This window comes from Roseovarius sp. SCSIO 43702, assembly GCF_019599045.1.
Classification (GTDB): domain Bacteria; phylum Pseudomonadota; class Alphaproteobacteria; order Rhodobacterales; family Rhodobacteraceae; genus Roseovarius.
Map to the genome: position 1 here is coordinate 2,314,584 of NZ_CP080623.1, position 109,915 is coordinate 2,424,498.

A 109,915-nucleotide genomic window follows, 5' to 3' on the forward strand; every position below is an offset into this window, starting at 1 on the left:
GGGGTTCAGGCGGCGGTTCTTCTTTTCCAGCCCGGCGACGATGCGCTCCACCGCTTGCGTGAAATCCTGCATCTCGACGCTGTCCGCGCCCCGCCGCGTCGCCATCAGCGCCGCCTCGTTGACGAGGTTTGCCAGATCGGCTCCCGAGAACCCGGTGGTCAGCGCGGCGATCTGGTCGGGCTCGACACTATCGGCCACCTTGATCTTCTTCATGTGGACCTTGAGGATCTGGACCCGCCCGGCGCGGTCCGGCCGGTCGACCAGCACCTGCCTATCGAAGCGACCCGCCCGCAAGAGCGCCGGATCGAGGATCTCGGGCCGGTTGGTGGCCGCCAGCAGCACCACGCCCTCGGTCGGGTCAAAGCCGTCCAGTTCGGTCAGGAGCTGGTTCAGCGTCTGCTCGCGCTCGTCATGCCCGCCCGGATGCTGGCCCGCGCTGCGCGACCGGCCCAAGGCATCGAGCTCGTCCACGAAGATGATCGCCGGGGCCGCCTTGCGGGCCTGCTCGAAGAGGTCGCGCACCCGCGCGGCGCCGACGCCCACGAACATTTCCACGAATTCCGAGCCGGAGATGGAATAGAAGGGCACCCCCGCCTCCCCTGCCACGGCGCGCGCCAGCAGCGTCTTGCCGGTGCCCGGCGGACCGACCAGCAGCACGCCTTTCGGCATCCGCGCGCCAAGCCCGCCATACCCCTCAGGGTCCTTCAGGAACTCCACGATCTCCTCGAGTTCCTGCTTGGCCTCGTCCACCCCGGCCACGTCCTCGAAGCTCACCCTGGTGTCGCTCTCCACGTAGATCTTCGCCTTGCTCTTGCCGATCGACATGAAGCCGCCCATGCCCTGTTTCTCGGCAAACTTGCGGATGAAGAAGATCCAGATTCCCACGAAGACGAGCGCCGGCAGCACCCAGGACAGAAGCGTCGTAAGCCAGGTATTCTCGACCGCGCCGGTATAGGTGATGTCGGCCGCCTCCAGCCGTTCGATCATGTCGGCGGGCACGGTCGTGGTCACGAAGCCGGTCTTGCCATCCTGCGGTTCCGCGAAGGTGCCGTTGATCCGGTCGCTGCCGATCACCACCTCCTCGATCACGCCCTCGTCCAGATATGTCTCGAACTGGCTGTAGGGAATCGCCGCGATGGTCTGGGTCTGAACCCATGCATCGCGCAGCAGGACCACGCCCAGGATCGCGAGCAGGATATACCAGAAATTTATCTGAGTTTTCTTGTCCATAACGCCCACGCCGCGCCTCACGATACCCTTGCATATTATCGCTCACCGACCTCTTGACAAGATCGTGAGGTCTTCCCACCTCAGTATTGCGGGATGCCGCTTCAGGGTCCCGGAGATGGTGGCAAGAACCGTGGGCGTGCAGATGCAGCGTTTCGGTCCCGTCATCGACCGCAAGGTGCCGATGCTGGCCTTGCGCCTCGAAACACGTGGTCGCCGCGCGTCTTCGTGACGGATCGCCAACGATCCCCTCCCTCAGCGTCAGTCCCGCACCCGTCCGCGCCGTTGCGCGGGCACTCACATGCTGACCAACGAGAGGAGGAAGATGATGCTCAACTACGGACTTTCCGGACAACACTGGGATCCCTTTGCCGAGCTACGGCAACTCCAGTCCCAGATGAACCGCCTTTTCGAAGGCGGTGAGCGCAGGCAGCGTCAGAACGACGGCTCCTGGCCACCGGTCAACCTCTGGATGGGCGACGACAGCGTGGTCGTCACCGCCGAGATGCCGGGCCTCGCGAAGGACGATATCGACCTGACCGTGCGCGAAAACACCCTGATCATCGCTGGCAAACGCAGCGCCGCGACCGAGGACGAGGATGCCGCGTGGCATCGTCGTGAACGTCCTTGGGGCGAATTCTCGCGCTCCGTGCGCCTGCCGCTGCGCGTCGATCCCGACAAGGTCGAGGCGCGCGTGAAGAACGGCGTGCTCGAAGTCGAGATGGGCCGCCCCGACGCGGAACGGCCGCGCAAGATCAAGGTCAAGGCAAGCTGACAGCATGCCGAGAAAGGAGGAAAGACAATGGCAAACGAAGTGAAGAAAACCAGCGGCGACGTCGCCCGCACCGATGACCGGCAGAACGATCAGACCGGCCCGACCTTCCGTCCGGCCACCGACATCTTCGAGAAGGATGACGTGGTGACGCTTGCTATCGACATGCCGGGCGTCGATCCGGGCAGCGTCGATGTTTCGGTCGAGAACCGCTCGCTGACCGTGCGCGGCACGATCGACGCGCCCGCACCCGAAGGATATCGGCGCATCTATGCCGAATACGGTCCCGGTACGTTCGAGCGGGCGTTCAGCCTGCCCGACACCATCGACGCGGATGGCATCGAGGCCAATCACAAGAACGGCGTGCTGACGCTGACCCTCAAGAAAAGCGAAGCCGCCAAACCCAAGCAGATCAAGGTCAAGGCCGCGTGACGCGGCCCCGACCGACCACAGCAAAGGAGGAAAAGAGCAATGGCATTCAGTGATCTCATCCCCTGGGGCCGGGACCGGAACCAGGTCTCCGACCGGCGCCGTGACGACGACAACCCGATGGTCTCGCTTCAACGCGACCTCAACCGCGTGTTCGAGGATTTCTGGGGCCGCTTCGACAGCCCCTTCGGCAGCATGAGCACCGGCCCGCGCACCGACATCTCGGAGACCGACGATGCGATGCAGGTCGCGGTCGATCTGCCCGGCCTCGACGAGAAGGACATCGAAGTCAACGTCACCGACGACATGCTGACCATCCGCGGCGAGCGCGAGGAGAAATCCGACAAGGACGGCTTCACGTCGCAATCGCGGCGCAGCTTCCACCGGATGATCCCGGTGCCGCCCGGCGTCGATGCGGACAAGGCCGAGGCCGAGTTCAAGCGCGGCGTGCTGACCGTGACGCTGCCCAAGACAGAAGAGGCCAAGGCCCGCGTCAAGCGCATCGACGTGAAATCCGGCTGACCCTGGTGCGGGCGTCTCCCGGCCCGCATCCTTTCCCACGGCGGGGAACCAAACCCGCCATTCATTTGTCAATTCCCCGAAAGCCCGACATCGCGTCAAGGAGGACCCAAATCATGGCAAACGGTATCTGTGACATCTGCAAGCGCCGCCCGGCGACCTTCCGGGCGCAGGTCTCGGTCAATGGAGAGCGCCAGGTCATGGAGCTTTGCGACGAGGACTACCGCAAGCTGGCGCGTCAGCAGCGGCGGGCAAGCTCCCCGCTGGAATCGCTTTTCGGCGGCGGGTCGCTCTTTGACGAGTTCTTCGGCGACAGCCCCCTTGGTGGCATGGGCCGCCGCCCGGGCGGCGACGCGGGCGAGACCACCCGCATTCCCGTCACCAGCGGTAGCCGCCGCGGGCGTGGCGGCACCAGCATCGCCGACCGCCTAAGCGAACAGGGCAACAAGCTCCTGCAGGAGGCCGCGCAGAAGGCGGGCGAGTTGGGCCGCGCCGAGGTGGATACCGAACATCTGCTGTTCGCGCTTTGTCACAGCGACGTGGTCAAGACGCTGCTGGAGCAGGTCAAGATCGACGTGGACGACCTGCGCCGCCAGATCGACAAAGAAGCACCGCGCGGCGAGGCGTCGGGCGAGGGCGAGATCGGTGTCAGCCCGCGTCTGAAGGACGCGCTCAACCGCGCCTTCGTCGCCTCGAACGAGCTGGGTCATTCCTACGTGGGCCCCGAACACCTGCTGATCGGCCTCGCCGAGGAAGGTGAGGGCCTGGCCGCCGACATCCTGCGCAAGCTGGGCTTGACGCCGCAAGCGCTGCGCCAGCAGGTGACCCGCGTCGTCGGCCACGGCGCCGAGGAAGGCCGCGTGGAAAGCCCTTCGAACACGCCGGATCTCGACGAATTCTCGCGCGATCTGACCAAGCTCGCACGCGACGGCAAGCTCGATCCGGTGATCGGCCGGGCGCGCGAGATCGAGACCACGATCGAGGTGCTGGCCCGGCGCAAGAAGAACAACCCGGTGCTGATCGGCGAGCCGGGCGTCGGCAAGACCGCGATCATCGAGGGGCTGGCGCAGCGCATCGTCGCGGGCGAGGTGCCGGAAGCCTTGCGCGACAAGCGGCTGGTGGAGCTGAACATCAACTCCATGGTCGCCGGCTCCAAGTATCGCGGCGAGTTCGAGGAGCGCATCCAGAAGGTGTTGAAGGAGATCGAGGCCAACAAGGACGACCTCGTTCTCTTCATCGACGAGTTGCACACCATCATGGGCGCGGGCCAGGGCGGCGGCGAAGGCGGGCTCGATGTGGCCAACACCTTCAAGCCGGCTCTGGCGCGGGGCGAGCTGAACCTGATCGGCGCGACCACGCTCAACGAATACCAGAAGCATATCGAGAAGGATGCCGCTCTCGAACGGCGGTTCCAGCCGGTCTATGTCGAGGAACCGAGCGTGGCGCAGACTATCATGATCCTGCGCGGCCTGCGCGACACGCTCGAATCGCACCACAAGGTCACGATCACCGACGAGGCCATCGTGGCCGCGGCGGAACTCAGCGACCGCTACGTCACGGGCCGCTTCATGCCTGACAAGGCCATCGACCTGATCGATCAGGCCGCCGCGCGGGTCAAGATTTCCGCCACCGCGCGGCCCGTCGACGTGCAGGAACTGGAAGCCGAGGTGAAGCAGATCCAGCGCGAGCAGGATTACGCCGCCGCGCGCAAGCAATTCGATCGCGCCGGCGAGTTGAAGCAGGAGCTCGAGGAGAAGCAGGGCCAGCTCGACGCGCTGCTCGAGACCTGGAAGCGCGACCGTGCCTCGGCCAGCGCCGAGGTCCGCACCGATCACATCGCGCAGATTGTCTCGAAGCTGACCGGCATCCCCGTGACCGATCTGACCACCGAGGAACGCGAGAAGCTGCTCAAGCTCGAGGACGAGCTGCACGAGCGCGTCATCGGCCAGGACGAGGCGATCAACTCGGTGGCCGACGCGGTGCGGCTGGCCCGCGCGGGCCTGCGCGAAGGCTCTGCCCCCACGGCGACCTTCCTGTTCCTCGGCCCCACCGGGGTCGGCAAGACGGAACTGGCCAAGGCGCTGGCTGAAACCGTGTATGGCGACGAGGACGCGATGATCCGCATCGACATGTCGGAATACGGCGAACGCCACGCCGTCGCGCGGCTGGTGGGCGCGCCGCCGGGCTATGTCGGCTATGACGAGGGCGGGCAACTGACCGAACGGGTGCGGCGCCGACCCTATTCGGTGGTGCTGCTGGACGAGATCGAGAAGGCGCATGCGGATGTCTACAACATCCTCTTGCAGGTCTTCGACGATGGCCGCCTGACCGACGGCAAGGGGCGCGTGGTGGATTTCACCAACACGATCATCATCGCCACCTCGAACCTCGGGTCGGACATCATCCAGCGCAACCTCAAGAAGCGCGGGACCAAGGAGTTCGACGAGGCCAAGCAGCGCGGTGAACTGATGGAGGTGTTGCGCGGTCATTTCCGGCCCGAGTTCATCAACCGGATCGACGAGATCATCGTGTTCCATTCGCTCAACCGCTCGGAAATCCGGCGGATCGTGGGCCTGCAACTGGACCGTGTGGCGCGCACCGCGCTGACGCAGGGCGTGGAACTGGAGTTCGAAGACTCCGTCACCGATCATTTCGCCGCCGTGGGCTTCCAGCCCGAATACGGCGCTCGCGAATTGCGGCGCCTGATCCGGTCGGAACTGGAAACCGAGCTGGCCCGCGCCATGCTGGGCGGTTCGGTCGAGGATGGCGACCGCGTGCGCGTCGCTTGGTCGGCGGACGATCAGAAGATCACCTTCGAGAAGCTCGAGACGGAAGCTCCGACAGAGGCCGACGATACATCCCAAGAGCCGAAGCGCGACGAGGACGAGAGCGGCGCGGACGAGGCCGGATCGGATGCGCCGGACGACGCCGAGGCGAAAGATGAGGAAGAGTGAGAGAGGAACGGAAAATGACCGATGTTACGAACAAGGTGGCGGGCTTCTGCTCGCTCAGCAAGAACTGGTGGGCCTTCGTCCTCAGGGGCATTCTGGCCCTCATCATCGCCGGACTGGCCTGGTTCCTGCCGGCCGAATCCGTGCTTGCCCTGACGCTCGTCTTCGGCGCCTTCGCCTTTGCCGATGGCGTGTTCGGGCTGATCGCGGCGGTGCGGCAGATGCGCGAGGGCGAACGCTGGGGCTGGCTATCGGTCAGCGGCGTGCTGGGCATCCTGACCGGCATCGTGGTGCTGGTCATGCCGTTCCTCGCGAGCTTCGTGCTCGCGGTGTTCCTGTGGGCCAGCATCGCCTTCTGGTCGATCTTCTCCGGCGCCCTCGAGATCGCCACCGCGATCCGGCTCCGCAAGGAGATCGACGACGAGGTCTGGCTCGGGCTTGGCGGCCTGTTGTCCGTCGTGCTGGGTGCGCTGGTCCTGTGGTTCCTCTTCACCAGCCCGGCCACCGGCCTGCTTGCCCTTGGCTGGCTCCTGGCCCTCTACGCCGCGATTTTCGGCGTGACGATGATCCTTCTCGGGCTGAAACTCCGGCGCGCGAACGGTGACGAACCGGACGCCGGGCAGCCCGAGGCAAGCTGACGAAAGGAGGTTTCGATGTTCGACAGACGTGGACATAACCGGCCCCCGTTCCGGCCCAGAATTCCGGGCACCGATCTGCGCGCGGCTGACGTGCCGGTCGCGATCATCTACCGGCCCGCGCGCGATCCGATGCAATCGGGGCCGCGCCCCCGCCACTGGATACTGGAGTTCGAGCCAGCCGCGCCCGCGTCGGTGGAGCCTCTCATGGGTTGGACAGCGACGCGTGACCCCTACCGACCGATCCGCCTCAGCTTTCCCGATTGTCAAAGCGCAATCGACTATGCCGAGCGGAACGATTGGGACTACATCGTCCGCGACCGCACGGAGACCGCGACGCGCAGGCGGCCTGAACCGATCTTCGCGCGCGATATTCGCCTCGAGAATGCTCCCGTCCCCGCCCCCGCGGCGCGGAAGGACGACACCATCCCGGACGAGGTCGACCCCGTGATCCTCGCATCGCTCGAGTCGTTCCCCGCCTCGGATCCGCCGGCATGGATCGGCGCGACACTGGGCGGTCGCGATACTCCCCCCGCGGGGGAATAAGCGTTCCGGCGGCGGCGCGAAGGCTCAGCGGGTGGTGGCGCTGCCGCGCTGCGCCATCGACATGACAACCAGCGCCGCCCCGTTGGCGATCAGTTCGATCCCCAGCACCCGCCCCAGGTTGGCCGCGAGGAAGGCCGGGATGCCCGTGAAGACCACGGCGCCCAGAAGCAGCGAGACCACTCCGGCCCCGATGACGACCGGAAACAGCGGATCGTGGCGCAGCGGCCTCGCGAACCAGAGCTTTGCCGCCCCCGAGAACAACAGCAGGAGCCCCAGCAGATTGCGCAGCAACGATCCTTCCGCAAAGGATCCGAAAAGCAGCAGCAGCCCCATGACGAGCGCAGCCGCCGCCCCGAGGCCGGTGCCGATCCTGACCTTGACCCCGGTCGACTGCCACGCGGAATAGCCCTGCAACAGCCCGACGATCAGAAGCGCCCAGCCGGCAAGGGTCGTGGCGGCGATCGAGGCCGAGAGCGGGTTGAGCACCGCCAGGATGCCAGCGATCACTGACAGCACGCCGACCAGCATCCGTGTCATCGAATTCTTCATCATGGGATCTCCGCTTCGGTGATTGTTTCCGACCCGGCCAAGGATCGCGCGATGGATGCAAGGCTGTCCAAGCCAAACCGGACCGTCAGCAGCGGTCCAAACGATCATCCTGCCAAGCTCGCATGAAATCAACCCTGAGAGGTTCATCGCCTGAAGCCGTGGCGCACACTTGTCGGACAGATCGCTCAGCCGAAAACCTTCAGGCGGGGCGAAACGGCCTTTTCGAACACGTCCGCGATCATGTGCTCCGTTCCCTTGACCGGCCCCAGGATGCGGAACTGGTGCTGCCGGTAAAGCCCCCTGTAGGCCGCGCGTGCCAGCCGCCCGTTGATCATCAGGTCATCACTGAACCCCGTCTTGAACTTCGCCACGCTCCCCCCTTCGGCCAAAGACAAAACCGTGCCCCTGTTGCGATACTCGAACGGCTCCGGCGCCGCACCGCCCAGCCAGGCCGGGATCGTGCGCGACAGGTGGGCAGCCTGTTCGCTCGCGGCCTGCGCAGTCGGCGGTGCGGGGCTCTCCTCGATCACCGCGCAATCGCCCAGGGCGAACACCGCCTCGGACGCCTTGCTCTGAAGGCTCCGACGGACGAGCCATTGCCGTTTGTCATTCGTGGGCAGCGCCCCGATCCGGCTCGCGATCTCCGGTCCCACCGTGCCGGTGGTCCACACCGTGAGGTCCGAGGCGTGCGTCGCGCCGTCCTCGGTCTCTACCGCTCCGGGCGTCACCCGGCTCACCTGCGCGGCCGTCACGATCCGCACCCCCTGCCCTTCCAGCCGCTGACGGATGTTCGCGCGCACGTCATCGGCCATTCCCGGCATGATACCGTCCATCGCCTCGAGCATGGTCACGCGCACTTCGGGCAGATCCCGGCGCGGCGCGACGGTGTTGCATTGATGCCCCTCGACCAGGTGCGAGGCAAGCTCCACCCCCGTCGCTCCCGACCCGGCGATCACCACGTCGAAAGCCGCACTATCACCACGCGCCACGCGCGCCAGCAGCCCGCGCGAAAGCGTCTTGAAAATCCGCCCCGCATCGACAAGATCATCGAGCCGGAACGCGTGCTCGGCCACGCCCTCGACCCCGAGATCGGGCGTCACGCCACCCACTGCCAGCACGAGCGCCTGGAACCCGATCGATTCCGCCGGCGCGATCTCGTGGCCATCCTCGTCGCAGACGGGCGCGAGGCGGACCATCCGGGCGTCGGGCAGCACGTCGAGGAGCTCACCCTGGCGGAAGGCGAACCCCCATTGTTCGGCGAGCGTGGCGTAGGAAATCTCGTCGACCTGGCCCGGTCCGTGTCCCGCGGCCACCTCGTGCAGACGCGGCTTCCAGACATGGCAGGCGTGACGATCCACCAGCAGGACGTCCCGCCCCTGCCCCCGCGCCAATGCCGTGGCAAGCTCGAGCCCCCCGGCGCCGCCCCCGACAATCACGATCGAATGGGTTCTCAGACGCGCCGCGCTCATGTCTCACGGCCTCGGAACGTGACTGGGCGGGATGGGTCGGTCATGGGCGGCTCCTGTGGGACGTGACACTCACATCGCCAACGGAAACACCGCGCCAATCGTTCCGGGCACGCAAAAAGGAGCGCGGCCCGCGAAGGCCCGCGCCCCGATTCACCCGGCAGATGTGCGACCTAGGTGAACCACCACCGCTCGATGCAGCGCTCACCGTCCATGTCCCAGTTCGACGCGAAGCTTTCGGGCAGACCCACCCGGTCGCGCGTCCCGAAGACATAGGAGGCAAACATCGGCGCGATGAGACCGCCATCGTCGCTCAGGATCTCCTGCATCTCGTAATACATTTCACGCCGCTTCTCGGTGTCGAGCTCGGCCCGCGCCTTGACGAGCAATTCGTCGAACCGTTCGTTCGACCACCGGGTCCCGTTCCACGGAACACCGCTCTTGTAGGCGGTGGCGAACATCAGGTCCTCGACCGGCCGCCCGCTCCAGTAGACGGCGACGAATGGCTTCACGTTCCATGTATCGGTCCAGTAGCCATCGTTGGGCACCCTGACGGGCAGGATGTTGAGGCCGGTGCCCTTCGCGGAGTTCTGGTAGAGCGTGGCGGCATCCACCGCCCCGGCGAACGCCGCGTCCGAGGCGAGAAGCTCGATGTCCACGCTGTCATAACCGGCTTTCTTCAGATGATGCCGCGCCTTGTCGGGATCGTATTCGCGCTGCGGCATCTCCTTGTTGAAGAACCGCTGACCCTGCCCGATCGGGTGGTCATTGCCCACGACGCCGTAGCCGAAGAGGATCTTGTCCACGAGTTCCTGCCGGTTGATCGCGTATTTCAGCGCAAGCCGCAGGTCGCGATCCGTGAAGGGATCCTTCGTGACCATCATCTCGAACGTGTAATGCTGCGTGCCCGGCACCGAGTGGACATTGACGCCCTGCGCCTGCCTGATCCGCTCCACGGTCTTGAGGTCGAGCCTGTCGATGGCATCGAAATCGCCCGTCTGAAGCCCCGTCGTGCGCGCGTTGGTGTCGGTGACCGAAAGAAGCTCGGCCGAGTCGAAGAAGGCGCGATTCCCGAGATCCCAGTGGTTCTCGTTGCGCGACAGGTCGGCGCGCACGCCTGGTTCGAAATTGTCGAGCTTGTAGGCCCCGGCCCCGATCCCGGTGGTCCAGTCCACCGCGCCATCCTCGGACATGCCGATGGGAATGTGATAGTCGCTGAGCGTGAAGGGGAAATCAGCGTTCCCGCTTTCAAGCTCGAAGACCACCCGGCGGTCGCCATCGGCGCGGATGTCGGTGAGCGCGGCCAGCAGCGGCTTCGCCGCCGAGGTTGAATCCTCACCCCGGTGATGGTTGATCGAGGCAATCACGTCCTCGGGCAACACGTCCTTGCCATTGTGAAAGGTCGCACCCTCCCGCAGATCGAAAACCCACGTCGCGCCGTCGTCCGAGGCTTCCCAGCCTTCGGCGAGCCCCGGCTCGAGGCTCCCGTCGCGGCCCACCTCGGTCATGTAGCCGTGGAAGGTCTGCAGAAGGTTCACCATGTAGCCGTTCTCGGCGGTGCCGGGGTTCATCGTGTCGGTCGTCTGACCGTGCCCCTTGCCCAGGCGAAACGTGCCGCCGCGCTTGGGTGCGGCCGCATGGGCGCGGTCCGCGATGCCCGTCGCGGTCGCCGCCGCCATGCCCGTCGCCAAGAGCGACCGCATGAAGCTCCGACGGCTCATCCCGCCCGCCATGAAGCGCGCGCGCAGCTCGTTGATCTTCTCATCTTTCATGTTCGTTCTCCCTGTTTCTTCTTGGTTGTCGTCCGTCGGGGTCCTACCCCGCGTCACGGCGCAGCGATTGCGCCATGCAGTGAATGCCGCCGCCCATCATCGTGAACATGTCCATCTCGGGGTCGTAGACCCTGAACCCGTTGGTCCGAAGCTTCGCGATCAGGTCCGTGCTCGCCGCCGGAGCCAGCACCCGGTCATTGCCGAGCGACATCACGTTGCAGCCAAGCGCCATCGTGTCGCGGAATCCCACGGGGATGATCTCGACCCCCTTGGAGCGCAGCCAGTCCGTCACATGATCAGGCGTCGTCTCAAGGCAGACTGCAGCACATTTCGGTGCGATCATGCAGACCATCAGGTCGATATGGACGTAGTAGGGATCGATGTAGGCGTAATGCACCTCCCACCCCTCGCGCTCGACCCAGGCGCCGATCTGGCGGGCCGAGACTTCCTCGCAGCGCAGGCCGGTATAGCCGATCAGCACCGCGCCCGGCTCGATGATGTGGAAATCTCCACCTTCGAAATTCCCGGCGCTCACCATGTCGTAGACCGGGATGCCAGCGCCGAGATAGAAGCGGAGCGCCGCCGAATACTCGCCGCGCCGCCGTGGGTTCGCCATCTGCGTGATGACCGCGCCCCAGGGCGTCATGAAGCTCGAGTCGCGCGCATAGACGCCGTAGCGCAGATGCTCGTCCGCCGGCAGCGTATGGATCCGAACGCCCGCCTCCTCGTAGGCGTCGCACATCTCGCGATACTGCCGGACGGCGGCCTGGTGATCCCACGCGCGCCCCGTCTGCGCCGTTTCGCGATAGATTGAGCTGAAGGCCACGTTGTCCATGTGTCCGAAGGTCTCCACCGGGCCCAGAAGCACATCGCGAAGAAGACCGTATTCGCTGTCGATGCCCCAGTCGGCCAGCGGCGCGGTGCCACCTTCCTCCTTGCGGGCGCGGAGCGGCGTATCTGCGGAAATGGTCTTGTCCTTCGGCATGGCGGCGATCCCTCTGATCGGTTGGCAGGTGTCGCTCGATCGTATCAGCAAGGAAATCTTGTTCATAACGAGTAATTCTGTTGTGATTGGCGAGTTCACTTCATGAAGGACGCAGGATGATGAAGATCGGCGACACCTGGGTTTCGCTCAACGCTCTTCAGTCGTTCGAGGCGGCAGCCCGGCACCAGCACATGGCCCGCGCCGCTGAAGAGCTGGGTGTCACGCAAAGCGCGGTCAGCCATCAGGTCCGCGCGCTCGAGACGGCGCTTGCCCTCCCTCTTTTCGACAGGCGGGGGCGCCGGATCATCCTCAATCCCTCGGGCGAGCGCCTGCTGCGCGCCATCCAGTCGGGGTTCGACGAAATCGCCACCACGGCGCTTTCGCTCACCGCAGATGCATTCTCGGGCACGCTGTCGATCGCGGTGCCGGTCTCGCTTACCGTGGAATGGCTCGGGCCCAAGCTGGCCGAGTTTCTCAAGCGTTTTCCCAACCTGTCGCTTCGGTGCAGCTATACCGAACGGACGATGACGGTCCTGCCATCCGAGATCGACCTCGCCATCGTGTTCGCCGCCCACAGCTTTCCGGGGCACCGTGTCACACCCTTCATCCGCACCGAGATATTCCCCGTCTGCGCGCCCGACCTGGCGCGCGATGCGCTGCCGCTCGATCCCGCGATTCTTCGGCGGGCGACGATCATACACGAGGACGACGGCGCGCTCTGGTCGCGCTGGTTCGCAAGCCGTGGTCTCGAACAGGTCCGGCCCGCCCGTGACATCCATGCAGGGTCGTATCATGACGCCGTGGCCCTGGCGCGCGAGGGCGTGGGTTTCGCCCTGTCGGACTGGTTCCTGGGCGGGCGCGCGCTCGGCTCCGGCGGTCTGGTTCAGGCCTTCGGGCCGGACGTGATGGATTACCACGGATATTACATCATCACCCGTGGCGCCCAGGAACCCGACAGCGCGGCGAGCGCGCTTGCAGCCTGGCTCACGCGGGCCGCGGCGCAGGAAACGCTCGCGACAAAAGGCTAGGGCGTCCGGTTCGGTTCAACCGCGCTGGAACGCGATGGGCAGGTTGAAGGAGTAGCTCGGTTGCGTCAGGCCGTTCGGCGCAGCCGGATAGCGGGTGCGGCGCACCGCGTCGACGGCCGCCCGGTCGAGCGCCGCATCGCCCGACGACTGCGTGACGCTGACCCCCAGAAGCCGGCCTTGGCGCGACACGGTGATGCGCAGTTTCGTGGTGCCCGAGGCGGCCGCGCCGCGCGGATAGCGCTTGCGCCGTTCCACCCCGTGACGGATCGCCCCGCCCCACTGCGCCATCAGCGTCTGGCGTTGCGATTGCGACAGGACCGGCGCCGAGGCGGTCTGTGCCGTCCCGCTGCCCGCCCCGTTGTTGCGCCCCGAGGAGGTCTGCGCATTGGTGGCCGTCCGCGCGCGCGTAACGGTGCTTTCATCGTTGCGATCGGGCTTGGCCCTGCCGGGCCCCGACTCCGGTGCCGCGACGCGCCTTTCGGGCCGGGCCTCGGGGCGCAGCGAGGTCAGCGGCGCATGCGAGAGCGGCCGCGCGATGCTTTCGGTGTCCGTCATCGGCGCATCATCGGCTTCAGCCGGTGCATCGGTCAGCGCGGGCGCGGCGGGACGCGTGGGCGACTTCTCCGGCGCCGGGTGCGACGGGATGCTGACCTCCAGATCATCGGCTTGCGGCATCGCGGGCGGCTCGACCATCGCGACCGTGGCGGCCACGTCCGGCGGCGCGCTCCACCTCTCGACCAGCGCGCCCACCTGCCCCGTCGCGGCGGCAAGTGTCACGGCCGCTTCGCCCGCGTCGCCCGCGGGTGGCGTGCCCGCCCCGGCACCGGCGTGCCACGCCCAGGCCCCGAGATGCGCGGCCACGGCGAGGCCTCCGAATGTCATGATCTCCGCGGCACGCATCACTCGGCCCTCGTCACAAGGTGCAGATCGTCGTAGCCGAGCGCCCCGAGCCGTGCAAGCACACGCGCGAGCGTGGCGGCTGGCAGCCCGCCATCGACCGCGAGCGTGAGCCCGCCCTCGCCGGCCCCCGGACCGCCCAGCGTATCCCACACCGCCTCGTCCCGCGCCTGCGCGAGCGCCAGTTGCCCGTCCCGCGCGATGTAGAGAACCCGCTCGCCCTCCGCGGCGCCGTCGGAACTGGCCTCGGGTGGCGTCACGTCGAAGGGTGGCGGCGCGGCGATCTGCGCGCTCATCAGGAAGAAGATCAGCAGCAGGAAGACAACGTTGATCATCGGGAGCGCCGGTTCCGACGCCTTCCTGGCCCTGGGAAGCGAGAAATCCATATCTTCTACTCCGCCAGCACGAGATTGACGAAACCCGCCGCCGCGAGCCTTTCGATGACCCGCGTCAGACGCTGCACATCGGCCCCGTCCTCGGGGCGCAGGACGATGATGTCCTCGGGCGTCTCGGTAAGATCGACGATCGCCGCGACGAGCTTTGCCTCTGCCTGCTCCACGCCGTTGAGACGCAGCCCGTCCGGCAAGACGGTCACGAGCCGAGGCGGCCCCGCGTAATCACCCGCTCCACCGCCCCCGGCCAGCGGCAACGCCATGTCACGCCCGAACTGGGCGGCCAGCATGAAGAAGACAAGCAGCAGGAACACCACGTCGATAAGCGGTGTGAGACCGGGACGCCGGCGCGGGCGGTATGCGGCGAAGATGAACATCAGGCCGTGTCACCCGGCTCCGCGAGATCGGGGGCGGTGAAGATGCGGGTGGCCGCGTCCTCCATGTCGGCCTGCGCACGATCGATCACGCTTTCGAACCAGCTCAGCGCGATGGAGGCGGGGATCGCCACGGCCATCCCCGCCGCCGTGGTCAGCAGCGCCTCCCAGATGCCGCCGGCCAGGATCGCGGGATCCGCGCGGTTGCCGCTTTCCTGCAAGGCCTGGAAGGCATCGATCATTCCCAGAACGGTGCCGAGAAGCCCAACCAGCGGCGCAATCGTCGCGATCAGTTCGAGCGCCCGCAGGCCGCTGCGCGCCTCGCCCAGGATCGCCTTCGCCTCGCGCGTTGTCTCCTCCCGCGCGGCCGGTTCCGGCAGGCGTCCGCTCCTCCGGTTCCGCATCGCCGCACCGGCCAGACGCGCCCGGAGGCCGCGCCGGCCCTCGAGCGTCGCCACGGCCTCGTCCCGGCGCCCGGCCTGCCAGAGATCGACAGCCCGCGCCGTCGCCTGCCCGGCCCAGGCCCCGCTCCGCAAGAGGCGCCAGGTCTTCCACAGGATGAGCGCGAGCGTCACCACCGAAAGCACCGCGATCAGCCAGAGCGCCGGGCCACCCCGTTGCAGGAATTCCAGAAGTCCCGTCATGTCCATCGCGATCCGCTCCCCGTCTGCTTCCCCGCGGCCTCGCCGACCCGAGGCACCGGGCGCATCCTCGCCATCCAGTCGCGCGCACCGCCCAGCACGGCCTCGTGGACCGCGCGGCCCACCGCTTCCCCGATCTCGGTATGGAGCCCGGCATAGGCCAACTCGCCCTCGGGTGCCGCGACGGCCACGCAATCGGTGCCGGTCCCGGTCGCCCGGCCCGCCGCCAGCGGCAGATCGGCCTCCATCACGGCGGCGGTCCGTGCTTCGACCGCGATGCTCATCGCTTCGAGACGCGCCGCGTCGGTGAGCCCCTGATCGAGGCGCAGCGCCACGTTGATCGTTCCCCAGTCGGTGCCGGTCCGGTCTTCCCGGCATCCGACCCGCTCGGCGTTCGACAGGCCCACCGTCGCCACCACGTCGGCGCGGGCCGCGCCGACCGTGGCGCTGGCCGTTCGGTAGCGGCGGACGTCGCGCGACGTGAGAAACGCCACCGCATCGGTGGCCGCCCGCGCCTCGAGCTCGGACGCGAACCAGCGCGTCACGTCGAGATCGAGCGGCAGGTCGGCATTGCGCACCTCGCGCCACAGGATCCGCCGCGCCTGCACCGCGCCGGGTCGGTTGATGGCCCAGCTCAGCACGCGCATCTCCTGCCCGAGATCGAATTCCAGCCACGGCCGGTCAAGCGTGACGCCCTTCATCGGATGACCTCCAGCGGTTGATAGACAGGCCCGGATTCGGTGCGCTCATACCACGCGGTGATCCCGAACACCTGCGCAAGGCGTTCCGGCGTCATGACTTCGCCCGGTGGCCCGTCTGACACCAGCGCCCCGTCGTTGAGCAGGAGAAGCCGCGTGCAGTGGCGCACCGCCAGCCCCAGGTCATGCAGCGACACGAGCGTCGAGCGGCCCCGCGCCGCAAGCTCGGCGAAGATCTCCATGGTCGCGATCTGATGCGCGGGATCAAGCCCCGCGATGGGTTCATCCGCCATCAGGAGCGGCGTGTCCTGCGCAAGCGCACGCGCGATCAGGACCCGTGCCTGCTCGCCCCCCGAAAGCTCGGTGGCGGGCCGGTCGCGCAGATCGTTCAGTTCCATCCGTGCCATCGCGTCATTCACCGCCGCGCGGTCGGCATCGCGCGGTCTCTGTCCCGACGGAAGATGCGGCAGGCGGCCCAGCGTGACCACCGTCTCGACCGTCACGGGCCAGGCGATCTCGCGCGCCTGCGGCATCCAGGCCACCGCGCGGGCGCGGGCGCGCGCATTCAGAACGGCGAGCGAGCTTTGCCCCTCATGACCCAGAAGCCCGAGCGCCGCGCGCATCAAGGTGGTCTTGCCCGCGCCGTTCGGCCCCACAAGGCCCACCAGTTCGCCCTCGCCGACGCGGAAACTCACGTCGCGCAACACGGCGCGTCCGCCGCGCGTCAGGCCAAGCCGCTCGAGGGTCAGAAGGCTCATATCCGCGCCCTCCGCGTCTTCACGACGAGATGAAGGAAAAGCGGCGCACCTATGATCGCGGTCAACACCCCGAGCTTCAGGTCGCGATCGGGCAGGACCACCCTGACCGCGATATCCGCCGCAAGCAGCATCGCCGCACCGCCCAGCGCCGAGGCCCACAGAAGCCGCGAGGGCCGTGCCCCGACGAGCGGCCGAAGCATGTGCGGCACCACCAGCCCCACGAAGCCGATCGCCCCCGCGACCGCGGTGCCCGCGCCCACCACGCAGGCCGTCCCGGCAATCAGCATGAGCCGCATCCGGCCCAGACGCACGCCCATGGCCTCCGCCGCGTCCTCACCCAGCGTGAGCGCGTCGAGGCCGCGCCCCAACCCCGCCAGGAGCGCGAAACCGATCGCCATGAAGGGCAGCACGATCCAGACATGCGTCATCGAACGATCGGCCAGCGACCCCATCATCCAGAAGACGATCTCGCTTGCCGCGAAGGGATTGGGCGAAAGGTTGAGCACAAGCGACGTGAGGGCGCCTGCAAGCGCTGAAATGGCGATCCCCGCCAATATGAGGGTCAGTGACGTGCCGCGCGGACCCGCCAGCGCGAGAATGAGCAGCACCCCCGCCAACGCCCCCGTCAGCGCGGCCAGCGGCAGGCCGAATGTCAAGCTCGCCGCCAGGCCCGTCTGCAACGCCAGGACCGCGCCGAAAGCCGCCGATCCCGAGATGCCGATAAGTCCCGGTTCGGCAAGGGGATTGCGCAGGTAGCCCTGCATCGCCGCGCCCGCCATGCCAAGGCTCGCCCCGATCAGGACCGCCAGGATCGCGCGCGGCAGGCGGATCTCCCGCATGATGAGCGGCAGCGGCCCGTCGCCCTGGCCCAGAAGCGCGCGCAGCCCCGCCACGGCATCCGCGCCCGCGGGGCCGATCAGCAGCGAGCCACCGAAAAGGACGGCCACCAGCGCCACGAGAGCGACCGACACCCGGCTCATTCCCGCTCTCCCGTCTCGCGCAGCAGCGCGCGCCGGACCTCGGCGAGTTCCTCGATCGCGCGCAGCACGAATGGCGTTCCGCACACCCAGTCGCCATCGGTCATGGCCGCCGCCCCGGTATCCTCGCGCATCCGCTGCACTACCGGGTGATTGAGGATGTCCTCGGACCGCGAGGCGCCGGGATACTTCCGCGAGGTGATGACGATATCGGGCTGCAGCGTCGCCAGCACCTCGAGCGGCATCCGCGCGCCCGAGGCATAGCCCGCCCGCACGGCCGCATTCTCGAACCCCGCGGCCTCGAGAACGTCCCCGGCCAGCGTCTGCCCTCCCAGCGTGTAGCCGTTGGCGTAGTAGAGCACGGCCTCGGGCCTCGGTCCCTCGGTCGCGCGCAGGAGAGCGAGCCGCGCCTCGAAATCGGCGATCAGCGTTTCCGCCGCGTCCTCGCGCCCCAGTGCCGCGCCCATCTGCCGGATGCGTTCCGGCACCTCGTCGAGGGCCTGCGCGGTCTTGAATATCTCGACCCTGACGCCGAGGCGGCGCAGCATGTCGACCGTGGCGGCATTCGTATATTGCCCCGCCAGCACGAGATCGGGCCGCATGAGATAGATTTCCTCGGCCAGCCCGTGATTGACGCGGTAGGCCCGCGCCTCCTCGACCATGGGCGAGACGAGCGGGTCATGCGCGATATCCGACACCGACAGAAGCTGTCCCTCGCCCGCCAGCATCATCGCAAGCTGATCGGTGCAGAGGTTCATCGACACGACACGCTCCGGCGGCGCATCGGATTGCGCCGCCTGCGCCGCGCCGATCGCGAGGATCAGCGCGGCGACCTGGGTTATGATGTCAGAAGGACGCACGCAGCCCCACGAAGGCGGTGCGGCCGGGTTGATTGAACCCACCCGCCGTCTCGTAATCCTCGTTAAAGAGGTTCTCGACGCGCAAATAGGCCTGGGCGCGGTCCGTGACCTCGTATGTCATGCCCACGCCCACCAGCGTGTAGTCGCCAACCTTGTGGCCCGCCGGTGCAAAGGGCGACGGCTCCACGTCCGCGACCCGGCGGAGGTCGATTTCGGCGCTGAACCGCGTGGTGAAATCGTTCCGCAGCCCGAGGACCAGATCGTGCTTGGGCGTCCGCGTCAGGCGCGCGCCGTTCGTTTCGGCATCGGTATAGGTGTAGTTGCCGTAGACCGTCGCGGTGTCCGTCAGCCCGTATTCCCCGGCCAGTTCAATCCCCTTGGCCGTCGTGGTGCCGGGGATCTGGTTGTAGCAGCCCGGAAACGGGTTGCCGCACGCGGTCGAGGCGCCGTCGAAATCTATCAGGTCGTCGATCTCGGTATAGAACAGCGTCGCTTCCACGAACCCCAGGTCGCCGAAGGTCTTTTCGACGCCCAGTTCGAAGCTGCGGCTTTCCTCCGGGCGCAGCGTGGCCACGCCGTATTGCCCGAAGCGCTCGTAGAGCGAGGGAGCGCGATAGCCGGTGCCGATGAGCGCGCGAATCGCGAGGTCATCGGCCGGGCGCCAGATCGCCGCGATACGGCCCGTCGTCTTGCCGCCGAAGGACGAATTGTCGTCGTGACGCAGCGCCGCCGAGATGTCGAAATCCGGCGTCACCTGGTGCAGAAGCTCGACATTGACGGCGGTGTTGTCCTCCGATCCCCGCGCCGCGGGGCTGGCGAAGGGCGACGTTCCGGGGGCCGTGGCATAGCTCTCCTCGGTGTATTCCACGCCACCGTTCAGCGTGGTCCGCGCCCCGAGCTCCGCGCTCAGGAGATACGCCAGCGTCTTGCGCTCGCCGTCAAAGGCAATGGTGAACGGGCTTTGCGGATCGTCCCGGTCGATCTCGTAATGCGCGTAGCTGAGCGTGTGGGTCACCGGTCCCGTTTCGAACTCCGCGAAGACGCGCGCTCCGATCTCCTCGCTCGAGATCAGGCCGGCGCTGTCGGTGCGCGACAGGTCGTATTCGGTATCGCCGTTGCGATAGAAGGCCGTCGCGCCCAGCTTGAGACTGTCCGAAACCGCGTAATCACCGTAAAGCACGACCATGTCCTGATCGAACCCGTCCTTCTCGGTGTCGCTCGACCGGTTGGAAATCCCGTCGGATTCGGTATGCGCATAGGTGAAGGCCAGTTGCCCGCGTTCGGTCTTGTGGCCAAGGTTGAGCGCGCCCTGGTAGGTTTCGTTGCTGCCCGCCTCGGTCAGGACCTCGCCCGAGAAGCCCAGTTTCTCGGGGCGATAGCTCGTCACGTCGATGAGCCCCGCGATGGCTTCCGAGCCGTAGAGCGCCGATTGCGACCCCTTCAGCACCTCGATCCGGTCCACGCTGAGGGGCGTGAGGCCGCCGAAGTTGAACTGGTTCTGCGTGCCCGAGGGGTCTGCCACGTCGATCCCGTTGTAACGCACGCTGACATAGCGCGCCGGAAGCCCGCGCACCTGCACCGTCGAAAGCGCGCCGAGCCCACCGTTCGACGTGGCGCTCACCCCCGGCAGCCGCGTGAGCCGCTGGATGACCGTGGTGTCGCGGCGGCTCAGGTTCTCGTCCTCGATCACCTCGACCGAGGCGCCGCTGCGCCCGGCCTCCACCGGGGTCAGGCTTCCCGACACGATGATCGTGTCGAGATCGAAAGCCTCCTGCGCCGTTGCCGCCTGAACGAGGGTGAGTGCCGATGTGCCCATGAGGGCCGCGATGGTGAAACGCGTCATGTCCCGTCTTCCTTTCCCGCCGCCGTTCTTCGGGCGACCGAGCCGTGTGAATGTCTGCGGAAAGGATGAATGGCCCCCGCAGACGGTGCGAATGCCACCACTACGGAAAGGTCCGTTGCCCATGACGCGCCCCGCGCCCGGACAGGGTGATCACCTCGGCAGGTCTCCTGACTTGCGGGTCGACGCTTGGCCGGGTCTTCCCACCGCGCCCTATCGCGCGGCAGTGACATGGTCCGGCTTCGCTCACCGCCTACAGTTGCGGGGGCAGTCGCGGAATTGGCCACCGGATCGGCGCCGCACCGCGTTCCCTATTACCCGGACATATGCGCCCGGACCGAAGCACCCCGGCTTTAGCGCGAGTCGGATCGCGTGGGAAGGGGGAAAGTCGATGGGTTGCGCGGCGATCTCGGAAAGATGCCGCGCAACACCGGGCGGATCAGCCCAGAACGGCCTCGACCGCGCGCACCGTTGCGGCGACCACGCGGTCCGCCTCGTCCTTCGTCAGGCAGAAGGGCGGCGCGAAGCCCAGGATGTCCCCCTGTGGCATGGCCCGCGCGATCACCTGGTCCTGCTCGAGCAGCTTCGCGGCGATCTGCGGCCCGATCTTCTGCGCGGGATCGAAGAACACGCGGTCGCCCTTGTCCTTCACGAACTCGACGGCGGCCAGCATCCCCTCCCCGCGAACGTCTCCCACATGGGCATGATCGCCAAGCGCGCGCTGCATCTCGGTGTTGAGATAGGTGCCCACCTCGCCCGCGTTCGCGACGAGATTCAATTCGTCGATGAGCCTGAGGTTCGCCACGCCCGCCGCCGCCCCGATGGGATGCGCCGAATAGGTCCAGCCGTGGCCGATGGGCCCGTTATCGTCCGTGCCCTGTTCCAGCACCTTCCAGACCTTGTCGCCCACGATCGACCCCGAAAGCGGCGCATAGGCCGAGGTGAGACCCTTGGCGATGGTGATGATGTCGGGCGCGATGCCGTAGTGATCCGACCCCATCATCGTGCCCAGTCGTCCGAAACCGGTGACGACCTCGTCGACGATGAGCAGGATATCGTGTTTCTTGAGGACCGACTGGATCGCGGCCCAGTAACCCTCGGGCGGCGGCACGATACCCCCGGTGCCCAGCACCGGCTCGCCGATGAAGGCGCCGATGGTGTCGGCACCTTCGCGCTCGATCAGCGCCTCGAGTTCGTTCACGCAATGCGCCACGAACTCCTCCTCGGTCTGGTCGAGATCGTCACGGCGGAAGTAATAGGGCGCCTCGGTGTGGATCACCTGTTCGACCGGCAGGTCGAATTTCTTGTGGAAAAGCTCCAGTCCCGTCAGCGACCCGGTCACGAGTCCCGATCCGTGATAGCCGCGCCAGCGCGAGATGATCTTCTTCTTCTCCGGCCGGCCGAGGATGTTGTTGTAATACCAGACCAGCTTGACATTCGTCTCGTTCGCGTCCGAGCCGCCAAGGCCGAAATAGACCTTCGACATGCCCTTGGGCGCGCGGTCGAGGATCATTTTCGCAAGCGTGATCGACGCCTCCGTGCCATGTCCCACATAGGAGTGGTAATAGGCCAGCTCGCGCGCCTGCGCCGCGATGGCATCGGCGATCTCCTCGCGGCCATAGCCCACGTTGACGCAATAGAGACCGGCAAAGGCGTCAAGGAATTTCGTGCCGTCGCGATCCTCGATATGCGACCCGCTCGCGGTGCGGATCACCCTCGCGGGGCTTTCGCCACGGGCGTGCTGGGCCAGGTGTGTCGAGGGGTGAAAGAACGCCTCGCGGTCCCATTGTTCCAGTTGATCGTTCCTGAGCATGCCACGTCCCTCCCTGTGACCGAGAATACCGCGTCAGCCGTAGCGGATTGCACGCGCCCCTTCCACCCCCCTTGCGGCCTCTCGCGCGGTGTTGCCAACCGCGCGCGGCGCTTCTAGCGTGCGCCGAACCACCCACCTTGCGAGGCCCCCATGAACGCCGAGACCCCTCCCCGATCCATCTGGCTGCCGGACTGGTCGGGCGCGCCCTACTGGCACGAGGACGCGCCACCCGAAGAGGCGACGACCGCCTCGCCTCCCGCATCCGTCGACGTGCTCATCGTCGGGTCGGGCTATACCGGGCTCAACGCCGCGATCGAAACGGCGGGCGGCGGGCGCGACACGCTGGTGCTCGACAAGGACGCGCCGGGGTTCGGATGCAGCACCCGCAACGGCGGCCAGATCGGTCACAGCATCAAGCCCGATCTCGAGACGCTCACCCGCCGCCACGGCGCCGCCCGCGCCGACGCGATCATGGGCGAAAGCCGCACCGCGCTCGACTGGATCGAGGAGCGGATCGACACGCTCGGCATCGATTGCGACTTCAGCCGCGTTGGCCGATTCCACGCCGCCCACTCCGCCGACAGCTACGAGGCTCTCGCTCGCGGCGCCGAACGCCTCACCAAGGCCCGCGGTGCCGAGGTCGAAGTCGTCCCGCGCGCCGAGCAGCGCCGCGAACTGGGCACCGACGCCTATCACGGCGGCGTGGTCTATCCGCGCGACGCGGGCCTCCACCCCGCGAAATACCATCTCGGCCTTCTTGCCGCCGCGCGCGCCGCAGGCGCCCGGGTGATCGGCCATTGCGCCGTCACGGGCCTTGAACGCACCGAAGGCGGCTACTCGGTCGCCACCGAACAAGGCACCGTCACGGCACGCGAGGTCATCGTCGCGACGAACGGCTATACCGGCCCGGTGACGCCCTGGCTGCGGCGGCGGGTCATTCCGATCGGCTCCTACATCATCGCGACCGAGGAGCTGCCGGCGGAACTCATGGACCGCCTTTTCCCCACCGACCGCGTGATCAGCGACACGCGCAAGGTCGTCTACTACTACCGCCCCTCGCCCGACCGCCGGCGCGTCCTGTTCGGCGGACGCGTCTCGGCATCCGAGACCGACCCCGCCATCAGCGGCCCACGCCTGCACGAGGACATGTGCGCGCTCTTCCCCGAACTGCGCGATACGCGCATCTCGCACTCGTGGCTGGGGCATGTTGCCTATACGTTCGACGAGCTGATGCATGTGGGTCAACGTGACGGCGTTCACTACGCGATGGGCTATTGCGGGACCGGCGTGTCGATGGCCTCCTACCTCGGGATGCGCATGGGCCAGAAAGTGCTGGGCGCGCCCGAAGGCCGCACCGCCTTCGACGACCTGCCTTTCCCCACGCGGCCCTTCTATACCGGCAACCCGTGGTTTCTTCCGCCCATGGTGGCGTGGTATCGCTGGCGCGACCGGATGCAACAGAACCGCAAGGCGTAATGGAGAGCCGCATGAAACTCACCAGGATCGAGACGTTCACCAACGAGTTCGTGGGCTTCGTGCGCGTCACGACCGAGGATGGCGCGCGCGGTTGGGGGCAGGTTTCGACCTATCACTCCGACATCACCTGCCAGGTCCTCCACCGGCAGGTGGCGCCCTGGGTGCTGGGCCAGGACACCGATGATCTCGACAACCTTCTGGATATCGTGACCGAACGCGAGCACAAGTTCCCGGGCTCCTATCTACGACGCGCCATGGGCGGGCTCGACACCGCCGTCTGGGACATGCGCGGCAAGCAGGCGGGCAAGCCGGTGGTCGAGCTGCTGGGTGGCACGCCCGGTCCGCTGCGCGCCTATGCCTCCTCGATGAAGCGCGACATCACCCCCGAGCAGGAGGTCGCGCGCATGCAGCGGCTGCGCGACGCGCATGGCTTCGACGCCTTCAAGGTGCGCGCGGGCGCCGAGGTCGGCCGCGACCGCGACGAATGGCCCGGCCGCACCGAGGAGATCATCCCCGCCATGCGCAAGGGCATGGGCGACGACGCCGCGCTCCTCATCGACGCCAACAGCTGCTATTCGCCCCCGCGTGCCATCGAGGTCGGCCGGATGCTCGAGGACAACGGCTTCTCGCATTTCGAGGAACCCTGCCCCTACTGGGAACTCGAGCAGACCAAGGAAGTGACCGATGCGCTCTCGATCGACGTGACGGGCGGCGAGCAGGATTGCGACCTGCCCACATGGCGGCGGATGATCGACATGCGCGCGGTGGACATCGTGCAGCCCGACATCCTCTACCTGGGCGGCATCTGCCGCACCCTGCGCGTGGCCCGCATGGCCGAGGCGGCGGGTCTCCCGGTAACGCCCCACTGTGCCAACCTGTCTCTGGTGACGCTCTTCACCATGCATCTCCTGCGGGCGCTGCCGAATGCGGGGAAATACCTGGAGTTCTCCATCGAGGGCGCCGATTACTACCCGTGGCAACAGGGCCTTTTCACCCACGATCCCTACGTCATCGAGGACGGGCAGGCCCGCGTTTCGGACGCACCGGGCTGGGGAATCGAGGTCGCGCCCGACTGGCTCTCGCGGGCGCATTACCAGGCAAGCGCACTCTGACCGGACCCTAGATGCTTTTCCAGACCTGGTTGGCCACGAACGCCGCGCGGTAGAGCGGCGTCATCACGGGCGCGAGCCTGTCGCGCTCGGGCTCGGTGACGGGAAGCGGCAGGCTCTCCTCGTCGGCGCCGGTCAGCAGTTCCGCCATCGCCTGCCCGAAGACGGTCCCCGTGGTGATGCCGCGTCCGTTATATCCGATCGGCGCATAAAGCCCTTCGTCCAGCCGCAGGATGCGCGGCAGGTGATCGGGCGTCATCGCGATCTGGCCGTGCCACGCGGTCTCGAACGCCACCTCGCCCAGGTCGGGGAAGAGCCGTGCCAGCTTGCGCTTCGCCCATCGGCGCGAGAGCCCGGCCCGCGACGATCCGACGACCTCGCCCATCGAGCCGATGATCATCCGTCCTTCGGCATCGCGGCGCAGCGAGAACATGATCGTGCCCGTATCCCAAAGCCCCTGCCCGGCCGGCAGGATATCGGCAGCGCGTGCGCCCAGCGGCTCGGTCGCGACCTGAAGGAACGGGATCCGCGTCAGGCATTGCGACAGGCCGGGCCAAAGCTCATCGGTATAGGCGTTCGTCCCCAGCACGACATGGCGCGCACGAACCGTGCCGCCTTCCGTCGTCACGTGCCACAGCCCCGCCTCGCGGTGCAGACCCGTGGCGCGCAGGCCGGTGGCGATCCGCGCGCCCGCCCCCCGCGCGGCCCGCGCGAGGCCGCGGGCATAGCCCATGGGCTGAACCGTGCCCGCCCGATGATCCAGAAGCCCCCCGTGAAACGTCCGCGATCCGGTGAGCCGCGCCACCTCGTCGCGGTCCAGAAGATCGACCGGCGCCCCGAGGCGCTGCCATTCGGCATGGCGTCCCTCGAGGTCGCGCAACCCGCGCGGCGCATGGGCCGCGTGGATCGTGCCGTTCCGGGTCGGGCTGCACCGGATCTGGTGGCGCTCGATCAGCGAGAACACGTAATCGGGCGCCGCGCTGAACCGCTCCACGAAACGCGGCCCGTAGGTATCGCCCAGGATCGCGCGCACCTTGGCGGGCGGCAACCAAGCGGCGGCATTGACGAGCCCCACGTTCCGGCCGGACCCGCCATGGCCCACCTCCTCGGCCTCGATGACCTGAACCTCCAGCCCTGCCTCGGCGGCGTGAAGGGCGGTCGAAAGGCCCGTGTATCCCCCGCCCACGACCGCGAGATCCACGACCCCATCGCGGATCTCCTCGGGCGCGATCTCGTTTTCCTGCGCGGTCTCCTGCCAAAGCGAAATCGGCATGTCCGGGGCCATCGCTCGCCTCCTGCTGCGGTGGTGTCCTGTGGGCACGAAAGGCATTCAAACCTCTCGCGAAACGCATTAGTGATGGAGCAGATGCGCCGGGCTGTCCATGGTCCATCGCGCCGCAGACCCACGGAAGGACACCATGCCGGATCTGAAGATGACCGCCGCCGAGATGGTCGCCGACGCCCGCACCCGGATCGAGGAAATCGACACCGACACGCTTCTCGCCCGGCTCGGTGATCCCGACCTCGTCATCGTCGATATCCGCGACGTTCGCGAAAGGGCGCGGACGGGCTTCATCCCCGGCAGCGTCCACGCGCCGCGCGGGATGCTGGAATTCTGGGTCGACCCCGACAGCCCCTACCACCGTGAGGTCTTCGCACAGGAAGGCAAACGCTACGTCCTCCACTGCGCCTCCGGCTGGCGCTCGGCGCTGGCGGCCGATACGCTGCGCATGATGGGCTTCGAGGTGTCGCACCTGCGCGACGGGTTCACCGACTGGGTCGCCCGGGGCGGGCCGGTCGAGATGCCGAAGGACGGCTGACAGGGGCGCCGCCTTCGCGGAACCGCAACGATGAAAGATCGGACGATGGGATTCAAGGAAGCGCTCGACACCTGCCTGCGTCGGAAATACGCCACCTTCCAGGGCCGCGCGGCGCGGTCGGAATACTGGGTCTTCTACCTCTTTCAGGTCGCCGGCATCGCGCTTTTCGGCAGCCTCGCCTATTACACCTTCTATGCCAACCCATCGACACTCGTCCTCGATTTCGGGAACTGGCCGGTGCTCACCTGGCTGACGCTGGCGCCGCTCGTCCTTTTCATCCTCGCCACGCTGCTTCCGGCGATTTCCGTGACCGTGCGGCGGCTGCATGACCGCAATCTCTCGGGGTGGTGGTATCTGGTCTACATCATCACCGGCGCGATCCCGTTCATCGAGCGGATCGCGGTTCTGGTCTTCTTCTTCGTCACCGTCATGAAGGGCACCGAGGGCGAGAACAAGTATGGCCCCGACCCGCTTGCCGGGCCGAACACGGCGGATGTCTTCGCGTAATCCTGCCGGGCCGAATTCGGCGATCCTCGGGGCGTTCACAAAAGCTTGAACGTGTCTGCGCGCTCGCATAACGTGGCGAAAGCCAAATTGCATTAGAGGGACAAGGCTATGGGATTTAAGGAAGCGGTTCGTACCGTATTGAAAGAGAAATACGCGACATTCCAGGGGCGCGCGCCCAGATCGGAATTCTGGTGGTTCATGCTCTTCGTGACGCTGGTCGGCATCGTGCTGATCGGCCTCGCCTTCGCGTTCGGCGGTGGCCGGATGATGGAAGGCGGCGAGCCGTCGGCACTCTCGATGATCTTCTTCGGGCTCTACGGCATCTTCTACCTCGCCGTCCTGATCCCCAGCATCGCGGTATCGGTGCGCCGGCTGCATGACCGCAACATGTCGGGCTGGTGGTATCTCGGCATGATCGTGGCAAGTTTCATTCCCTTCGTGGGGTTCATCGCCTCGATCGCGTTCCTCGTGATCATGTGCCTCAAGGGGACGGATGGCGAGAACAAGTATGGTCCCGACCCGCTGCGCGGCGCGGCCAACGCCGAAGTTTTCTCGTAACCTCATGGCGCGATGGCGCGCTCTCGGCCCCGCACTCCTGTTGTGCGGGGCCTTCCTGTCTGTGGTGCCTCCCGGCGCCGCAGCCGCTCAGGATGGCCAGCCCCCCATATCGACGGTGGCGCCACCCCGCGACGGGGCAGAAGATTACCTCTCGGCCGCCCGTGACAGCCGGGTCGAGACGGAGCTGCGCTATGCCGACCGGATCGACCCCGATCTCCTGACCGACGAGAACCCCGAGATCGAACCCGCCGCGCCGCCGCGCTCTGCCCCCAGCCTTCGCATCGAGGGCGGTTTCGGCGTGTTCCTGATGATCGCGCTCGTGACGATCCTGCTTTTCCTCTGGCTCCGCTTCGGCGGCTCCGGCGCACTTCTCTCGGCCACGCCCAGGGAAAGCGACGGCGCACAGGAAGCGCCCGAGGCGTGGAAGATCGGCTCGGACGAGACCGCGATGGACGGCCGCAGCCTGCTTGACCGGATCCGCGCGATGCCGGACCGGCGCGAGGCGCTCGTCCACCTTCTTCGCCACGCGCTTCTCGCCGCCGGTGACGAGGCCCAGGTGCGCTTCGCGCGCTCCGACACCGAGCGCGAGGCCTTCGCCCGCCTCCCCGAGGGATGGCGCCACCGGGACCTCCTGCGCCTGCTGCTGCGGGCAGCCGAACTCGCGCATTACGGCGGGCGGCCGGTCTCCGAGGAGGCCTTCGAGAACGCCCTGCAACAGGGTGCGGCCATTCTCGGGCCACGGCGCGGAGGCGCGGCGCATGGGTGACAAGACACCTCTCATCATCGTGGGCGCGCTCATCGTGCTCGGCCTCGCAGGGCTTCTCCTGCTGGGTGGCGGCGACGGCGGTCGGCGCATCGACCGGTCGCTGATCGGCGTCCACGGTCTCGGCATCGTCGCGCGCGCCGACGGCATCGAGACGCGGCAGTCCCATCCCCGCCTGTCGCCCCATATCCGCGATCTCTCGATCCGGGTCTTCGCGCTCTACGACACCGACCTCACGCGCTACGAATCCGAGCCCGAAACCCGGCGCGATCTTCTCTACCAGGAAACCCAGAAATCCATCGCGCTGGGCGATCTCCAGACGAAGCTCGCCGAACTCCCAACGATCCTGCTTCTGCCGAAATGGACCTCGGGGATGTTCGAACTGGAGCTCGCCCACGACATCCTGCTCATTCCCGACGCCTCGATGCGCCGGCTCCTGGACCAGATCGGCCTGCCCGGTCTCGAAGTCACCCGCGCGGGGCCGAACTTCGACGTGCTCTCCGATGGGCGCCACGGAATGGCGCTCTTCCACGCGCAGACCTTCGCCCGCGCCTCCCTGCCCGCGAATTGCCGCGCCGAGGTCGCGGATGGTCCGCGTGTTCTCGTCGCCGCCTGCGATCTGGGGGACAGCCCCTACGAGACATGGATCGTCTCGGACCCGGACCTGATGAACAATCACGGCCTCGCCAATGGCGACAACCGCGCCGCCGCGCTGGCGCTGCTGCGCGCGAGGCTCGATGGCGACGCGCGGCCCGTCTACCTCGATACCAGCCCCGATCTTCTCACGGCCTACGAGGAAACCGATGCCGAACGCCAGGACTACGAGCGCTCGCCCTCCGATCTCGGCCGGTTCTTCGCCTATCCGTTCAACGTCCTCTGGGCGATGCTCTTCATCGTGCTCGGCGTTCTCTACTGGCGCGGCGCGCGCCGCTTCGGCCCCATCGCTGAGCTTGCCGACCAGGGGCGCGAGATGTCGCGCACCGCGGCCATCGCGGCCAAGGGCCGGCTTCTGCGCCTGTCGGGCAATGACGGGCAACTGGTCGCCGATTTCGTGCGGAACCAGCTACAGGATCTCACGCAACAGACCTTCGGCCCCGATCTCGGCCAGGCGGGGCAGAAGCGCTTCTTCGCCCATCTCGCCCGGCAGGACCCCGTGCTCGCGCGCGATTTCGAGGACACCGCCCACGGCCTCATCACGAACGCGGCCACCCTGCCCCGCGCCGACCTCTACCGCCAGCTTGGCCATTACAAAACTCTCTTGGAAAAAGTTGTGACTGCTCATGGATCTCTCAGAATTTCAACAAACCGCTGACGCCATCCGAGACGAGGTGGGCCGCGTCGTGCAGGGCCAGCGCGAGGTCGTGGACTTCCTGCTGACCTCGATCTTCGCGCGCGGCCACTGCCTTCTCGAAGGCCCGCCCGGCACCGCCAAGACCCTCCTCGCGCGCTGTCTCGCGCAGGTCATCTCGCTCGATTTCGGCCGGGTGCAGTTCACGCCCGACCTGATGCCGGGCGACGTGCTGGGCGTGAACCTCTACGATTTCCAGTCGGGCAGCTTCCGCCTGACCAAGGGGCCGGTCTTCACCGACATCCTGCTCGCGGACGAGATCAACCGCGCCCCGCCCAAGACGCAGTCGGCGCTCCTCCAGGCGATGAACGAACGCGAAGTCACGATCGACGGCACCAACTATCCGCTGGGCGGCGAATTTTTCGTGATCGCCACCCAGAACCCCATCGAACAGCACGGCACCTACCCGCTCCCCGAGGCACAGCTCGACCGCTTCCTCTTCAAGCTGCTGGTCGATTTCCCCGACCGCGAGGCCGAGATCTCGATCCTTGCGCGCAATGCCACGCTTCCGGTCGAAACCGACAAGGGCCGCACCGACCTGCGCCAGGTCCTCACCCGCGAGACGCTCCAGGCGGGGCGCGCGCTCGTCGATTCGATCCGCCTCGACGAGACGATCCTCACCTATATCGTGGACCTGGTCCGCGCCACGCGCAGCGATGCCGAGATCCTGCACGGCGCCTCGACCCGCGCCGCCGACGCGCTGGCCGGTGCCGTGCGGGCACGCGCCGCGCTCGACGGTCGCGACTACGCCATCCCCGACGACGTGCAGGCGCTCATCACGCCGGTCCTGCGCCACCGGATCGTCCTCGGACCCACCGCCGAGATCGAGGGCCGCAGCCCCGACGACGTGCTCGCCACCATCGTGAACCGGCTGGACGCCCCGCGCTGATGCGGCCGTCGCGTCGCCTCATTGCCTGCGTTCTCGCGCTCGCGGCGATGACCGTCATCCTCATGGTGGTCATGCGCGAGGCAAGCGGCGCGCTCATGCTGATCTGGGGTGGGCTGTTGCTGGCCGCCCTCGTCGATCTCGCCCTTTCCGTCTCGAGCCGGAGCCTCACCCTCGAGGCGAGCCTGCCCGAACACGGGTTCAACGGCATGACGGCCCCGCTCACGGGCGCGGTGTCGCGCTCGGGCGGCGCGCTTCCGTCGCCCGTCGAGATGCGCCTCACCCTTGATGCCGGTCTCTCGGCGGACGAGACGATCACGCTCGCCCCCGGCGCCGGCGACACGACCGTTCCCTTCGAAATCCCCCTCGGGATGAGCCGGCGCGGCGCACAGACGCTCCGCACGATCGCGCTGCGCTACATGTCCCGCTTCGGCCTTTTCGAGATCCTGCCGCGCTGGAACGTGGACCTGACCATCACCGTTCTGCCCGACATCCAGCCGGTCCTCTCGGGCGACATACAGACCCAGCTTCTGCCGCTCATGGACGGGCTCAAGGTCACGACCCTGCGCGGAGAAGGTTCGGAATTCCATCAGTTGCGCGACTTCACCCCCGGCATGGACCCCCGCTCGATCGACTGGAAACGCTCGGCACGGATGAACACGCTCGTCGCGCGCGAGACCCGGGCGGAACGCAACCACCAGATCATGATCTGCATCGACCACGGGCACCTCATGGCACAACGTGTGGGCACCCTGTCGAAGCTCGATCACGCGATCAACGCGGCGCTGGCGATGACCTGGGCGGGGGTGCTCGGCGGCGACAACGTGGGGTTCTACACCTTCGGTGCGCGCCCCGGCCAGATGATCGCGCCACGCGGTGGCCGCACCGCCTTCGCGCGCATCCGCGCCACCTGCGCCGAGCTCGAGGAGAGCCTCTCCGAAACAAACCACACGCTCGCCATGACGCATCTGAACGGTGCGCTCTCGCGGCGCTCGCTCGTGATCGTCTTCTCGGATTTCGTCGACACCACCACCGCCGAGCTGCTGATCGAGAACATGGCGGTGATGACGCGCCAGCACCTCGTCCTCTACGTCGCGATGCGCGACCGTGCCATCGAGGATCTCGCCCGGCCCGACACGCTCAGCATGGACGCGATCTCGCGCGCGATCTCGGCCACGCATATCCGGCAGGAGCGCGCGCAGGTACTCGACCGGCTGCGGCGCCTCGGCGTTCTCTGTCTCGACACCGACCCCGAAACGCTCACGCCCGACCTCGTGTCGCGCTACATGGACATCAAGCTTCAGGGACTCATATGACCGCAGAGGCACGGATCACACCGGGCGACGACGCCATCCGCTCGACCCGCTTCCGCAAGGAGCGCGAGGCCGGCTGGAAGAAGCTCGACGCGCTCGTCACGCAGGCCGAGAAGCGCGGCGTGCAGGGCATGAGCTACGAGGACACGCTCGCCCTCGCCTCGCTCTACCGGCAGGCGATGAATTCGCTCAGCGTGGCGCGGGCCATCTCGATGGACCGCGCGCTGCTGGCCTATCTCGAGGCGCTCTGCGCGCGCGCCTACCTCGTGGTCTACGCCCCGCAGGAAAGCGTGACGGGCGTTCTGGGACGGCTCTTCACCCATGGCATCCCGCAGGCCGTGCGCCGCTGCGGCACCGCGCTTTTCATCGGGTTTCTCGCGATGATCCTCGGCGCCTTCACCGGCTACATGCTCTACCTGCAGGATCCCGCGTGGTTCTTCACCTTCGTGCCGGGCGAGCTCGCGGACGGCCGCACCCCCTCGGCCTCGACCAGCTACCTGCGCAGCACGCTGTTCGACGACGACCGGCATTCGGGCGAATCCCTGGGCGTCTTCGCCTCGTTCCTCTTCTCGCACAACACCCAGGTCGCGATCCTGACCTTCACGCTCGGCATCTTCGTCACGCTCCCGTCCTTCATCCTCACCTATTACAACGGCCTGATCCTCGGCGCCTTTTTCGCCATGTTCGCGCAGGCGGGCCTCGGCTACGAGCTTTTCGGCTGGCTCTCGATCCACGGCGTGACCGAGCTTTCGGCGATCTGCGTGGCCTGCGCGGGTGGCGCGCAACTGGGCCTCGCGGTGCTGCTGCCGGGCAACCGCACACGCCGGGCCGCGCTCCGCGAACGCGGGCGTGACGCGGTGAAGCTGATGGTGCTCGCGGGGCTCATGCTGATCGTCGCGGCCTTCGTCGAGGGGTTCCTCCGACAGACCGTGCAATCGACCGAGCTTCGCCTCGCCATCGGCTGGGGTCTCGGACTCGGCTGGATCGCCTGGCTGCTCCTCTCGGGACGCGAGGAGACCGCGCGATGACGACCACCACGGTCAACCGCAACCTCGGCATCCGGCGGCTCGAGAACTACCTGCCGCCAGAAGGCGTGCCCATCGCCTTCGACATCGCGGGGCTCGGCGCGCGCCTCGGGGCCCAGATCCTCGACATCGTGATCACGTTCGGCTCGGTCCTCGTGCTGCTCTGGGTGCTCATCTGGATCAACATCCTGTCCTGGAGCGCCTTCGCCACGCTGTTCATCCTGCTCATCTTCTTCGTCCGTATCCCCTACTACATCCTCGCCGAACTGGTCTGGAACGGGCGCACCCTCGGAAAGCGCATGGTCAAGATCCGCGTGATCAGCGCCGACGGCACGCGGCTCAGCCCCTACCAGGTCACCGCGCGCAACCTGATGAAGGAGATCGAGGTTTTCACGCCCATATCCATGCTCCTGGGCGCCGGGAATTTTCACTGGATCGTGTCCGTGCTCATCTTCCTGTGGTCATTCGGCGTGCTCTTCGTGCCGCTCTTCAACAAGCGGCGGCAGCGGCTGGGCGACATGATCGCGGGCACCGTCGTCGTCGATCAGCCCAAGACCGTGCTTCTGCCCGACCTCACCCAGGCCAACCTCAAGCGCAGCACCGGCGCGCGCTTCGTCTTCGATCCCAGCCATCTCGGCATCTACGGCCGTTACGAGCTTCAGGTGCTCGAACAGATCCTGCGCGACCCGCCGAAGACGATCGAAGCGCGCGAGCGCGTGGCCGAGGTCGTGGCCACCATCCTGCGCAAGATCGACTATCCCGAACGGGTCGCGCGCACCGAGGAATGGGAATTCCTGCACGAGTTCTATACCCAGCAGCGTGAATTCCTCGAAAGCCGCCACCTCTTTGGCGACAGCCGCGAGAACAAGTTCCACGACAAGGCGCCGACGCCGGAGCGGAATGGCGGAAAATCCGGCTGACATGTCGCAGATTCCGATAGACTTGGACGGGGATCGTGCCTACGCCTGCCCGGTGTGACCGGTCGCGCCGCGCCCGGCCCAGCCAGGGAGACTGCCATGTTCCTTTCGGTTTTCGACATGTTCAAGGTGGGCGTCGGCCCTTCATCGTCGCACACGATGGGGCCGATGGTGGCCGCCGCGCGCTTCCTCGACAAGATGCGCGCCGCGCCCTTCGCCCCCCACGGGGTCAAGGGCACGCTCCACGGAAGCCTCGCCTTCACGGGCGTCGGCCACGCCACCGACCGCGCCACGATCCTCGGTCTCGCCGGTTTCAGGCCCGAAACCTACGACGCCGGGAAGGCCGAGGAGACGCTCGCGCAGATCCACGACACGCATACCATCCGGCCCGATGGCCTGCCCGAGCTGAAATTCCATCCCAAGGACGATCTCGTCTTCGATTTCGGGCCCAACCTGCCGGGTCACGCCAACGGCATGGTGCTGATGGCCACCGACGCGCAGGGCGACGTGATCCTGCAGGAAACATATTACTCCATCGGCGGCGGTTTCGTGCTGACCGGGGACGAACTTGCCCAGGGCCGCGACACCGATGACGGCGCACCCGTCCCCTACCCGTTCAAATCCGCGGCCGAGATGCTCGAGATGGCCGAGAGCTCGGGCAAATCCATCGCCGAGATGAAGCGCGCGAACGAGATCTCGCGCGGCGGGGCCGAGAACCTGAAATCCGGCGTCGCACGTATCTGGCAGGTGATGAACGACTGCATCGACCGTGGCCTCGCCACCGAGGGCGAATTGCCCGGCGGCCTCATGGTCAAGCGCCGCGCCAAGGGCATCCACGACGCGCTCCTGGCCGAGCGGGGGACCAATCTCAATGCCCCCCACAAGATCAACGACTGGATGAGCGTCTATGCCATGGCCGTGAACGAGGAGAATGCCGCCGGCGGCCAGGTCGTGACCGCGCCCACCAACGGCGCGGCGGGAGTCGTTCCGGCCGTGATCCGCTACTGGCTCGACCATGTGCCGGGCGCGTCCGCCGAGCGCGTGGACGAATTCCTGCTGACCGCCGCCGCCATCGGCGGCCTCGTGAAGTTCAACGCCTCGATCTCTGGGGCCGAAGCAGGCTGCCAGGCCGAGGTCGGCAGCGCCGCGGCCATGGGCGCGGCGGGGCTCGCCGCCGTGCTGGGCGGCACGCCCGCCCAGATCGAGAACGCCGCCGAGATCGCGCTCGAGCATCATCTCGGGATGACCTGCGATCCGGTGAAAGGCTTGGTTCAGGTGCCCTGCATCGAGCGCAACGGCCTCGGCGCGATCAAGGCGGTGAGCGCGGCCTCCCTTGCCCTTCGGGGCGATGGCACGCATCTCGTCCCGCTCGACGCCTGCATCGAGACCATGCGCCAGACCGGCGAGGACATGAGCGAGAAATACAAGGAAACCTCGCTTGGCGGCCTCGCCGTCAACGTCCCCAACTGCTGATGACCCGGCCCGCTCTTCCGGCCATCTCGGCGGGAAACACGACGCTCGGCATCGTCTTCATGATCGGCTTCTCGGTCCTGGCACCCGTCATGGACACGGCGGCCAAGCTTATCGGCGACGGGCTCGCCGTGGGCCAGGTCGCCGCGACCCGCTTCGTGTTCCAGGCGGCGATCCTCCTGCCGATCGCCTGGGCGGCGGGCTGGCTTCACCGGCCGCGCAGGGGAGAAATCCGGCTCCACCTCGCCCGCGCGCTCCTGCTGCTGATGGCCACCTCTCTCTTCTTCTTCTCGCTGCGCTACATGCCGGTGGCCGAGGCCATCTCGATCTTCTTCGTGGAACCCTTCATCCTCACCCTGCTCGGCGCGTGGCTCCTGTCCGAACCCATCGGCCCGCGCCGCTATGTCGCCTGCGCCATCGGCTTCGCGGGCGCGCTTCTCATCATCCGGCCCACGTTTCACGACGTGGGTGTGGTGGCTTTCCTGCCGCTCGGCACGGCCTGCCTCTTCGCGCTCTACATGATCCTCACCCGCCGCATGGCCACGACCATGAACCCGATCACCCTTCAGGCCTACACGGGCCTTGCCGCGCTCGTCATCGCGATGCCGATCCTCACCGTGATGGACGGCTCGGGCGTGGCCGAGCTCGACCCCTCCTGGCCGACGCAACGCGAGATCCTTCTGCTCTGCACGGTCGGCCTCGTCGCCACGCTGAGCCATGTCTGCATCAGTTTCGCGCTCTCCTTCGCCCCGGCCTCGACCATCGCGCCGCTGCAATATCTCGAGATCGTCTCGGCCACGCTCCTCGGCTTCTGGATCTTCGGAGAGCTGCCCGATGCGATCACGTGGCTCGGGATCACCCTCATCGTGGGATCGGGGCTCTTCGTGTTCCTGCGCGAACGTCACCTCGAACGGCGCCCGCCCCCGCCGCCCTGATCACCAGCGCGCCGCGCTCCGGCCGAGCGAGGCGACAACCCCGTCGAGGCAATCGCTCGGCAGGCTGAGCAGCATCTTGGGCGCCGTGAACCCCAGTTGGATCGCCCCCGTCGCCCGGTTCGACGTGCCGATCATCCCGTCGGGCGCGAAGTTCAGACCGTCGATCGGCCATTCCAGCCCCTCCGACACCCCCTCGACCGCGCCCATCGGGAAAAGCGAGACCGTCACGCCCCGCGCGAGGTCCAGCGCGAAATTCGGCGGCGACAGCAGGACAAGGCTATCCTCGCTCGTCAACACGGCCCGCTTGCCCGGATACCGCACCAGGGTGTTGCATGCCGCGAGCTGATGATCCAGCCGCTTGCCCAGGAACCCCACCCCGATGACGAGCGGCGCCTCGATGTTGCGCAGTGCCTTGTCGAAATCGGTGCTGTCCTGTTCGGCGATCCGATGCACCCGCTCTCCGGGGATGCGGGCGCGCGCTTCGTTCGAGAGGCTGTCGAGATCGCCGATCACCGCCTCGGGAACGACTCCCGCCGCAAGTGCCGCATCCGCACCGCTGTCCGCGGCCACCACCCTCGGGGCGTGGCGCAGCGCGGCGCGCAGGCCGCTTTCCGCGACGCTGCCGCCCCCGACAAGCGTGATCGGTTCGTTTCCGTGAACAATCATCTACTTTCCCCGCGATTACCCCGGCTTTACGAAACAGATCACAAATTCGTCACGAAATGATACGCTCGTCTTCTCAGATTCGGGCCTCTTTTGACGGGTCCACCATGGTAAACACGCCTTGTGTGGGCAAACACAAAGCGAGCATCTTATGGTCAATACAAGTAAAATCCTCACGGTCTCCTATGGGACCTTCTCGTGTACCCTCGAGGGATTCGACGACAGCTTCGATACGATGAAGGCGATCGCCGAGTATTTCCGCGATCTGGCAGCCGACGACCGCTATTTCGGCGCCGAGCCTCCCACCCCCGACGCAGAGATGCTGGCACGTATCGCCGAGCGCGAGATCGCGCGCCGGGTCGAGGCACATGATGCCGATGGCCGCATCCACCTGCGCGCCGCCGATGCCGAGGACACCACACCCCGAGATTCCGCCGCCATGCTGCCCGATGGCACGGATGCGGCCCCCAGGGCCGCGGACAGCTCTGCCATGTCACTCGCTCGCGACATGGCAGAGCGCGTCCAAACCGATGACGACACCGCCGACGACTGGACCGACCCCGCCCCGCGCCGCGCCGCGCCCGCCTCCGGCACCGCCGAGTCGGTGGCCGACAAGCTGCGCCGCATCCGCGCGGTCGCCAACCCCGTCAGCACCGCCTTCGCCGGTGGCTACAGCGAGGACGAACACGCGCAGGATTTCCTGGCCGAAACCGCGGCCGAGCTTGACGAGGCGCTGGCCGAGGACGACGCCGCCGAACTGCGCGACGCCCCCGAAGTCCCGGCAGAGGACGAGGCGGCGACCGACCTCCGCGACGACGACGAGGCCGAGGACGAGGCGGCGCAGGCCGACGATTCCGCGCCCGATGACCGCGAGGACGAAAGCCTCGACGACGACGCGATCCTCGCCGCCGTGACGTCCGAGCCGCTCGCCGGTCAGACGCCGGATGAGGCCGAGACGCTCGATTTCGACGCGATGGCATATGACGACGACATCGACGCCCACGATGACATCGACGCGCTTCTGGGCGCGGACGTGGCCGATGCCGCCGCTCCCGCGCCGGCTCCCGAGGTCGAGACGGAAACATCCCTCGACACCGCGCCCGAGGAGAGCGTGGAGGAAACGGCCGAGGATATCGAAGACGAGATCGACGATGCGGATGAGGACGCCGGGTCGGACGAGGACACGCTCGCGCAACTCATGGCCGACGCGCTGGGTGGCGAAACCGGAGCCGACGACACCGACACCGACACCGACACCGACACCGCGCAACCGCTCGAGGCCCGCGTCGTCAAGATGAAGCGCAGCGAGTTCGAGGCCGTCATGGCCGAAACCGGCCTCGCCCGCGACGACGAGGACGAGGCCGCCCTCAGCCCGGAGGATGAGGCCGAGCTTCAGCGCGAACTGGCCGAGGTCGAAGCCGAACTGGCCGCCGCCGCGCAGGACGATATCGACGCATCTGGGGAAACTGAGGTCGCGGCCGACGACGCCGAGGTCGCCAGCGACCACGAAGACGACGACGCGGAAACCACGCACGCCGACGACGAATGGGACGAAGACGAGGACGAGACCGACCACGCCGTCGAGGCGTCCGACCCCGAGGCCGACAGCGCCCGCCCCGCCGGGTCCGAACGCCTCCCGAGGGGCGCAGATGGCGCCGAGGCCGATCGCATGTTCCGCGAGGCCGACACGCAGCTTGGCGACAGCGAAGGCACCAAGCGCCGCAGCGCGATCCAGCACCTGCGCGCCGCCGTCGCGGCCACGAGGGCCGAGAAGAAGGCCGGCGGCGACATCACCAAGCCCGCCGACGTGGCGCCCTACCGCCTCGATCTCGAGCAGGCCGTGCGCCCGCGCCGCCCCGTGGCAAGCGGCACGGCCCGCGCCGAACGCCCGGCGACCGAGCGTCCCGCGCCGCTGCGCCTCGTGGCCGAGCAGCGCATCGACCGCCCGACCGAGCCGGTGCGCCCGCGCCGGGTGTCGCATTCCGATCTCGTGGCCGAAGCGCCCGCGGCCCGGAACGACGACGCCGCAAGCTTCGCCGACTATGCCGAGCAGGTCGGCGCCAACAGCCTGACCGACCTTCTCGAGGCGGCCGCCGCCTACCTCGCCGATGTCGAGGGCCGCGACCAGTTCTCGCGCCCGATGCTCATGCACAAGCTGCGCGAGATCAGCGACGAAGGGTTCTCGCGCGAGGACGGGCTCCGTTCCTTCGGGCAACTCCTGCGCCAGGGAAAGCTGCAGAAGCTCAAGGGCGGCCGCTTCGCCGTCACGCCCGACACCGATTTTCGACAGGCCGGCTGACACCGGGGGCCCTGCCCCGTTCCTGCGGAAAATCCCCGGTCCACACCGGGGATTTTTCCTGTCCGCCCCCTTTGCAAGCGGCCTGATCGGCCCTATATTCCAAGTGTTCTGCAAGGGACTATGGACATAAACGCGCTCGTAATAAGCGGATCGGACCCGGGGGCGGTACCCGGCGGCTCCACCAAATACCCTCGTTGGGGGATCACGGGGCCGAAACAGGATCGACGAACGTCTAAAGGGGTTAGCTTTGTCCCGGTGAGATACCACCGTTATCGGTTCATCAAAGCATAATTGCCAACGACAATCGTGCTCCGGTTGCTCTGGCTGCGTAAGCAGTTCGAGGAATCGAAACTTTAAGCCCTTGCCTCTAGCAAGGTAAGGCGGGGTTCGCAGGCACCTGGCAACAGAAGCCTGCACTTTCCATTTCTGCCCGGACATTGACACATCGCCCGCCGAGGCGCATTCTTGCCGCATGGGGCCACACGCGACTGCCCCGTGAGGCCCAGGCCCAAAGTCGCATCCACTGTCGTTTCCAGAGGATGTGCCATGCCTGCGCCCGATGAAATCACCGTATCCTGCCTCGACCGCCTGATCGGCACGCCCGATTGCCCCGAGATCGTCGATCTCTCGCTCGACGAGGATGTCGCCGCGGACCCTTTCCTCATCCCCGGCGCATGGCGTCACGATCACCGCGATCTTCCCGGCCTCGCCCGCCGTCTCGACGGGGGCCGCGCCGTCATCGTTTGCCAGAAGGGCCGGAAGCTGAGCCAGGGCGGCGCGGCGTGGCTCGCCTCGGAAGGCATCGAGGCTTCCTTCCTGCAGGGCGGCAACCACGGCTGGCGCGACGGCGACGGGACGATGCGCATTCCCCTCGCCGAGCTGCCCGACCCTGCGAGCCCGACCCTATGGGTCACACGCCACCGGCCCCGGATCGACCGCATCGCCTGTCCCTGGCTCGTCCGGCGGTTCATCGACCGGCGCGCGCGTTTCCTCTTCGTGGCACCCGCCGAGGTGGCCGACGTCGCCGACCGCTTCCGCGCCATTCCCTTCGACGTGGACGGTGCCCGCTACACCCATCGCGGCGCGGAGTGCACCTTCGACGCCCTTCTCGCGGATTTCGCCCTGACTTCCGCCCCGCTCGCCCGTCTCGCGACGGTCATTCGCGGCGCCGACACCGATCGGCACGAGTTGCACCCGGCGGCCGCGGGGCTGCTGGCCCTTTCGGTCGGCCTCTCGCGCCTTCACCGCGGCGATCAGGCGCAGCTCGCGGCGGGCCTTCCGCTCTACGACGCGCTCTATCGCTGGGCGCGCGACGGCGCGAACGAGACGCATGACTGCCACGAACGGTCAAGGGGCTGAGCGATGGCCCCCACATATCCCGACCTCTTCAGCTGCTTCGCGCGCATCGGGCTGCTGTCCTTCGGCGGCCCGGCCGCGCAGATCGCGCTCATGCATGACGAGCTGGTCGCGCGCCGCGGCTGGCTCTCCGAGGATCGCTTCCTCGGCGCGCTCTCCTTCTGCATGCTCTTGCCCGGCCCCGAAGCGATGCAGCTTGCGACCTACGCGGGCTGGCGTCTGCGCGGGGTACCGGGCGGGCTGCTGGCGGGGCTGCTCTTCGTGCTGCCGGGCGCTGCGGTCATCCTCCTTCTGGCGGGCGCCTACGCGGCCTATGCCGATCTCGCCTGGGTGCAGGCGGCGTTCCTGGGGGTGAAGGCCGCCGTCGTGGCCATCGTCCTGCGCGCGCTCTGGGGCCTTTCGCGCAAGGCCCTGCGCGGCCCGCTCCACTGGGGGCTGGCGGCGGCCGCCTTCGTCGCCATGTATGTGCTCGCGGTGCCCTTCCCGCTCGTTATCCTGGGTGCGGGCCTCGCCGGCGCGATTCTCGGGCCACGGGGCGATCCGGCCCCGCACGCGCATCATCCCGGCCATCGGCACCTCTGGCGCCTCCTGCCGGTCTTCGGCGCGCTCTGGGCGGCGCCGCTCGCCCTGGCCCATGCCAGCGGGGCGGAGTTCCTGACCGACATCGGCCTCTTCTTCTCGAAACTTGCCGTCGTGACATTCGGCGGGGCCTACGCCGTCCTGGCCTACATGACCGAGGTCGTGGTCGAGACGCATGGCTGGATCACCACCGACCAGATGATCGACGCGCTGGGCCTGGCCGAGACGACGCCCGGCCCGCTCATCCTCGTGACCGAATTCGTGGGCCTCCTCGCGGGCTTCGCACAGGGCGGCTGGCCGCTTGCCCTCCTGGCCGGGGCGATGACGCTCTGGGTGACATTCCTGCCCTGCTTCCTCTGGATTTTCGCGGGCGCGCCCTATGTCGACTGGCTTCTGGGCAGGCCCCGCCTGCGCGGCGCGCTGAGCGGGGTGTCGGCGGCGGTGGTGGGGGTGACCCTGAACCTCGCGCTCTGGTTCGCGTTTCACGTGCTCTTCGCCGCCACGCACCGCACGCCATGGGGGGCCTGGCCCGATCTTGCGACCTTCGAGCCTCTCGCGGCAGCCCTCCTGCTGGTCTCGGCGGCGGCGCTGCTCGTCCTGCGCTGGGCGATCCCGGCCACGCTCGCGGTGGCATCGCTCCTTGCGCTGGGCGTCTTCGCCCTTGGCTGACCGGAGAACCATCGCGCAGCGCGATTTCGGGGTCTTTCACTTTCGTCCGAATCCCGTATTGTGGAGCGAGGAACTGCGGCCTGCGGGCGATCGGGAGAGGCAAGGATGCCGCGCATCATCGACTACGGAAAGCTGATGCACGCCGCCATGCGGCGCCTGATCCAGACCGTCTTGACCGATGTGCAGGACAACGGCCTGCCCGGCGCGCATCATTTCTTCATCACCTTCGACACGACCCATCCCGACGCGCGGCTCGCCGATTGGCTGCGCGAACGCTACCCCTCGGACATGACCGTGGTGATGCAGCACTGGTTCGACAATCTCGAGGTGGGCGAGGACGGCTTCGGCATCACGCTCAATTTCGGCGACGCGCCCGAGCGCCTTTTCATCCCCTACGACGCGATCCAGACCTTCGTCGATCCATCCGTCGAGTTCGGCCTGCGCTTCGAGCAGCAGGAGGATGACGACGAGGAGGATCCGTTCGAAGGTCTCGACCTCGACGAGCTTGATGACGACGACCACGCCCCGGACCCAGCCCCGCACGAGGATCGCGAACGGCGCGAGGCCGAGGTGGTCAGCCTCGACAAGTTCAGGAAATAGCACCGCGCCGCTGGCACCCCCGTCCCGCGCAGTCCGGGTGACGTTGATCTTTCCGCCGCAGCCGTTATGACGGGCGCGAACCGATCACCACCAGGAGCGCTCCGAATGACCGCCACCCGCACCGAAACCGACAGCTTCGGCCCCCTCGAGGTGCCCGCCGACAAGTACTGGGGCGCCCAGACGCAGCGGTCGCTCATGAACTTCCCCATCGGGTGGGAAACGCAGCCCGTCGCGATCGTGCGTGCGCTCGGCGTCATCAAGCAGGCCTGCGCGGAGGCCAACAGGAAGGCGGGCGGGCTCGACGCGCGGATCGCCGATGCCATCATCGAAGCGGCAGGCGAGGTCATCGCGGGCAAGCTCGACGATCATTTCCCTCTCGTCGTCTGGCAGACGGGCTCGGGCACCCAATCCAACATGAACGCCAACGAGGTGATCGCCAACCGCGCGATCGAGATCCTGGGCGGCGAGATCGGCACCAAGGACCCGGTGCATCCCAACGATCACTGCAACATGGGTCAAAGCTCGAACGACACCTTCCCCACCGCCATGCACATCGCCACCGCCATGATGGTGCGCGACGTTCTGCGCCCGGGGCTCGAAAAGCTTCTCCACGGGCTCGAGGCCAAGTCCGAGGAATTCCGCGACATCATCAAGATCGGCCGCACCCACACGCAGGACGCGACGCCGCTGACGCTCGGACAGGAATTCTCGGGCTATGCCCACCAGGTCCGCCAGGGCCTCGCGCGCATCGACGCGGCGATGCCCGGCATCTACGAGCTGGCGCAGGGCGGCACCGCCGTCGGCACCGGCCTCAACACCCGCAAGGGCTGGGGCGAGGAGGTCGCGGCCAACATGGCGCGCATCACCGACCTGCCCTTCGTCACCGCGCCCAACAAGTTCGAGGCGTTGGCGGCCCATGACGCGATGGTGTTCCTCTCCGGCGCGCTCGCGACGGTGGCGGGCTCCTGCTACAAGATCGCCAATGACATCCGCTTTCTCGGCTCCGGCCCCCGCTCCGGCCTGGGCGAGCTGATCCTTCCCGAGAACGAGCCTGGCTCGTCGATCATGCCGGGCAAGGTGAACCCCACGCAGGCCGAGGCGCTCACGCAGGTGGCCGCGCATGTGATGGGCAACGACGCGGCGATCAAGTTCGCGGGCAGCCAGGGCCATTTCGAGCTCAACGTCTACAACCCGATGATGGCCTACAACCTGCTGCAATCCATCCAGCTTCTGGGCGACGCGGCCGACAGCTTCACCGAGCGGATGCTGAGCGGCATCGAGGCCAACGAGGAACGCATCGACAAGCTGATGCGCGAATCGCTCATGCTGGTCACGGCGCTCGCCCCCGAGATCGGCTATGACAACGCCACCAAGGTCGCCAAGACCGCGCACAAGAACGGCACCACCCTGCGCGAGGAGGCCGTCAATCTCGGCTTCGTCGACGAGGAGACCTTCGACCGCATCGTGCGTCCGCAGGACATGATCGGCCCCCGATGAGCCGCGCCCTGCCGCAGCCAGCGGTCGGGCGCCGCACGCTTCGGGGCAGGACACCCGGCAGGCGGGGGCGCGTGGGCACCCCCGGCATCCGGGCCGGGGCGGCGCGCGGCGCCCGACGCGTCAGCCCCTTCGACCCGCCGCAGACTCCTCTTCCCGGTCCCTCGCCCCTCTTGGGCCGTCCCGTCACCCGCCACCACGCCCAAAAGCGGCTTGCCACGCGGCGCGGTGCGGGCGCATGGTCACCAGACCGCGCTGGATCGCCGATCCGTTCCGCGCGAATCCGCACGTGATGAGCCCCCGATGAGTACGACGCCCATCAATCTCAACAAGGTCCGCAAGGCCCGCACGCGCGCCGAGAAGAAGGCGCGCGCCGACGAGAACTCGGTGAAGTTCGGGCGCAGCAAGGCGCAGAAATCCCTCAATCGCGCCCGCGCCGAGAAAGAGGCGCGCGATCACGCGGACCGGAAGCGGGACCGGTGAGCGCCCGGCCCCAGAAACACTCGCTCACGCTGCGCGGGCATCGCACCAGCGTCTCGCTCGAACCGGATTTCTGGCGCGCCTTCCGCGACATCGCCCGAGCGCGCGGCATACCGCTCAACGAACTTGCCGCCGAGATCGACGCGGCGCGAACCGCCGGCGACGCGCCCGAGATGGGCCTCGCCTCGGCCATCCGCGTCCACGTGCTTGCCCATTTCCGCGCGCTGGCCGAGGGGCGCGAGACCGGCTGATCCCCCGCCGATACGACCGCGATTCGCCCGGCAGCCTCCCACGCGACAGCCTCTCCGACACACCCCGTCCCCGTCAACTTCACCGGCCCCGCGCGACCCTCCGCCCGCGACCCCGCGCGCATCACGCCTCCCCCCGCATCGGCCCGGGCGGTGGATCGGGACCGCGCGCACGCTCCCCCTCGCCCTCGCCCGACGCATCCCGCGCCCCGGACCCGTCCACGCGGACGCGGTTCCGCCCGGCCGATTTCGCCCGGTAGAGCGCCAGGTCGGCGCGGTGCAATGCGGCGTCGATCGCCTCCCCGCCCGACACCTCGGCGACACCGAAGCTGGCCGTGAGCCGGATGGCGCGTCCCTCGACCAGGAAACGGTGCTCGGCGACCGCGCCGCGCAACCGCTCGGCGATGGCTTCCGCCTCGGCCAGCCTCCGCGCCTGCAACAGGATCACGAACTCCTCCCCGCCGAAACGCGCCACGATGTCGCCCGCGCGACAGGTGCGTTGCAGGCACCGCGCGAATTGCGAAAGCGCCGCATCCCCCGCCTTGTGCCCGTATCGGTCGTTCACCTGCTTGAAATGGTCGATATCCACCGCCACGACCATCAACGGCCAATCGCGCTCCTCCGACACCGCGCGATAGAACCGCCGGCGCGAGGCGCTCCCGGTCAGCGTGTCGTGATCGACCGCGTGAGAGAGCTGCTGCCTCAGCCGGTGATTGGCCAGAAGGCCTATCCCGGCGAGATAGGCGATGGGCAGCAGCAGGCAGACCATGATCACCGCGTTCGCGACGAAAACCCGTGCCCACGCGTCGCGCGGGAGAAGCGCGAACTGGATCGCATCGGCCGCCACCATACCCACGAGGGTCGCGCCGATGGCAAACCCCCTGACCTGCGCGGGTGTCTCGAGCCGCAACTGCATCCGTCCCTCCGGAACGATTCGCACCGACGATAGCGCGCAGGGATTAAGACGGGGTTTCGTGATCCCGGCTTGGCCTGCCCGTCCGTCCCCCCTATAAGGACCGCGCACATCACCGAGAGGTCGCCCATGCGCCGCGCCACGATCACCCGCAAGACCGCCGAGACCGACATCACCGTCGAGCTCGCGCTCGACGGCACCGGAAACTACGACAACGAGACCGGCGTCGGCTTCTTCGACCACATGCTCGACCAGCTCGCGCGCCACGCGCTTTTCGACCTGCGCATCCGCTGCGAGGGCGACCGGCATATCGACGATCACCACACGGTCGAGGACGTGGGCATCGCGCTCGGGCAGGCGCTGACCGAGGCGCTCGGCGACAAGCGCGGCATCCGGCGCTACGGCGCGTGCCTGCTGCCGATGGACGACGCGCTGGTGCGCGTGGCGCTCGATCTCTCGGCGCGGCCCTACCTTGCGTGGCACATGGACCTTCCCACCGACCGCATCGGCAGCTTCGACACCGAGCTCGTGCGCGAATTCTTCCAGGCTTTCGTCACCCATGGCGGCATCACGCTCCACCTCGACGCCCTGCGCGGGATCAACAGTCACCACATGGCCGAAGCCGCGTTCAAGTCGCTCGCGCGGGCCCTGCGCGACGCGGTCGAGACCGATCCGCGCAAGTCCGACGCGATCCCCTCCACCAAGGGCGCGCTCTGAGCCCATGACCACCGTTCTCGTCGACTACAGCGCCGGCAACCTGCATTCCGCGGAAAAGGCGTTCCAGCGCATGGCGCGCGAGGTGGATGCGGGCGAGGTGATCGTGACCTCCGACCCCGACATCGTGCGCCGGGCCGAGCGGATCGTGCTTCCCGGAGACGGCGCCTTTCCCGCCTGCCGGGCGGCTCTCTTCGACCTGAGCGGCCTTTTCGAGGCCATCGAGGAGCGCGTCATCCGTGACGGCCGGCCCTTCATGGGAATCTGCATCGGGATGCAGATGCTCGCCACGCGCGGGCTGGAACATCGGCAGACGGCGGGCTTCGACTGGATCGCGGGCACCGTCGGTCCGATCACGCCATCGGACGACCGGCTCAAGGTGCCGCATATGGGCTGGAACGACCTCGTCATCGACCATCCCCACCCGGTGCTCGCGGGCGTCGCCACGGGCCAGCACGCCTATTTCGTCCATTCCTACCACTTCACGGTCGATGACCCGGGCCACCGCCTTGCCCATGTCGACTACGCGGGCGACATCACCACGGTCGTGGGGCGCGACAACATCGTCGGCACGCAGTTCCACCCCGAGAAGAGCCAGGCCACGGGCCTTGCCATCATCGCGAACTTCCTGGACTGGAGTCCATGACCCCGCCGGACGACGCCACGCTCCAGGCCATACTCGACCGTATCGCCCTCGAGGCGCGGGAGGACCCGGACAAGGGCCGCGTGGCCGACTACATCCCCGAGCTCGCCGCCATCGACCCCGATCAGTTCGCGATCGCCGTGGCCCGCCCCGGCCATCCGACCCTGATCGCGGGCGACGCGGCCACGCCCTTCTCGATCCAGTCCGTGTCGAAGGTCTTCACCCTCGCCATCGCGCTCGGGCTGCGCGGCGATCGCCTCTGGGAGCGGGTCGGGCGCGAACCCTCCGGGCAGGCCTTCGACAGTGTCATCCTGCTCGAGCTGGAAAGGGGCCGGCCCCGCAACCCGTTCATCAACGCGGGCGCGATCGTCACCACCGACGCCGTGCTCTCCGGCACCCACGAGCCGCGCGGCGCCCTTGCCGCGATCCTGAGCTTCGTGCGCGATGCCGCGGGCGACGAGAAGATCCACATCAACGACTCCGTCGCCGCATCCGAGATCGCGACGGGCCACCGCAACTTCGCCCTTGCGCATTACCTCCTGTCCCACGGGAACCTGGAGAATCCGCCCCACGAGACGCTGGGCACCTATTTCCACCAATGCGCCATCGAGATGACCTGCCGGCAGCTTGCCAACGCGGGCCTCTTCCTGACCGGCTGCGACGATGCGCCGGGGCTCGTCTCGCCGGGCCGCATCCGGCGGATCAACGCGCTGATGATGACCTGCGGGCATTATGACGGCTCGGGCGACTACGCCTATCGCGTCGGCCTGCCGGGCAAGAGCGGCGTCGGCGGTGGCATCCTCACCATCGTGCCGGACAAGGCGTCGGTCGCGGTCTGGGCACCGGGGCTGAACCGCTACGGCAATTCCAAGCTCGGGACCGAGGCGATGCAACGCCTCTCGGACCTGACCGGCTGGTCGGTCTTCGGCACCGCGCCCGACTGATCCGCATGGAAAAAGGCGCACACCGCGACCGGCATGCGCCCCCTCGTCCTTCAGGGATTCATCCGTTCCGCGGATGCACCCTCTCGCCTACTTGACCTTCTTCCACGTCCCGCCGTCACGGCAGATCCCGAGCACGCAGCCCTTCACCTTGAGCGTGTTGCCCGACATCTGAAGCCGCGACGCGTAGGTCTTGCCGCGATCCGGCGAATAGACCTTGCCCGAATAGGCGCCGCCGCCCTCCGCCTTGGTCTGCGAGATGATCTGGCGCCCCACGTTGTCGCTCTTGATCTCCTTGCCATTCGGGCCGTAGGCCTTGATCAGCGTGCCGCAAAGCGCGCCGCCGCAGGGCTTCACATGGATGAGCCCCGAATTGCCGTTGTCGTCCTTCGCGGTCCGCCAATAGCCTTCGAGCGGATCCGCCGCCCAGGCGATCCCCGCGCTCATCACCAGCGCAACCGCCGCCATACCGATACGTTTCATCTCGTCTCCTCCCTGAGATTGCGCACCGAGCATGACCCGTGCCGCCGCATCAGATCAACACTGACGTAGGGTCGCGTTGCATTCGTCCCGCCCGCGTGGCACATCCCGGCCCACCCCTGCCCCACGGAGCCGCGCGCATGATCCTCTACCCCGCCATCGACCTCAAGGACGGCCAGGCCGTGCGCCTCCTGCGCGGCGAGATGGACGCCGCCACCGTCTTCAACGACGACCCCGCGGCCCAGGCGGCCGAGTTCGTGGCGGCGGGCTGCGAATGGCTGCATCTCGTGGATCTGAACGGCGCCTTCGCTGGCGAGCCGGTGAACGCCGCGGCGGTCGAGGCGATCCTCGCGCGCTGCGACGTGCCCGCGCAACTCGGCGGCGGCATTCGCGACATGGCCACGATCGAACGCTGGCTCTCGAAAGGTCTCGCGCGGGTGATCCTCGGAACCGTCGCGGTCGAGAACCCCGCCCTCGTGCGCGAGGCCGCCCGCGCCTTTCCCGGTCAGGTGGCCGTGGGCATCGACGCCCGCGACGGGCGCGTGGCCACGAAGGGCTGGGCCGAGGAAACCGATGTCATGGTCACCGACCTCGCCAGGTCCTTCGAGGACGCGGGCGTCGCGGCGATCATCTATACCGACATCGACCGCGACGGCGCCATGCAGGGCCCCAATATCGAGGCGACGGCGGCGCTCGCCCGCGCGGTCTCGATCCCGGTGATCGCCTCGGGTGGCGTCTCCTCGCTCGCCGACCTCATCGCCCTGCGCGATTGCGGCGCGCCGCTCGACGGCGCGATCTCCGGCCGCGCGCTCTATGACGGCGCGCTCGACCTGCGCGCGGCGCTCGACGCTCTTTCGAGCTAGGCGGGCGCGCGCCGGTCGGGCCGACGCGCCGCCGCGTCAGCCCTTCGCGGCCTTGGCGGTCAGCGCCTCCAGCGCCTCGCGCATCTGCCCCAGGTATTCGGCATCGTCCGAAATCCCCTCGGCATCGTCGAGCATCTCGCCCGGCTCCTCGTAGGCCAGCCAGACCTGCCCGTCGCCATCGCGATAGACAAGCACCTTCATCGGCAGGTAAAGCCCCGCGAGCGGATCGTCCTGCATCGCCAGCGTCCCGATCTTCGGATTTCCGAAGATGAGAACCTGCGACGGCGCGATATACATGCCCGCCTCCTCGGCACCCGTGGCGTGATCGACGCGGGCAAAGACCGTGGCCCCCGCGCCCTCGACGGCAAGCTCCAGCGCGTCCATCACCTTGTCCACATCGCCTTCGGCCTTGACCCGCACGATGTCGTCGGCGCCGGCCCAGGCGCCGGTGGCAAGAAATCCGGCGGCGACCGCGGCAAGAATTCGTTTCATCTTCTTTCTCCGTTCCTGATCCGTGCAGCCGGCACAAGGCCCCCCCGGGAGCCGCGCCGCCCGCACCCTTCCTCCGCAACGCGGCGGCCCCGCGCCGGGTTTCCCGAAAAAGCGCGAGGCGGGCATTTCCTGCCGCACCGCGCCATCACCCTCTGGCATGTGGGCGCAAATGACCATAAACAACCGCCTGGAACCCGATCTGGTGGCACGTTCATGCTCAAGACCCGCATCATCCCTTGCCTCGACGTGGCCGATGGCCGCGTCGTGAAGGGCGTGAACTTCGTCGACCTGCGCGACGCGGGCGATCCGGTCGATGCCGCGCGCGCCTACGACGCGGCGGGCGCGGACGAGCTGTGCTTCCTCGACATCCACGCCACGCACGAGAATCGCGGCACGATGTTCGACGTGGTGCGCCGCACGGCCGAGGAATGCTACATCCCGCTCACCGTGGGCGGCGGCGTCCGCACGCCTTCGGATGTGCGCAACCTGCTCCTCGCAGGCGCCGACAAGGTCAGCTTCAACTCCGCCGCCGTGGCCGACCCCGACGTGGTGCGCGCGGCCTCCGATCTCTTCGGAAGCCAGTGCATCGTCGTGGCCATCGACGCCAAGACCGTGGCGCCCGACCGCTGGGAGATCTTCACCCATGGCGGCCGCCGCGCCACCGGCATCGACGCCGTCGAGTTCGCCCGCACCGTCGCGGCGAAGGGGGCGGGCGAAATCCTGCTCACCTCGATGGACCGCGACGGCACGCGCGCGGGCTTCAACCTGCCGCTCACCCGCGCCATCGTCGATGCGGTCGACATCCCCGTCATCGCCTCGGGCGGCGTGGGCACGCTCGACCATCTGGTCGCGGGCGTGCTCGAAGGCGGCGCCTCAGCGGTGCTCGCCGCGTCGATCTTCCATTTCGGCGACCATACCATCGCCGAGGCCAAGGCCCACATGGCCGCCGCCGGCATTCCCGTGAGGTTGGGCGCATGACACTCGACGAACTCGATCGCATCGTCGCCGCCCGCGCCGGCGCCTCGCCCGAGGAAAGCTGGACCGCGCAACTCCTGGCGAAGGGCCCCGAGAAGGCCGCCGAGAAATTCGGCGAGGAAGCGGTCGAGGCCATCATCGAGGCGGTGAAGGGCGATCGCGCACGCCTCGCCTCCGAGGCCGCGGACGTGCTCTTTCACCTTCTCGTCATGCTGCGCGCCCGCGGCGTGACGCTGGCCGAGGTCATGGCCGAACTCGACGCCCGCCAGCAGAAATCAGGACTTCAGGAAAAGGCCGAGCGACCCGAATGATCCGTCACATCGTCTTCTTCTCCGCCCGCGACCGCGCCGATCTCGACGCCATCCACGAGGGGCTCATGACGCTCTCGCGCATCCCCCACGCGCGCCATTTCGAACTTGGCCGCAACCTCCAGGCCGACACGATCAGCGAAACGCACGTCGATATCGTCGTCTATGCCGAGTTCGAGGACGAGGAGGCGCTCGCCGCCTACAAGGCGCACCCGCTCTATGCCGAGGCCATCCGCCTCGTCCGTCCCCTGCGCGAGACCCGCATCGCGGCCGATTTCCACGCCACCTGACCGCCTTTCCCGGGCCGTAGACGCGGGAAAATCCGCCCGCCACGGGCTCACAGCTTCGACGAGATGATCCCCGTGGCGAAACCGCCCATGCGCAACTCGCCGAAGAGGCGCTGGTACTCGATCTTGGGACAGCGGTTCATCACCACGTCCACCCCGCGCGCCCGCGCCCGCTCCGCCGCGGCCTCGTTCACCACGCCGATCTGCATCCAGATCGTCTCGAGCGCCGGAAAGGCCGCAAGCGCCTCGTCGACGATCGGGCCCACATGCTCGGAGCGGCGGAAGATATCGACCATGTCCACCTCGGCGCGGATATCCGACAGGCTCGCGTGAACCTCGCGCCCGAAAAGCTCCGATCCGGCGTGACCCGGGTTGACCGGGAAGATTTCGTACCCCTTGAGGGCAAGGTATCGCGCGACGTAATAGCTCGGCCGCACCGGGTTGGCCGAGACGCCGACCACGGCGATCCGGAGCGTTCGTTCCAGGATCGCCTTCAACCAGGCATCGTCATAGCGCTCGTCCATGGCCTCTCCCCGTTTTCCGCCGCCCGTCTCCGCGCGGGATCTTTGGCAGAAAATTCGCCTTTGCCCAGAAAAAAGCGCCCAAGGAAACCTTGGGCGCAGTCACGGAACGAGGGACAGTGAAGGAAACACAGGCGTTCCGGGCCTGCGTTTCTGATCTATATGTAAGGTTGAGAGCCTACATAAAAAGACCCTGTCACCTGTCTGTGAAGATTCCGTAAAACCCCGCAGGCAGATTTCATAAGTCATTGACAAGTCAATCGAAAATATCCTCGATCTCGTCCCAGACCTCGTCCAGAGCCTTCGAGATCATGCGCATCGGCGAAAACTTGCGCATCCTGCGTCCCCGCTTCCGGTGACAGGGCGCCGGTTTCGGGCGCGACGGCTTCGGCGCGGCACGCGCGGGCGCCGCGCGGCGCGGCGTCTCGGGCCTGCGCACCGGCATCGCCTTCATTTCATGAAGCGGCGCCCCGCAGGCCGCGCAGCTCAACTCGTGCCGCCCGGCCTCGGTCATGACCAACGCCGCGCGGGTGCCACAGTAACAACAGGTCGCGATCTTCGATGCCATGCCTTGCCCGGTTCACCTCTCCAGAGAGGCATATAGGGCAACCGCCGCCGCATTTGAGACGTTGAGCGAGCCGAAAGCGCCGAAAAACGGGATTTTGACCAATCTGTCGCAGGTCTCGCGCGTCTTCTGGCGCAATCCCGGCCCCTCCGCCCCGAGGACCAGCGCGACCGGCCTGTCCCGCATCCCCTCGAGGGCGGTCTCGACCGTCGCCTCGGCCTCCCCGTCGAGTCCCAGGGCCAGGAATCCCATCGCCTGCACCTCCGCGATCGCCTCGGCCAGGTTGCGCACCCGCAGGTAGGGCTGGCGCTCGAGCGCGCCGCTCGCCGTCTTGGCCAGCGCGCCGGTCTCGGGCGCGGAATGGTGCCGTGGCGCGATCACGGCGCGGGCCCCGAACACCTCGGCCGACCGCAGGATCGCCCCGACGTTATGCGGGTCCGTCACCCGGTCGAGCATCAGGAGCCTGGGCGCGCCCGGCCCGTCGCGCAGGCACACATCGGCAAGGCTGCCCCAGTCGAGCGGCCTGACCTCGAGCGCCGCCCCCTGGTGCACCGAGTTCGGATCGAGCGGCGCGGGAAACCGGCGCGGATCGGCGATCTCGGGCGCGATCCCGGCCGCCTCGATGGCCTCGGCCAGCTTGTCGGCGGCGTTCTTCGTCACGACAAGGCGCAGCTTCTCGCGCCGCGGATTGCCCAGCGCGTCGCGCACCGCATGCAGCCCGAAAAGCCACACGGTCTCGTCCCCCGCCGCGCGTTTCGCCTGCTCTTTCTCGATCACCCAGCGGGGTTTCTTCGCCATGCTCCGGCCCTCCCTCGACGCCGTCCCTCCTTGCGGTCCCGCGCCCCGTTTCGCAAGCCATTTTCCTATTGACCCCCGAGGGTCTCGACGGTAATCACCCGCCACGTCCGGTGCAGCGCACGGGGCGCGTGGGCGACAGGCCGCAAGGTGTGGCAGGGGACTGTAACTCCCTCGCGGAGACGCACGCTTGGTTCGATTCCAAGGTCGCCCACCAACCGCTTTTCCAAGGGAAATGCGGACCGACGGTCCAAACAGCACAAGCGACAGTGGTTTCCCGTGAAAACCACGAGAGCGAACGGCCCCTGCAACCACGACCTCCGGCCCGGCTCAGCCCCCTTGCGGGAAGATCCCGCCTACCACCCCGCGAATTCCGCGAGCTTCGCGTCGTCCACCCGGCCCTCCGCCGCATCGCGGATCGCCTGCCCGATGATCTCGACGCCCTCGCGCGCCTCCGCCTCGCTCAGCGTCAGGGGCGGCGTCAGTTCGAGCACGTTCGACGACATGCCCACATAGTAGAAGACCGCCCCGAGCTCCCAGGCGCGATAGACCGTCTTGCGCGCCAGGTTCGCCGCCGGCGTCTTCTGCGCATCCTCGATCAGCTCGACACCGATGGCGAGGCCGCGGCCCCGCACGTCGCCGATCCGGTCGAGGTCGAGCGCGCGCAGCCCCTCCATCATCGCCGCGCCCACGTCGCGCGCATGATCGGCCAGCGCCTCCCGTCGCATCGTGTCGAGAACCGCCTTCGCCGCGCTGGCACAGACCGGGTTGCCATGCAGCGTCTGCATCGAGAAGGATTGCGCGAAATCCAGCACCCGCGCCGGTCCCACCACCGCCGAGACGGGAAGACCGCCGCCCAGCCCCTTGCCGAACACCACGAGGTCGGGCGCGATCCCTTCATGCTCGAAGCAATGCATCATGCCGGTCCGCGCAAGGCCCACCTTCACCTCGTCGCAGACCGTGAGGATGCCGAACTCCGCGCAAAGCGCGGCCAGCTTCCGCAGGAACCCCTCGGGCGGCACGATGAGGCCACCATCCGCCTGGATCGGCTCGATGAAGAAGGCGGCCACCTCGCGACCGGGCACCTCGCCCTCGAGCAGGGCGCGGACATGCGCCAGGATCGCCTCCCCGGTCGCGTCGCCCTCGTAGGGACGATAGGGATCGGGATAGGGCACCAGCGTCAGGCCCGCCGATTTCGTCACGCCCTCCTGCGCGGAATGACCCGAGATCTCCATCGAGCCCTGCGTGCCGCCGTGATAGGCGCCGTGAAATGCCATGATCCGCTCGCGCCCCGTGGCGGCCCGCACCGCGCGCATCGCGGTCTCGTTCGCGTCCGACCCCGAATGACCGAGCCAGACCCGCCGCTCGCCCTCTCCCGGCGTGATCTCGAGCAGCGTCTCGGCCAGCGCCACGGCCGGCGCGTTCGTCGTCGACAGAAGCGTCGCCCCGGCCTGCGAGGACAACGCGCCCGCCACCGCCTCCCGGATCGCCGGATGCGCGTAGCCAAGGCTCGCCGCGCCCCACCCCGCCGAGAGGTCCAGAAGGCGCCGCCCGCCCTCCTCGATCAGGTGCGCCCCCTCCCCGCCGACAAGCGCCACCGGAAAGAACCGCAGCTTCTCCAGCCCCGAGATGACGGCCCGGTCCCGATCATAGAGCGCCATGGTCACGCGTCCTTCAATTCCCGGATCAACTCGTCGCTCGTCATCTGCCGGCAATAGCCCCTGATCGTTCGCAGCGAGTTGTCGTGCCGCTCCTGGCTGTAGGTGAGGCACGCATCCGTGACCTGCGTGACGAGATAGCCCAGGTCGCAGGCATCGCGGATCGCGCTTTCGACGCACTGGTCGGTGATGAGCCCGCTGATGATCACCTGCTTCACCCCGAGATTGCGCAGGATGTAGTCGATATGGGTCGAGACGAAGACCGAGGACGAGGATTTCGGCAGGACGATCTCGTCGCCCTCCGGCGCGATCTGGTCGATGACCTTGCCGTCCCACGATCCTTTCGGCACGTTGAACCCGGTGATCTTGTAGTCGAGGCTCCGGTCGCGCCCGTCGAGCGTCAGGCTCTCGATGCAGGTATACATCACCTCCACGCCCGCCTCGCGACAGGCCGCCTGGATGCGCTGCATCGCCGGGATCACGTCGCCCTCCAGCCGCTCGAAATACCACTCGTAGTCCTTGAACTCCTCCGGGCTCATGTCCTTGAACTCGGCCCCCTCGCGGTGGGCGCTGAAATTCTGGACATCCACGAAAAGAAGCGCGGCCTCGGACGGGTTGATGGGCACATCGCGGGTCAGTTTCATGTCTGCGTCTCCATGACTTCGGTGATGATCCGGGCAAGGCGGTCCGCCCAGAGGGCCTCGCCCTCCTCGTCCGCGATCAGGTCGTTGCGTATCTCGATCAGGCTGTGCGCGACACCCCGCGCCTCGCCGTGACGCGGCACGAACCAGTCCGAGGCATCCTCGATCTGGTAGGGCTCGTTGAGCCCGATGGTCAGGTCCGGCGCCAGCGCCCGCAGCGCCTCGGCGAGGGCGGGCGAGGTCGTCGAGTCATGCCGGAAGAGGAAGCCCACGTCCCAGGCCCGCGCCTCGCCCGCCCAGACCGGGGTGAAGCTGTGGATCGCGAAGGCCGCCTTGCGGGGCGCGGCCTCGAACAGGCGCTCCACCTCGGCGTGAAAGGGACGGAAGATCTCGGTCTCGCGCGCGGACCGCGCCGCGGCGTCGAGGCTCCGGTTGCCCGGCACCGCCACCCCGTCGCTCATCTCGGGCATCGCGTCGGGCGCCTCGGGCGGGCGGTTGCAGTCGATGACGAGGCGGCTGTAGGGCTGGATCACCAGCGGTGCCCCCAGGGCGTCGGCCAGCCGACGCGCCACGCCCGCCGCGCCGATATCCCAGCCGACATGCTTGTCGATATCGCCGGGACACAGGCCCAGGTCGCCCAGCGCGCGCGGAATCTCCTGCCCCCCGTGCTCGCAGATCAGCAGGACAGCGGACCGGCTGTCGCCGTTCACCGTCTCGAACGGGGCCGGATCCTCCGGCCCCAGAAGCGTTGCCTTCAGCTTGCCCACGCCTGCCCCCTCACACCTTCACCGCGCCCAGGACGCGCGACGGGATCAGCCCGTTGGGCCGGATGAGCAGGATCAGCACCACGAGGCCCAGCCCGATCGGATCGCGGAATTCCTGCATCTCCTGCGGCAGGAACGCCGCCAGGTAGACCTCGATGAACCCGAGGGCAAAGCCCCCCGCCACCGCGCCCCGCAGGCTTCCGAGCCCGCCCAGGATCGCGGCGATGAACGCCTTGAGAACCGGCGTGAACCCCATCAGCGGATCGACCGAGGCGCGCTGGCTCACCCAGAGCACCGCGGCCACGCCCGCCAGCAGACCGGAGAGCGCGAAGGCCCCCGCGATCACCGTGTTGGCCCGGATCCCCATGAGACGCGCCACCGCGAAATCCTCGGCCGCCGCGCGCATCGCGATGCCGGTCTTCTGCTTGTTCATGAACCGGTCGAGAAAGATCAGCATGACCACCGTCGCCACGATCGCCACGATCTTGTTCACCCCGATGACGAAGCCGCCCACCCGCACGCTGTCCGACAGGAAATCGGGCAGGAGCACGGCCTGCGAACGCGCCGAAATGAGGTTCTGGAAAAGCACCTGGAGGATCATCGCCACCGCGAAGGAGGTGATGAGCATCGTCGCCCCCGACGCGTTGCGCACGGGCCGGAAGGCGATCCGCTCCATCGCCACCGCCGCCACCATCGCGGCGAGGATCGCCAGGGGCACCGACACCGCGAAGGGAAGCCCCGCCGCGCCCGCATACATCAGCGTGTAGCCCGAGATCGTCATCAGCTCGCCATGGGCGAAGTTGATGAGCCCCATGATCGAGAAGACCACCGCGAGGCCCAGCGCGAGAAGCGCGTAGGTGCCGCCCAGCGCCAGCGCGTTCGTCGTCTGCTGCAAGAATAGATCCATCACTCCGCTCCCAGATAGGCCGCCTGCAAATCGTCGGCAGCGGCCAGCTCCCGCGCCGTTCCCCGCGCGGTGATCTTGCCTCCCGACAGGACATAGCCGCGATCCGCGACCTCGAGCGCCATGCTCACGTTCTGCTCCACCACCACGAGCGTCACGCCCTGCTCGCGCAGGCGCGCGATCAGCTCGAAGACCTGGCTCACGATCTTCGGCGCAAGGCCCAGCGACGGCTCGTCCAGCAGCAGAAGCCGCGGCCCGCTCATCAGCGCGCGCCCCACGGCCAGCATCTGCTGTTGTCCACCCGAGAGCGTGCCGGCGAATTGCGTGCGCCGCTCCTTGAGGATGGGGAAAAGCTCGTAGACCCGCTCCCACGCCGCCGCCACCTGGTCCCGCTCGGTGATGCCATAGGCGCCCATCCGCAGGTTCTCCTCGACCGTCAGCGTGCCGAAGACGCGGCGCCCCTCGGGCGACAGGGTCATGCCCATCGGCGCGAAGCGCTCGGGCGCGTGGTGGGTGATGTCCTCGCCGTCGAAGACGACCCGCCCTGCCGCGACCGGGACGAGGCCCACCAGTGCGTTGAGCGTCGAGGACTTCCCGGCGCCGTTGGCGCCGAGAAGCGTGACGATCTCGCCCTCCTCGATCTCGAAATCTATCCCGCGCACCGCTTCCACGGCGCCATAGCGGACTTCCAGACCTGAAACCGAGAGAAGCGACATCGCCCTTTCCTCCTCACTGCATCCGCGGCGCGGGGATGAGATCGGGATCGGGCGTGGGCTGGGCCACCAGCTCGCGCTCCCCATCCTTGACCCGGATGATCGAGACCTGCCGCACCGGCATTCCGTTTGTGCCCTTGTAGGTTATCAGCCCCGTGGCACCCTGCACGTTCTCGAGTTCTGCCATGGCGTCGCGGATATCCTTGGGATCGGTCGATCCTTCGGCCGCGAGAACCGCCGCCTCGATCACCTTGATGAGGTCATAGCCCACCGCGCTGTAGATCGTTTCGGGCGCTTCACCGTATTTGGCCTCATAGGCCTGATCGAACGCCTCCAGCGCACTGCCCGGTGTTGCGTGACCCGCCGTGGTGAAGACGACACCCTCTCCCACATCGCCCAGCGAAAAGGTCGTCGGGCTGTCGATCCCGTCGGACCCGATGATCTGGCTCTCCACGCCCGCCGCGCGCAGCGCCTTCAGCAACGAGGGGAAATCCGGCTCGTAGGCCGAGGTCATGACCACATCGGGTTGCGGGTCCTGCGACGCGATCGTGGTGGCGATGGCCGAAAAATCCTGCTGGCCGATCGTGTTCGTGGAACGTCCCACGACCTCGCCGCCGAGCTTCTCGAAGACATCCGCGAAATAGAGCGGCATGGTCGTGTATTGCGTGTCGGGCGAATAGACGATCCACGCCGTTTCGTAGCCTTGCTCGCGTGCCCATTCGGCCGAAACCGTGGCCTGCACGTTGTCGCCGGGGAAGTTCGAGAACATGAACTCTCCACCCACTTCGGGCAGCGTCGGAGACGACGCCACCGTCGAAATCGCAGGGATGCCCGCGCTGCTGACCACTCCGACTGCGGCAAGCGACGGATCGGAGTCACCCGGCAGCACGATCACCGACACGCCAGCATCGGCCAACTCCTGCGCCGCGATCGAGGTCTGCGCCGCGTCCGAGCGCACGTCCTTTTCGATCAGTTCGATCTTGGTCGTGCCGCCGATACCGCCGGCCTCGTTGATCTCTTCGACGGCGAGTTTCATGCCCTTCATCGTCGGCGCATCGGCATAGGCAAGCGATCCTGTTTGCGCAGTGGCGGTGCCGATCTGCAATGTCTCGGCCACCGCCGGCAGCGCCATGGCCGCCGCAAGGCCGGTTGAAATGATCAGATGTTTCATCGTCTTTCTCCCTTGTTGAATGCTGTTGTGGTTGCGTTGTCGTTCACTGGTCCCTGCCCGGCCCCAGGTAGGCTTCGATCACCGCCGGGTTCCGGCGTATCTCGGCGGGCGTGCCCTCGGCGATCAGGTGGCCCTCGTTCAGCACCGCGATCCGGTCGCAAAGCTGGTTGATGAGATGCAGGTCGTGATCCACCAGCAGGATGCCGATCCCGAAATCCCGCGTCAGTCCGCGCAACTGCTCCATCAGCGCGGCGGTCTCCTCGGCGTTCATGCCCGCCGCCGGCTCGTCGAGGAACAGGATCGACGGCTCGCAGGCCAGGGCACGGGCGATCTCGACCCGGCGCTGGTCCCCGTAGGACAGCGTGCCCGCATCCTCCGCCGCCTTCGCCTCGAGGCCCATCCGCGCGATCGCCGACTGCGCGCGCGCCTGCGCATCGCGCCCGCCCTTCGTCGAGAGCGCCGCCACCAGCACGTTCTGGTAGACGCTGAGCGTCGAGAACAGCCGGATGTTCTGGAATGTCCGCGCGATCCCGCGATCCGCGACCTGCGGCGAGCTCAGCCCGGTCAGGTCCTCGCCCCCGCGCCGCACCCGCCCCTCCGAGGGCGTCAGGATGCCCGAGAGCATGTTGAGATAGGTGGTCTTGCCCGACCCGTTCGGCCCGATGAGCCCGACGATCTCGCCCGGCTCGATCGAAAGCGACACGTCGTCGACCGCCGTCAGCCCGCCGAACCGCATCGTAAGGTTCTCCGCGACGAGGCGGCTCTCCTCCTCGACCTCGCGCTCCGAGGGCGGCGCGGCGGCGGTGTCGGGCGTCCTGGGAAACAGGCGCTCTTCCCATTCCTTCAGCCCGGCCAGCCCGTCTGCCTTGCGGAACATCGCGATGAGGATGATGAGACCGATCCCGATCTGCGCCGTGCCGAGGACCGGCGGCATCTCGAGGCCGCCGATGCTGAACCCGCTTTCCAGCCGCCGCAGAAGCTCGGTGACGAGCGTGATGACCACCGCGCCGGTGACGGCCCCCGTGACCGTGCTCATGCCGCCCACGATAAGCATCGCCAGAAGCAGGAAGGTATCGGCGAAATAGAACTTCTTCGCGCTGAACGCGCCCAGGAAATGCGCGATGAGCGCCCCGGCCAACGCCATCACCGCCGCGCTCAGCACCCAGGCGATCAGCCGCTCGCGCCGGATGCGCACGCCGACCGCCCCGGCCGAGATCGCGTCCTCCCGCCCCGCCCGCAGCCGCAGGCCCGAGACCGAATCGCGGTAGAGCCGCGCCACGATCAGAGCGAGGATACATCCGATCGCGGCGGTCCAGAGCCCGGTCTCGCGCGGCACGCCGAAGAAGGATTGCGCGCCCCGCGTCACGTCGCGCCAGCCGATGATGACCCCGTGCACGATGATCAGAAGACCCAGCGTCGCGATCACCGCCGCCGACCCCTCGAGCCGCCCGATCGCCAGCCCGATGACCAGCGCCACCAGCGCGGTGAACACCACCGCCACCGCCGTCGCCGACACGAGGTCGAGCTGCGTGGTGGCCAGCCACTCCGGCAGCTTGGGCAGCGTCGCGGTCTTGAGCGGCACCGGCAGCGTCAGGATCGACGCCGCATAGGCCCCGATCCCCATGAACGCCACGTGCCCGAAGCTCAGGATGCCGCTGTTGCCGGTATAGATCCCGATGCCCACGACGCCGATGAGCGATATGAAGAAGACCGTGAGGATGCGCTCCGTCGCCACGCCCATCGCCTGCGCGAGGAACACCGCCGCCACCGTCAGGACGACGATGGCCAGAACCGATGCCAGGATGTGCAGACGTGGCGAAACGATCATGAGCGCCCCCTCCCGATGACACCCCCAAGCTTTGATATATTTTTTCCATAGTCAATCTTTTTCATTTTCTTGATAGATTATTTTCTTATACTCGGGGTCGTAACCGGGGGGCGATCATGCAGGTTCTCGAACGTATCGCGGCCATCGAGCCCGACCTGACGGCGGCCGAGCGCAAGCTGCGCACCGCGCTCATGGCCGACTACCCGTTCGCGGGGCTCGAACCGATTCAGTCGCTCGCCGAGCGGACGCGGACCTCCTCGCCCACCATTTCGCGTTTCGTCACCAAGCTCGGATTCGGCGGCTACCAGGAGTTCCAGCGCCACCTCATAGAGGAGCTGAAGGAGGGCAACCGCTCGCCGCTCGACCTGCATGAGCGCGACCGGCAGGTGCAGGGCGAATTCCTCGACGATTTCGTGGCCCGCGCCGGCGAGATCGTGCGCGCCTCCACGGCGGCCACGACCCACGCGCAATTCGCCCGCATGACCGACATGCTGGCCGATCCCAAGCGCGCGGTCCACGTGATCGGCGGGCGAATCAGCGACGCCATCGCGCTCTATCTCTCGCGCCACCTCCGCCAGATGCGCCGCGACGTGTTCCACCTTCCCTCGGACCCCGAGATCTGGCCCGAATACCTGCTTCGGATGCGCCCCCGCGACATACTCTTCATCGTCGATTTCCGCCGCTACCAGCCAAGCCTCGCCGAACTGGCCGAGCGCGCCGCCGACGGGCGCGGCGCCCAGGTATTCCTCATGACCGACAAGTGGCTCTCGCCCGTTTCGCGCCATGCGCGCGAGGTGGTCGCGGTGCCCATCGACAGCGGCACGGTCTGGGACAGCTACTCGGGCGCCCTCACCCTCGTCGAGGCGATGGTGACGCGCATCGCCGAAGAGACATGGGACGACACCCGCAAGCGCATCAAGTCATGGGACGCCATGCGCCTCGACACCAAGGAGACCCCGAATGATCCGTGATCCGCTGATTTTCGCCGCCACGTCCGACCTCGCCGGCAAGATGCGCGGCAAGGCGTTCCCGGCCTCGCAACTCGAAAAGCGGCTCGAGCGCGGCATCGGCTGGGTGCCCACCAACGCGCTCATTACCTGTTTCGACACCATCGCGGAATCGCCCTTCGGCTCGCTCGGGGATCTCGCGATCATGCCCGACCGCGACGCCTCCTACGAGATCGACTTCGAGGACGGCACCCCGCCCGAGCGGTTCATCCTGGGCGACATCACCACGCCCGAGGGCGCGCCGTGGCTGGGCTGCACGCGCGGCGCGCTGCGCTCGGCGCTGGACCGTCTCCACCGGGTCACCGGGCTCACGCTGAACGCCGCCTTCGAGCATGAATTCCAGCTTCGGACGGACACCCCCGCCATGGGTGAGGCATTCACGCTCCAGGGCCTCTCCCGCCGCCGCGCCATGGGCGAGGCGCTCGTCGCGGCCATGGCACAGGCGGGCCTGGGCGAGGACACGTTCCTCAAGGAATACGGCGCCGAGCAGTTCGAGGTGACGGTGAAACCCGCCCCCGGCCTCGCCTCGGCCGACATCGCCGCGGTCCTGCGCGAGCTCATCCACTTCACCGCCCGTCGCCATGGCGAGAAGGCGACGCTCTCGCCCATCCTCGACCCCGCGGGCGTCGGCAACGGCGTGCATATCCACATGAGCTTCCTCGACGAATCGGGCGCCCCCGCCACCCATGACGGGAACGGCCCCTGCGGCATGACCGAGATCACCGGACAGTTCATCGCGGGCATTCTCGCGCATCTCGACGCGATCATCGCCTTCGCCGCGCCCTCGGCCATCTCCTACACCCGCCTCACCCCGCATCGCTGGAGCGCGGCCTTCAACAACCTCGGCTTCCGCGACCGCGAGGCGGCGGTGCGCATCTGCCCGGTGCAGGGCACCGACCCGGCCAGCATCGCGCGCCAGTACAATTTCGAGTTCCGCGCCGCCGACGCCACCGCCTCCCCGCATCTCGTGCTCGCGGCCGTGGTCCATGCGGGCTGCCAGGGGATCGAGGACGCGCTGCCCATGCCCGAGGCCACCGAGGAGGATCTCTCGCTTCTTTCCGAGAACGCGCTGGCCGAACGCGGGCTCGGGGCGCTGCCCTCCGACCTCGCGACCGCGCTCGACCGGCTCGAGGCCAGCGACACGGTGCGCGGCTGGTTCGCGGACGGTCTCGTCGATGTCTACCTCGCCCACAAGCGCGGCGAGCTGGACCACGCGATGAGCCTTGACGAGGAGGCCCGCCTCGCGGCCTATGCCACCGTCTACTGACCCGCGCGATGCGAGAGGATTCGATGATCGACTTTGACGCCACGCCCCCCGCGCTGTCCCTCGACGCGCTCGCCGACCTGGCGCAGCGGCATTTCGGGCTCTCGGGCGCGCTCACGCCCCTCGCCTCCGAGCGCGACCAGAACGCGCGCCTCGACACCGGCTCGGCCTCCTACGTGGTCAAGCTCGCCAACGCCGCCGAGGATCCCGCGCATCTCGAGATGCAGAACGCGGCGCTCGCGCATATCGAGGCATGCGGCATCACCGGCACGCCGCGCCTCGTGCCCACCCTCTCGGGCGCACCGATGGAAACCGTGTCGCACGAGGGGGCAAGCCACGCGCTCCGTGTCGTCACCTGGCTCTCCGGTCCGCTGCTCAGCGGCGCCCCCCGCAGCACGCCGCAACTGCGCAGCCTCGGCGCCTTCATGGGCCGCCTCACCCGCGCGCTCCAGGGCTTCGGTCACAAGGCGGCGCACCGCCCCGACTTCGTGTGGTCGCTCGATCACGTCGCGCGCCTGCGCCCCTGGGCCGACGAGATCGCGGAGGCCGCCGACCGCGCCCGCGTCATCGCCCTCTTCGACCGCTACGAGGATCAGGTCGCCCCGCGCCTGCCCGCCCTGCGCGCCTCGGTCCTCCATCAGGACGCCAACGACAACAACGTGATCGTGGACGCGGACGATCCCGACCGCGTGACCGGCCTCATAGATTTCGGCGACATGGCCTTCGGTCGCACCGTGAACGAGCTCGCGATCACGCTGGCCTATGCCCTTCTCGACGCCGAAGACCTCTACACCGCGATGCGCGCCGTGATCGAGGGCTACGTGGCCGAGTTCCCCCTCACCGCCCCCGAGGCCGACGTGCTCTTCGATCTCATGCGGATGCGGCTCGTGGCCAGCGTCTGCATCTCCTCGCACCAGATCAAGGCGCATCCCGGGAACGACTACCTGCTCGTCTCGCAGAAACCCGCCTTCGCGCTGCTGGACAGGCTGGACCGGATTGACCCCGCCTTCATGACCGCGCTCTGCCGCAAGGCGGCGGGCCACGACGCGGTGCCGACCGCCCCCGCGATCCGGGCCGATCTCGCGGCGCGCCCCCCGGCTCCCCTCTGCCCGCCCTCGCTCAGGCGCGCGGCGCGCATGGCGCTCCTGATGGATGGCACCTATCCCGACATGCCCGCCTACTCCGACCGCGCCTTCGACGACTGGCTTGGCACCCACCGCCCCGAGTCGCTGCCCGACAACGTCCCCTTCTACGGCATGGGCCCCTATGGCGAGGTGCGCAGCGTCTACACGTCCGAGCAATTCGCCGACGCGGCCTCGCCCGAGCGGCGCACGCGGCACATGGGGATCGACGTCTTCGGCCCGGCGGGCACCCCCGTCCTTGCGCCGCTCGACGGCCGCGTCCGGCGCGCCACCTACAACGCCGACCCGCTCGACTACGGCAATCTCCTGATCCTCGAACACGAAACCGCCGACGGCCTGCCCTTCTTCACCCTCTACGGCCACCTCGCCGGCGAGGGGCTGGCAACCGAGGGCGCGACCGTCCGCGCCGGCGACACGATCGCGCGGTTCGGCGACTGGCACGAGAACGGCGGCTGGTCGCCGCACCTGCATTTCCAGGTCATGTCGACCATGCTCTCGCAATCCGACAACTTCTTCGGCGTGGGCCATGACAGCCATTGGGACATCTGGTCGGACATCTGCCTCGACCCGCTCCCGCTCCTCGGTCTCACGCCCGAAACCTTCACCGTCGATCCCAACCCGCCCGAGGCGCTGATGCGCCGCCGCGCCGATCACCTCAGCCCCGCGCTCTCGGTCTCCTACCGCAACAAGCTCAAGATCGTGCGCGGCCGCGGCCCCTGGCTCATCGACCACACCGGGCGGCACTTCCTCGACGCGGTGAACAACATCACCCATGTCGGCCACTGTCACCCGCATGTGGTGAACGCGCTCGCCGCGCAGGCCGCGACGCTCAACACCAACACCCGCTACCTGGGCGAGCCGATCCTCGACTATTCCGAACGCCTCGCCGCCAGGCTCCCCGAGGGGCTCGACACGCTCTTCTTCGTCAATTCCGGCTCCGAGGCGAACGAGCTTGCGCTGCGCATCGCGCGCACGGCGCTGGGGCGCAAGAACACCGTCGTGCTCGACTGGGCCTATCACGGCAACACCGGCGGCATGGTCGATGTCTCGCCTTACAAGTTCAAGCGCAAAGGCGGCTTCCCCAAGCCCGATTTCGTCGAGATCGCGGAGTTCCCCGACGCCTATCGCGGCACCCATCGCGGCATGACCCAGGAGACGGCGACCGCCTATGCCGCGGACGTGGCGCGCTGTCTCGACGACATCGAGGCCGCCACCGGCTCGGGCGCGGCGAGCTTCATCGCCGAATCGGTGTCCGGCGTGGGCGGCCAGGTCTTCTACCCGCCGGGCTATCTCGAGGCCGCCTACGCGCATGTGCGCGCCCGCGGCGGCGTCTGCATCGCCGACGAGGTGCAATGCGGCTTCGGACGCATGGGCGATGCCTTCTGGGCCTTCGAGACACAGGGCGTCACCCCCGATATCGTCGTGATGGGCAAACCCATCGGCAACGGCCACCCGCTCGCCGCCGTGGCGACGACACGCGCGCTGGCCGAGAAGTTCCGCACCGGCATGGAATATTTCAACTCCTTCGGCGGCAATCCCGTCTCGATGGCCGTGGGCATGGCCGTGCTCGACGTGATCGAGAGCGAAGACCTCCAGGCCCGCGCCAGGGCCACCGGCGATCACCTCATGGCGTGCTTCCGTGACCTCGCCACGCGGCACCCGCTCATCGGTGACGTGCGCGGGCGCGGCCTGTTCTGCGGGATCGAACTCGTGCGCGACGCGGACACCCGTGCCCCGGCCACCGACGCGGCCACGGCCATCGTCAACGACCTGCGCGAACAGGGCGTGCTGCTCTCGACCGACGGCCCGGACGAGAACGTGCTCAAGCTCAAGCCGCCCATGGTGTTCGGCATCCCCGAGGCCGATATCGTGCTCGACGCGCTCGAGGCCGCCTTCCGCCGCGCCTGACGCGGCGCGGCGCGGCGCGACCCGTCAGACCATCGCGAGCGCCCCGCCGAGAAACGGGTATCTCTCGATCGCCGGGGCGACGACCGTTTCCTCGAGGATGGGTTTCAGCGTCGCCGCCACGCGCTCGGGCATGTCCTCGAGCATCCCCTTCCGCGCGGTCAGGCTGATCGTCCGCGTGAGCGGCGCGACGGGCAGTTCGAACACGTCGATCCGGTCCGCGAAGCGCTGCGCACGCGCCAGCGCGAGCGGCGTCAGGATCGTCCAGCCCTGCCCCTGCCCCACCAGCGCGAGGATCGCGTGATAGCTGTCGAGTTCGAAGCGATGCGGCAGCGTCAGCCCCTGCCGCGCCATGTGCGACGCGATGAGACGGCCCATGTAGTGCCGCTGCGTGTACTGGATGAGCGGCAGGCGCTCCAACCGCTCCATCAGCCCCGCGCCGCCCGCCACCGCGCCGCGCGGCGCGGCGATCACGAAGGGCTCTCGCAGGATCGGGTGCACCTCGGCCCAGGGCGCCGCCTCGCCCAGCTCGGCGGCGACGATCACGTCAAGCCGGCGCGCATCCAGCAGGTCGTGAAGGTAATGGCTCGCCCCCGTCTCCAGCAGGAACTGGCACCCGGTCAGTTCGCCCGCCATATGCGTCAGCAGGCGCGGCGTCACGTCCGCCTCGAAATCCTCGATCATGCCAAGCCGGAACCGGGTCAGCCGCGACAGGTCGGACATGGCAAGCTCGGCGCGCGCCTGCGCGGCCTCGTTGAGGATGGCCTGCGCGCGGCGATGCATGATCTCGCCCGCCCGCGTCAGGCGCACGGGCCGCGCGTTGCGATCGAGAAGCGTGGCGCCCACCGCGGTCTCGAGGTTGGTCAATTGCTGGCTCACGGTCGATGCGCTGGTCCCGAGGCGCCGCGCCGCGGCCGAGATCGACCGCTCGTCGGCGGCGGCCATGAATATCTCGATGCCCCAAAGCGTGATCCGGCCCGGACTATCGGCCACGTCCCGCGCGCCCCCGGCTCTACTTGCCCATCTTGGAAAGCTTGCGCTGCAACTCGGCCAGTTGCTCCTTGATCTCGTCGAGATCCTCGTCGCTCTCCGCGCCGCCGGCGGCCGGCTTGTCCTCGGCTTCCGGCTTGCCCGCGTCCCGCACGCCGAAGCCGCCCATCGCCTTCATGAAGGCTTCCTGCTGCGCGCGCAGCGCCTCCATCCCCGGCATCTGGGCCAGCGGGTTGGCACGGGTCATGTTCTCCATCATCTGCGTCTGCCCCTCGCGCAGCATCTCGAAGCTCTGCGCCAGGAACTCGGGCACCATGCTGCTCGCCTGGGTGGTATAGCTTCGCACAAGGTCGGTCAGCACGTTGACCGGCAGGACGTTCTCGCCGCGGCTTTCATGCTCCGCGATGATCTGGAGAAGATACTGCCGCGTCAGGTCGTCGCCGGACTTGAGGTCGATGATCCGCACCTCGCGCCCCTCGCGGATGAAATGCGCGATATCCTCGAGCGTGACGTAGTCGGACGTCTCGGTGTTATAGAGCCGGCGGCTCGCGTAGCGCTTGATCAGAAGCGGTTTCTCGGTCTCGGCCACGCGCGATCCTCCCTGATGCGGCTTTGCGGCACAGCTTACCGCATGGCGTGAAAAAGGAAAGGGCGAGCACATGGCTCGCCCTTTGCGATCTGCGCCTGCCGGCAGGGAGGAGGCGGCGGCGCGGATCGTGATCCTGCGCGACTTACTTCGCGGCGGATGCCGATGCTTTCTTGGCGGCGGCCGACACGTCGTCGGTCGCTTTCTTGACGGCCTTCGCGGCGTCGTCCTGCATGGTCTTGCCGGTCGCCATCATCAGGTCGACGGTTTCCATCTGGACCTTCTTCGCGACTTCGGCGAAGGCGGCCATGTTCTCGGCGGCCACTTCGGCATTGGCCGATGCGAAATCGGTCATCGCCTTGGTGTAGTCGGTGGGCTCGTCCTTGGCTTTCGTCAGGTCGTTCATGCGGGCCAGGGTGTCCTTGGTCCACTTGTTCGAGATCTCTGCCGACTGCTCGGCGGCCTTGAGGGCCACGCTCGAGAATTTCTCGTTGAGTTCCGCCTGGTGCTTGAAGGCGTCCTCGATGGCTTTCGTGTCCATCGGGAATGCGCCCATGAAGTCTTTCATCATGGTGTTGAAGTCTTGTGCTTTTGCCATTGTCTCGATCCTTGATACCGTGTGTTTCTGCGAGGCCGGCGGGCTCATTCCCGCCTTGCTGCGTCTGCACAACATATACGTGCCGCATCGCAGCATTTCAAGGATTTTTTCTGCACTGCGGCATAAAAAGGTGACGCAGGGTCAACGCGCTGTTTTCACTCGAAAACTTCGACCGCCTTGCGCCGGACATAGCTGCCGGGGGCCGGTTCGATCGGCGGAAAATCGTCCGATCCCGGCTGGCGCGCGGGCACTTTCTTGCCCGATCGCGGCCGCAGCCACGCCTCCCAGCGCGGCCACCACGACCCCTCGTGAAACTCCGCCGCCTCGATCCAGCCCTCCGCGTCGGCCTCCACGTCGCCATTGGTGTAATGGCCGTATTTCTTCTTCGAGGGCGGGTTGACGATCCCGGCGATATGGCCCGATTGCGACACGATGAAGGTCTTGTCCTTCGAGCCCATCTTCCGCACCCCGCGGTAACAGTCGCGCCAGGGCGCGATATGATCGGTCTCGCAGGTCACGGCCATGAGCGGCACCGTCACGTCCCCGACCTTCAGCACCTCGCCGCAAAGCTCGAATCCCTCGCCGGCGAAGGCGTTGCGCTGGCACAGGCCGCGCAGGTATTCCATCGTCATCCGGCCCGGCAGGTTCGAGCCGTCCCCGTTCCAGTAGAGCAGGTCGAAGGCGGGCGGCGTCTCGCCCATCATGTAGGAGCGGATCGCGGGCGTGTAGACGAGGTCGTTCGAGCGCAGGAAACTCATCGTGCGCCCCAGGATGAAGGCGCGCAACACGCCCTGCGCCTCCACCTCGGCCTCGATCCCGTCCACGAAATCGTCCTGCAGGAAGGGCGTGAACTCCCCCTGCTCGGAGAAATCGGTCAGCGCGGTAAAGAAGGTGGCCGACTTGATGGACGTGTCCTTGCGCTTTTTCAGAAGGGCAAGCGTCATCGCGAGCGTCGTGCCCGCGATGCAATAACCCACGGCGTTCACCTTCTTGACGCCGGTGATCTCCTTCACCACGCGGATCGCCTCGAGATAGCCCTGCTCGACATAATCCTCCATGCCCGTGTCGGCATGGTCCGGTCCGGGGTTCACCCAGGACACCACGAAAAGCGTGTAGCCCTGGTCCACGATCCAGCGGATCAGGCTGTTCTGCTCCTTGAGGTCGAGGATGTAGAACTTGTTGATCCAGGGCGGGAAAAGCACGATCGGCGTCTGGTACACCTCCTCGGTGGTCGGCGCGTACTGGATCAGCTCCATCATCTCGTTGCGATAGACCACCTCGCCCTTCGCGGTGGCGATGTTGCCCCCCAGCTCGAAGGCGCTCTCGTCCGAGAGGCGCACGACCAGCTCGCCGTTGTTGGCCTCGAGATCCGCGACGAGGTTCTCCAGCCCCTTCACCAGGCTCTCGCCCTCCGTCTCGACCGCCCGCTCGAGCGCATCGGGGTTGGTGCCGAGGAAATTCGTGGGCGCCATCATGTCGGTGATCTGGCGCGCGAAATATTCCAGCCGCCGCTTTTCCTTGGGCGGCAACCCGTCCATCTCCTCCACGGCCTGCGCGATGGCCTGCGCGTTGGTGGCGTATTGCCGCTTGACGTAGCGGAAATAGGGATGCGTCTCCCAAAGCGGGTTGGAAAACCGCTTGTCCCCCTGCAGCGGATCGGGAAGGTCGTCGTCCTCGGGCGCCGCGCCCTGGATCATCGCCTGCTGCGCCTCCAGGAAATGCCGCACCGACCGGCCCCAGTATTCGAGCTGCTGTTCGTAGATCCTGCCGGGATTCTCCACCATCTCCGCCCAGGCCGACATCGCCGCGCGCGCATAAAGGTCCTGCGAGGGTCCGCTCAGCGTGGGATTGGCCGGGTTGGCACGCGCGAACGCCTGCACCAGCCGCTCGGTCAATGCCTCCACCCGTTGCAGGTTCTCGTTGAGCTTCTCGATATTTTTACCTGACGCGTCGTCCTGCGTTGCCATTTGAAATTTTACCTCTTACCCTCGCTGCTACGCAGCATCCTGCTCCGACCGGCGCAGCGATAGCGACCCAACAATCCGGCGCAGGCCGGGAAAGGACGCCATATGCGGCACATGATGACCTATGATCTCATGGAGACCATCCGCAACGCAAATCAATGGCTCGGCGCAACAGCGCTTTCCTTCGCATCCTATCCCATGTTCAGCATGGCGCCAAACCCCATGTTCCAATGGGTGGCGGCCTGGGGCGAAGTGACCGAGCGCAGCTTCGACCGCATGGTCACCAAGCCCGACTGGGGGATCGAATCGATCACCGGCGAGGACGGGCGCGACCACCTCATCACGGTCGAGCCGGTGGTGCGCAAACCCTTCGGCGACCTCATCCGCTTCCACGTGGCAAGCCGCGACGACATGGACCGCCGGGTCCTGCTCGTGGCGCCCATGTCGGGCCATTACGCGACGCTCCTGCGCTCGACGGTCAAGTCGCTCCTGCCCGACTGTGACGTCTGGGTCACGGATTGGCACAACGCCCGCGACATTCCGGTGAGCGAGGGCAAGTTCGACATCGAGGACTACACGCTCTACCTCACCGAGTTCATGCGCGAGCTGGGCAACGACCTGCATGTCATCGCCATCTGTCAGCCCGCGCCGCTCGCGCTCGCGGCCACCGCCTACCTGGCCGAGCAGGACCCCGATGCGCAGCCCCGCTCGCTCACCCTGATCGGCGGGCCGGTCGATCCCGACGCCGCGCCCACCGATGTCACCGATTTCGGCCGCCGCGTCACCATGGGTCAGCTCCAGGAAGGCATGATCCAGCAGGTCGGCTTCAAGTATCGCGGCGTCGGGCGCAAGGTCTATCCCGGCCTGCTTCAGCTCGCCTCCTTCATGTCGATGAATGCCGACCGCCACGCCACCGCCTTCTCGAACCAGATCTCCCGCGTCGCCCGGGGCGAGGCCGGGGACCGCGACCCCCACAACAAGTTCTACGACGAATATCTCGCCGTGATGGACATGCCGGCCGAGTTCTACCTCTCGACGGTCGAGCGGCTCTTCAAGGATCTCGAGGTCGCGAAGAACGAGTTCACGGTCAAGGGCCACCGGATCGACATCGGCGCCATCACCCGCGTCGCGGTCAAGACGGTCGAGGGCGGCAAGGACGACATCTCGGCCCCCGGCCAATGCGTCGCCGCGCTCGCGCTCTGCACCGGCCTGCCCGAGGACAAGAAGGCAAGCTACGTGGAACCCGAGGCCGGCCATTACGGCATCTTCGCGGGCCGGTCGTGGCGCAACAACATCCGGCCGCTCGTGCTGAACTTCATCGACGCCAATTCCGAGGCCCCGGCCAAGCGCAACCGCACGAGCCCCCGCCGCAAACCGGCGAACAAGATCGCCGCCGCCTGAATCGGTCCGGGGCCGGGCGGTCCGACGCCCGTGCCCCGCCGGTCACGCCTCCGCGCGGGTCTGCAACACCAGCGGCTGCCGCAACCAGTCGCGCAGCGCGTCGGTGGTGACGTCGGGCTGTTCCAGCATCGGGTAATGCCCCGCCCCCTCGATCACCTCGAGCGTGCCGTAGGGGATGAGATCGGCCAGGAACCTGTGCCGCTTGATCGGCGTCTCGCCGTCATGCTCGCCGCACATGACCAGCGCGGGCACCTTGCACTTGCGCAGCGCCGCCTGGTAGTCGCGCCGCCGCTGCATCGCCTTGAGCTGCCGGTGCACGACTTCCGCCCCGAGATGCTCGGCCATGTCCTGGACAAGCCCCATCACCTGCCCCCGCGTCGCGCCGGGCGCAAGGCTCGCGGACCGGATCACGCGCTCGACCACGTCGCGCAGATGGCCCGCGCGCGCCTTGATGATGACCGGCTCCAGGTCGGCCGAACTCTGCGGGGTCTCGGCAAGCGCCGTCGTGCACATGAGCGCGATCCGCGTCACCCGGTCGGGCGCGCGGCGCAGGATCTCCATCGCCACCACGCCGCCCATCGACGCCCCCGCCAGCGCGAAGCGCCGCGGCAGCACGTCCAGAAGCCCCGAGGCGATCTCCTCGATCCGCTCGCCGCGCGTGATCGGCGCGACCGTCAGGCAGGTGTCCGGGCTCAGCGCCGCCAGTTGCGGGCCATAGACCCGCGCGTCGCACATCAGCCCGGGCAACAGCACCAGTGGCTCCTGCATGTGGTTGGCTCCCGCTTCTCGCCTGTCCCGCCGGCCTGCCGCACTCTGACACAGCCACCGGGCCGGTCAAGGCTCATGGATATGCGATGCCCCGAAACGGCGGAAAATCCGCATAGCGCGCGCGGCGCGTGGCCCGCCCCTCATCGGGCACCGCCCCCTCGGCCAACAGCAACCCGCGCGGCGCGATGTAGCTCGAGATCGTGCGCCGGGGCGCCTCGCGCCAACTCAGGTTCATGGCGCAGAGCCTTGGAAAGAAACACAGGTCCGAATAGGGCAGGTGATCGTGGATCCACCACGCGAGGTCGCGCCAGTCCCGGCCTTCGGCATGGCGGTCCGCGAACCACGGTATGACGAGCGACGTGCCCGCCCCGCGCCCCGTGGCGGCCTCCCGGTCCCATATGTGATGCCCGTAATTCGCATCGTTGCGCGCGCAGTTGAGGCGGTTCTCGTTGCCGAAGCGGTTCAACTCGGGACTGCGATAGCCCGAGCGGATCGCGATCCGCCCGAAGGTCTCGGTCAGCGGATCAAGCAGCATCTGGCACAGCATTCGCCCGTTTTCCACCGCCATGTCAGGGTCTTGCGGGATGTTCTGGATGCGGTGGAAATTGCCGATCTCCGAGTAGAGGAAATCGCGCATGTAGAAATGCCGGCTGAGCCGGACACGGCCCAGCGTCTCGAGGCTCCACATACTGCGCGGCCGCCTCACTTGAGGCCCCGCACCCAGCCGATGATCGCCTCCGTCACCTCGTCGGTGGCGCCGGGGCTCATGATGTCGCCCGCGATGACGTGGCGCAGCGGATCGTCATCGGGGCCGGATTTCGGGATCACCCGCGCCGTCTCGCCGCCCCAGCGCGCCATCACGTCTGCCGTCATATCGGCCCGCACCACCCCGTCCTCGTCCGAGAAGATGAAGAGCGCCGGCACCCCGATCGCGCCGTGATCGAGGCCGCGCGCATGTTTCACCACCGCCGCCATGGGAAACACCGCGACGCTGGGATACTCGGTCGTCCAATGCGCCGCCTGCTCCGGGCTCCTCGGCTCGAAGCTGCGGCGCGATCCGGCCAGCATCGGCACCCAGTGCCGCGCGGCGGGCAGGGTCAGAAGCGGCGCCATCGGATGCCGCAGGCCGTAGTTGGGCGAGATCAGCACTGCCCCCGCCACGCGCTCCGACATCTGCGCATCGGCCAGCGCAACCGTGGCGATCGACGCCCCCGTGGAGGTGGCCACCACGATCACCCGCTCGCCCGTGGCACGCCCGAGCGCAAGCGCCTCCGCCGCGTCCTCCATCCACGCCTTGACGCTCCCCTCGGCCATCGCGTCGCCATCGCGCCCATGTCCGCGAAACCGCGTGTAGACAAGGTTCGCGCCCAGCGCCTCGGCCACCCGGTCGGGCACCGGCCGGATCTCCGCGGCCGAGGCCGAGAACCCGTGCAGGTACACCACCGACAACGGCGTGCGGGTCTCGCGCTGCCCGGCCCAGACCACGCGCTTCTCGGCGCCCGGGCGGATATCGCCGTGATAGGATTCGACCGTCTCGAGATAGACCCCCACCCCCTCGCCAAACCGCCGCGGCTCGAAGCTCGCTCCGACCTCGACCGGCTCGTAGGGCCCGAGGACGAAGAGCGCGCCCGCAGCCAGCGCGAGCGCCGCGAGGACGCGCGCAATCCAGCGTCTCACACTGGCTCCGCCCGCGCGATCACCTCCTCGATCGACCGCTCGATGAGCGCCAGGCATTCCGGCTCGGAAAACCTGTGATCGGCCCCCTTCACCAGCGTGAGGCGCATGTCCCCGCCTTCGCAATGCTCCAGCAGGCGCAGCGCGACGCTCGTCTCCACGTCCTCGTCCGCCGTGCCCTGGAGGAACCGCACCGGCATGTCGAGCCGCAGCGGCGCGCGCATCACGAGGTTGTCGCGCCCCTCCTCGATCAGCCTGCGCGTGATGACATAGGGCGCGCCGTATTCGCTCGGCAGCGCGATCGCGCCCGCCGTGATGAGTTCCTCGCGCTGCGCCTCGCTGAACCCCGCATACATCGCGTCCTCGGTGAAATCCGGCGCCGCCGCGATGGTGACGAGGCCCGCGATCCGCTCGGGGCAGTCGCGCGCGCAGAGAAGCGCGATCCAGCCCCCCATGGATGACCCCACGAGGATCTGCGGCCCCTCCGTCACCGCCTCGATCACCGCGCGCGCATCCGCGAACCAGTCGCCGATGCAGCCGTCCTCGAACGTGCCCGAACTCTGCCCGTGTCCCGAATAGTCGAACCGCAGGAACGCGCGCTCCTCGCGCCGGGCCCACTCGTCGAGATGCAGCGCCTTGGTGCCCTCCATGTCGGACTTGAACCCGCCGAGGAAAACCACCCCGGGCCCCTTGCCCGCGCGGTGCTCATAGGCCAGCCGCCGCCCCTCCATCGTGTCGAGAAACTCAGCCATCTTCCACCTCGTCCAGCCCGCGCGCCAGCCACGCACCCCACAGTGTCATCACGAGAAAGAGCCCGAGCGCAAGCGGAACCGACCACGCGGCCACCGCCGCGGCCCCCGCCCCCGCGATCAGCAGGAAGACCCCCACCGCCGTGTTCGTCACCGCCGTGTAGGTCGGCCGCTCGTCCTCGGGCGCCATGTCCACAAGATAGGTCGAACGCGCCCGCCGCACGCCGTGATAGGCCACCATCAGCACGAAGAGCACACCGGGAATGGCCCAGGCCGTCTCGGCCAGGTTCATCGCCTCGACCACCAGCGCAAGCGCCAGCGCGGCGGCCCCCGCGAGCCCCGCGTAGATGAGCACGCGCCGCGATGACCGGTCGCTGAGCCGGCCCCACACGTAGGACGACAGGAGCGAGGCCACCGCCGAGGCCAGCACGAGCGCACCGAGTTGCCGCGCCGCGTTCTCGCCCGAGGCCAGCAGCACCAGGTAGGGCGGCGCCAGCGCGGTGCCCACCAGCGCCGAGCGCGCCGCGACGAAGCGCAGAAGCTGCGGGCGATCGCGCAGCAGCTTCAGTTGCGCGATCGACGCGCCCACGCCGCGCGCGTCGCCTCGCTGCGCCTCCTCCCGCATCGACGCCATGATCACCGCCGACAGGCCCCAGCCCACCGCCGCCAGGACCAGCGCGCCGAGGACAAGCTCGATCCGCTCGCCCAGGCCCAGCATCAGGAGCGCGGCGAAGCCGATGACCGCCACGCTCGCCGCCGCCGCGCCCGCGCCCGTGGCCGTGCCGCGCCGCGTGCGTCCCACCGTCTTGCCCAGCACGTCCTTGTAGCTCACCGAGCAGACCGAGCGCGCCAGCGCGAGCACCGCCAGCAGCGCCACGATCACCGCGCCCGCCATGTTCCCCTGAAGCGTCAGCGCGGCCAGCACGATGCCCCCCGCCGCGATCCCCTGCACCGCCGATCCGGCGGCCCAGGCCCATTTGCGCCGGGCCATCCCGTGAATGGCCCCGGCGGTGAAAAGCTGCGGCAGGAGCGCGCCCGCCTCGCGCACCGGCACCAGCAGCCCGGTCCAGAGCGCGCCCGCATCGAGATGCTCCAGCAGCCAGCTCAGCACGAGCTTCGGGTTGAGAAGACCATCGGCCACCTTGCTCGCCGAAAGCGCCAGGATATGGCGCAGGAAGTTCCCCGGCTCCGCCGCCTGCTGCGTCTCGCTCAGCCCGCCGGGCGCCTCGGGATTGTCGACCAGCGCCTCGAACAACTCGTCACTCAGGTCACGGGTCATGCTCACCTCCGTCTTTCACCGCGCATCATCTAGCGCGGGCCGGGGAATTGCAATTTTCCGGCCCGGAATTTTCCATGGGCCCGGCCGCGCGCATGAAATTCCCGCGCGGAATTTCACCCAAGGTAGGTCGCCCTGCCTGTCCTTTCCGCACCGCGCGCCGGGTTAACCGGCCTTCCCCCGCGCCGCGCACCGACGCGATACCGACGTGGATACCGACATGGATACCGACGTCGCGAAACCACCCGTTTCCCCTGTTAACCAAGGCTTTCGCGGGCCGATTCGCCGCGCGCTTCCCGCAGAAATCGCGCGCCGCCTTCACATCCCGTCAACCTCGCGCCGCCACTGGCTTGACAGGGTCCGGCTCACCCGCCAAAAGACGCCGGTACATAACCCGCAACCGGGCGTTCCGTGGGCGCCAAACCGACGAGGAGCAAGGCCGATGGCCCAGATTTCCCTGACTTTCCCCGATGGCAATTCGCGCGACTACGATGCCGGGATCACCCCCGCCGACGTGGCTGCCGACATCTCGAAATCCCTCTCCAAGAAGGCCATTTCCGCCACCGTGGACGGCAAGCACTGGGATCTGCAATGGCCCATCGGGCATGACGCGCGGATCGCCATCAACACCATGGCCGACGAGGCGCCCGCCAACGAACTCGTCCGCCACGACCTCGCCCATATCATGGCCCGCGCCGTGCAGGAAATCTGGCCCGACGTGAAGGTCACGATCGGCCCGGTGATCGAGAACGGCTGGTATTACGACTTCGACCGCGAGGAACCTTTCACCCCCGAGGATCTCGGCCGGATCGAACAGAAGATGCGCGAAATCATCAACTTGCGCGATCCCGTCCGCACCGAGGTCTGGGACCGCGACCGCGCGATCAAGCATTACGAGGACGCCAACGAGCCCTTCAAGGTCGAGCTGATCGAGGCCATCCCCGGCGACGAACCCCTGCGCATGTACTGGCATGGCCACTGGCAGGATCTCTGCCGCGGCCCGCATCTTCAGCACACCGGGCAGGTGCCTGCCGATGCGTTCAAGCTCATGTCCGTGGCCGGCGCCTACTGGCGCGGCGACTCGAGCCGCAAGATGCTCCAGCGCATCTACGGCGTGGGCTTCACCGGCAAGGAGAAGCTCAAGGCGCATCTCAACATGCTCGAGGAGGCCGCCAAGCGCGACCACCGCAAGCTCGGCCGCGAGATGGACCTCTTCCACATGCAGGAAGAGGCGCGCGGCCAGATCTTCTGGCACCCGAACGGCTGGACCATCTACACCGAGCTTCAGGACTACATGCGCCGCCGCCAGCGCGCGGGCGGCTACGTCGAGGTGAACACCCCGCAGGTCGTGGACCGCAAGCTCTGGGAAGCGTCCGGTCACTGGGAGAAATATCAAGAACACATGTTCATCGTCGAGGTGGACGAGGAACACGCCCGCGAAAAGGCCATCAACGCGCTCAAGCCCATGAACTGCCCCTGCCACGTGCAAATCTTCAACCAGGGCCTCAAGTCCTACCGCGACCTGCCCCTGCGCATGGCCGAATTCGGCTCGTGCAACCGCTACGAGCCCTCGGGCGCGCTCCACGGCATCATGCGCGTGCGCGGCTTCACGCAGGATGACGGACACATCTTCTGCCGCGAGGACCAGATCGAGTCCGAAACCGCCGAATTCATCCGCTTCCTCTCGGATGTCTACCGCGACCTCGGCTTCGAGAACTTCAAGGTCAAGTTCTCGGACCGCCCCGAGAAGCGCGCAGGCTCGGACGACGTCTGGGACAAGGCCGAATCCGCCCTTCTCTCGGCCACCCGCGCCGCGGGGTTCGAGCCCGAGCTGAACCCCGGCGAGGGCGCCTTCTACGGCCCCAAGCTCGAATTCGTCCTCACCGACGCCATCGGGCGCGACTGGCAATGCGGCACGCACCAGGTGGATTTCGTTCTCCCCGAGCGGCTCGACGCCACCTATATCGGCGAGGACGGCGCGAAACACCGTCCCGTCATGCTGCACCGCGCGACGCTCGGCAGTTTCGAGCGTTTCATCGGCATCCTGATCGAGGAACATGCCGGGCGCCTGCCCTTCTGGCTCGCGCCTCGGCAGGTGGTCGTCGCCTCCATCGTCTCCGAGGCCAATGACTACGTCGAGGACGTGGTGGCGCAACTGCGCGAGGCGGGCATCCGGGCCGAGGCCGACACCCGCAACGAGAAGATCAACTACAAGGTCCGCGAGCACTCGGTCGGCAAGGTGCCCGTCATCCTCGCCTGCGGCCTGCGCGAGGTCGAGGATCGCACCGTGTCCGTCCGCCGCCTGGGCGAGAAACAGACCAGCGTGGAGCCGCTTTCCGAGGTCATCCCGGCCCTCTCGCGCGACGCGACACCGCCCGATTTGCTGTAACAATCCGGCGGCGCGCTGCCCTCTCGGCAACGCGCCGCTCAAATTTACTTTTTAAAATCAATTACTTGATAAAAATTTCCGACTCACATCCCCTCACTCCCGCGTCAATGACGCGCCTGTGAGTAGCTTTATGTGGCAAAATCCTGTCATTCTTCCCTCACCGCCCGCCACCCGGCAGGCGGCCAGAAAAAGACATCCAACAGGGAGATCCCAATGTCCAACCTCGCCAAGACCGTCGCCATCGCCGGCGCCGTCACCGCCGCCCTCGGCGCCACCACCGGAACCGCCTCCGCCGCCGAGCAGGAGAAATGCTACGGCGTCTCGCTCGCGGGCGAGAACGATTGCAAAGCCGGCGCAGGCACCACCTGCGCGGGCACCTCGACCGTCGACTACCAGGGCAACGCGTGGACCCTCGTCGAGGCGGGCACCTGCACCGAGATGGAGCTTCCCGACGGCCGCACCGGCAGCCTCGAGCCGCTCGACCGCGACCTGCCGGCCTGAGCGCCTGTTCCGGGCGCGCGGCCCTGCCCGCGCGCCCTTCCCCTCCTGCCCGAGATGCGCCCATGCTTGACACAAGCCGCCCGTCCCGCACGCTTCCCGCCGCCCCCGGCGTGGGCTACAAGCCGCAGCATTTCGCGGCCATCATGGATGATCCGGGCCCGGTCAAGTGGCTGGAAATACACGCGGAAAACTACATGGGCGCCGGTGGCCGACCGCTTGCGCAGCTTCGCCACCTCTCCGAACGCTTCCCCATCTCGGTCCACGGCGTCGGCCTTTCGATCGGCGGCGAATCCCCGCTCGACCCCCAGCACCTCGCCCGCCTGCGCCATCTCTGCGACTGGCTCGGCCCGGCGAGTTTCTCGGAACATCTGGCATGGTCCACCCATGACAGCGCCTTTCTAAACGATCTCCTGCCACTGCCCTATACCGCCGCCACCCTCGCGCGCGTCGCCGCGCATGTCGACGAGGTGCAGGAGGCGCTGGGCCGGCCCATGCTGCTCGAGAACCCCTCGAGCTATCTCGCCTTCGCCGAAAGCACCTGGTCCGAAACCGATTTTCTGGCCGAGATCGTGCGCCGCACCGGCTGCGGCCTCCTTCTCGACGTGAACAACGTCTTCATCTCCGCCACCAATCTCGGCCTCGACCCGCGCGCCTATATCGACGCCTTCCCGCTCGACGCCGTGGGCGAGGTCCATCTCGGCGGCCATGACGAGGACGAGGACGACCACGGCGCGCCCCTTCTCATCGACAGCCACGGGCGCGCGGTCGCCGATCCCGTCTGGGCGCTTCTGGATCATACCTTCGCGCACTCTGGCCCCCGCCCCCTGCTCATCGAGTGGGACGCCGACATCCCCGACTGGCCGGTCCTCGCCGCCGAGGCGTCCCGCGCCCGGAACGCCCTGGCCCGGATCGCCGCATGAGCGTGAACCAGGCCCTCTTCCGCGACGCGCTCCTCGCCCCTTCACAGCCCGTGCCGGAAGGGCTCACCGACGGCGCGGGCCACCCCGCGGGCCGCCGCTTCTCGGTCTATCGCAACAATGTCGCGGTCAGCCTGACCGAGGCGCTCGAACTGGGCTTCCCGGTCATCCGCCGCCTCATCGGTGACGAGAATTTCCGCGCCGTCATGGGCATCTTCCTGCGCGCGCACCCGCCCAGCTCGCCGATCCTCGCCCTCTACGGCGACGCGTTGCCGGGGTTTCTCGAAGGGTTTCAGCCGCTTGCGCATCTGGCCTACCTGCCCGACATCGCGCGGCTCGAACAGGCGCTGCGCGTGGCCTACCACGCGGCCGACGCCCCGCCCGCCGACACCGCCGCGCTCGGCGCGCTCCCGCCCGAGGCGCTTCTCGCCACCCGGTTCCGCCTCGCGCCCGCCACGCATCTCGTGGCCTCCGACTGGCCCATTCACGCCATCTGGACCTACAACACCCGCACCGGCGCACCGAAGCCGCGGCCGCGCCCGGAAACCGCGCTCGTCGTGCGGCCCGACTTCGACCCGGAACCGCTCTGCCTCACACCCGCCGCCGGCGCCTTCGTGGCGGCGCTCGCCGCCGGCGCGACCCTGGGCGAGGCGCATGACGCGGGCGCCGCGCGGGAGGATGGGTTCGATCTCTCGGCCCCCCTCGCCACGCTGATCGAGGCGCGCGCCATCGCGGCGATCCTGCCCGGAGACCGGGAATGACGCGCCTTCCGAGCCTGTATATCGCGCTGGCCCGGCACCTCCAACGCGCCGACTGGCTCCTGCCCACGCTCGCGCGTTTTCTCTTCGCCGCGATCTTCCTGCGCTATTTCTGGACCTCCGCCGCCACCAAGCTGGGCGACGGGGCGCTCGGCCTCGTCTCGCCCTCGACCGGCGCCTACGCCCAGATCTTCCCCCGCCAGATGGAGGCGGCGGGCTTCGACACGAGCCAGCTTTCCACCTTCCACACGCTCGTCGTGCTTGCCGGCACCTGGGCGGAGTTCCTGCTCCCGGCGCTCATCGTGCTGGGCCTTCTGACCCGCCTCTCGGCCCTTGGCATGATCGGCTTCGTCACGGTCCAGACGCTCACCGATCTCTGGGGCCACGGCGCCATCCATGAACCTGCCACGCGCGGCGCATGGTTCGACCGGTTCCCCGACGCGGTGATCATGGACCAGCGCGCGCTCTGGCTGTTCCTCCTCGCGGTGCTGGTCATCAAGGGCGCAGGCCCTCTCTCGCTCGACGCGCTCTTCATGCGCCGCGCGAGGATCGTCGCGTAACCCCCTGCTTCATATTGCCAAAAATACTCGTGTCACGACGTCCGCCAACAGCGCCACGGCGCGCGCCCGGGCATCCGCTCCCCGGCCACTCACCCGCCGAGCCAGCGTTCCCGCGCCGCCGCGTCCCAGCCCAGCGTCATCTCGTCCCCCGACACCACGAGCGGGCGTTTCATCAGCGTCGGATGCCCGCGCAGAAGCGGAACCGCCGGCGCCGCGCGCTCCGCGTCATCCAGCCCGCGCCAGGTGGTCGAGCGGCGATTGACCAGCGCCGCGCCGAAGCGGTCATGCGCGGCGGCGAGCACCGCCTCGGGCACGCCCTCCTCGCGCACGTCCACGACCTCGGGCGCGTGCCCGGCCGCCTTCAACTCCTTCACGGCGTTGCGGCAGGTGTCGCATGTCTTCAACACGTAGATCTTCATGGCACATCCCTCCCCATTCATGCCGCGACTACCCCGGTCCGCCACCGGCGTCACGCGGATTTTCTTGCCTTTTCGGCCAGACGTGCAATCTTTGAGGGTGTGACCCGGCCGCCCGACACGCACTCAGCACCGGACCGGCGGGACCGCCATGGCCCGGCATGTCCGTCCGGGGACGAGACTATAAAGGAGAAGCGGAATGCCCACCGGCACCGTGAAATGGTTCAACACCACCAAAGGCTACGGCTTCATCGCACCCGATGACGGCGGCAAGGACGTGTTCGTGCATATCTCGGCCGTCGAACGGTCGGGCCTCACTGGCCTCGCCGACGATCAGAAGGTCAGCTACGAACTGGAGGAGGGCCGCGACGGCCGGCAGATGGCCGCCGATCTCAGCCTGCTCTGAAAACCCGGATCGGCCCGTTCGACAAGGCAAACGCCCGCGGGCAACAGCGCGCGGGCGTAGAGGTCGGTTGCGCCGGTCGCACCGGGCTCAGTCGCAGCCCTTCACGCCTTCCGCGCAATGCGCCCGTGCCGAGTAGCGCACCTTCTGCACCGTCTTCTTCGGCACCGGGTGGCGCATCATCTGCTGATAGCTCACATGCGTCGTGGGCGTCCCGCAGCAGATCACGCCGCTGATCGTCACCGGCTGCAACCCGGCGGGACAATGGTTCTCCTTCGCGGCATAGGGGTGGATCCGCGTCTCCCCCGCCTGCACCGCCGCCGCCCCCGCGAGCAGCCCCAACGCGGCACCCGCCGCCACGATCACCCTCTGTGTCATCCCCTCACCTTCCTTAATTCCCCAAGAATGCGGGTCATGGTAGCGATGAGGGGGACACTGTCAATTTCTTTGGCGGGGCCCGTTCAGGACCCGTCATAGATCGTCTTCGCCACCATCCAGGTCAGCGGGATTGACACCAGGAAGCCCGCCAGCGCCGCCCAGAGGATCGGCATCATGCCCATGTAGCCCATCACGAGGACCGCGATCACGGCCGCCCCCGCGGCCGAGGTGCCGATGAAGGTATGCAGGACGATGGCAAGACGTAGCATGGGCATGGGCTCCGGCTGAAAGAGTGTCGCGGCTGACCTTGCGCACCCCTTTAGACCTTTGCATTGATCTGGGTCAACGTCGGCGGCGCAATCGGAGACGCACGCGAACGGATATCGCCCCGGCCCGCCACGGTCCGTTCTTGGGCGCCACTGCGCCCTCCCGCGCGACGAAACCCCCGGCGCCCCTTGCAGCCATGCGCCGCAAGGGGTCAGTAGCTCACCGCGAAGCCGTCGGCCTCACTCGATGCCGAGCATCGCCTTGGCTTCGGCCAGCGTCTCGACCGATGCCTCGTGATCGCCGGCCGCATGCTGTTCCTCGCCCTCCGCGCGGAGCGCCTTGACCTCGGCCATTTCGGCCTCGGAAAGCTGCGCGGTCGCCATGGCCTCGTCGATGGCCGCCATATCGGCCGGGCACTGGCCCGCGAAGGCTGGCACGGCAAGCATGGTAAAGGCGGCGGCAAGTGTCAGGTGTTTCATCACTGGTCCTCCCTATGCAATGAGATGCAGAAGATAGCACGGCTTCGGCGCGTGGCGAGGCTTCGTTCGCGCAAGCGCCCGGGCCGGCCTCTTCCCGCCTATCGCAGGGGCCGCGGCCGCTCGAGTATCAGCCGAATGAACCCCAGGCCGAAGAACCCCGCCATGACCAGGCCCAATATGGGATCTTCCCCCTTCTCGTGGGCAATCCAGCCCAGCCACGCGAAAAAGGCGATGGACACGACGAAAAAGACCGACCCGATCGCAAACGCGAGCCGCCGGTATCCATGGCGTCTGCGCTGGAAAGCGGCGGCCTTCGACGCGACGTGCCGAAGATCGTCCCCGATGGGACGGCCCTCGCGCTGCGCGGCCTGGACCTGCTGTCGCACCGCGTCCTCGAACCGCCATACCCGCGAGAGGTAGACGCGCCGGACGCCATAGGCCCCGGCCGCGATCATCCCGCCCACGAGGCCGACGATCCAGGGTGCGACATCGACCCGGTTGATCCAGATTTCAAAGAAATTGGTCTTGTCGGTCGGGATCGCCGCCATCCCGACGCCGAGCAACATGATGGCCAGACCCAGCCCGATGAAGGCATAAGCGATGTAAAGCCCGCGCGCGGCGGACGCGTAATCCTCGTATCGCATGGCGTTTCCCCTCCCCCAAAAAGAAACGATGGGGGCGGAAGCCTGATTGCGTCGCAACGATATTCTTCACCCCGCGACGTGAAAAATACCACAATCTGCGGATTCGATCAAAGCGGCGTCATGCCGGCATCGGGCTCATTCGTCCATCTTCAAGGCGCTGATGAAGGCTTCCTGCGGGATCTCGACCTTGCCGAACTGGCGCATCTTCTTCTTCCCGGCCTTCTGCTTCTCCAGGAGCTTGCGCTTGCGCGTCGCGTCCCCGCCATAGCATTTCGCCGTCACGTCCTTCCTGAGCGCGCTCAGCGTCTCGCGCGCGATGACCTTGCCGCCGATGGCCGCCTGGATCGGGATCTTGAACATGTGGCGCGGGATCAGGTCCTTGAGCTTCTCGCACATCGCCCGGCCCCGCATCTCGGCGCGGTCGCGGTGCACCATCATCGAAAGCGCGTCCACCGGCTCCTCGTTGACGAGCACCTGCATCTTGACGAGGTTGTCCTCGCGGTACCCTTCCATCTGGTAATCGAAGCTCGCATAGCCCTTCGTCACCGACTTGAGCCGGTCGTAGAAGTCGAACACCACCTCGTTCAGGGGCAGGTCATAGACCACCATCGCCCGGCTGCCCGCGTAGGTGAGGTCGAGCTGTATCCCCCGCCGGTCCTGGCAGAGCTTGAGCACGTCGCCCAGGTATTCGTCCGGCACGAGGATCGTCGCCTTGATCCGCGGCTCCTCCACGTGATCGACATAGGTCAGGTCCGGCATGTCGGCGGGGTTGTGCAGGTCCTGCTTGGTCCCGTCCTTCATGTAGACGTGGTAGATCACCGAGGGCGCCGTGGTGATGAGCTCGATGTCATACTCCCGCTCGATCCGGTCGCGGATCACCTCGAGATGCAGCAGGCCCAGGAACCCGCAGCGGAAGCCGAAGCCCAGCGCCGCGCTCGTCTCCATCTCGTAGGTGAAGCTCGCATCGTTGAGCGCCAGCTTCTCGATCGCGTCCCGCAGATCCTCGAACTCGGCCGAGTCGACCGGGAAGAGCCCGCAGAACACCACCGGCACCGACGGCTTGAAGCCCGGCAGCGCCTCGGCGCAGGGCCGTTTCACATGGGTGATCGTGTCGCCCACGCGGGTGTCGCGCACCTGCTTGATCGAGGCGTTGAGATAGCCGATCTCGCCCGGCCCCAACTCCTTCACCGCCGTCATCGCGGGGCGGTAGATGCCCACGTCGTCCACGTCATAGGTACCGCCGGTCTTCATCATGCGGATGCGGTCGCCCTTGCGCAGCACCCCGTCGATGATCCGCACGATACAGATGACCCCGAGATACTGGTCGTATTTCGAATCGACCAGCATCGCCTTCAGCGGCGCCTCCGCATCGCCCTTGGGCGCGGGCAGCTGATGGACGATGGCCTCGAGCGTCTCGACGATGCCCTGCCCGGTCTTGGCGCTCACCGGGATGGCTCCGCTCGCGTCGATGCCGATCACGTCCTCGATCTGCTCGGCCACCCGGTCGATATCCGAGGCCGGCAGGTCGATCTTGTTGAGCACCGGGATCAGCTCGTGATCGGCGTCGATCGCCTGGTAGACATTGGCCAGCGTCTGCGCCTCGACCCCTTGCGTGCTGTCCACCACCAGGAGCGAGCCCTCCACCGCCCGCATCGAGCGTGACACCTCGTAGGCGAAATCCACATGCCCGGGCGTGTCGATGAGGTTCAGCACGTAATGCTCGCCATCCTGCGCGTCGTACTCGATCCGCACGGTGTTGGCCTTGATCGTGATGCCCCGCTCCCGCTCGATATCCATCGCATCGAGAAGCTGCTCCTTCATCTCGCGCGCCGAGACGGTGTTCGTCTGCTGGATGAGCCGGTCGGCCAGCGTCGATTTCCCGTGGTCGATATGCGCCACGATCGAGAAATTGCGGATATGGGAAAGCGGTGTCATGAAAGGGGATATGTCGGGGTTTCGGGGGCTGGTCAAGGTGGCTTGGTGCGCCCGCGACCCTTCCCTCACGCTCCTGTCACGGGGCGGAACAGGCCATCGGTCCCAGGCGCGGAACCTTGCGGAAAGGAAGAATTTACACTTGCCGAGATATACGCGTTCGAGGACCGGCTTTCGCAGGTCTATCCCGGCAACAACAACGTGAGGCCCAAGATCAGACAACAGTTGCAGGTGCTGCGGGATAACGGATTTCTCGAGTTTCTGGGCGCCGGCAGGTACAGGCTGAGATGACGCGCGACACACCGCACCCGAAATCACCCCCTCGACTCGCCCCGATGTGGTACGCTTCTTCCGCGAAAGGAGGCCCGTCATGACCGGGACCAAGACGATCAAGGCCCGGATCGAGGGCCGGGTGCAAGGCGTGTCCTATCGCGCCTGGACACAGGTCGAGGCCAAGAACCGCGACCTGGCGGGCTGGGTCAGGAACGAGGCGGACGGGAGCGTCACCGCCCTCCTGTCCGGGCCGGACCATGCGGTGGACGACATGGTCAGGCACCTCGACCACGGGCCGCCCGCCGCGGTGGTCAAATCGGTCGAGACGGCGCCCGCCGACCCGCCCGAGGGTAACGGGTTCGAGATCCGCCACTGACCCCGCGCTTCAGCCGAGCGGCAGCACGTCGCGCCGGATCATCGTGCGCAGCGCGAAACTCGTGCGCATCGCGCGGATGTTCGGCACCTGCATCAGCCCTTCCTCGAGGAAGCGGTCGAAGGCCTTGAGATCGGCGGCCACGGCGCGGATCAGGATATCGCGCGAGCCGGTCATCAGGTGGCATTCCGTCACCTCGTCGAACCGGCGCAGCGCCGCCTCGAACCGCGCCAGCGCGTCGCGCGACTGGGTCTCGAGCTCCACGTGGATGAAGGCCGTCAGCGCGAGGCCCAGCGCCTCCTGGTCGACGCGGGCGGCATAGCCGGTGATCACCCCGTCGCGCTCGAGCCGGGCGATGCGCCGGGCAAGCGGCGTGGGCGAAAGGCCGATCCCCTCGGAAAGATCGGACAATGTGCGCCGCCCGTCGCGTTGCAGCGCGGCGATGATCTCGCGGTCGATACGGTCCAATTCCCGCGTCATATCGGCAATCCTTGGCGGAATCCTCCAAACATGAGCCGCTCCCTACGAAATTTTGGCCACATCGCGCAACCCGGCCCGCGTATCCTCCGCCCACGATTCGACCGGGAGAGAGGGAGGCTGTCGATGCTCACGCGTCTGGAAATCGAAAGTCACGAGGACGTCTGGCGCGTCGAGGACGAGGCGTCGGGGCTCACGGGCTTCATCGCGCTTCATTCCACCCGGCTCGGCCCCGCGGCGGGCGGGCTGAGGATGCGCCCCTATCCCGATACCGACGCCGCGCTCGCCGACGTGCTCAACCTCTCGCGCGGGATGAGCTACAAGAACGCCGCCGCGAACCTGCCCCTCGGGGGCGGCAAGGCGGTGATCATCGGGCATCCGGATTCCAAGACGCCCGCCATGCTGCGCGCCATGGGCCGCGCCATCGACAAGCTCGAGGGCCGCTACTGGACCGCCGAGGACATGGGCATGTCGCCCGCCGACATGGCCCATATCGCGCAGGAGACCGATTATGTCGCCGGCCGTGACAGCGGCCCCTTCGCCAGCGGCGATCCCTCGCCCGTGACCGCGCGCGGCGTGTTCGACGCGATGCGCGTGGGTGCGCGGCACGCCTTCGGCTCGGACGATCTGCGCGGGCGTCACGTCGCGGTGCAGGGGCTGGGCCACGTGGGTTGGCACCTCTGCCGCCTGCTGCACGAGACCGGCGCGCGCCTCACCGTGGCCGACACCGTGCCCGCGCGGGTCGAAGAGGCCCGTGCCGAGTTCGCGGCCGAGGCGGGCGACACCGCCACGATCCACGCGGCCCCCGCCGACATCTTCGCCCCCTGCGCCATCGGCGGCATTCTCAACGCCACCACGATCCCCGAGATCCGCGCCCGCCTCGTCGCCGGCGCCGCCAACAACCAGCTCGCCGCGCCGGGCGACGCCGACGCGCTCCATGCCCGCGGCATCCTCTACCTGCCCGACTACGTCGCCAATGGCGGCGGCATCATCAACGTCGCCGCCGAGATCCTGCGCATCGAGGATCGCGCGCCATGGGTCGAGGACAAGCTCGCCGCGCTGTCCACCACGATGGAGCGCATCCTCGACCGCGCCCGCGCCGAGGATCGCAGCCCCGCGCATCTCGCGGACACCATCGTCGCCGAGCGGGGTCTCTAGGCCGCGCGCCCCCGCGCGGCGATGGACAAACCGCCCCTGCCGACCTAATCAGGCCGCATCCGAAACCGCTTGCAGGCAGACCATGGCACGCGACCCCTTCGTCATCGGCGACCGTTCCGTCGACCCCGGCACGCGCGCCACGGTCAACATCCCCGTCTCCACCCTGCCCGACCACACGCCCGTGACGCTCTCGGTCGAGGTGGTCCACGGGCGCCGGCCCGGCCCGGTGCTCTTCGTCTCGGCGGCCGTCCACGGGGACGAGGTGATCGGGGTCGAGATCGTGCGCCGCCTGCTGGCCGCCGAGGGGCTCGCCGATCTCGACGGCACGCTCCTGGCGGTGCCCATCGTCAACACCTACGGCTTCCTCAACCATTCCCGCTATCTCCCCGACCGGCGCGACCTAAACCGCTGCTTTCCCGGAAGCCCCACGGGCTCCATGGCCGCGCAGCTTGCCGACTGCTTCATGCAGGAGGTGGTGATGCGCTCCGAGGTGGGGATCGACCTCCATTCGGCGGCCATCCACCGCACCAACCTGCCGCAGATCCGCCTCTCGCCCGACAACCGCCGCCTGCGCCGGCTGGGCCGGATCTTCGGCGCGCCGGTGATGATGACCTCGAAGCTGCGTGAAGGTTCCCTGCGCATGGCCGCCGAGGAGAAGGGCATCGACGTGCTGCTCTACGAGGGCGGCGAAGGGTTGCGCTTCGACGAGTTGGGCGTGCGCGCGGGCGTCGCGGGCATCTTGCGGGTGATGAACGCGCTGCGCATGATCGGCGACGATTTCGCCCCCCTGCCCGAGGTCGAGCCGGTGCTCTGCACCACGTCCCACTGGTATCGCGCGCCGGCGGGCGGTCTCTTCCGGGGCTATCTCGGCATCGGCGACACGGTCGAGCCGGGCACGGTGCTGGGCGCCGTCGCCGACCCATTCGGCGAGATCGAGACCGAGGTGACATGCGACGAGACGGGCATCGTGATCGGCCGCACGAACATGCCGGTGGTCTACGAGGGCGACGCGCTCTTCCACATCGCCACCACGCCTCGTGCCGACGCCGCCGCCGAGGGCGTGAGCGCCCATCTCGACGCGGCCCCCCTCTTCGACGAGGACGAGATCATCTGACGGCGGGCGGGCGCGCGCGCCCCGCGCCTTGCGATTCGCGGCCTGTCCGGCGGCCCCGCGCGGTCACTCGCGGGTCAACTGGTCCGCCTGAAGGCCCGAATTGAGCCAATTGGTATAGTGAACTGAACCACTTTCGCCGGAATTGCTTTGTGAAATGTGAATTCCTTGCTACGCTTTCCGCGAATTCGGGGCGCGAAGCCAATTGGTCTGAAATTGGTATTTTACCGGCGACGCCATAACGCCGGAGGGACGCCCCGTTTCGCCGTCAGCCGATCGCCGGCCTTCGCCGGCGTTGCCAACAAGGGAGTTCGACAATGTTTTCCAAATTCCGCGCCCCGGGTCTCACCCGCCGCACGTTCCTGAAATCGACCGCCGCCACCGCCGCCGCGGCGGGGCTTCCGGGCGCCGCCCTCGCGGCGGGGGATCCGATCAAGATCGGTTTCCTCGCGCCGCTCACCGGCGCCGTCGCCGCCTGGGGCAAGCCGGGCCTCGACGGTTGCGAAATCTGGGCCGAGCGCGTGAACGAGGCGGGCGGCATCGACCTGGGCGGCACCAAGCACCCGGTCGAGTTCGTGGCCTACGACAACGAGTATGACCCCGCCAAGGCCCGCACCGGCGCCACCAAGCTCATCCGCGAGGACGGCGTCTCCTTCATCATGATGCTGGGCGGCGACACCTGGCCGGGGGTGCAGCCCGTCGCCGACAAGACGGGGATGCTCTTCTCCACGCTGCTGCCCTCGGACCTCAGCCCCGACACCACCACGCTCATCGCACCCGCCGAGGTGCACCCGATCTACAACGTGACGGGCGTCGACTGGCTGGCCGAGAACCGCCCCGAGCTCAAGACCGCCGTGATGTGCGCGCAGGACGACGCGCTCGGCCTGCCCTCCGTCGCCACCTACCTCGCGGCCTTCGAGGCGGCGGGGATCGAGATGCAGGACGAGCCGCTCCTCTTCGACCCGGCTACCACCGATTTCGCGCCGGTGGTCACGCGGCTCCTGTCGGGCAACCCCGATATCGTCTGCCTCGACACCTGTTACTCGGATTACGTCCACCCCATCGCCGAACAGCTCTTCCAGCAGGGCTACGAGGGGCAGATCATCTCCTGCACGGCCGATTTCTACGACCAGATGATCGACAAGACGTCCAAGGAGTTCATGGAAGGCTTCATCTTCCAGTTCCCCGATTTCGACGACCCCGCGCTCAACGACCCGCGCATCAACTTCGACGACCCGAACGGCTTCTATGCCGAGTACAACAAGCGCTTTCCGGGCCAATGGGGCGCGGTCAGCTGGGAATACGCCTCGATCATGGACCTCTGGCGCTCGGCCGCCGAGAAGGCGGGCTCGGCCGATCCCGACGCGGTGCTCGAAGCGATGCTCGCCGACGGCACGGGCAAGCACGCCTTCGGCGACGCGAAATGGTGGGGCAAGGACCTCTTCGGGATCGACCACGCGCTGGTGGGGGACTGGCCGGTCGTGGTGATCGAGGACGGCAAGGCCACGATCAAGGGCTTCCGCAACATTCCCGCATGGTACGACAAGCATGGCGACCTGCTGGTCAAGCACATGCAGGCCTACGACCAGATGTGGGACCAGCGCGGCTGAGGCCCTCCGCCTCCCTGCATCGGACGCGATCACGCGCGCGGGCCGTCACCGGCCCGCGCCAACCCTCCCCTGACGTCGAAAGCCAATACTCATGCTCGACCCCGATCTCCTCGTGCAGACGGTCCTGAACTCGATCTACGCGGCCAGCTACATCTCCCTCGTCGCCGTCGGCCTCGTGCTGATCTTCGGCGTGATGGGTGTCATCAACTTCGCCCATGGCGAGCTTTTCATGGCAGGCGCCTATGCCATCGTGGCGCTCTATGCGGACATGCACATGCCCTTCCTCGCGGCGGTGGCCCTGGGCCTCGTCTTCGTGGGCTGCCTCGGCCTCCTGATGGAGCGCGCGCTTTTCCGGCCCCTGCGGGACAATCCGCTGGGCGGGCTCGTGGCCTCCATCGGCTTCCTGATGATCCTCCAGGCGCTCGCCACCATCGGCTTCGGCGTGCGGATGGAGCATATCCCGCCGGTTACGCAGAAGGTGATCTCGCTCGGCAACGCATCCTTCCCGCTGGCCCGGCTCTATGTGGTCATCGCGGCGATCGTGCTGCTCTCTGCGCTCTGGATCTTTCTCAAGCGCACGCGCTTCGGCTGGGCGCTGCGGGCCTCGGCGCAGGACCCGCAGGCGGCCGAGCTTCAGGGCATCTCGATCGCCCGCACCGCGCAGATCGCCATGTTCATCGGCGCCGGGATGGCCGGCATCGCCGGTGCGCTCACCGCGCCGCTCGTCTCGGTCAATCCGCACATGGGCCACTCGGTCATCGTCACCGCCTTCATCGTCATCATCGTGGGCGGCGTCGGGAGCCTCGAGGGCGCCATCGTCGCCTCCATAGCCTATGCCTTCGTGCACACCTTCGTCACCACCTTCTACGACGGGGTGATCGCCGACATCGTCGGGCTCTCGCTCATGCTCCTGGTGCTGATCGTCAAGCCCACCGGCCTGTTCGGGAGTGCGGACCGTGCTTAAATTCCTAATCTGGCCGATCGTCGCCGCCGCCCTCGTCGCGCTTCCGCACGGGCTCAGCTTCTCGCAGCAGGAAATCCTCGTATTCCTCACGATCAACATCCTTGTCGTCTCCTCCTACCGCCTGCTCACGCTCACCGGCGAATGGTCGCTCGCGCATGTGGTGATCATGGGCGTCGGCGCCTATGCCAGCGCGCTTTTCTCCAAGGAGCTGGGCCTCTGGGTGCCGGTCTCGATGGTCCTCGGCGCGGTCACGGCGGCGCTCATCGCCGTGCTGCTCAGCTTCCCGCTCTTCCGCATGAAGGGCTTCTATTTCCTCATCGGCTCCTTCGCCGCCGGCGAGATCATCCGCCTTCTGTGGAAACGCTTCCGCGATCCGTTCGGCGGGCCGAAGGGGATCAAGGGGATCGACCCGATGCCCGACTTCTCGATCGGCATCTACGATTTCGACTTCTTCGAGCCGGTCAGCTACTACTACTTCGCCGGCGTGATCGTCTGTATCTGCCTCTGGCTTCTCTGGCGGATCGAGAAAAGCCCCGTGGGCCTCACCTTCCACGCGGTCCACTGGCAGGACAAGCTGGCCGAGGCGTCGGGCGTCAACCTGCGCGCCTACCGCACGCTCGCCTTCGCCATCGCCAGCGGCTTCGCGGGTCTCGGCGGCGCGCTGCTCGCGCATTACGTGGGCACGATCAACCCCAACTCCTTCGACCTCGATCTCATGGTCTTCGTGCTCACCTGGGCCATCGTCGGCGGCACCGGCACCTTCTACGGGCCGATCCTCGGCTGTGTCACGCTCACGATCCTCAACGAGGTGGTGCTGCGCGAACTGGGCTTCGAGCAGATGCGCCCGCTGATCTACGGCGCGATCCTGATCCTCTCGATCCTCTTCCTGCCCAACGGGCTCGAAAGCCTCGTCCAGAAACTCACCCGCCGGAGGAAAACCGCATGACCGCCCTACTCGAAACCCGCGACCTGACCATGCGCTTCGGCGGTCTCGTCGCGGTCGACGCGCTCGGCTTCTCGGTCGAGCAGGGGTCGATCCACGGTCTCATCGGCCCCAACGGCGCCGGCAAGACGACGACCTTCAACATGATCTCGGGCTTCTACACGCCGACCTCCGGCCAGGTGCTCCTGCGGGGCGAGGACATATCGGGCCTCAAGATGCACGAGGTCGCGCGCCGCGGCGTGGTGCGCACCTTCCAGCACTCGACGCTCTTCGCCGAGCTCACCGTGCTCGAGAACGCGCTCATCGGCACGCACATGTCCTTCCGCCCCAACATCTTCGCCGCGATCGTCGGCTGGGACCGCGAGGATCGCAAGGGCGCGCTCGCCCGGGCGCACAGCGCGCTCGAGTTCTTCGGCCTCGACCACCTCGCCTCCGAACGCGCGGGCGACCTCAGCCACGGGCACCAGCGCGCCCTCGGCATGGCCGTCGCCCATGCCAGCCACCCCGACATCATCCTGCTCGACGAACCCTTCACCGGCATGAACCCCGAGGAGACGCGCCAGATGATGGACCTCATGCGCCGGCTCAAGGCCGACGGCATGACCATCCTGCTGGTGGAACACGACATGCAGGCGATCATGGGGCTTTGCGATCGCATCACCTGCATGAGCTTCGGCAAGTTCCTGGCCGAGGGTGGCCCCTCGGACATCCGCAACCATCCCGACGTGATCGAAGCCTATCTCGGGGGCGCGCGCCATGTTGCTTGAGATGAAGGGCGTGGCCGTCAACTACGGCAACATCAACGCCATCCGCGACATCTCGATTTCCGTGCCCGAGGGCAAGATCGTCACCATCATCGGCGGCAACGGCGCGGGCAAGACCACGACCCTGCGCGCCATGTCCGGCATGGTCGCGCCCACCCGGGGCGAGATCACCTTCGAGGGCCAGCGCATCGACGGGCTGCCCGCGTCGAAGGTGGTGGCCCACGGCATCGCCCATGTCCCCGAGGGGCGCCGCATCTTCCCCGACATGACGGTCGAGGAAAACCTGCGCACCGGCGCCTTCCTGCGCCGCGACAAGGACGCGATCCGCAGCGACCTCGAGGACGTCTACGACCGTTTCCCCCGCCTGCGCGAACGCCGCCGCCAGACGGCCAAGACCATGTCGGGCGGCGAACAGCAGATGCTCGCCATCGGCCGCGCCCTCATGTCGCGCCCGCGCCTTCTGCTCATGGACGAACCGTCGATGGGCCTGGCCCCCGTCATCGTCGAGGAGATCGCGCGGATCGTCGAGGAGATCAACGCGCAGGGCCTCTCCGTCGTCCTGGTCGAACAGAATGCAGAACTTGCGCTCGAACTCGCAGATCACGCCTACGTGCTGGAAACCGGAAATCTCGCGCTGGAGGGACCCGCCGATGAGCTTCACGACAACGAACATGTTCGCGCCGCGTATCTGGGGATTTGACCGCGCCGACGCCGAATGGCACGTCGCGCGCGGGGCGGGCTGGACCCGCGCCGATCTCGCGTGGGAACGCCTGATGGAAACCGGCTGCGCTGGTACCGGCAAGGCCGCCCGGCGCCGCTTCCTCGCCGCCGACCTCCTCGCGCGGCTCCGCTTCGCCCCCGGCGACCCGCGCCGCGCCACCGCCGCCGCCGCCCGCTGGCGCCTCACCGGGGCCGAGGCGCATCGCCTGCGCGCCCTGCGCGAATGGCAGGGGGTCGAGAGCTATATCGAGACCCTCGAGATCCGCCCCCGCGCCCGCTCGTCGCTCTTTCACCTGCGGATGGAGGCGCGCCACCGCGACACCTATCACGCCAACCTGCGCAAGCGCCTCACCGCCTTCGCGACCGAGATGCGCGAGACGCTCGAAGGCGAAGGCCACCACCGCCACGCCGCGCGCTGGCGCGGCGAGAAGCCCACCGTTTTCGACGACACGCGCAAACTCTTGGCGGCCTGCCTGCTCATCCCCGACGGGGAGCGGCTCAGGACAGCTTGTCGCGATTGAGCGGCATGAGGAAGATCGACACGACCAGCAGCGAGAAGACCAACTCGTAGACCTCCCATTTCCGCGGCACGTCGATCACGGCTATGATGAGGCTCGCCACGATCGCGATGATCCCGTGCTTGAGCTTCGGCACCGGCACGGCCAGCCTGTCGGCCACCCGCGCGATCCATCCGCCGCGCGGGTAAAGCAGCGGCAGCCCCACGAGATAGAGCAGGATCACCACCGTCAGGACCGACCCGAAAAGCGTCTTGGCCAGGTGCATGTCCCCCACCATGAGATTGTGGAAGTTGGTCTCGTACTGCTTGTTGTTCTCCTTGAAGAACTCCCCCGACTCCCATCCGAAGATGCGCTGGCCCCAGCTGATCTCCTCGCCCGCGGCCAGGAAGAAGAGGAGCGCGTAGAAACAGGTGAGCCCCACGGCCAGCGCACCCGCCCGCCCGCGCATCTGCGACGCCCGCACCAGCAGGACGACGCTCGCCACCAGCAGGAAAAGCGCGGTGCCATATTCCACCAGCCCGTCCTCGGCGGCATAGACCAGGTGGAAATACTCCCTGTCCCAGAAATACACCCCCAGCGTCGCAACCAGCGTCACGACGATAAGCGCCATCGCCCCGCGTTCGATCGTCTCGGTCATCGCCCTGCTCCACCCTCGCGTTCCAGCAGCAATTAGGACAGCCCCGCCCCGCGCACAAGCCCCCGCCCATCGGCAGGCTCCCATCTGTCGATTGAAAACCGCCGCGACTTGGGGCAGACTGCGCTGCAAAAATAACGCGTGGCCGGTCCGTGTCCCGGCCTCAAGGCGAACGAGGCAGAGCAATGAAGAAACCGATCATCCTGGGCCTGGTCCTGCTCCTCGCGGGCTGCGGCGGCTATCACAAGGCCAAGCGCGAGGGCGGGCGCGTTCCCGCCTCCCGCACGATCTCGGCCCCCATCGCGATCACGCCCAACGCCCGCCCCGTGATGGTGAGCGACGGCACGACGACCGAGGTGGCCTACCGGGTGCCGGTCGCCAAGCCCTTCGCCAACGGCCCGATCAAGCGCGCCTGCATGAACTCCGACCGCAAGGCCCGCTCGAACGAGCTTTGCGGCTGCATCCAGGCCGTCGCCGACCAGACGCTCTCGGGCGCCGATCAATCCCGCGCGGTGAGCTTCTACAACGACCCCCACAGCGCGCAGGAGGTCCGCATGTCCGACCGTCCGGGCGACGAGGCATTCTGGAAAACCTATACCAACTACGCGAAAACAGCCGAACGCGTCTGCCGCTGAGGCCGCGCACGAAGGGCGCCCCGCCCTTCTCCTGCCGGAAATATCCTGGGGGGTGCCGTGAAGGCCCCCCGGGGGCTTCGCGGCGGGGGGCAACGCCCCCCTCCGGCGTCAGTCGCCCTCGTCCATGTCGAAGCCGAGATGCCTGGCCACGGTGAAGATGTCCTTGTCGCCCCGCCCGCACATGTTCATGATGATGAGGTGATCCTCGGGCAGATCCGGCGCGATCTTCATCACATGCGCCAGCGCATGGCAGGGCTCGAGCGCGGGGATGATCCCCTCCTTCTCGCATGACAACTGGAACGCCTCGAGCGCCTCGCGGTCGGTGATCGAGACATACTTGGCCCGTCCGGTCTCGTGCAGCCAGCTATGCTCGGGCCCGATGCCGGGATAGTCGAGCCCCGCCGAGATCGAGTAGCCCTCGAGGATCTGCCCGTCATCGTCCTGCAAAAGGTAGGTGCGGTTGCCATGCAGCACGCCCGGCCGCCCGCCGGTCAGCGACGCGCAATGCTCCATCTTCTCATCCACGCCCTTGCCGCCGGCTTCCACGCCGATGATCGCCACGTCCTTGTCGTCGAGGAACGGGTAGAAAAGGCCCATCGCGTTCGACCCGCCGCCGATGGCCGCGATGATCGTGTCCGGCAGCCGCCCCTCGGCGGCCTGCATCTGTTCGCGGGCTTCCTTGCCGATGATCGACTGGAAATCGCGCACCATGGCCGGATAGGGATGCGGGCCCGCCACCGTGCCGATGCAGTAGAACGTGTCGCGCACGTTCGTCACCCAGTCGCGCAGCGCGTCGTTCATCGCATCCTTGAGCGTGCCGCGCCCCGATGTCACCGGGATCACCTCCGCACCCAGAAGGCGCATGCGGAACACGTTGGGTTTCTGCCGCTCCACGTCATGCGCACCCATGTAGACCACGCATTTCAGCCCGAACTTGGCACAGACCGTCGCCGTGGCCACGCCGTGCTGACCCGCGCCCGTTTCGGCGATGATGCGCGTCTTGCCCATGCGCCGCGCGAGCAGGATCTGCCCCAGAACGTTGTTGATCTTGTGTGCGCCCGTGTGGTTCAGCTCGTCACGCTTGAGATAGATCTTCGCGCCGCCCAGGTGCTCGGTCAGGCCCGCGGCGTAATAGAGCGGACTGGGCCGGCCCACGTAATGCGTCCAGAGATCATGCATCTCGTCCCAGAAGCTCTGGTCGGTCTTGGCATGCTCGTACTGCTCTTCCAGCTCGAGGATGAGCGGCATCAGCGTCTCGCTGACGAACCGCCCGCCGAACTTGCCGAAGCGGCCCTTCTCGTCGGGGCCGGTCATGAAGGAGTTGAAGAGATCGTTCATCGTGCCAGGGTCCCCTTGTGTCGCTCCTGCCCGTGAATATGCAACGGCGCGGCGGATTTCCAGAGCAAACGGCGATGCCCGGATTCCCTGCGGGTATTTTGCCCGGAATTTCGCAGGCTCCCGGTCTCCACGCAAAGGGCCGGACGCTGCCGCCCGGCCCTCCTTCCTTCGTGTGATCCGGTCAGGTCAGGTGTATTTCTTGATCTCACCCGACTTGAGCCGCGCCTGGTAGCTCTTCAGCTCGCGCTTCACGATCGGCATCAGGCAGTAGAGCGCGATGATGTTCACGACCGCCATGGCGAAGATCGCCGCGTCCGAGAAGTCGATCACCGGCCCGAGGCTCGCCGCCGCGCCGATCACCACGAAGACGCAGAAGATCAGTTTGAAGACCAGCTCTTTCGTGTCCCCCTCGCCGAAGAGGAAGGTCCACGCCTTGAGGCCGTAATAGCTCCAGGAGATCATCGTCGAGAAGGCGAAGAGCACCACCGCGAGCGCCAGCACGTACTGGAACCACCCGAACGAAGACGAGAACGCCGCCGAGGTGAGCGCCACGCCCGACGTGTCGTTGACCGTGCGGATCGCACCCGTGGCCTCGTTGATCTGGTAGAGGCCGGTGGTCGGGTCGCTGACGAGCTGGCCCGTGATGATGATGACGAGCGCGGTCATCGTGCAGATCACCACCGTGTCGATGAAGGGCTCCAGGAGCGACACGAACCCTTCGGTGATCGGCTCCTTCGTGCGCACCGCCGAGTGGGCGATCGCGGCCGATCCCACGCCCGCCTCGTTCGAGAAGGCGGCCCGCTTGAACCCCTGGATCAGCGCACCCACGAGGCCACCCGCGACACCGAGCCCGGTGAAGGCGCCCGAGAAGATCTGTCCGAAGGCCCAGCCGATCTGGTCCGCGTTCATCAGGATGATGACCAGCGCCGTCGCCACGTAGAGGACGCCCATGAACGGCACGACCTTCTCGGTGACCTTGGCGATCGACTTGATGCCGCCCACGATCACCGCGAAGACGACCGCGGCAAAGACCAGCCCCGTGATCCAGCCCGGATAGTCGCCCATCACGTTCGAGATCTGCGCATGGGCCTGGTTGGCCTGGAACATGTTGCCCCCGCCCAGCGCTCCGAGGATGCAGAAGACCGAGAACAGCACCGCCATGAACTTGCCCAGCGGCAGCCCGCGTTCCTCGAACCCCTTGACCATGTAGTACATGGGCCCGCCCGAGACGCGCCCGTCGGGATACTCGTTGCGGTATTTGACCCCGAGCGTGCATTCGGTGAATTTCGACGCCATGCCCATGAGGCCCGCGAGGATCATCCAGAATGTCGCGCCGGGTCCGCCGATGCCCACGGCCACCGCGACCCCCGCGATATTGCCAAGGCCCACCGTCCCCGAAAGCGCCGTGGCCAGCGCCTGGAAATGGCTGACCTCGCCCGCGTCGTCGGGATCGGAATAGTCGCCCTTCACCAGCGAGATGGAATGCCCGAAGGCGCGGAACTGGACGAAGCCGAAATAGAAGGTGAAGATCGTTGCGCCCACGACCAGCCACAGCACGATCCACGGGAACGCGGTGCCGGGCAGCGGGGCGAAGATGAGATTTACGAACCAGCCGGTCGAACTCGCGAAGATCGCGTTCACCTGCTCGTCAAGCGATTGCGCCATCGCCGGCGAGGCAAGGAACGCCGTCGCCGCGGCCAGCGCCGGAACTTTGATCGGATATGTCATGTGATATCTCCGGATGTCAGGGAACGATGGTGACTGGCACGGTGCAGGATTGCGCGAGCGATCCCGCGACCGAGCCGAAGATGCGCGACGAAAGCCCGCTCTCGCCCGTGCGGCCGATGACCACCTGGGTGGACCCCGTCTCCTTGGCGATGAGGCTCAGCGTATCGGCGACATTGCCGTATCTGAGCGCGGTCTCGACATTCACGCCGCCCTTCTGGAGCTTTCCGACCACCGGCGACAGCACGTGCTCCTCCGCGCGGGTCAGCTCCTCCTTGCGCCTGACATGCCGCTCTTCCAGCTCCTCCTTGGTGAGGAAGGAATAGGGCGACCATTCCAGCACATGGGCCACCACGACCCCGGCGCCCTGTGCCTTCGCCCTCTCCATGGCGAACTCGAGCGCGCGTTTCGATCCCTCGCTGCCATCGTATCCGACGACTATTTTCTCGGGCATTTTCTACCCTCCTTTTTATGTTGGCGCCCCGGCATGGGGGCGCGGCAACCTTAGCAGGTTCGCGACATTTTGCCGCGATTCGTTGGGTGCCCCATCATTTTTCGTGATACCGTTGCGCGCGCACAAATCGCGCAGTGCCGCCATAAAGCCCCGTCGCGGGGGCTCACAGCGTCTTCTTGAACCCGGTATGGGTGGCGGCGAATCCCAGCCCCTCGTAGAAGCGATGCGCGTCTGCGCGCGTGCGGTTCATGGTGAGTTGCAGCAACCCGCATCCCGCCTCGCGCGCCCGTGCCTCGGCATCGGCGAACATCTCGCGCCCGATGCCCCGCCCGCGCAGGTCGGTGGCCACGCGCACGGTCTCGACCTGCGCCCGCCGCGTGGCCCCGAGCGACAGGCCCGAGATGAAGGTGATCTGGTAGGTCGCCACGATCCGCGCGTCCATCTCGCCCACGATCAGGTGGTTCTGCGGCTCTTCCGCGATCCGGTCGAACGCGTCGAGATAGCGGCGCATCTCATGCCCCTCCCGCGTCCGGCCCAGCACGTCATCCGACATGAGCGCGCAAATGCGGGGCACGTCGCCGCGCATCGCGTCGCGGAACGTGATCATGACCGGGCCGCGTCGATGAAGGCCCGCATCAGCGCCGCGTCCTTCCTGCCGGGCGCGGTCTCGACCCCCGAGGCGACATCGACCTGCCGCGCACCCGTGGCCGCGACCGCGCGGGCCACGTTGTCCACGTTGAGCCCACCCGCCAGCATCCACGGCACCGGCCAGCGCCGTCCCGCGACGAGCGACCAGTCGAAGGCGACCGCGTTGCCGCCGGGCCGGTCCGCCCCCTCGGGCGGCTTGGCATCGACCAGAAGCTGGTCGGCCGCCCGCGCATGCGCGTCGATCGCGCCCAGGTCCTCGGGCCCGGCAAGGGCCACCACCTTCATCACCGGCAGGCCGAAGCGCGCCTTCACCTCGGTCACGCGCTCGGGCGTCTCGTGTCCGTGCAGTTGCAGCATGTCGAGCGGCACGATGTCGGTGATCGCGCGTATCGTCTCGTCATCGGCATCGACGACGAGCGCCACCTTGGCGATCCCCTCCGGCACGCGCAGCGCAAGCGCCCGCGCCGCCTCGGGCGCGACGTAGCGCGGCGATCTTTCGAAGAAATTGAGCCCGAGATACGCCGCGCCTGCATCGACGGCGGCGTCCACGTCACCGGCCCGGGTGATCCCGCAGATCTTGACCCGCATGTCTCGTGCCATCGGGTCAGCCGGTCTCGTCCAGAAGGGTGAGCACGTCGTCGCTGTTCTGGCGCCGCTCCCCCTTCAGGCGACGCAGCTCGGCGCGAAGCCGTGCCATCTCGCGCGCCTGCCGGGCGGCCGCGGCGCGCTCCTTGGCCTCGCGGATGTATTCCCACAGGAAGCCCAGGACCAGCCCCGCCAGGACGCCGCCGAAGATCACCACGAAAAGCGGCACCTCGTGGGCGGGCGTCACCGCCGCCATGCTGTTCAGCTCGGCGGGGATGAGCCGCACGGCCACCATCTGCCGGTTCGCCAGGGCAACGAGGATGAGGGCCACCGCGAAGATGGCGATACAGGCGTAACGAATATACCGCATTCAGTCTTTCCCGTTCAGACGATCCCTGAGAAGCTTGCCCGTCTTGAAGAACGGCACGTGTTTCTCTTCGACCTCAACGGCTTCTCCGGTGCGCGGGTTCCGTCCGGTGCGCGCGTCGCGCTTCTTGACCGAAAAGGCGCCGAAGCCGCGAAGCTCCACCCGCTTGCCGCGCGCCATGGCGTCGGTGATCTCGTTGAATATCGTATTGACGATCTTTTCCACATCCCTCTGGTATAAATGCGGGTTCTCATCGGCGATTTTCTGAATCAGCTCCGATCGGATCATCGGTCCCCCCCGGGTTCAAGATGTTTTGGCTCTCAATGGCTTGACCGGGACTATAGATAGAAATCGCGAAAAACAAAAACGGAAACCTCCCGTCGCGTGGGCCGAAAACGGCTCTTTAGGGGGCGCGCGGGCCGAAAAACGCCGAATTCCCCGCCGGTTGCGCGCAGCGGACAGGGATCGCGCCACGGGGTGTGCCCCTCGATTCGCTCACCCCGCCGCCAGTCCGCGCAGGATCAGGAATCCTCCCGCCAGCAGAAGCACCACATGCGTCACGCGCTCGAACCGCCGCTGGTCCAGCCGGTCCTGCACCCGGAAACCCACGTGGAGCCCGGCCAGCGCCGGGACGCAGAGCAGAAGCGACGCGACCGCCGACCGCGCGTCAAGCACGCCCGAGACGGTGTGCGACGCCACGAGCGTCAGCGCGCCCAGGCCATAGACGACACCCTGGATCCGGATCTGCTCGACCTTGGGCGTGTGCATCGCGGTCAGAAGCGCCACGGTCGGCGGCCCCCAGATACCGGTGATGCCGCCGAAGAACCCCGCGACCGCGCCGACCACGGCCTGGATGCGCGCGGTCGGCGGGGTCGGGATCGGCAGGGTCCGCCCCATCAGCGCGAAGCCCGCCACGAGGCTCACCGGGATGCCGATCAGCAGCAGCATCAGCCGCGCCGACATCCACGGCACCGCCTGCGCCGACAGGATCATGAGCACGAAGCCCGCCACGAGGAACGGCGCGAAGCGCCGGAGCGCGGCCAGCGCCGCCGCGCGCCCGCCCCGCATCGCCTGAAGCCCGTTCGACAGGAGCGTCGGAAAGACCAGCGCCGCCAGTGCCACGTCCGGCGCCACCAGCAGGCTCAGCCCCGCGATCATCACGGTGGGCAGGCCGAATCCCACCGCACCCTTGAGCACCCCCGCGGCGAAGGTGATTGCGAGCGCGGCGACGAGGATGGTGGCCGAGAGGGGCTCCGTCATGCTCTGCTCCATGCATGCTGCGGCACCCTACCGCATGGCGGCGGGACATTCGGCACGCAATTAAAGAACGCAACGGATGCCGCAAGGGCAAAATAGTTGCGCTGCAACTGCGAAATGGCTAAACCGTCCCGGACAGATCCGCGACAGGCGAAAGGAGCCCCGACCATGGCACATGACGGACAGGACATCACGCCCCGATCCTCCGCGGCGCTCGACGATCTCTTGACCCTGACCCGCGCGGCCCTGCCCGCCGCCGAGCAGGTGCTCAACCTCGCCACCGAAAGCCTGCGCGGCATGGTCACCGTCGAGGGCCGCGTCTCCGGCGCCCGGATCGAGGCCAACCAGTCGGCGGCGCACGGCCTCGCGTGGCTCGCCACCTATGTGGAGGCGCTGCGCCAGATGCAGGCCTGGGCCGATCGCCTGACCGAACGGGGCCAGTTCGGCGAGGTCGAGGCGCTCCTCCACCAGATCGCGTTCGGCGAATATCTCCACCAGATCGCCGGCGGCATCCCCATGAACCAGACCGAGATCGTCCGCCTTGCCGACCTCGGCCTCGGCTCCGACGCGCTCTCGGGTTTCGACGCGCCCGAGGTGCGAACCCTCCTCTCGCGCGGCAACAGCCAGGCCGCCCGCACGCGGCTCGTCGAGCTGATGCAGGACCGCGCCGCCGAGATCACCGTGGGCCGCACCGGCCTCGAGGACGAGCTCGAGATGATCCGCGAGCAGTTCCGCCGCTTCTCGCTCGACCGGGTCGAGCCGCACGCCCATGACTGGCACCTCAAGGACGAACTCATCCCGATGGAGATCATCGAGGAACTGGCCGAGATGGGCGTCTTCGGCCTCACCATCCCCGAGGAATACGGCGGTCTGGGCCTCAGCAAGGCGTCCATGGTCGTCGTCTCCGAGGAACTGAGCCGCGGCTATATCGGCGTGGGCAGCCTCGGCACCCGCTCCGAGATCGCGGCCGAGCTGATCCTCTGCGGCGGCACCGACGAGCAGAAGGCCCGCTGGCTCCCCCGGCTCGCCAGCGCCGAGATCCTGCCCACCGCCGTCTTCACCGAACCCAATACCGGCTCCGACCTCGGCAGCTTGCGCACCCGCGCGGTCAGGGATGGCGACGATTACCGCGTCACCGGCAACAAGACCTGGATCACCCACGCCGCGCGCACCCACGTGATGACCCTGCTGGCGCGCACCGACCCCGACAGCACCGACCACCGCGGCCTGTCGATGTTCCTGGCCGAGAAGACCCCCGGCACCGACGAGAACCCCTTCCCCACCGAGGGGATGACCGGCGGCGAGATCGAGGTGCTGGGCTATCGCGGGATGAAGGAATACGAACTCGGCTTCGACGACTTCCACGTCAAGGGCGAGAACCTGCTGGGCGGCGAGGAAGGCAAGGGGTTCAAGCAGCTCATGCAGACCTTCGAGGCCGCGCGCATCCAGACCGCCGCCCGCGCCGTGGGGGTGGCACAGGCCGCGCTCGACGTGGCGATGCAATACGCGCAGGACCGCAAGCAGTTCGGCAAGGCGCTCATCGAATTTCCCCGCGTCTCCGGCAAGCTCGCCATGATGGCGGTCGAGATCATGGTGGCACGCCAGCTCACCTATTTCTCGGCATGGGAGAAGGACAACGACCGCCGCTGCGACCTCGAGGCCGGCATGGCCAAGCTCCTGGGCGCCCGCGTCGCCTGGGCCGCGGCCGACAACGGCTTGCAGATCCACGGCGGCAACGGTTTCGCCACCGAGTACAAGATCAGCCGCATCCTCTGCGACGCCCGCATCCTCAACATCTTCGAGGGCGCCGCCGAGATCCAGGCCCAGGTCATCACCCGCCGCCTGCTCCAGTGAGCAAGCTGCGAAACGTTCCGCCGGAGCGTTCCGGGGCGCGGCACGCCGAGCCTTCTCAGGTCGTCGCGGGGCGGCTGCCGGGATGATCAAGGCGCGGAACAGACCGGTGAACCGTCTCGCGCGACGGCGCAGCGAAATCGGGGCCGAGGGCATCGCACGGCCTATCCCCAGCCAAGCGCGGCGCGGCGGCGCGATCCCGGCGGATGCCTTCGGGCCTTCCCATCCCGGACGCCCCCTCCCCGTTCGGCAACGTGACGGTCGCGCCGCATGGTTCGAGCCCGAAACACACTGCCGTGCCTCCCCCCGGCACGCGGGCCGAGTCGCCGTGCCCCATGCCGCGCGCCTCTCGGCCGCCCATCGGCCGACGCCCCGTCGGGACGGCGCGATACCCCGTCATGCCGGTTTCAGATACCCCATGACACGCCTTCCCGGCCCGTGACCACGCCCGCCGGTCCGGGCGCCCGCTCCGTGCCGCATCCCTACACTTTCGGCAGAAGCGCCACCGGCGTCTCGGGCGCGCGGTAGAAATCGAGCGGCTGCGTCCCGCTCGCGTCGGTCATGCGCTTGTATTCGAATACCCGCTCCCCGTCCTCCTCGACCGAGGCGACGATCAGGCATTGCGACACATGGCGCGCCCCGTCGTAGAGATCCACCAGCCCGCGCATCCGCGGCGCGGCGCCCGCCTCCAGCGCGAAGCCGCCATCCCAGGCGCGCAGCACGCGATGCACCTCGTCCCCGTCATGCACGCGCAGGCGCGCGTTCCTGCGCAGCGCCTCGCGCCGGGCACGGTCGAGCCCCTCCTGCACCTCGCGCGGAAGTATATCGGTCATCAAACTGGCCTCCCCTGACCTCCGAAGGATTGCCGCAACCGGCTTAAAGTCAAGTTAAAGTCTTGAAAAAGTTTGTTGACACCTGCCCCGCCGCGCCCGCGTGCGTCCCTGCACAGCCACCCTGCGCGGAACCCGATTGGCCTTCCGCGCGCTGTGCCATAGATCGAGAAGGAACGGACAACCGCAAGAGAGGATGACATGGGCAAGCTGGTCGACGGCGAATGGAAAGACGAATGGTATGACACCGAAAGCCATGGCGGCGCCTTCAAGCGCGACACGTCACGTTTCCGCAACTGGATCACCCGCGACGGCGCGGCCGGCCCCTCGGGCGAGGACGGGTTTCCCGCGGCTTCCGGGCGCTATCACCTCTACGTCTCGCTCGCCTGCCCCTGGGCGCATCGCACGCTGATCTTCCGCCGGCTGAAGGATCTCGTCGATCACATCGGGATTTCGGTCGTGCATCCCGACATGCTGAGCGAGGGCTGGGAATTCCGCACCGACTATCCCTGCGCCACCGGCGACAGGCTCAATGGGCGCGACTACCTGCGCGAGGTCTATCTCGCCGTCGATCCCGGGATGTCGGGCCGCGTGACCGTCCCCGTTCTCTGGGACACCGAGCGCGAGACCATCGTCTCGAACGAGAGCGCCGACATCATCCGCATGATGAACTCGGCCTTCGACGACATCACCGGCAACACCGACGACTATTATCCCGAAGACCTCCGCGCCGGGATCGACGAGGTGAACGACCGCGTCTACGACACCGTCAACAACGGCGTCTACAAGGCCGGTTTCGCCACATCGCAGGAAGCCTATGACAAGGCCGTCCATCCCCTCTTCGACAGTCTCGACTGGCTCGAGGAACGGCTGGACACCCGGCGCTACCTCATGGGCGACCGCCTCACCGAGGCCGACTGGCGCCTCTTCACGACGCTCATCCGCTTCGACCTCGTCTATCACACGCATTTCAAGTGCAACCGCGCGCGGAACATGGATTACCCCGCGCTCTGGGGCTACACGCGCGATCTCTACCAGCACGCCGACATACGCGAGACGGTGAATTTCGACCACATCGTGCGTCACTACCACGTCAGCCAGAAAACCGTGAACCCGCACCAGATCATCCCGATCAACCCCTCGCCCGATTTCGACGCGCCTCACGGGCGGGACAAGCTTGGCGGTGCCGCATGACCGGCGACGAACCCGTCTGGGAGATCGAGGAAGGCTTCTGGTGCAAGGGCCTCGACTTCTACGAGGCCCATCTCGCCCCCGATGCCGTCATGGCCTTTCCCCTGCCCGTGGGCATTCTCGAGGGCGACGCCATCCTCGACGCGGTCGACGGCTCGACCCGATGGGAAGGGGTGCTCATGGCCGACCGCGTGCTGCGCAAGTCCGGTGACACCTGCGTGCTGATCTATCGCGCCACCGGGACGCGCGAGGGGACCGATGCCTACACCGCCACCTGCACCAGCACCTATGTGCGCGAGGATGACGGCTGGCGGCTTCTCGTCCACCACCAGACGCCGGTCGGATGAGGGATCACGTCTCGTCGCCGTAATGCGCCACCATCGCCGTCAGGTCCTCGGGCGCCATGTCCGATTGCAGGAACGCGCGCGCATTGGCGCAGATGGCAAAGATCGACCCGTCCGAGAAGAAGCTCGTGTCGGTGACGAAGACGATCCGCGTCTCGGGGTGGCGGTAGCTCGCGAAATCCGCGACGGCAAGCGCGCTGCCCTCGGCCAGGAAGAGGTTGAGCACGATCACGTCCACGCGCCTCTCGCGCAGCACCTCGATCGCCGCGTCCTGCCCGCGCGCAAGGGCCACGCACATGCCCTGCCGCTCCATGTGACGCCGCCAGAGACCGCCCAGCGCCGGATTGCTTTCCACGATCAGGATTTCCATCGCATTCACCCCCTTGGGGAAGGATCATTCGCCCGCATTCCCCTGCCTGCGCCCGCAGCGTTAACAAAGGGTTAATGCCGCCCCGCATCCGCGGAAATCGGCTGGCCCACGGGCATGCGCAGGCTTGTTTCCGCCGATGAAATGCGCTTCAACGCGGGATCAACCGCCCGAGGCCGCCATGTCCCTCACCGTTCTCATCCTCGCGCTCCTCCTCGACGCCGTCATGGGCGAGCCGCGCGCGATCTGGTCGCGCCTGCCCCACCCGGCGGTCCTCATGGGGCGCGCGGTGGGCTGGTGCGACCGGCGCCTCAATGGCGGCGCGCATCCCCGGCTTGCCGGCGTGGGCGCGATGGCGCTGCTTGCCGCCGGCGCCCTTCTCCTGGGGCTGCTGCTCGAGGGTCTGGGCGACCTCGTCGCGCTGCTCGTGGCGGCGGTGCTGCTGGCGCATCGCTCGCTCGTCGATCATGTCCGCGCCGTGGCGCGCGGGTTGCGCAGCTCGCTGCCCGAGGGGCGCCGCGCGGTCGCGATGATCGTGGGCCGCGACACCGCCGCCATGACCGAGCCCGCCGTCGCCCGCGCCGCCATCGAATCCGCGGCCGAGAACTTCTCGGATGCCGTGATCGCCCCCGCCTTCTGGTTCGCGGTGGCGGGGCTTCCGGGGCTGCTGCTCTACAAGGTCACGAACACCGCCGACAGCATGATCGGCCACCGCACCCCGCGTCACGCGGCCTTCGGCTGGGCCGCCGCGCGGCTCGACGACCTGCTCAACCTGGTGCCCGCGCGCCTGTCGGCGCTGCTCATCGCCGTGGCGCATGGCCAGACCGCCCATTGGCGCGCTATCCGCGCCGACGCGCGCCGCCACCGCTCGCCCAACGCCGGCTGGCCCGAGGCGGCGATGGCCCGCGCGCTCGGCGTGGCGCTTTCGGGTCCGCGCTCTTACGCGGGGCGGATGACCGACGATCCCTTCGTCAATCCCGAGGGGCGCCGCCCCCTCGCCGCGCGCGATATCGACGATTGCATCCGTGCCCTCTGGCGCGCGTGGTGGCTTTTCCTGGCCTGCCTTGCGGTCATCGCGGTTGTGCTGGGCTGAGCCCGCCCTTACCTTCGGCCCGCTGATGACCTGCAAGGAGCCGTCCCATGCGCCTCGTCCCCTGCCTCGCCGCGCTTCTCGGCCTCGCCACCACCGCCGGCGCCCAAAGCTGCGGCGGCAGTTTCCCGGACTTCGTCGATGGCCTGAAGACCGAGGCCGTCTCGCGCGGCCACGATCCCGCCACCGTCGAGCGTTTCTTCGCCTCGGTCCGGCAGGACCGCGCGGTGCTCGAGGCCGACCGCCGGCAGGGCGTGTTCCAGAAGACCTTCACCGAATTCGCCCGTCATCTCATCTCGTCGGGCCGGCTCACCACGGGCCGGGCGAAGGCGCTTGAATACGATGCCGTCTTCGAGCGGATCGAGGCCACCTACGGCATAGATCGCGGCGTCCTGCTGGCCTTCTGGGCGTTCGAAACCGATTTCGGCGGCTTCCAGGGTGATTTCAACACGCTCGACGCGCTCGTCACCCTCTCGCATGACTGCCGCCGCCCCGAGCTTTTCCGGCCGCAGGTCTTCGCCGCGCTCGAGCTGCACGAGATGGGCGATTTCGATCCCCGCACCACCACCGGCGCCTGGGCGGGCGAGATCGGCATGGTCCAGATGCTGCCCCGCGACATCATCGAGAACGGTGTCGACGGCGATGGCGACGGGCGGGTCTCGCTCAAGACCTCGGCGCCCGATGCGCTGATGTCCGGCGCCAGGATGCTCTCGTCCCTGGGCTGGCGCGCGAACGAGCCGTGGTTGCAGGAGGTCACGATCCCCGACACGCTCGACTGGTCGCAGACCGGGCTCAGGACGACGAAACCCGCCGCCGAATGGGCCGCGCTCGGCATCGCGCCCCGCCACGGCGAGATCGCGGGCGACCTGCCGGCATCCCTCCTCCTGCCGCAGGGCCGCGACGGCCCCGCCTTCCTCGCCTATCCGAATTTCCGCGTCTATTTCGAATGGAACCAGAGCTTCACCTACGTCCTCACCGCGGCCTATTTCGCCAACCGCCTCCAGGGCGCGCCCGTCTTTCTTCCGGGGGATCCCGATCCGGGCCTTTCGGGAAACGACCTCAAGCGCTTGCAGGAAAAACTCAAGGCGCGGGGGCATGACGTGGGCGAGATCGACGGCATCCTCGGCGCCGGCACCCGCGCCGCCGTGCAGGACGTGCAGAGCGAACTCGGCCTGCCCGCCGACGCCTGGCCCACGCGCGACCTGCTGAACCGCCTCTGATGGCCGCGCCCGACCCCACCGGGATCTTCCTCACCGCCCCTCCCGGCCTCGAAGGGCCGCTCGCGGACGAGGCGCGCGCGGCGGGCTTCGCCGAGGTCAAGTCGCACCCGGGCGGTGTCGCCGTGGCGGGCGGCTGGCCCGAGGTCTGGCGCGCCAATCTCAGCTTGCGCGGCGCCTCCCGCGTGCTGGCCCGCATCGGCGAGTTTCGCGCGATGCACGTGGCCCAGCTCGACAAGCGCGCGCGCAAGTTCCCGTGGAGTGATCACCTCCGCCCCGACATCCCCGTCCGGGTCGAGGCCGCCTGCAAACGCTCCAGGATCTACCACGACCGCGCCGCCGCCCAGCGCGTCGCACGCGCCATCACCGAAGAGCTCGGCGCACCCGTCACCGCCGACGCAGCCCTGCGGGTCATGCTCCGCATCGAGGACGATCTCTGCACCCTCTCGCTCGACACCTCGGGAGAGCCGCTCCATCGCCGCGGGTTCAAGCAATACGTGGGCAAGGCCGCCATGCGCGAGACCATGGCCGCGCTCTTCCTGCGGCAATGCGGCTATGACGGGACCGAGCCGGTGCTCGACCCGATGTGCGGCTCCGGCACCTTCCTGCTCGAAGCCGCCGAGATGGCGACGGGCCGCGCCCCCGGCCGCGCCCGCCGCTTCGCCTTCGAGGACCTGGCGAGC

The 109,915-nt window shown here is 67.7% G+C and carries 118 protein-coding genes, 1 tRNA gene, 1 other RNA gene and 1 riboswitch (2 of these 121 only partly in view); of the genes, 63 read left to right on the forward strand and 57 right to left on the reverse strand.

Features of this window, described 5'->3' with window-relative positions; genetic code table 11:
- A protein-coding gene (gene ftsH / locus K1T73_RS11400) for an ATP-dependent zinc metalloprotease FtsH (protein ID WP_220600822.1) crosses the window boundary here: on the reverse strand, positions 1-1,230 show its 5' portion. The gene continues 600 nt to the left of window position 1, outside the view; only the first 1,230 of its 1,830 coding nucleotides appear in the window; it begins with the start codon at positions 1,228-1,230; the stop codon falls past the left edge of the window.
- A gap of 325 nt (positions 1,231-1,555) precedes the next feature.
- Here ftsH and K1T73_RS11405 point away from each other — a divergent pair, with 325 nt between their 5' ends.
- The 6 genes from K1T73_RS11405 to K1T73_RS11430 all read left to right on the forward strand — a co-directional run bounded on the left by K1T73_RS11405 (position 1,556) and on the right by K1T73_RS11430 (position 7,079).
- Complete coding sequence (locus K1T73_RS11405; RefSeq protein WP_220600823.1) at positions 1,556-2,002, forward strand: Hsp20/alpha crystallin family protein; 447 nt, start codon at positions 1,556-1,558, stop codon at positions 2,000-2,002.
- Between the two features lie 27 nt (positions 2,003-2,029).
- Positions 2,030-2,431: an Hsp20/alpha crystallin family protein gene (locus K1T73_RS11410; protein WP_220600824.1), complete on the forward strand. Its 402-nt coding sequence runs from the start codon at positions 2,030-2,032 to the stop codon at positions 2,429-2,431.
- Between the two features lie 39 nt (positions 2,432-2,470).
- Positions 2,471-2,950: an Hsp20/alpha crystallin family protein gene (locus K1T73_RS11415; RefSeq protein WP_220600825.1), complete on the forward strand. Its 480-nt coding sequence runs from the start codon at positions 2,471-2,473 to the stop codon at positions 2,948-2,950.
- A gap of 113 nt (positions 2,951-3,063) precedes the next feature.
- On the forward strand, positions 3,064-5,901 hold the full coding sequence (locus K1T73_RS11420) for an ATP-dependent Clp protease ATP-binding subunit (protein WP_220600826.1): 2,838 nt from the start codon (positions 3,064-3,066) through the stop codon (positions 5,899-5,901).
- Positions 5,902-5,915: 14 nt separating this feature from the next.
- Complete coding sequence (locus K1T73_RS11425) at positions 5,916-6,536, forward strand: HdeD family acid-resistance protein (RefSeq protein WP_220600827.1); 621 nt, start codon at positions 5,916-5,918, stop codon at positions 6,534-6,536.
- A 15-nt stretch (positions 6,537-6,551) separates the two neighbouring features.
- Entirely contained in the window at positions 6,552-7,079 is a 528-nt protein-coding gene (locus K1T73_RS11430; RefSeq protein ID WP_220600828.1) for an NADH dehydrogenase ubiquinone Fe-S protein 4, read from the forward strand.
- Between the two features lie 24 nt (positions 7,080-7,103).
- On the opposite strand, the gene K1T73_RS11435 is transcribed toward K1T73_RS11430, so the two are convergent.
- The 4 genes from K1T73_RS11435 to K1T73_RS11450 form a co-directional block, all read right to left on the reverse strand.
- On the reverse strand, positions 7,104-7,631 hold the full coding sequence (locus K1T73_RS11435; protein ID WP_220600829.1) for an HdeD family acid-resistance protein: 528 nt from the start codon (positions 7,629-7,631) through the stop codon (positions 7,104-7,106).
- A gap of 182 nt (positions 7,632-7,813) precedes the next feature.
- Positions 7,814-9,097 (reverse strand): NAD(P)/FAD-dependent oxidoreductase, encoded by a 1,284-nt coding sequence (locus K1T73_RS11440; protein WP_220600830.1) that lies wholly within the window; start codon positions 9,095-9,097, stop codon positions 7,814-7,816.
- A gap of 170 nt (positions 9,098-9,267) precedes the next feature.
- Complete coding sequence (locus K1T73_RS11445; protein ID WP_259400228.1) at positions 9,268-10,866, reverse strand: ABC transporter substrate-binding protein; 1,599 nt, start codon at positions 10,864-10,866, stop codon at positions 9,268-9,270.
- Positions 10,867-10,909: 43 nt separating this feature from the next.
- The gene (locus K1T73_RS11450) at positions 10,910-11,851 is read right to left on the reverse strand and encodes a dimethylarginine dimethylaminohydrolase family protein (protein WP_220600831.1); all 942 of its coding nucleotides are present in this window, start codon (positions 11,849-11,851) and stop codon (positions 10,910-10,912) included.
- A gap of 116 nt (positions 11,852-11,967) precedes the next feature.
- On the opposite strand from K1T73_RS11450, the gene K1T73_RS11455 reads away from it, so the two are divergent.
- Positions 11,968-12,879 (forward strand): LysR substrate-binding domain-containing protein, encoded by a 912-nt coding sequence (locus K1T73_RS11455; protein ID WP_220600832.1) that lies wholly within the window; start codon positions 11,968-11,970, stop codon positions 12,877-12,879.
- 15 nt (positions 12,880-12,894) lie between these two features.
- Here the strand turns inward: K1T73_RS11455 and K1T73_RS11460 are convergent, their stop codons facing one another.
- The 10 genes from K1T73_RS11460 to K1T73_RS11505 form a co-directional block, all read right to left on the reverse strand.
- Positions 12,895-13,761: an energy transducer TonB gene (locus tag K1T73_RS11460; RefSeq protein ID WP_220600833.1), complete on the reverse strand. Its 867-nt coding sequence runs from the start codon at positions 13,759-13,761 to the stop codon at positions 12,895-12,897.
- A 17-nt stretch (positions 13,762-13,778) separates the two neighbouring features.
- A complete protein-coding gene (locus K1T73_RS11465; RefSeq protein ID WP_220600834.1) occupies positions 13,779-14,162 on the reverse strand; it encodes a biopolymer transporter ExbD in 384 nt (127 codons plus the stop codon).
- Positions 14,163-14,167: 5 nt separating this feature from the next.
- Positions 14,168-14,545 carry a biopolymer transporter ExbD gene (locus tag K1T73_RS11470; RefSeq protein ID WP_220600835.1) on the reverse strand — a complete coding sequence of 126 codons (378 nt, stop codon included), beginning with the start codon at positions 14,543-14,545 and terminating at the stop codon, positions 14,168-14,170.
- The gene (locus K1T73_RS11475; RefSeq protein WP_220600836.1) at positions 14,545-15,192 is read right to left on the reverse strand and encodes a MotA/TolQ/ExbB proton channel family protein; all 648 of its coding nucleotides are present in this window, start codon (positions 15,190-15,192) and stop codon (positions 14,545-14,547) included. The genes K1T73_RS11470 and K1T73_RS11475 overlap by 1 nt, the downstream gene beginning before the upstream one ends.
- On the reverse strand, positions 15,183-15,884 hold the full coding sequence (locus K1T73_RS11480; protein WP_220600837.1) for an adenosylcobinamide amidohydrolase: 702 nt from the start codon (positions 15,882-15,884) through the stop codon (positions 15,183-15,185). Before K1T73_RS11480 ends, K1T73_RS11475 begins: the two co-directional genes overlap by 10 nt.
- Positions 15,881-16,639, reverse strand: a complete 759-nt coding sequence (locus K1T73_RS11485; RefSeq protein WP_220600838.1) for an ABC transporter ATP-binding protein — start codon at positions 16,637-16,639, stop codon at positions 15,881-15,883. The genes K1T73_RS11480 and K1T73_RS11485 overlap by 4 nt, the downstream gene beginning before the upstream one ends.
- Positions 16,636-17,619: an iron ABC transporter permease gene (locus K1T73_RS11490; RefSeq protein WP_220600839.1), complete on the reverse strand. Its 984-nt coding sequence runs from the start codon at positions 17,617-17,619 to the stop codon at positions 16,636-16,638. Before K1T73_RS11490 ends, K1T73_RS11485 begins: the two co-directional genes overlap by 4 nt.
- Positions 17,616-18,476 (reverse strand): ABC transporter substrate-binding protein, encoded by an 861-nt coding sequence (locus K1T73_RS11495; RefSeq protein ID WP_259400229.1) that lies wholly within the window; start codon positions 18,474-18,476, stop codon positions 17,616-17,618. The genes K1T73_RS11490 and K1T73_RS11495 overlap by 4 nt, the downstream gene beginning before the upstream one ends.
- Positions 18,463-20,319 carry a TonB-dependent siderophore receptor gene (locus K1T73_RS11500; RefSeq protein ID WP_220600840.1) on the reverse strand — a complete coding sequence of 619 codons (1,857 nt, stop codon included), beginning with the start codon at positions 20,317-20,319 and terminating at the stop codon, positions 18,463-18,465. The genes K1T73_RS11495 and K1T73_RS11500 overlap by 14 nt, the downstream gene beginning before the upstream one ends.
- A gap of 139 nt (positions 20,320-20,458) precedes the next feature.
- A riboswitch (cobalamin riboswitch) is annotated at positions 20,459-20,673 on the reverse strand.
- 82 nt (positions 20,674-20,755) lie between these two features.
- Entirely contained in the window at positions 20,756-22,129 is a 1,374-nt protein-coding gene (locus tag K1T73_RS11505; RefSeq protein ID WP_220600841.1) for an aspartate aminotransferase family protein, read from the reverse strand.
- 150 nt (positions 22,130-22,279) lie between these two features.
- On the opposite strand from K1T73_RS11505, the gene K1T73_RS11510 reads away from it, so the two are divergent.
- Entirely contained in the window at positions 22,280-23,605 is a 1,326-nt protein-coding gene (locus K1T73_RS11510; protein ID WP_220600842.1) for an FAD-binding oxidoreductase, read from the forward strand.
- An 11-nt stretch (positions 23,606-23,616) separates the two neighbouring features.
- Complete coding sequence (locus K1T73_RS11515) at positions 23,617-24,717, forward strand: mandelate racemase/muconate lactonizing enzyme family protein (protein ID WP_220600843.1); 1,101 nt, start codon at positions 23,617-23,619, stop codon at positions 24,715-24,717.
- Between the two features lie 7 nt (positions 24,718-24,724).
- On the opposite strand, the gene K1T73_RS11520 is transcribed toward K1T73_RS11515, so the two are convergent.
- Complete coding sequence (locus K1T73_RS11520) at positions 24,725-25,999, reverse strand: FAD-binding oxidoreductase (RefSeq protein WP_220600844.1); 1,275 nt, start codon at positions 25,997-25,999, stop codon at positions 24,725-24,727.
- A gap of 133 nt (positions 26,000-26,132) precedes the next feature.
- Between K1T73_RS11520 and K1T73_RS11525 the strand changes: the two genes are divergently transcribed.
- The 11 genes from K1T73_RS11525 (at position 26,133) to K1T73_RS11575 (ending at position 36,256) form a co-directional block, all read left to right on the forward strand.
- Positions 26,133-26,534: a rhodanese-like domain-containing protein gene (locus tag K1T73_RS11525; RefSeq protein WP_220600845.1), complete on the forward strand. Its 402-nt coding sequence runs from the start codon at positions 26,133-26,135 to the stop codon at positions 26,532-26,534.
- 45 nt (positions 26,535-26,579) lie between these two features.
- Positions 26,580-27,041 carry a DUF805 domain-containing protein gene (locus K1T73_RS11530; RefSeq protein ID WP_220600846.1) on the forward strand — a complete coding sequence of 154 codons (462 nt, stop codon included), beginning with the start codon at positions 26,580-26,582 and terminating at the stop codon, positions 27,039-27,041.
- Positions 27,042-27,149: 108 nt separating this feature from the next.
- Positions 27,150-27,599 carry a DUF805 domain-containing protein gene (locus tag K1T73_RS11535; protein WP_220600847.1) on the forward strand — a complete coding sequence of 150 codons (450 nt, stop codon included), beginning with the start codon at positions 27,150-27,152 and terminating at the stop codon, positions 27,597-27,599.
- A 115-nt stretch (positions 27,600-27,714) separates the two neighbouring features.
- Entirely contained in the window at positions 27,715-28,365 is a 651-nt protein-coding gene (locus K1T73_RS11540) for a DUF4129 domain-containing protein (RefSeq protein WP_220600848.1), read from the forward strand.
- Complete coding sequence (locus tag K1T73_RS11545; RefSeq protein ID WP_220600849.1) at positions 28,358-29,674, forward strand: hypothetical protein; 1,317 nt, start codon at positions 28,358-28,360, stop codon at positions 29,672-29,674. Before K1T73_RS11540 ends, K1T73_RS11545 begins: the two co-directional genes overlap by 8 nt.
- Positions 29,643-30,599 (forward strand): MoxR family ATPase, encoded by a 957-nt coding sequence (locus K1T73_RS11550; RefSeq protein ID WP_220600850.1) that lies wholly within the window; start codon positions 29,643-29,645, stop codon positions 30,597-30,599. Before K1T73_RS11545 ends, K1T73_RS11550 begins: the two co-directional genes overlap by 32 nt.
- The gene (locus tag K1T73_RS11555) at positions 30,599-31,912 is read left to right on the forward strand and encodes a DUF58 domain-containing protein (RefSeq protein WP_220600851.1); all 1,314 of its coding nucleotides are present in this window, start codon (positions 30,599-30,601) and stop codon (positions 31,910-31,912) included. Before K1T73_RS11550 ends, K1T73_RS11555 begins: the two co-directional genes overlap by 1 nt.
- The gene (locus K1T73_RS11560) at positions 31,909-32,937 is read left to right on the forward strand and encodes a stage II sporulation protein M (protein ID WP_220600852.1); all 1,029 of its coding nucleotides are present in this window, start codon (positions 31,909-31,911) and stop codon (positions 32,935-32,937) included. The genes K1T73_RS11555 and K1T73_RS11560 overlap by 4 nt, the downstream gene beginning before the upstream one ends.
- Complete coding sequence (locus K1T73_RS11565) at positions 32,934-33,854, forward strand: RDD family protein (RefSeq protein WP_220600853.1); 921 nt, start codon at positions 32,934-32,936, stop codon at positions 33,852-33,854. Before K1T73_RS11560 ends, K1T73_RS11565 begins: the two co-directional genes overlap by 4 nt.
- 96 nt (positions 33,855-33,950) lie before the next feature.
- Entirely contained in the window at positions 33,951-35,324 is a 1,374-nt protein-coding gene (locus K1T73_RS11570) for an L-serine ammonia-lyase (protein WP_220600854.1), read from the forward strand.
- Positions 35,324-36,256: a DMT family transporter gene (locus tag K1T73_RS11575; RefSeq protein ID WP_220600855.1), complete on the forward strand. Its 933-nt coding sequence runs from the start codon at positions 35,324-35,326 to the stop codon at positions 36,254-36,256. Before K1T73_RS11570 ends, K1T73_RS11575 begins: the two co-directional genes overlap by 1 nt.
- On the opposite strand, the gene K1T73_RS11580 is transcribed toward K1T73_RS11575, so the two are convergent.
- Positions 36,257-36,922, reverse strand: a complete 666-nt coding sequence (locus tag K1T73_RS11580; RefSeq protein ID WP_220600856.1) for a thiamine diphosphokinase — start codon at positions 36,920-36,922, stop codon at positions 36,257-36,259. It abuts the gene before it with no gap.
- Between the two features lie 148 nt (positions 36,923-37,070).
- On the opposite strand from K1T73_RS11580, the gene K1T73_RS11585 reads away from it, so the two are divergent.
- From K1T73_RS11585 to K1T73_RS11620, 8 genes are all read left to right on the forward strand, one after another.
- Positions 37,071-39,218 carry a hypothetical protein gene (locus K1T73_RS11585; protein WP_259400230.1) on the forward strand — a complete coding sequence of 716 codons (2,148 nt, stop codon included), beginning with the start codon at positions 37,071-37,073 and terminating at the stop codon, positions 39,216-39,218.
- A 66-nt stretch (positions 39,219-39,284) separates the two neighbouring features.
- Positions 39,285-39,636: a transfer-messenger RNA gene (gene ssrA, locus K1T73_RS11590) on the forward strand.
- A 128-nt stretch (positions 39,637-39,764) separates the two neighbouring features.
- Positions 39,765-40,577 (forward strand): chromate resistance protein ChrB domain-containing protein, encoded by an 813-nt coding sequence (locus tag K1T73_RS11595; protein WP_220600857.1) that lies wholly within the window; start codon positions 39,765-39,767, stop codon positions 40,575-40,577.
- 3 nt (positions 40,578-40,580) lie between these two features.
- Positions 40,581-41,822, forward strand: coding sequence for a chromate efflux transporter (chrA, locus tag K1T73_RS11600; protein WP_220600858.1), 1,242 nt, complete (start codon positions 40,581-40,583; stop codon positions 41,820-41,822).
- A gap of 105 nt (positions 41,823-41,927) precedes the next feature.
- Positions 41,928-42,422, forward strand: coding sequence for an SspB family protein (locus K1T73_RS11605; protein WP_220600859.1), 495 nt, complete (start codon positions 41,928-41,930; stop codon positions 42,420-42,422).
- A 105-nt stretch (positions 42,423-42,527) separates the two neighbouring features.
- Positions 42,528-43,919, forward strand: coding sequence for a class II fumarate hydratase (gene fumC, locus K1T73_RS11610; protein ID WP_220600860.1), 1,392 nt, complete (start codon positions 42,528-42,530; stop codon positions 43,917-43,919).
- Between the two features lie 300 nt (positions 43,920-44,219).
- Positions 44,220-44,399, forward strand: a complete 180-nt coding sequence (locus tag K1T73_RS11615) for a DUF4169 family protein (protein ID WP_220600861.1) — start codon at positions 44,220-44,222, stop codon at positions 44,397-44,399.
- Positions 44,396-44,647: a ribbon-helix-helix domain-containing protein gene (locus tag K1T73_RS11620; protein ID WP_220600862.1), complete on the forward strand. Its 252-nt coding sequence runs from the start codon at positions 44,396-44,398 to the stop codon at positions 44,645-44,647. Before K1T73_RS11615 ends, K1T73_RS11620 begins: the two co-directional genes overlap by 4 nt.
- Before the next feature lie 121 nt (positions 44,648-44,768).
- Here the strand turns inward: K1T73_RS11620 and K1T73_RS11625 are convergent, their stop codons facing one another.
- Complete coding sequence (locus K1T73_RS11625; protein ID WP_220600863.1) at positions 44,769-45,560, reverse strand: GGDEF domain-containing protein; 792 nt, start codon at positions 45,558-45,560, stop codon at positions 44,769-44,771.
- Positions 45,561-45,686: 126 nt separating this feature from the next.
- Between K1T73_RS11625 and hisB the strand changes: the two genes are divergently transcribed.
- From hisB to K1T73_RS11640, 3 genes are read left to right on the forward strand one after another with little or no spacing between them, the layout of a single operon-like run.
- Positions 45,687-46,274, forward strand: a complete 588-nt coding sequence (hisB, locus tag K1T73_RS11630; protein WP_220600864.1) for an imidazoleglycerol-phosphate dehydratase HisB — start codon at positions 45,687-45,689, stop codon at positions 46,272-46,274.
- A gap of 4 nt (positions 46,275-46,278) precedes the next feature.
- Positions 46,279-46,917 carry an imidazole glycerol phosphate synthase subunit HisH gene (hisH, locus tag K1T73_RS11635; RefSeq protein ID WP_220600865.1) on the forward strand — a complete coding sequence of 213 codons (639 nt, stop codon included), beginning with the start codon at positions 46,279-46,281 and terminating at the stop codon, positions 46,915-46,917.
- Positions 46,914-47,858, forward strand: coding sequence for a glutaminase (locus K1T73_RS11640; protein ID WP_220600866.1), 945 nt, complete (start codon positions 46,914-46,916; stop codon positions 47,856-47,858). Before hisH ends, K1T73_RS11640 begins: the two co-directional genes overlap by 4 nt.
- An 87-nt stretch (positions 47,859-47,945) precedes the next feature.
- Here the strand turns inward: K1T73_RS11640 and K1T73_RS11645 are convergent, their stop codons facing one another.
- Entirely contained in the window at positions 47,946-48,338 is a 393-nt protein-coding gene (locus tag K1T73_RS11645) for a DUF2147 domain-containing protein (RefSeq protein ID WP_220600867.1), read from the reverse strand.
- Positions 48,339-48,475: 137 nt separating this feature from the next.
- Between K1T73_RS11645 and hisA the strand changes: the two genes are divergently transcribed.
- Entirely contained in the window at positions 48,476-49,198 is a 723-nt protein-coding gene (gene hisA, locus K1T73_RS11650) for a 1-(5-phosphoribosyl)-5-[(5-phosphoribosylamino)methylideneamino]imidazole-4-carboxamide isomerase (RefSeq protein ID WP_220600868.1), read from the forward strand.
- A gap of 36 nt (positions 49,199-49,234) precedes the next feature.
- Here the strand turns inward: hisA and K1T73_RS11655 are convergent, their stop codons facing one another.
- Complete coding sequence (locus tag K1T73_RS11655; RefSeq protein WP_220600869.1) at positions 49,235-49,690, reverse strand: DUF302 domain-containing protein; 456 nt, start codon at positions 49,688-49,690, stop codon at positions 49,235-49,237.
- Positions 49,691-49,903: 213 nt separating this feature from the next.
- Between K1T73_RS11655 and hisF the strand changes: the two genes are divergently transcribed.
- From hisF to K1T73_RS11670, 3 genes are read left to right on the forward strand one after another with little or no spacing between them, the layout of a single operon-like run.
- A complete protein-coding gene (hisF, locus tag K1T73_RS11660) occupies positions 49,904-50,668 on the forward strand; it encodes an imidazole glycerol phosphate synthase subunit HisF (protein WP_220600870.1) in 765 nt (254 codons plus the stop codon).
- Positions 50,665-50,976: a phosphoribosyl-ATP diphosphatase gene (locus K1T73_RS11665; protein WP_220600871.1), complete on the forward strand. Its 312-nt coding sequence runs from the start codon at positions 50,665-50,667 to the stop codon at positions 50,974-50,976. The genes hisF and K1T73_RS11665 overlap by 4 nt, the downstream gene beginning before the upstream one ends.
- Positions 50,973-51,263 (forward strand): Dabb family protein, encoded by a 291-nt coding sequence (locus K1T73_RS11670; RefSeq protein ID WP_220600872.1) that lies wholly within the window; start codon positions 50,973-50,975, stop codon positions 51,261-51,263. The genes K1T73_RS11665 and K1T73_RS11670 overlap by 4 nt, the downstream gene beginning before the upstream one ends.
- A gap of 47 nt (positions 51,264-51,310) precedes the next feature.
- Here the strand turns inward: K1T73_RS11670 and K1T73_RS11675 are convergent, their stop codons facing one another.
- From K1T73_RS11675 to rlmB, 3 genes are all read right to left on the reverse strand, one after another.
- The gene (locus K1T73_RS11675) at positions 51,311-51,784 is read right to left on the reverse strand and encodes a CoA-binding protein (RefSeq protein WP_220600873.1); all 474 of its coding nucleotides are present in this window, start codon (positions 51,782-51,784) and stop codon (positions 51,311-51,313) included.
- 253 nt (positions 51,785-52,037) lie between these two features.
- Positions 52,038-52,349, reverse strand: coding sequence for a hypothetical protein (locus K1T73_RS11680; RefSeq protein WP_220600874.1), 312 nt, complete (start codon positions 52,347-52,349; stop codon positions 52,038-52,040).
- 12 nt (positions 52,350-52,361) lie between these two features.
- Positions 52,362-53,144, reverse strand: coding sequence for a 23S rRNA (guanosine(2251)-2'-O)-methyltransferase RlmB (gene rlmB / locus K1T73_RS11685; protein WP_220600875.1), 783 nt, complete (start codon positions 53,142-53,144; stop codon positions 52,362-52,364).
- A 130-nt stretch (positions 53,145-53,274) separates the two neighbouring features.
- Between rlmB and K1T73_RS11690 the strand changes: the two genes are divergently transcribed.
- Positions 53,275-53,358, forward strand: a tRNA-Tyr gene (locus tag K1T73_RS11690).
- Positions 53,359-53,497: 139 nt separating this feature from the next.
- On the opposite strand, the gene K1T73_RS11695 is transcribed toward K1T73_RS11690, so the two are convergent.
- Genes K1T73_RS11695 through K1T73_RS11725 form a run of 7 tightly spaced genes read right to left on the reverse strand, consistent with a single transcriptional unit; the run spans position 53,498 to position 60,820 of the window.
- Positions 53,498-54,802: an aspartate aminotransferase family protein gene (locus K1T73_RS11695; RefSeq protein WP_220600876.1), complete on the reverse strand. Its 1,305-nt coding sequence runs from the start codon at positions 54,800-54,802 to the stop codon at positions 53,498-53,500.
- A gap of 2 nt (positions 54,803-54,804) precedes the next feature.
- Positions 54,805-55,443, reverse strand: coding sequence for an isochorismatase family cysteine hydrolase (locus K1T73_RS11700; protein WP_220600877.1), 639 nt, complete (start codon positions 55,441-55,443; stop codon positions 54,805-54,807).
- Positions 55,440-56,207, reverse strand: a complete 768-nt coding sequence (locus K1T73_RS11705) for an N-formylglutamate amidohydrolase (RefSeq protein WP_259400231.1) — start codon at positions 56,205-56,207, stop codon at positions 55,440-55,442. The genes K1T73_RS11700 and K1T73_RS11705 overlap by 4 nt, the downstream gene beginning before the upstream one ends.
- A gap of 10 nt (positions 56,208-56,217) precedes the next feature.
- Positions 56,218-57,111, reverse strand: a complete 894-nt coding sequence (locus tag K1T73_RS11710; protein WP_220600878.1) for a branched-chain amino acid ABC transporter permease — start codon at positions 57,109-57,111, stop codon at positions 56,218-56,220.
- On the reverse strand, positions 57,111-57,824 hold the full coding sequence (locus K1T73_RS11715) for an ABC transporter ATP-binding protein (protein WP_220600879.1): 714 nt from the start codon (positions 57,822-57,824) through the stop codon (positions 57,111-57,113). Before K1T73_RS11715 ends, K1T73_RS11710 begins: the two co-directional genes overlap by 1 nt.
- 13 nt (positions 57,825-57,837) lie before the next feature.
- Positions 57,838-58,992 carry an ABC transporter substrate-binding protein gene (locus K1T73_RS11720; RefSeq protein ID WP_220600880.1) on the reverse strand — a complete coding sequence of 385 codons (1,155 nt, stop codon included), beginning with the start codon at positions 58,990-58,992 and terminating at the stop codon, positions 57,838-57,840.
- Positions 58,993-59,035: 43 nt separating this feature from the next.
- The gene (locus K1T73_RS11725; protein ID WP_220600881.1) at positions 59,036-60,820 is read right to left on the reverse strand and encodes an ATP-binding cassette domain-containing protein; all 1,785 of its coding nucleotides are present in this window, start codon (positions 60,818-60,820) and stop codon (positions 59,036-59,038) included.
- A 116-nt stretch (positions 60,821-60,936) separates the two neighbouring features.
- On the opposite strand from K1T73_RS11725, the gene K1T73_RS11730 reads away from it, so the two are divergent.
- The 3 genes from K1T73_RS11730 to K1T73_RS11740 are packed head-to-tail and all read left to right on the forward strand — an operon-like array spanning position 60,937 to position 66,141.
- On the forward strand, positions 60,937-61,791 hold the full coding sequence (locus K1T73_RS11730; RefSeq protein WP_220600882.1) for a MurR/RpiR family transcriptional regulator: 855 nt from the start codon (positions 60,937-60,939) through the stop codon (positions 61,789-61,791).
- The gene (locus tag K1T73_RS11735) at positions 61,781-63,094 is read left to right on the forward strand and encodes a glutamine synthetase family protein (RefSeq protein WP_220600883.1); all 1,314 of its coding nucleotides are present in this window, start codon (positions 61,781-61,783) and stop codon (positions 63,092-63,094) included. Before K1T73_RS11730 ends, K1T73_RS11735 begins: the two co-directional genes overlap by 11 nt.
- 23 nt (positions 63,095-63,117) lie before the next feature.
- The gene (locus tag K1T73_RS11740; protein ID WP_220600884.1) at positions 63,118-66,141 is read left to right on the forward strand and encodes an aminotransferase class III-fold pyridoxal phosphate-dependent enzyme; all 3,024 of its coding nucleotides are present in this window, start codon (positions 63,118-63,120) and stop codon (positions 66,139-66,141) included.
- Positions 66,142-66,165: 24 nt separating this feature from the next.
- Here the strand turns inward: K1T73_RS11740 and K1T73_RS11745 are convergent, their stop codons facing one another.
- The 4 genes from K1T73_RS11745 to K1T73_RS11760 form a co-directional block, all read right to left on the reverse strand.
- Positions 66,166-67,131, reverse strand: a complete 966-nt coding sequence (locus tag K1T73_RS11745) for a LysR family transcriptional regulator (RefSeq protein ID WP_220600885.1) — start codon at positions 67,129-67,131, stop codon at positions 66,166-66,168.
- Positions 67,132-67,150: 19 nt separating this feature from the next.
- Positions 67,151-67,717, reverse strand: coding sequence for a polyhydroxyalkanoate synthesis repressor PhaR (phaR, locus tag K1T73_RS11750; protein ID WP_220600886.1), 567 nt, complete (start codon positions 67,715-67,717; stop codon positions 67,151-67,153).
- A gap of 142 nt (positions 67,718-67,859) precedes the next feature.
- The gene (locus tag K1T73_RS11755; RefSeq protein ID WP_220600887.1) at positions 67,860-68,312 is read right to left on the reverse strand and encodes a phasin family protein; all 453 of its coding nucleotides are present in this window, start codon (positions 68,310-68,312) and stop codon (positions 67,860-67,862) included.
- Between the two features lie 155 nt (positions 68,313-68,467).
- Complete coding sequence (locus tag K1T73_RS11760) at positions 68,468-70,279, reverse strand: alpha/beta hydrolase (protein ID WP_220600888.1); 1,812 nt, start codon at positions 70,277-70,279, stop codon at positions 68,468-68,470.
- Positions 70,280-70,381: 102 nt separating this feature from the next.
- On the opposite strand from K1T73_RS11760, the gene phaZ reads away from it, so the two are divergent.
- A complete protein-coding gene (phaZ, locus tag K1T73_RS11765; RefSeq protein ID WP_220600889.1) occupies positions 70,382-71,677 on the forward strand; it encodes a polyhydroxyalkanoate depolymerase in 1,296 nt (431 codons plus the stop codon).
- 42 nt (positions 71,678-71,719) lie between these two features.
- Here phaZ and K1T73_RS11770 read toward each other — a convergent pair whose 3' ends face one another.
- From K1T73_RS11770 to K1T73_RS11790, 5 genes are all read right to left on the reverse strand, one after another.
- A complete protein-coding gene (locus K1T73_RS11770; RefSeq protein WP_220600890.1) occupies positions 71,720-72,445 on the reverse strand; it encodes an alpha/beta fold hydrolase in 726 nt (241 codons plus the stop codon).
- A 73-nt stretch (positions 72,446-72,518) separates the two neighbouring features.
- On the reverse strand, positions 72,519-73,133 hold the full coding sequence (locus tag K1T73_RS11775; protein ID WP_220600891.1) for a hypothetical protein: 615 nt from the start codon (positions 73,131-73,133) through the stop codon (positions 72,519-72,521).
- A 14-nt stretch (positions 73,134-73,147) separates the two neighbouring features.
- Positions 73,148-74,122, reverse strand: coding sequence for a carboxylesterase (locus tag K1T73_RS11780; protein ID WP_259400232.1), 975 nt, complete (start codon positions 74,120-74,122; stop codon positions 73,148-73,150).
- Positions 74,119-74,871 carry an alpha/beta fold hydrolase gene (locus K1T73_RS11785; RefSeq protein ID WP_220600893.1) on the reverse strand — a complete coding sequence of 251 codons (753 nt, stop codon included), beginning with the start codon at positions 74,869-74,871 and terminating at the stop codon, positions 74,119-74,121. The genes K1T73_RS11780 and K1T73_RS11785 overlap by 4 nt, the downstream gene beginning before the upstream one ends.
- Complete coding sequence (locus tag K1T73_RS11790) at positions 74,864-76,147, reverse strand: MFS transporter (RefSeq protein WP_220600894.1); 1,284 nt, start codon at positions 76,145-76,147, stop codon at positions 74,864-74,866. Before K1T73_RS11790 ends, K1T73_RS11785 begins: the two co-directional genes overlap by 8 nt.
- 439 nt (positions 76,148-76,586) lie before the next feature.
- On the opposite strand from K1T73_RS11790, the gene thrS reads away from it, so the two are divergent.
- From thrS to K1T73_RS11815, 5 genes are all read left to right on the forward strand, one after another.
- Positions 76,587-78,533, forward strand: coding sequence for a threonine--tRNA ligase (gene thrS, locus K1T73_RS11795; RefSeq protein ID WP_220600895.1), 1,947 nt, complete (start codon positions 76,587-76,589; stop codon positions 78,531-78,533).
- Positions 78,534-78,746: 213 nt separating this feature from the next.
- On the forward strand, positions 78,747-79,034 hold the full coding sequence (locus tag K1T73_RS11800; protein WP_220600896.1) for a DUF2282 domain-containing protein: 288 nt from the start codon (positions 78,747-78,749) through the stop codon (positions 79,032-79,034).
- 62 nt (positions 79,035-79,096) lie between these two features.
- Positions 79,097-79,954 (forward strand): DUF692 family multinuclear iron-containing protein, encoded by an 858-nt coding sequence (locus K1T73_RS11805; RefSeq protein ID WP_220600897.1) that lies wholly within the window; start codon positions 79,097-79,099, stop codon positions 79,952-79,954.
- A complete protein-coding gene (locus tag K1T73_RS11810; protein WP_220600898.1) occupies positions 79,951-80,712 on the forward strand; it encodes a DNA-binding domain-containing protein in 762 nt (253 codons plus the stop codon). Before K1T73_RS11805 ends, K1T73_RS11810 begins: the two co-directional genes overlap by 4 nt.
- On the forward strand, positions 80,709-81,269 hold the full coding sequence (locus tag K1T73_RS11815; protein ID WP_220600899.1) for a DoxX family protein: 561 nt from the start codon (positions 80,709-80,711) through the stop codon (positions 81,267-81,269). The genes K1T73_RS11810 and K1T73_RS11815 overlap by 4 nt, the downstream gene beginning before the upstream one ends.
- An 89-nt stretch (positions 81,270-81,358) precedes the next feature.
- On the opposite strand, the gene K1T73_RS11820 is transcribed toward K1T73_RS11815, so the two are convergent.
- On the reverse strand, positions 81,359-81,688 hold the full coding sequence (locus K1T73_RS11820) for an arsenate reductase family protein (RefSeq protein ID WP_220600900.1): 330 nt from the start codon (positions 81,686-81,688) through the stop codon (positions 81,359-81,361).
- Between the two features lie 196 nt (positions 81,689-81,884).
- On the opposite strand from K1T73_RS11820, the gene K1T73_RS11825 reads away from it, so the two are divergent.
- Positions 81,885-82,091, forward strand: a complete 207-nt coding sequence (locus tag K1T73_RS11825) for a cold-shock protein (protein ID WP_220600901.1) — start codon at positions 81,885-81,887, stop codon at positions 82,089-82,091.
- Between the two features lie 87 nt (positions 82,092-82,178).
- On the opposite strand, the gene K1T73_RS11830 is transcribed toward K1T73_RS11825, so the two are convergent.
- The 5 genes from K1T73_RS11830 to lepA all read right to left on the reverse strand — a co-directional run bounded on the left by K1T73_RS11830 (position 82,179) and on the right by lepA (position 85,791).
- Positions 82,179-82,466: a hypothetical protein gene (locus K1T73_RS11830; protein WP_220600902.1), complete on the reverse strand. Its 288-nt coding sequence runs from the start codon at positions 82,464-82,466 to the stop codon at positions 82,179-82,181.
- An 83-nt stretch (positions 82,467-82,549) separates the two neighbouring features.
- A complete protein-coding gene (locus K1T73_RS11835) occupies positions 82,550-82,741 on the reverse strand; it encodes a CTP synthetase (RefSeq protein WP_310794391.1) in 192 nt (63 codons plus the stop codon).
- A 231-nt stretch (positions 82,742-82,972) separates the two neighbouring features.
- Positions 82,973-83,212, reverse strand: coding sequence for a hypothetical protein (locus K1T73_RS11840; RefSeq protein ID WP_220600903.1), 240 nt, complete (start codon positions 83,210-83,212; stop codon positions 82,973-82,975).
- A 98-nt stretch (positions 83,213-83,310) separates the two neighbouring features.
- Positions 83,311-83,856 (reverse strand): hypothetical protein, encoded by a 546-nt coding sequence (locus K1T73_RS11845; RefSeq protein WP_220600904.1) that lies wholly within the window; start codon positions 83,854-83,856, stop codon positions 83,311-83,313.
- 135 nt (positions 83,857-83,991) lie between these two features.
- Complete coding sequence (lepA, locus tag K1T73_RS11850) at positions 83,992-85,791, reverse strand: translation elongation factor 4 (RefSeq protein WP_220600905.1); 1,800 nt, start codon at positions 85,789-85,791, stop codon at positions 83,992-83,994.
- On the opposite strand from lepA, the gene K1T73_RS18070 reads away from it, so the two are divergent.
- Positions 85,774-86,079, forward strand: coding sequence for a hypothetical protein (locus K1T73_RS18070; protein ID WP_409077746.1), 306 nt, complete (start codon positions 85,774-85,776; stop codon positions 86,077-86,079). The two genes, lepA and K1T73_RS18070, sit on opposite strands and share 18 nt — an antisense overlap.
- A 79-nt stretch (positions 86,080-86,158) precedes the next feature.
- Entirely contained in the window at positions 86,159-86,437 is a 279-nt protein-coding gene (locus K1T73_RS11860) for an acylphosphatase (protein ID WP_220600907.1), read from the forward strand.
- Positions 86,438-86,446: 9 nt separating this feature from the next.
- On the opposite strand, the gene K1T73_RS11865 is transcribed toward K1T73_RS11860, so the two are convergent.
- Positions 86,447-86,902, reverse strand: a complete 456-nt coding sequence (locus tag K1T73_RS11865) for an Lrp/AsnC family transcriptional regulator (protein ID WP_220603721.1) — start codon at positions 86,900-86,902, stop codon at positions 86,447-86,449.
- Between the two features lie 135 nt (positions 86,903-87,037).
- Between K1T73_RS11865 and K1T73_RS11870 the strand changes: the two genes are divergently transcribed.
- The 8 genes from K1T73_RS11870 to K1T73_RS11905 all read left to right on the forward strand — a co-directional run bounded on the left by K1T73_RS11870 (position 87,038) and on the right by K1T73_RS11905 (position 94,702).
- Positions 87,038-88,069, forward strand: a complete 1,032-nt coding sequence (locus K1T73_RS11870; protein ID WP_220600908.1) for a Glu/Leu/Phe/Val dehydrogenase dimerization domain-containing protein — start codon at positions 87,038-87,040, stop codon at positions 88,067-88,069.
- An 82-nt stretch (positions 88,070-88,151) separates the two neighbouring features.
- Complete coding sequence (locus K1T73_RS11875; RefSeq protein ID WP_220600909.1) at positions 88,152-89,183, forward strand: succinylglutamate desuccinylase/aspartoacylase family protein; 1,032 nt, start codon at positions 88,152-88,154, stop codon at positions 89,181-89,183.
- Positions 89,184-89,497: 314 nt separating this feature from the next.
- Complete coding sequence (locus K1T73_RS11880; RefSeq protein WP_220600910.1) at positions 89,498-90,790, forward strand: ABC transporter substrate-binding protein; 1,293 nt, start codon at positions 89,498-89,500, stop codon at positions 90,788-90,790.
- Between the two features lie 91 nt (positions 90,791-90,881).
- Positions 90,882-91,754, forward strand: coding sequence for a branched-chain amino acid ABC transporter permease (locus tag K1T73_RS11885; RefSeq protein WP_220600911.1), 873 nt, complete (start codon positions 90,882-90,884; stop codon positions 91,752-91,754).
- Positions 91,747-92,700: a branched-chain amino acid ABC transporter permease gene (locus K1T73_RS11890; RefSeq protein ID WP_220600912.1), complete on the forward strand. Its 954-nt coding sequence runs from the start codon at positions 91,747-91,749 to the stop codon at positions 92,698-92,700. The genes K1T73_RS11885 and K1T73_RS11890 overlap by 8 nt, the downstream gene beginning before the upstream one ends.
- The gene (locus K1T73_RS11895) at positions 92,697-93,464 is read left to right on the forward strand and encodes an ABC transporter ATP-binding protein (RefSeq protein ID WP_220600913.1); all 768 of its coding nucleotides are present in this window, start codon (positions 92,697-92,699) and stop codon (positions 93,462-93,464) included. The genes K1T73_RS11890 and K1T73_RS11895 overlap by 4 nt, the downstream gene beginning before the upstream one ends.
- Positions 93,454-94,161 carry an ABC transporter ATP-binding protein gene (locus tag K1T73_RS11900; protein WP_220600914.1) on the forward strand — a complete coding sequence of 236 codons (708 nt, stop codon included), beginning with the start codon at positions 93,454-93,456 and terminating at the stop codon, positions 94,159-94,161. The genes K1T73_RS11895 and K1T73_RS11900 overlap by 11 nt, the downstream gene beginning before the upstream one ends.
- Positions 94,112-94,702, forward strand: coding sequence for a tetratricopeptide repeat-containing protein (locus K1T73_RS11905; RefSeq protein WP_259400233.1), 591 nt, complete (start codon positions 94,112-94,114; stop codon positions 94,700-94,702). Before K1T73_RS11900 ends, K1T73_RS11905 begins: the two co-directional genes overlap by 50 nt.
- On the opposite strand, the gene K1T73_RS11910 is transcribed toward K1T73_RS11905, so the two are convergent.
- Positions 94,680-95,336 carry a hypothetical protein gene (locus K1T73_RS11910; RefSeq protein ID WP_220600915.1) on the reverse strand — a complete coding sequence of 219 codons (657 nt, stop codon included), beginning with the start codon at positions 95,334-95,336 and terminating at the stop codon, positions 94,680-94,682. The genes K1T73_RS11905 and K1T73_RS11910 overlap by 23 nt on opposite strands.
- A gap of 182 nt (positions 95,337-95,518) precedes the next feature.
- Here K1T73_RS11910 and K1T73_RS11915 point away from each other — a divergent pair, with 182 nt between their 5' ends.
- Positions 95,519-95,968 (forward strand): hypothetical protein, encoded by a 450-nt coding sequence (locus tag K1T73_RS11915; protein WP_259400234.1) that lies wholly within the window; start codon positions 95,519-95,521, stop codon positions 95,966-95,968.
- Positions 95,969-96,076: 108 nt separating this feature from the next.
- Here K1T73_RS11915 and trpB read toward each other — a convergent pair whose 3' ends face one another.
- The 8 genes from trpB to K1T73_RS11955 form a co-directional block, all read right to left on the reverse strand.
- On the reverse strand, positions 96,077-97,306 hold the full coding sequence (gene trpB, locus K1T73_RS11920; RefSeq protein ID WP_220600916.1) for a tryptophan synthase subunit beta: 1,230 nt from the start codon (positions 97,304-97,306) through the stop codon (positions 96,077-96,079).
- A gap of 186 nt (positions 97,307-97,492) precedes the next feature.
- The gene (locus tag K1T73_RS11925; RefSeq protein WP_220600917.1) at positions 97,493-99,034 is read right to left on the reverse strand and encodes a sodium:alanine symporter family protein; all 1,542 of its coding nucleotides are present in this window, start codon (positions 99,032-99,034) and stop codon (positions 97,493-97,495) included.
- Positions 99,035-99,050: 16 nt separating this feature from the next.
- Positions 99,051-99,485 (reverse strand): universal stress protein, encoded by a 435-nt coding sequence (locus K1T73_RS11930; protein WP_220600918.1) that lies wholly within the window; start codon positions 99,483-99,485, stop codon positions 99,051-99,053.
- A 163-nt stretch (positions 99,486-99,648) separates the two neighbouring features.
- The gene (locus K1T73_RS11935; RefSeq protein WP_220600919.1) at positions 99,649-100,092 is read right to left on the reverse strand and encodes a GNAT family N-acetyltransferase; all 444 of its coding nucleotides are present in this window, start codon (positions 100,090-100,092) and stop codon (positions 99,649-99,651) included.
- Entirely contained in the window at positions 100,089-100,733 is a 645-nt protein-coding gene (locus tag K1T73_RS11940) for a phosphoribosylanthranilate isomerase (protein WP_220600920.1), read from the reverse strand. Before K1T73_RS11940 ends, K1T73_RS11935 begins: the two co-directional genes overlap by 4 nt.
- A 4-nt stretch (positions 100,734-100,737) precedes the next feature.
- The gene (locus tag K1T73_RS11945; protein ID WP_220600921.1) at positions 100,738-101,088 is read right to left on the reverse strand and encodes a lipopolysaccharide assembly protein LapA domain-containing protein; all 351 of its coding nucleotides are present in this window, start codon (positions 101,086-101,088) and stop codon (positions 100,738-100,740) included.
- Positions 101,089-101,373, reverse strand: a complete 285-nt coding sequence (gene ihfB / locus K1T73_RS11950; RefSeq protein WP_220600922.1) for an integration host factor subunit beta — start codon at positions 101,371-101,373, stop codon at positions 101,089-101,091.
- 207 nt (positions 101,374-101,580) lie between these two features.
- The gene (locus K1T73_RS11955) at positions 101,581-102,345 is read right to left on the reverse strand and encodes a sulfite exporter TauE/SafE family protein (protein WP_259400235.1); all 765 of its coding nucleotides are present in this window, start codon (positions 102,343-102,345) and stop codon (positions 101,581-101,583) included.
- A 165-nt stretch (positions 102,346-102,510) separates the two neighbouring features.
- Here K1T73_RS11955 and K1T73_RS11960 point away from each other — a divergent pair, with 165 nt between their 5' ends.
- Entirely contained in the window at positions 102,511-104,196 is a 1,686-nt protein-coding gene (locus K1T73_RS11960; protein ID WP_220600924.1) for an acyl-CoA dehydrogenase family protein, read from the forward strand.
- Positions 104,197-104,675: 479 nt separating this feature from the next.
- On the opposite strand, the gene K1T73_RS11965 is transcribed toward K1T73_RS11960, so the two are convergent.
- Positions 104,676-105,026: a hypothetical protein gene (locus K1T73_RS11965; RefSeq protein WP_220600925.1), complete on the reverse strand. Its 351-nt coding sequence runs from the start codon at positions 105,024-105,026 to the stop codon at positions 104,676-104,678.
- Positions 105,027-105,224: 198 nt separating this feature from the next.
- Between K1T73_RS11965 and K1T73_RS11970 the strand changes: the two genes are divergently transcribed.
- Both K1T73_RS11970 and K1T73_RS11975 read left to right on the forward strand, forming a co-directional pair.
- Positions 105,225-106,217 (forward strand): glutathione S-transferase family protein, encoded by a 993-nt coding sequence (locus tag K1T73_RS11970; RefSeq protein WP_220600926.1) that lies wholly within the window; start codon positions 105,225-105,227, stop codon positions 106,215-106,217.
- On the forward strand, positions 106,214-106,561 hold the full coding sequence (locus tag K1T73_RS11975; RefSeq protein WP_220600927.1) for a nuclear transport factor 2 family protein: 348 nt from the start codon (positions 106,214-106,216) through the stop codon (positions 106,559-106,561). Before K1T73_RS11970 ends, K1T73_RS11975 begins: the two co-directional genes overlap by 4 nt.
- A gap of 4 nt (positions 106,562-106,565) precedes the next feature.
- Here the strand turns inward: K1T73_RS11975 and K1T73_RS11980 are convergent, their stop codons facing one another.
- A complete protein-coding gene (locus tag K1T73_RS11980) occupies positions 106,566-106,928 on the reverse strand; it encodes a response regulator (RefSeq protein WP_220600928.1) in 363 nt (120 codons plus the stop codon).
- Between the two features lie 178 nt (positions 106,929-107,106).
- On the opposite strand from K1T73_RS11980, the gene cbiB reads away from it, so the two are divergent.
- The 3 genes in view from cbiB to K1T73_RS11995 are tightly spaced (at most 47 nt apart) and all read left to right on the forward strand, a layout consistent with a single transcriptional unit that may run on beyond the window.
- The gene (gene cbiB, locus K1T73_RS11985; RefSeq protein WP_220600929.1) at positions 107,107-108,018 is read left to right on the forward strand and encodes an adenosylcobinamide-phosphate synthase CbiB; all 912 of its coding nucleotides are present in this window, start codon (positions 107,107-107,109) and stop codon (positions 108,016-108,018) included.
- Between the two features lie 47 nt (positions 108,019-108,065).
- Positions 108,066-109,235 carry a lytic murein transglycosylase gene (locus tag K1T73_RS11990; RefSeq protein WP_220600930.1) on the forward strand — a complete coding sequence of 390 codons (1,170 nt, stop codon included), beginning with the start codon at positions 108,066-108,068 and terminating at the stop codon, positions 109,233-109,235.
- Positions 109,235-109,915: the 5' portion of a class I SAM-dependent RNA methyltransferase gene (locus K1T73_RS11995; protein ID WP_220600931.1), read on the forward strand. Its footprint extends 435 nt past the window's final position; only the first 681 of its 1,116 coding nucleotides appear in the window; it begins with the start codon at positions 109,235-109,237; the stop codon falls past the right edge of the window. The genes K1T73_RS11990 and K1T73_RS11995 overlap by 1 nt, the downstream gene beginning before the upstream one ends.

Coding starts and splice junctions, on each gene's coding strand:
- K1T73_RS11405 (WP_220600823.1), top strand. CDS start 1,556: ATGCTCAACTACGGACTTTCCGGACAACACTGGGATCCCTTTGCCGAG.
- K1T73_RS11410 (WP_220600824.1), top strand. CDS start 2,030: ATGGCAAACGAAGTGAAGAAAACCAGCGGCGACGTCGCCCGCACCGAT.
- K1T73_RS11415 (WP_220600825.1), top strand. CDS start 2,471: ATGGCATTCAGTGATCTCATCCCCTGGGGCCGGGACCGGAACCAGGTC.
- K1T73_RS11420 (WP_220600826.1), top strand. CDS start 3,064: ATGGCAAACGGTATCTGTGACATCTGCAAGCGCCGCCCGGCGACCTTC.
- K1T73_RS11425 (WP_220600827.1), top strand. CDS start 5,916: ATGACCGATGTTACGAACAAGGTGGCGGGCTTCTGCTCGCTCAGCAAG.
- K1T73_RS11430 (WP_220600828.1), top strand. CDS start 6,552: ATGTTCGACAGACGTGGACATAACCGGCCCCCGTTCCGGCCCAGAATT.
- K1T73_RS11435 (WP_220600829.1), bottom strand. CDS start 7,631: ATGATGAAGAATTCGATGACACGGATGCTGGTCGGCGTGCTGTCAGTG.
- K1T73_RS11440 (WP_220600830.1), bottom strand. CDS start 9,097: ATGAGCGCGGCGCGTCTGAGAACCCATTCGATCGTGATTGTCGGGGGC.
- K1T73_RS11445 (WP_259400228.1), bottom strand. CDS start 10,866: ATGAAAGATGAGAAGATCAACGAGCTGCGCGCGCGCTTCATGGCGGGC.
- K1T73_RS11450 (WP_220600831.1), bottom strand. CDS start 11,851: ATGCCGAAGGACAAGACCATTTCCGCAGATACGCCGCTCCGCGCCCGC.
- K1T73_RS11455 (WP_220600832.1), top strand. CDS start 11,968: ATGATGAAGATCGGCGACACCTGGGTTTCGCTCAACGCTCTTCAGTCG.
- K1T73_RS11460 (WP_220600833.1), bottom strand. CDS start 13,761: ATGACATTCGGAGGCCTCGCCGTGGCCGCGCATCTCGGGGCCTGGGCG.
- K1T73_RS11465 (WP_220600834.1), bottom strand. CDS start 14,162: ATGGATTTCTCGCTTCCCAGGGCCAGGAAGGCGTCGGAACCGGCGCTC.
- K1T73_RS11470 (WP_220600835.1), bottom strand. CDS start 14,545: ATGTTCATCTTCGCCGCATACCGCCCGCGCCGGCGTCCCGGTCTCACA.
- K1T73_RS11475 (WP_220600836.1), bottom strand. CDS start 15,192: ATGGACATGACGGGACTTCTGGAATTCCTGCAACGGGGTGGCCCGGCG.
- K1T73_RS11480 (WP_220600837.1), bottom strand. CDS start 15,884: ATGAAGGGCGTCACGCTTGACCGGCCGTGGCTGGAATTCGATCTCGGG.
- K1T73_RS11485 (WP_220600838.1), bottom strand. CDS start 16,639: ATGAGCCTTCTGACCCTCGAGCGGCTTGGCCTGACGCGCGGCGGACGC.
- K1T73_RS11490 (WP_220600839.1), bottom strand. CDS start 17,619: ATGAGCCGGGTGTCGGTCGCTCTCGTGGCGCTGGTGGCCGTCCTTTTC.
- K1T73_RS11500 (WP_220600840.1), bottom strand. CDS start 20,319: ATGACGCGTTTCACCATCGCGGCCCTCATGGGCACATCGGCACTCACC.
- K1T73_RS11505 (WP_220600841.1), bottom strand. CDS start 22,129: ATGCTCAGGAACGATCAACTGGAACAATGGGACCGCGAGGCGTTCTTT.
- K1T73_RS11510 (WP_220600842.1), top strand. CDS start 22,280: ATGAACGCCGAGACCCCTCCCCGATCCATCTGGCTGCCGGACTGGTCG.
- K1T73_RS11515 (WP_220600843.1), top strand. CDS start 23,617: ATGAAACTCACCAGGATCGAGACGTTCACCAACGAGTTCGTGGGCTTC.
- K1T73_RS11520 (WP_220600844.1), bottom strand. CDS start 25,999: ATGGCCCCGGACATGCCGATTTCGCTTTGGCAGGAGACCGCGCAGGAA.
- K1T73_RS11525 (WP_220600845.1), top strand. CDS start 26,133: ATGCCGGATCTGAAGATGACCGCCGCCGAGATGGTCGCCGACGCCCGC.
- K1T73_RS11530 (WP_220600846.1), top strand. CDS start 26,580: ATGGGATTCAAGGAAGCGCTCGACACCTGCCTGCGTCGGAAATACGCC.
- K1T73_RS11535 (WP_220600847.1), top strand. CDS start 27,150: ATGGGATTTAAGGAAGCGGTTCGTACCGTATTGAAAGAGAAATACGCG.
- K1T73_RS11545 (WP_220600849.1), top strand. CDS start 28,358: ATGGGTGACAAGACACCTCTCATCATCGTGGGCGCGCTCATCGTGCTC.
- K1T73_RS11550 (WP_220600850.1), top strand. CDS start 29,643: ATGGATCTCTCAGAATTTCAACAAACCGCTGACGCCATCCGAGACGAG.
- K1T73_RS11555 (WP_220600851.1), top strand. CDS start 30,599: ATGCGGCCGTCGCGTCGCCTCATTGCCTGCGTTCTCGCGCTCGCGGCG.
- K1T73_RS11560 (WP_220600852.1), top strand. CDS start 31,909: ATGACCGCAGAGGCACGGATCACACCGGGCGACGACGCCATCCGCTCG.
- K1T73_RS11565 (WP_220600853.1), top strand. CDS start 32,934: ATGACGACCACCACGGTCAACCGCAACCTCGGCATCCGGCGGCTCGAG.
- K1T73_RS11570 (WP_220600854.1), top strand. CDS start 33,951: ATGTTCCTTTCGGTTTTCGACATGTTCAAGGTGGGCGTCGGCCCTTCA.
- K1T73_RS11575 (WP_220600855.1), top strand. CDS start 35,324: ATGACCCGGCCCGCTCTTCCGGCCATCTCGGCGGGAAACACGACGCTC.
- K1T73_RS11580 (WP_220600856.1), bottom strand. CDS start 36,922: ATGATTGTTCACGGAAACGAACCGATCACGCTTGTCGGGGGCGGCAGC.
- K1T73_RS11585 (WP_259400230.1), top strand. CDS start 37,071: ATGGTCAATACAAGTAAAATCCTCACGGTCTCCTATGGGACCTTCTCG.
- K1T73_RS11595 (WP_220600857.1), top strand. CDS start 39,765: ATGCCTGCGCCCGATGAAATCACCGTATCCTGCCTCGACCGCCTGATC.
- chrA (WP_220600858.1), top strand. CDS start 40,581: ATGGCCCCCACATATCCCGACCTCTTCAGCTGCTTCGCGCGCATCGGG.
- K1T73_RS11605 (WP_220600859.1), top strand. CDS start 41,928: ATGCCGCGCATCATCGACTACGGAAAGCTGATGCACGCCGCCATGCGG.
- fumC (WP_220600860.1), top strand. CDS start 42,528: ATGACCGCCACCCGCACCGAAACCGACAGCTTCGGCCCCCTCGAGGTG.
- K1T73_RS11615 (WP_220600861.1), top strand. CDS start 44,220: ATGAGTACGACGCCCATCAATCTCAACAAGGTCCGCAAGGCCCGCACG.
- K1T73_RS11625 (WP_220600863.1), bottom strand. CDS start 45,560: ATGCAGTTGCGGCTCGAGACACCCGCGCAGGTCAGGGGGTTTGCCATC.
- hisB (WP_220600864.1), top strand. CDS start 45,687: ATGCGCCGCGCCACGATCACCCGCAAGACCGCCGAGACCGACATCACC.
- hisH (WP_220600865.1), top strand. CDS start 46,279: ATGACCACCGTTCTCGTCGACTACAGCGCCGGCAACCTGCATTCCGCG.
- K1T73_RS11640 (WP_220600866.1), top strand. CDS start 46,914: ATGACCCCGCCGGACGACGCCACGCTCCAGGCCATACTCGACCGTATC.
- K1T73_RS11645 (WP_220600867.1), bottom strand. CDS start 48,338: ATGAAACGTATCGGTATGGCGGCGGTTGCGCTGGTGATGAGCGCGGGG.
- hisA (WP_220600868.1), top strand. CDS start 48,476: ATGATCCTCTACCCCGCCATCGACCTCAAGGACGGCCAGGCCGTGCGC.
- K1T73_RS11655 (WP_220600869.1), bottom strand. CDS start 49,690: ATGAAACGAATTCTTGCCGCGGTCGCCGCCGGATTTCTTGCCACCGGC.
- hisF (WP_220600870.1), top strand. CDS start 49,904: ATGCTCAAGACCCGCATCATCCCTTGCCTCGACGTGGCCGATGGCCGC.
- K1T73_RS11665 (WP_220600871.1), top strand. CDS start 50,665: ATGACACTCGACGAACTCGATCGCATCGTCGCCGCCCGCGCCGGCGCC.
- K1T73_RS11670 (WP_220600872.1), top strand. CDS start 50,973: ATGATCCGTCACATCGTCTTCTTCTCCGCCCGCGACCGCGCCGATCTC.
- K1T73_RS11675 (WP_220600873.1), bottom strand. CDS start 51,784: ATGGACGAGCGCTATGACGATGCCTGGTTGAAGGCGATCCTGGAACGA.
- K1T73_RS11680 (WP_220600874.1), bottom strand. CDS start 52,349: ATGGCATCGAAGATCGCGACCTGTTGTTACTGTGGCACCCGCGCGGCG.
- rlmB (WP_220600875.1), bottom strand. CDS start 53,144: ATGGCGAAGAAACCCCGCTGGGTGATCGAGAAAGAGCAGGCGAAACGC.
- K1T73_RS11695 (WP_220600876.1), bottom strand. CDS start 54,802: ATGGCGCTCTATGATCGGGACCGGGCCGTCATCTCGGGGCTGGAGAAG.
- K1T73_RS11700 (WP_220600877.1), bottom strand. CDS start 55,443: ATGAAACTGACCCGCGATGTGCCCATCAACCCGTCCGAGGCCGCGCTT.
- K1T73_RS11710 (WP_220600878.1), bottom strand. CDS start 57,111: ATGGATCTATTCTTGCAGCAGACGACGAACGCGCTGGCGCTGGGCGGC.
- K1T73_RS11715 (WP_220600879.1), bottom strand. CDS start 57,824: ATGTCGCTTCTCTCGGTTTCAGGTCTGGAAGTCCGCTATGGCGCCGTG.
- K1T73_RS11720 (WP_220600880.1), bottom strand. CDS start 58,992: ATGAAACATCTGATCATTTCAACCGGCCTTGCGGCGGCCATGGCGCTG.
- K1T73_RS11725 (WP_220600881.1), bottom strand. CDS start 60,820: ATGATCGTTTCGCCACGTCTGCACATCCTGGCATCGGTTCTGGCCATC.
- K1T73_RS11730 (WP_220600882.1), top strand. CDS start 60,937: ATGCAGGTTCTCGAACGTATCGCGGCCATCGAGCCCGACCTGACGGCG.
- K1T73_RS11735 (WP_220600883.1), top strand. CDS start 61,781: ATGATCCGTGATCCGCTGATTTTCGCCGCCACGTCCGACCTCGCCGGC.
- K1T73_RS11740 (WP_220600884.1), top strand. CDS start 63,118: ATGATCGACTTTGACGCCACGCCCCCCGCGCTGTCCCTCGACGCGCTC.
- K1T73_RS11755 (WP_220600887.1), bottom strand. CDS start 68,312: ATGGCAAAAGCACAAGACTTCAACACCATGATGAAAGACTTCATGGGC.
- K1T73_RS11760 (WP_220600888.1), bottom strand. CDS start 70,279: ATGGCAACGCAGGACGACGCGTCAGGTAAAAATATCGAGAAGCTCAAC.
- phaZ (WP_220600889.1), top strand. CDS start 70,382: ATGCGGCACATGATGACCTATGATCTCATGGAGACCATCCGCAACGCA.
- K1T73_RS11770 (WP_220600890.1), bottom strand. CDS start 72,445: ATGCAGGAGCCACTGGTGCTGTTGCCCGGGCTGATGTGCGACGCGCGG.
- K1T73_RS11775 (WP_220600891.1), bottom strand. CDS start 73,133: ATGTGGAGCCTCGAGACGCTGGGCCGTGTCCGGCTCAGCCGGCATTTC.
- K1T73_RS11785 (WP_220600893.1), bottom strand. CDS start 74,871: ATGGCTGAGTTTCTCGACACGATGGAGGGGCGGCGGCTGGCCTATGAG.
- K1T73_RS11790 (WP_220600894.1), bottom strand. CDS start 76,147: ATGACCCGTGACCTGAGTGACGAGTTGTTCGAGGCGCTGGTCGACAAT.
- thrS (WP_220600895.1), top strand. CDS start 76,587: ATGGCCCAGATTTCCCTGACTTTCCCCGATGGCAATTCGCGCGACTAC.
- K1T73_RS11800 (WP_220600896.1), top strand. CDS start 78,747: ATGTCCAACCTCGCCAAGACCGTCGCCATCGCCGGCGCCGTCACCGCC.
- K1T73_RS11805 (WP_220600897.1), top strand. CDS start 79,097: ATGCTTGACACAAGCCGCCCGTCCCGCACGCTTCCCGCCGCCCCCGGC.
- K1T73_RS11810 (WP_220600898.1), top strand. CDS start 79,951: ATGAGCGTGAACCAGGCCCTCTTCCGCGACGCGCTCCTCGCCCCTTCA.
- K1T73_RS11815 (WP_220600899.1), top strand. CDS start 80,709: ATGACGCGCCTTCCGAGCCTGTATATCGCGCTGGCCCGGCACCTCCAA.
- K1T73_RS11820 (WP_220600900.1), bottom strand. CDS start 81,688: ATGAAGATCTACGTGTTGAAGACATGCGACACCTGCCGCAACGCCGTG.
- K1T73_RS11825 (WP_220600901.1), top strand. CDS start 81,885: ATGCCCACCGGCACCGTGAAATGGTTCAACACCACCAAAGGCTACGGC.
- K1T73_RS11830 (WP_220600902.1), bottom strand. CDS start 82,466: ATGACACAGAGGGTGATCGTGGCGGCGGGTGCCGCGTTGGGGCTGCTC.
- K1T73_RS11835 (WP_310794391.1), bottom strand. CDS start 82,741: ATGCCCATGCTACGTCTTGCCATCGTCCTGCATACCTTCATCGGCACC.
- K1T73_RS11840 (WP_220600903.1), bottom strand. CDS start 83,212: ATGAAACACCTGACACTTGCCGCCGCCTTTACCATGCTTGCCGTGCCA.
- K1T73_RS11845 (WP_220600904.1), bottom strand. CDS start 83,856: ATGCGATACGAGGATTACGCGTCCGCCGCGCGCGGGCTTTACATCGCT.
- K1T73_RS18070 (WP_409077746.1), top strand. CDS start 85,774: ATGGGAAAGCGGTGTCATGAAAGGGGATATGTCGGGGTTTCGGGGGCT.
- lepA (WP_220600905.1), bottom strand. CDS start 85,791: ATGACACCGCTTTCCCATATCCGCAATTTCTCGATCGTGGCGCATATC.
- K1T73_RS11860 (WP_220600907.1), top strand. CDS start 86,159: ATGACCGGGACCAAGACGATCAAGGCCCGGATCGAGGGCCGGGTGCAA.
- K1T73_RS11870 (WP_220600908.1), top strand. CDS start 87,038: ATGCTCACGCGTCTGGAAATCGAAAGTCACGAGGACGTCTGGCGCGTC.
- K1T73_RS11875 (WP_220600909.1), top strand. CDS start 88,152: ATGGCACGCGACCCCTTCGTCATCGGCGACCGTTCCGTCGACCCCGGC.
- K1T73_RS11880 (WP_220600910.1), top strand. CDS start 89,498: ATGTTTTCCAAATTCCGCGCCCCGGGTCTCACCCGCCGCACGTTCCTG.
- K1T73_RS11885 (WP_220600911.1), top strand. CDS start 90,882: ATGCTCGACCCCGATCTCCTCGTGCAGACGGTCCTGAACTCGATCTAC.
- K1T73_RS11895 (WP_220600913.1), top strand. CDS start 92,697: ATGACCGCCCTACTCGAAACCCGCGACCTGACCATGCGCTTCGGCGGT.
- K1T73_RS11900 (WP_220600914.1), top strand. CDS start 93,454: ATGTTGCTTGAGATGAAGGGCGTGGCCGTCAACTACGGCAACATCAAC.
- K1T73_RS11905 (WP_259400233.1), top strand. CDS start 94,112: ATGAGCTTCACGACAACGAACATGTTCGCGCCGCGTATCTGGGGATTT.
- K1T73_RS11910 (WP_220600915.1), bottom strand. CDS start 95,336: ATGACCGAGACGATCGAACGCGGGGCGATGGCGCTTATCGTCGTGACG.
- K1T73_RS11915 (WP_259400234.1), top strand. CDS start 95,519: ATGAAGAAACCGATCATCCTGGGCCTGGTCCTGCTCCTCGCGGGCTGC.
- trpB (WP_220600916.1), bottom strand. CDS start 97,306: ATGAACGATCTCTTCAACTCCTTCATGACCGGCCCCGACGAGAAGGGC.
- K1T73_RS11925 (WP_220600917.1), bottom strand. CDS start 99,034: ATGACATATCCGATCAAAGTTCCGGCGCTGGCCGCGGCGACGGCGTTC.
- K1T73_RS11930 (WP_220600918.1), bottom strand. CDS start 99,485: ATGCCCGAGAAAATAGTCGTCGGATACGATGGCAGCGAGGGATCGAAA.
- K1T73_RS11935 (WP_220600919.1), bottom strand. CDS start 100,092: ATGATCACGTTCCGCGACGCGATGCGCGGCGACGTGCCCCGCATTTGC.
- K1T73_RS11940 (WP_220600920.1), bottom strand. CDS start 100,733: ATGGCACGAGACATGCGGGTCAAGATCTGCGGGATCACCCGGGCCGGT.
- K1T73_RS11945 (WP_220600921.1), bottom strand. CDS start 101,088: ATGCGGTATATTCGTTACGCCTGTATCGCCATCTTCGCGGTGGCCCTC.
- ihfB (WP_220600922.1), bottom strand. CDS start 101,373: ATGATCCGATCGGAGCTGATTCAGAAAATCGCCGATGAGAACCCGCAT.
- K1T73_RS11955 (WP_259400235.1), bottom strand. CDS start 102,345: ATGACGGAGCCCCTCTCGGCCACCATCCTCGTCGCCGCGCTCGCAATC.
- K1T73_RS11960 (WP_220600924.1), top strand. CDS start 102,511: ATGGCACATGACGGACAGGACATCACGCCCCGATCCTCCGCGGCGCTC.
- K1T73_RS11965 (WP_220600925.1), bottom strand. CDS start 105,026: ATGACCGATATACTTCCGCGCGAGGTGCAGGAGGGGCTCGACCGTGCC.
- K1T73_RS11970 (WP_220600926.1), top strand. CDS start 105,225: ATGGGCAAGCTGGTCGACGGCGAATGGAAAGACGAATGGTATGACACC.
- K1T73_RS11975 (WP_220600927.1), top strand. CDS start 106,214: ATGACCGGCGACGAACCCGTCTGGGAGATCGAGGAAGGCTTCTGGTGC.
- K1T73_RS11980 (WP_220600928.1), bottom strand. CDS start 106,928: ATGGAAATCCTGATCGTGGAAAGCAATCCGGCGCTGGGCGGTCTCTGG.
- cbiB (WP_220600929.1), top strand. CDS start 107,107: ATGTCCCTCACCGTTCTCATCCTCGCGCTCCTCCTCGACGCCGTCATG.
- K1T73_RS11990 (WP_220600930.1), top strand. CDS start 108,066: ATGCGCCTCGTCCCCTGCCTCGCCGCGCTTCTCGGCCTCGCCACCACC.